This is a genomic window from Micromonospora sp. DT201 (genome assembly GCF_049841575.1).
GTDB lineage: Bacteria > Actinomycetota > Actinomycetes > Mycobacteriales > Micromonosporaceae > Micromonospora.
Window position 1 is genome coordinate 316408 of the sequence record NZ_JBNCKP010000003.1, and the last position, 113781, is coordinate 430188.

The 113781-nt window shown below is 70.9% G+C and carries 103 protein-coding genes and 2 pseudogenes (1 of these 105 only partly in view); 53 read left to right on the forward strand and 52 right to left on the reverse strand.

Annotated elements, in window-relative coordinates; all coding sequences use genetic code 11:
- Positions 1–137: 137 nt before the first annotated feature.
- Complete coding sequence (locus tag ACLQ28_RS08495) at positions 138–1418, forward strand: thymidine phosphorylase (protein ID WP_425685632.1); 1281 nt, start codon at positions 138–140, stop codon at positions 1416–1418.
- A 109-nt stretch (positions 1419–1527) separates the two neighbouring features.
- On the forward strand, positions 1528–2208 hold the full coding sequence (locus ACLQ28_RS08500; protein WP_425685633.1) for a DUF4272 domain-containing protein: 681 nt from the start codon (positions 1528–1530) through the stop codon (positions 2206–2208).
- A gap of 2 nt (positions 2209–2210) precedes the next feature.
- Here ACLQ28_RS08500 and ACLQ28_RS08505 read toward each other — a convergent pair whose 3' ends face one another.
- Entirely contained in the window at positions 2211–3221 is a 1011-nt protein-coding gene (locus ACLQ28_RS08505; RefSeq protein WP_425685634.1) for a putative RNA methyltransferase, read from the reverse strand.
- Between the two features lie 111 nt (positions 3222–3332).
- On the opposite strand from ACLQ28_RS08505, the gene ACLQ28_RS08510 reads away from it, so the two are divergent.
- Complete coding sequence (locus tag ACLQ28_RS08510; protein WP_425685635.1) at positions 3333–4406, forward strand: adenosine deaminase; 1074 nt, start codon at positions 3333–3335, stop codon at positions 4404–4406.
- A gap of 3 nt (positions 4407–4409) precedes the next feature.
- Here the strand turns inward: ACLQ28_RS08510 and ACLQ28_RS08515 are convergent, their stop codons facing one another.
- Positions 4410–4703: a hypothetical protein gene (locus ACLQ28_RS08515; protein ID WP_425685636.1), complete on the reverse strand. Its 294-nt coding sequence runs from the start codon at positions 4701–4703 to the stop codon at positions 4410–4412.
- Positions 4704–5205: 502 nt separating this feature from the next.
- Between ACLQ28_RS08515 and ACLQ28_RS08520 the strand changes: the two genes are divergently transcribed.
- The 4 genes and pseudogenes from ACLQ28_RS08520 to ACLQ28_RS08535 form a co-directional block, all read left to right on the forward strand.
- Positions 5206–8790: a nitrate- and nitrite sensing domain-containing protein gene (locus ACLQ28_RS08520; protein WP_425685637.1), complete on the forward strand. Its 3585-nt coding sequence runs from the start codon at positions 5206–5208 to the stop codon at positions 8788–8790.
- Entirely contained in the window at positions 8787–9191 is a 405-nt protein-coding gene (locus ACLQ28_RS08525; RefSeq protein ID WP_030329023.1) for a roadblock/LC7 domain-containing protein, read from the forward strand. Before ACLQ28_RS08520 ends, ACLQ28_RS08525 begins: the two co-directional genes overlap by 4 nt.
- 95 nt (positions 9192–9286) lie before the next feature.
- The gene (locus tag ACLQ28_RS08530) at positions 9287–9664 is read left to right on the forward strand and encodes a DUF742 domain-containing protein (protein ID WP_030329021.1); all 378 of its coding nucleotides are present in this window, start codon (positions 9287–9289) and stop codon (positions 9662–9664) included.
- Position 9665: 1 nt separating this feature from the next.
- Positions 9666–10247, forward strand: a pseudogene (locus ACLQ28_RS08535) (GTP-binding protein); the annotation flags it as partial.
- Between the two features lie 275 nt (positions 10248–10522).
- Here the strand turns inward: ACLQ28_RS08535 and ACLQ28_RS08540 are convergent.
- Both ACLQ28_RS08540 and ACLQ28_RS08545 read right to left on the reverse strand, forming a co-directional pair.
- Positions 10523–13042, reverse strand: a complete 2520-nt coding sequence (locus ACLQ28_RS08540; protein ID WP_425685823.1) for a transposase — start codon at positions 13040–13042, stop codon at positions 10523–10525.
- 39 nt (positions 13043–13081) lie between these two features.
- Positions 13082–14041 (reverse strand): DNA primase, encoded by a 960-nt coding sequence (locus ACLQ28_RS08545; protein ID WP_425685638.1) that lies wholly within the window; start codon positions 14039–14041, stop codon positions 13082–13084.
- Positions 14042–14201: 160 nt separating this feature from the next.
- Here ACLQ28_RS08545 and ACLQ28_RS08550 point away from each other — a divergent pair, with 160 nt between their 5' ends.
- On the forward strand, positions 14202–14543 hold the full coding sequence (locus ACLQ28_RS08550; protein ID WP_425685639.1) for a PadR family transcriptional regulator: 342 nt from the start codon (positions 14202–14204) through the stop codon (positions 14541–14543).
- A gap of 30 nt (positions 14544–14573) precedes the next feature.
- Here ACLQ28_RS08550 and ACLQ28_RS08555 read toward each other — a convergent pair whose 3' ends face one another.
- The 10 genes from ACLQ28_RS08555 to deoC form a co-directional block, all read right to left on the reverse strand.
- Positions 14574–15248 (reverse strand): permease prefix domain 1-containing protein, encoded by a 675-nt coding sequence (locus ACLQ28_RS08555; protein ID WP_425685640.1) that lies wholly within the window; start codon positions 15246–15248, stop codon positions 14574–14576.
- 68 nt (positions 15249–15316) lie between these two features.
- The gene (cydC, locus tag ACLQ28_RS08560) at positions 15317–17122 is read right to left on the reverse strand and encodes a thiol reductant ABC exporter subunit CydC (protein WP_425685641.1); all 1806 of its coding nucleotides are present in this window, start codon (positions 17120–17122) and stop codon (positions 15317–15319) included.
- The gene (gene cydD / locus ACLQ28_RS08565; protein WP_425685642.1) at positions 17119–18795 is read right to left on the reverse strand and encodes a thiol reductant ABC exporter subunit CydD; all 1677 of its coding nucleotides are present in this window, start codon (positions 18793–18795) and stop codon (positions 17119–17121) included. The genes cydC and cydD overlap by 4 nt, the downstream gene beginning before the upstream one ends.
- Positions 18792–19799: a cytochrome d ubiquinol oxidase subunit II gene (locus ACLQ28_RS08570; RefSeq protein WP_425685643.1), complete on the reverse strand. Its 1008-nt coding sequence runs from the start codon at positions 19797–19799 to the stop codon at positions 18792–18794. Before ACLQ28_RS08570 ends, cydD begins: the two co-directional genes overlap by 4 nt.
- Positions 19800–19817: 18 nt before the next feature.
- A complete protein-coding gene (locus tag ACLQ28_RS08575; RefSeq protein ID WP_425685644.1) occupies positions 19818–21071 on the reverse strand; it encodes a cytochrome ubiquinol oxidase subunit I in 1254 nt (417 codons plus the stop codon).
- Between the two features lie 288 nt (positions 21072–21359).
- Positions 21360–22265, reverse strand: a complete 906-nt coding sequence (locus ACLQ28_RS08580) for a M56 family metallopeptidase (RefSeq protein ID WP_425685645.1) — start codon at positions 22263–22265, stop codon at positions 21360–21362.
- Between the two features lie 10 nt (positions 22266–22275).
- Positions 22276–22758, reverse strand: a complete 483-nt coding sequence (locus ACLQ28_RS08585; protein ID WP_425685646.1) for a BlaI/MecI/CopY family transcriptional regulator — start codon at positions 22756–22758, stop codon at positions 22276–22278.
- A 743-nt stretch (positions 22759–23501) separates the two neighbouring features.
- The gene (locus ACLQ28_RS08590; RefSeq protein WP_425685647.1) at positions 23502–24326 is read right to left on the reverse strand and encodes an aldehyde dehydrogenase family protein; all 825 of its coding nucleotides are present in this window, start codon (positions 24324–24326) and stop codon (positions 23502–23504) included.
- Positions 24319–25749 carry an aldehyde dehydrogenase family protein gene (locus ACLQ28_RS08595; RefSeq protein ID WP_425685648.1) on the reverse strand — a complete coding sequence of 477 codons (1431 nt, stop codon included), beginning with the start codon at positions 25747–25749 and terminating at the stop codon, positions 24319–24321. The genes ACLQ28_RS08590 and ACLQ28_RS08595 overlap by 8 nt, the downstream gene beginning before the upstream one ends.
- A gap of 6 nt (positions 25750–25755) precedes the next feature.
- Entirely contained in the window at positions 25756–26715 is a 960-nt protein-coding gene (gene deoC / locus ACLQ28_RS08600; protein ID WP_425685649.1) for a deoxyribose-phosphate aldolase, read from the reverse strand.
- 126 nt (positions 26716–26841) lie between these two features.
- Here deoC and upp point away from each other — a divergent pair, with 126 nt between their 5' ends.
- Together upp and ACLQ28_RS08610 are read left to right on the forward strand one after the other, a co-directional pair.
- Entirely contained in the window at positions 26842–27474 is a 633-nt protein-coding gene (upp, locus tag ACLQ28_RS08605; RefSeq protein ID WP_425685650.1) for a uracil phosphoribosyltransferase, read from the forward strand.
- A gap of 74 nt (positions 27475–27548) precedes the next feature.
- Positions 27549–28226, forward strand: a complete 678-nt coding sequence (locus ACLQ28_RS08610) for a GOLPH3/VPS74 family protein (protein WP_425685651.1) — start codon at positions 27549–27551, stop codon at positions 28224–28226.
- A gap of 199 nt (positions 28227–28425) precedes the next feature.
- Here ACLQ28_RS08610 and ACLQ28_RS08615 read toward each other — a convergent pair whose 3' ends face one another.
- Positions 28426–30105, reverse strand: a complete 1680-nt coding sequence (locus ACLQ28_RS08615; RefSeq protein WP_425685652.1) for a phospho-sugar mutase — start codon at positions 30103–30105, stop codon at positions 28426–28428.
- A 48-nt stretch (positions 30106–30153) separates the two neighbouring features.
- Positions 30154–32226, reverse strand: a complete 2073-nt coding sequence (locus tag ACLQ28_RS08620; RefSeq protein WP_425685653.1) for a serine/threonine-protein kinase — start codon at positions 32224–32226, stop codon at positions 30154–30156.
- Between the two features lie 206 nt (positions 32227–32432).
- Between ACLQ28_RS08620 and ACLQ28_RS08625 the strand changes: the two genes are divergently transcribed.
- Positions 32433–34016 (forward strand): acyl-CoA mutase large subunit family protein, encoded by a 1584-nt coding sequence (locus tag ACLQ28_RS08625; protein WP_425685654.1) that lies wholly within the window; start codon positions 32433–32435, stop codon positions 34014–34016.
- A 447-nt stretch (positions 34017–34463) separates the two neighbouring features.
- Complete coding sequence (locus ACLQ28_RS08630; RefSeq protein WP_425685655.1) at positions 34464–35723, forward strand: amidohydrolase; 1260 nt, start codon at positions 34464–34466, stop codon at positions 35721–35723.
- On the opposite strand, the gene ACLQ28_RS08635 is transcribed toward ACLQ28_RS08630, so the two are convergent.
- Positions 35680–36705 (reverse strand): DUF4349 domain-containing protein, encoded by a 1026-nt coding sequence (locus ACLQ28_RS08635; protein ID WP_425685656.1) that lies wholly within the window; start codon positions 36703–36705, stop codon positions 35680–35682. The genes ACLQ28_RS08630 and ACLQ28_RS08635 overlap by 44 nt on opposite strands.
- A 93-nt stretch (positions 36706–36798) precedes the next feature.
- Between ACLQ28_RS08635 and ACLQ28_RS08640 the strand changes: the two genes are divergently transcribed.
- The 3 genes from ACLQ28_RS08640 to ACLQ28_RS08650 all read left to right on the forward strand — a co-directional run bounded on the left by ACLQ28_RS08640 (position 36799) and on the right by ACLQ28_RS08650 (position 39258).
- The gene (locus tag ACLQ28_RS08640) at positions 36799–37431 is read left to right on the forward strand and encodes an MBL fold metallo-hydrolase (protein WP_425685657.1); all 633 of its coding nucleotides are present in this window, start codon (positions 36799–36801) and stop codon (positions 37429–37431) included.
- Between the two features lie 4 nt (positions 37432–37435).
- Positions 37436–38419 carry a hypothetical protein gene (locus ACLQ28_RS08645; protein WP_425685658.1) on the forward strand — a complete coding sequence of 328 codons (984 nt, stop codon included), beginning with the start codon at positions 37436–37438 and terminating at the stop codon, positions 38417–38419.
- 104 nt (positions 38420–38523) lie between these two features.
- The gene (locus tag ACLQ28_RS08650; RefSeq protein WP_425685659.1) at positions 38524–39258 is read left to right on the forward strand and encodes an SCO6745 family protein; all 735 of its coding nucleotides are present in this window, start codon (positions 38524–38526) and stop codon (positions 39256–39258) included.
- 90 nt (positions 39259–39348) lie between these two features.
- On the opposite strand, the gene ACLQ28_RS08655 is transcribed toward ACLQ28_RS08650, so the two are convergent.
- The gene (locus ACLQ28_RS08655) at positions 39349–39804 is read right to left on the reverse strand and encodes a gamma-glutamylcyclotransferase (protein ID WP_184181386.1); all 456 of its coding nucleotides are present in this window, start codon (positions 39802–39804) and stop codon (positions 39349–39351) included.
- A 106-nt stretch (positions 39805–39910) separates the two neighbouring features.
- Here ACLQ28_RS08655 and ACLQ28_RS08660 point away from each other — a divergent pair, with 106 nt between their 5' ends.
- Positions 39911–41314, forward strand: coding sequence for an NAD(P)H-quinone dehydrogenase (locus tag ACLQ28_RS08660; protein WP_425685660.1), 1404 nt, complete (start codon positions 39911–39913; stop codon positions 41312–41314).
- Here ACLQ28_RS08660 and ACLQ28_RS08665 read toward each other — a convergent pair.
- The 4 genes from ACLQ28_RS08665 to ACLQ28_RS08680 all read right to left on the reverse strand — a co-directional run bounded on the left by ACLQ28_RS08665 (position 41271) and on the right by ACLQ28_RS08680 (position 43436).
- The gene (locus ACLQ28_RS08665) at positions 41271–41921 is read right to left on the reverse strand and encodes a DUF998 domain-containing protein (RefSeq protein WP_425685661.1); all 651 of its coding nucleotides are present in this window, start codon (positions 41919–41921) and stop codon (positions 41271–41273) included. The genes ACLQ28_RS08660 and ACLQ28_RS08665 overlap by 44 nt on opposite strands.
- Positions 41922–42069: 148 nt before the next feature.
- Positions 42070–42402 (reverse strand): helix-turn-helix domain-containing protein, encoded by a 333-nt coding sequence (locus ACLQ28_RS08670; protein WP_425685662.1) that lies wholly within the window; start codon positions 42400–42402, stop codon positions 42070–42072.
- Entirely contained in the window at positions 42399–42767 is a 369-nt protein-coding gene (locus ACLQ28_RS08675; RefSeq protein WP_425685663.1) for a type II toxin-antitoxin system RelE/ParE family toxin, read from the reverse strand. The genes ACLQ28_RS08670 and ACLQ28_RS08675 overlap by 4 nt, the downstream gene beginning before the upstream one ends.
- Before the next feature lie 45 nt (positions 42768–42812).
- The gene (locus ACLQ28_RS08680) at positions 42813–43436 is read right to left on the reverse strand and encodes a DedA family protein (protein ID WP_425685664.1); all 624 of its coding nucleotides are present in this window, start codon (positions 43434–43436) and stop codon (positions 42813–42815) included.
- A 518-nt stretch (positions 43437–43954) separates the two neighbouring features.
- On the opposite strand from ACLQ28_RS08680, the gene thrS reads away from it, so the two are divergent.
- Positions 43955–45172, forward strand: coding sequence for a threonine--tRNA ligase (gene thrS, locus ACLQ28_RS08685; RefSeq protein ID WP_425685665.1), 1218 nt, complete (start codon positions 43955–43957; stop codon positions 45170–45172).
- A gap of 64 nt (positions 45173–45236) precedes the next feature.
- Here the strand turns inward: thrS and ACLQ28_RS08690 are convergent, their stop codons facing one another.
- The 5 genes from ACLQ28_RS08690 to ACLQ28_RS08710 all read right to left on the reverse strand — a co-directional run bounded on the left by ACLQ28_RS08690 (position 45237) and on the right by ACLQ28_RS08710 (position 51865).
- Complete coding sequence (locus tag ACLQ28_RS08690) at positions 45237–47318, reverse strand: ABC transporter ATP-binding protein (RefSeq protein WP_425685666.1); 2082 nt, start codon at positions 47316–47318, stop codon at positions 45237–45239.
- Positions 47315–49048 carry an ABC transporter ATP-binding protein gene (locus ACLQ28_RS08695; protein WP_425685667.1) on the reverse strand — a complete coding sequence of 578 codons (1734 nt, stop codon included), beginning with the start codon at positions 49046–49048 and terminating at the stop codon, positions 47315–47317. The genes ACLQ28_RS08690 and ACLQ28_RS08695 overlap by 4 nt, the downstream gene beginning before the upstream one ends.
- Positions 49042–49524 carry a MarR family winged helix-turn-helix transcriptional regulator gene (locus ACLQ28_RS08700; RefSeq protein ID WP_425685668.1) on the reverse strand — a complete coding sequence of 161 codons (483 nt, stop codon included), beginning with the start codon at positions 49522–49524 and terminating at the stop codon, positions 49042–49044. Before ACLQ28_RS08700 ends, ACLQ28_RS08695 begins: the two co-directional genes overlap by 7 nt.
- A 181-nt stretch (positions 49525–49705) precedes the next feature.
- A complete protein-coding gene (locus ACLQ28_RS08705) occupies positions 49706–51145 on the reverse strand; it encodes a GuaB1 family IMP dehydrogenase-related protein (RefSeq protein ID WP_425685669.1) in 1440 nt (479 codons plus the stop codon).
- Positions 51146–51268: 123 nt separating this feature from the next.
- Positions 51269–51865, reverse strand: coding sequence for a LysE/ArgO family amino acid transporter (locus ACLQ28_RS08710; protein ID WP_425685670.1), 597 nt, complete (start codon positions 51863–51865; stop codon positions 51269–51271).
- A 69-nt stretch (positions 51866–51934) separates the two neighbouring features.
- Between ACLQ28_RS08710 and ACLQ28_RS08715 the strand changes: the two genes are divergently transcribed.
- Positions 51935–52828 (forward strand): LysR family transcriptional regulator ArgP, encoded by an 894-nt coding sequence (locus ACLQ28_RS08715; protein WP_425685671.1) that lies wholly within the window; start codon positions 51935–51937, stop codon positions 52826–52828.
- Positions 52829–52952: 124 nt separating this feature from the next.
- Here ACLQ28_RS08715 and ACLQ28_RS08720 read toward each other — a convergent pair whose 3' ends face one another.
- Positions 52953–54704, reverse strand: coding sequence for an acetyl/propionyl/methylcrotonyl-CoA carboxylase subunit alpha (locus ACLQ28_RS08720; RefSeq protein WP_425685672.1), 1752 nt, complete (start codon positions 54702–54704; stop codon positions 52953–52955).
- 148 nt (positions 54705–54852) lie between these two features.
- On the opposite strand from ACLQ28_RS08720, the gene ACLQ28_RS08725 reads away from it, so the two are divergent.
- The 3 genes from ACLQ28_RS08725 to ACLQ28_RS08735 all read left to right on the forward strand — a co-directional run bounded on the left by ACLQ28_RS08725 (position 54853) and on the right by ACLQ28_RS08735 (position 57320).
- Complete coding sequence (locus ACLQ28_RS08725) at positions 54853–55467, forward strand: PadR family transcriptional regulator (protein WP_425685824.1); 615 nt, start codon at positions 54853–54855, stop codon at positions 55465–55467.
- A 121-nt stretch (positions 55468–55588) separates the two neighbouring features.
- On the forward strand, positions 55589–56548 hold the full coding sequence (locus tag ACLQ28_RS08730; RefSeq protein ID WP_425685673.1) for an ATP-binding cassette domain-containing protein: 960 nt from the start codon (positions 55589–55591) through the stop codon (positions 56546–56548).
- Between the two features lie 16 nt (positions 56549–56564).
- Complete coding sequence (locus ACLQ28_RS08735) at positions 56565–57320, forward strand: ABC transporter permease (RefSeq protein WP_425685674.1); 756 nt, start codon at positions 56565–56567, stop codon at positions 57318–57320.
- 76 nt (positions 57321–57396) lie between these two features.
- On the opposite strand, the gene ACLQ28_RS08740 is transcribed toward ACLQ28_RS08735, so the two are convergent.
- From ACLQ28_RS08740 to ACLQ28_RS08765, 6 genes are all read right to left on the reverse strand, one after another.
- A complete protein-coding gene (locus ACLQ28_RS08740) occupies positions 57397–58050 on the reverse strand; it encodes an O-methyltransferase (protein ID WP_425685675.1) in 654 nt (217 codons plus the stop codon).
- Positions 58047–58715, reverse strand: a complete 669-nt coding sequence (locus ACLQ28_RS08745; RefSeq protein WP_425685676.1) for a Maf family protein — start codon at positions 58713–58715, stop codon at positions 58047–58049. Before ACLQ28_RS08745 ends, ACLQ28_RS08740 begins: the two co-directional genes overlap by 4 nt.
- A gap of 406 nt (positions 58716–59121) precedes the next feature.
- Complete coding sequence (gene mycP, locus ACLQ28_RS08750; protein WP_425685825.1) at positions 59122–60249, reverse strand: type VII secretion-associated serine protease mycosin; 1128 nt, start codon at positions 60247–60249, stop codon at positions 59122–59124.
- 23 nt (positions 60250–60272) lie between these two features.
- The gene (locus ACLQ28_RS08755; protein WP_425685677.1) at positions 60273–61664 is read right to left on the reverse strand and encodes a hypothetical protein; all 1392 of its coding nucleotides are present in this window, start codon (positions 61662–61664) and stop codon (positions 60273–60275) included.
- Positions 61661–62119, reverse strand: coding sequence for a hypothetical protein (locus tag ACLQ28_RS08760; RefSeq protein WP_425685678.1), 459 nt, complete (start codon positions 62117–62119; stop codon positions 61661–61663). The genes ACLQ28_RS08755 and ACLQ28_RS08760 overlap by 4 nt, the downstream gene beginning before the upstream one ends.
- A gap of 119 nt (positions 62120–62238) precedes the next feature.
- Positions 62239–62433, reverse strand: coding sequence for an acyl-CoA carboxylase epsilon subunit (locus ACLQ28_RS08765; protein ID WP_425685679.1), 195 nt, complete (start codon positions 62431–62433; stop codon positions 62239–62241).
- A 90-nt stretch (positions 62434–62523) separates the two neighbouring features.
- Here ACLQ28_RS08765 and ACLQ28_RS08770 point away from each other — a divergent pair, with 90 nt between their 5' ends.
- Both ACLQ28_RS08770 and ACLQ28_RS08775 read left to right on the forward strand, forming a co-directional pair.
- Positions 62524–64515: a protein kinase domain-containing protein gene (locus ACLQ28_RS08770; protein ID WP_425685680.1), complete on the forward strand. Its 1992-nt coding sequence runs from the start codon at positions 62524–62526 to the stop codon at positions 64513–64515.
- 65 nt (positions 64516–64580) lie between these two features.
- A complete protein-coding gene (locus tag ACLQ28_RS08775) occupies positions 64581–64808 on the forward strand; it encodes a hypothetical protein (RefSeq protein WP_425685681.1) in 228 nt (75 codons plus the stop codon).
- A gap of 82 nt (positions 64809–64890) precedes the next feature.
- Here the strand turns inward: ACLQ28_RS08775 and ACLQ28_RS08780 are convergent, their stop codons facing one another.
- Both ACLQ28_RS08780 and ACLQ28_RS08785 read right to left on the reverse strand, forming a co-directional pair.
- Positions 64891–65643: a GH25 family lysozyme gene (locus ACLQ28_RS08780; RefSeq protein WP_425685826.1), complete on the reverse strand. Its 753-nt coding sequence runs from the start codon at positions 65641–65643 to the stop codon at positions 64891–64893.
- A gap of 125 nt (positions 65644–65768) precedes the next feature.
- A complete protein-coding gene (locus tag ACLQ28_RS08785; RefSeq protein WP_425685682.1) occupies positions 65769–66320 on the reverse strand; it encodes a Uma2 family endonuclease in 552 nt (183 codons plus the stop codon).
- 101 nt (positions 66321–66421) lie between these two features.
- On the opposite strand from ACLQ28_RS08785, the gene ACLQ28_RS08790 reads away from it, so the two are divergent.
- The 4 genes from ACLQ28_RS08790 (at position 66422) to ACLQ28_RS08805 (ending at position 69664) form a co-directional block, all read left to right on the forward strand.
- Positions 66422–67165 carry a M50 family metallopeptidase gene (locus ACLQ28_RS08790; RefSeq protein WP_425685683.1) on the forward strand — a complete coding sequence of 248 codons (744 nt, stop codon included), beginning with the start codon at positions 66422–66424 and terminating at the stop codon, positions 67163–67165.
- Positions 67166–67270: 105 nt separating this feature from the next.
- Positions 67271–68254 carry a ketopantoate reductase family protein gene (locus ACLQ28_RS08795; RefSeq protein ID WP_425685684.1) on the forward strand — a complete coding sequence of 328 codons (984 nt, stop codon included), beginning with the start codon at positions 67271–67273 and terminating at the stop codon, positions 68252–68254.
- 62 nt (positions 68255–68316) lie between these two features.
- On the forward strand, positions 68317–68817 hold the full coding sequence (locus ACLQ28_RS08800; protein ID WP_425685685.1) for a SigE family RNA polymerase sigma factor: 501 nt from the start codon (positions 68317–68319) through the stop codon (positions 68815–68817).
- Entirely contained in the window at positions 68810–69664 is an 855-nt protein-coding gene (locus ACLQ28_RS08805; RefSeq protein WP_425685686.1) for a hypothetical protein, read from the forward strand. The genes ACLQ28_RS08800 and ACLQ28_RS08805 overlap by 8 nt, the downstream gene beginning before the upstream one ends.
- A 98-nt stretch (positions 69665–69762) precedes the next feature.
- Here the strand turns inward: ACLQ28_RS08805 and ACLQ28_RS08810 are convergent, their stop codons facing one another.
- On the reverse strand, positions 69763–71346 hold the full coding sequence (locus tag ACLQ28_RS08810; protein WP_425685687.1) for an acyl-CoA carboxylase subunit beta: 1584 nt from the start codon (positions 71344–71346) through the stop codon (positions 69763–69765).
- 84 nt (positions 71347–71430) lie between these two features.
- On the opposite strand from ACLQ28_RS08810, the gene ACLQ28_RS08815 reads away from it, so the two are divergent.
- Positions 71431–72306 (forward strand): biotin--[acetyl-CoA-carboxylase] ligase, encoded by an 876-nt coding sequence (locus tag ACLQ28_RS08815; RefSeq protein ID WP_425685688.1) that lies wholly within the window; start codon positions 71431–71433, stop codon positions 72304–72306.
- A 125-nt stretch (positions 72307–72431) separates the two neighbouring features.
- Positions 72432–73004 carry a PH domain-containing protein gene (locus ACLQ28_RS08820; RefSeq protein WP_425685689.1) on the forward strand — a complete coding sequence of 191 codons (573 nt, stop codon included), beginning with the start codon at positions 72432–72434 and terminating at the stop codon, positions 73002–73004.
- Positions 73005–73048: 44 nt separating this feature from the next.
- Here the strand turns inward: ACLQ28_RS08820 and ACLQ28_RS08825 are convergent, their stop codons facing one another.
- From ACLQ28_RS08825 to ACLQ28_RS08840, 4 genes and pseudogenes are all read right to left on the reverse strand, one after another.
- Positions 73049–73753, reverse strand: a complete 705-nt coding sequence (locus tag ACLQ28_RS08825; RefSeq protein ID WP_425685690.1) for a MaoC/PaaZ C-terminal domain-containing protein — start codon at positions 73751–73753, stop codon at positions 73049–73051.
- Positions 73750–74448: a GtrA family protein gene (locus ACLQ28_RS08830; RefSeq protein ID WP_425685827.1), complete on the reverse strand. Its 699-nt coding sequence runs from the start codon at positions 74446–74448 to the stop codon at positions 73750–73752. The genes ACLQ28_RS08825 and ACLQ28_RS08830 overlap by 4 nt, the downstream gene beginning before the upstream one ends.
- Positions 74449–74511: 63 nt before the next feature.
- Positions 74512–75048: a GtrA family protein gene (locus ACLQ28_RS08835; RefSeq protein ID WP_425685828.1), complete on the reverse strand. Its 537-nt coding sequence runs from the start codon at positions 75046–75048 to the stop codon at positions 74512–74514.
- Positions 75049–75268: 220 nt separating this feature from the next.
- Positions 75269–75350: pseudogene (locus ACLQ28_RS08840) on the reverse strand (GtrA family protein); the annotation flags it as partial.
- A gap of 135 nt (positions 75351–75485) precedes the next feature.
- Between ACLQ28_RS08840 and ACLQ28_RS08845 the strand changes: the two are divergent.
- The 4 genes from ACLQ28_RS08845 (at position 75486) to ACLQ28_RS08860 (ending at position 80496) form a co-directional block, all read left to right on the forward strand.
- Positions 75486–77330: a phosphoenolpyruvate carboxykinase (GTP) gene (locus ACLQ28_RS08845; protein ID WP_425685691.1), complete on the forward strand. Its 1845-nt coding sequence runs from the start codon at positions 75486–75488 to the stop codon at positions 77328–77330.
- A gap of 37 nt (positions 77331–77367) precedes the next feature.
- A complete protein-coding gene (locus ACLQ28_RS08850; RefSeq protein ID WP_425685692.1) occupies positions 77368–78222 on the forward strand; it encodes a hypothetical protein in 855 nt (284 codons plus the stop codon).
- 329 nt (positions 78223–78551) lie between these two features.
- On the forward strand, positions 78552–79694 hold the full coding sequence (locus ACLQ28_RS08855) for an NAD(P)/FAD-dependent oxidoreductase (RefSeq protein WP_425685693.1): 1143 nt from the start codon (positions 78552–78554) through the stop codon (positions 79692–79694).
- A gap of 31 nt (positions 79695–79725) precedes the next feature.
- Entirely contained in the window at positions 79726–80496 is a 771-nt protein-coding gene (locus ACLQ28_RS08860) for an isoprenyl transferase (protein ID WP_425685694.1), read from the forward strand.
- Positions 80497–80531: 35 nt separating this feature from the next.
- On the opposite strand, the gene otsB is transcribed toward ACLQ28_RS08860, so the two are convergent.
- The 3 genes from otsB to ACLQ28_RS08875 all read right to left on the reverse strand — a co-directional run bounded on the left by otsB (position 80532) and on the right by ACLQ28_RS08875 (position 82384).
- On the reverse strand, positions 80532–81356 hold the full coding sequence (gene otsB / locus ACLQ28_RS08865; RefSeq protein WP_425685695.1) for a trehalose-phosphatase: 825 nt from the start codon (positions 81354–81356) through the stop codon (positions 80532–80534).
- A 67-nt stretch (positions 81357–81423) separates the two neighbouring features.
- Entirely contained in the window at positions 81424–81777 is a 354-nt protein-coding gene (locus ACLQ28_RS08870; RefSeq protein ID WP_425685696.1) for a hypothetical protein, read from the reverse strand.
- Between the two features lie 163 nt (positions 81778–81940).
- On the reverse strand, positions 81941–82384 hold the full coding sequence (locus ACLQ28_RS08875) for an XRE family transcriptional regulator (protein WP_425685697.1): 444 nt from the start codon (positions 82382–82384) through the stop codon (positions 81941–81943).
- Between the two features lie 264 nt (positions 82385–82648).
- Here ACLQ28_RS08875 and ACLQ28_RS08880 point away from each other — a divergent pair, with 264 nt between their 5' ends.
- The 6 genes from ACLQ28_RS08880 to ACLQ28_RS08905 all read left to right on the forward strand — a co-directional run bounded on the left by ACLQ28_RS08880 (position 82649) and on the right by ACLQ28_RS08905 (position 87991).
- Positions 82649–82993: a hypothetical protein gene (locus tag ACLQ28_RS08880; RefSeq protein WP_110562608.1), complete on the forward strand. Its 345-nt coding sequence runs from the start codon at positions 82649–82651 to the stop codon at positions 82991–82993.
- 31 nt (positions 82994–83024) lie between these two features.
- Entirely contained in the window at positions 83025–83360 is a 336-nt protein-coding gene (locus ACLQ28_RS08885; RefSeq protein WP_425685698.1) for a hypothetical protein, read from the forward strand.
- A 418-nt stretch (positions 83361–83778) separates the two neighbouring features.
- A complete protein-coding gene (locus tag ACLQ28_RS08890) occupies positions 83779–85194 on the forward strand; it encodes a PhoH family protein (protein ID WP_425685699.1) in 1416 nt (471 codons plus the stop codon).
- 277 nt (positions 85195–85471) lie between these two features.
- Positions 85472–86149: a transglycosylase SLT domain-containing protein gene (locus tag ACLQ28_RS08895; protein WP_425685700.1), complete on the forward strand. Its 678-nt coding sequence runs from the start codon at positions 85472–85474 to the stop codon at positions 86147–86149.
- Between the two features lie 114 nt (positions 86150–86263).
- Positions 86264–86917 (forward strand): rhomboid family intramembrane serine protease, encoded by a 654-nt coding sequence (locus tag ACLQ28_RS08900; protein WP_425685701.1) that lies wholly within the window; start codon positions 86264–86266, stop codon positions 86915–86917.
- Between the two features lie 105 nt (positions 86918–87022).
- Entirely contained in the window at positions 87023–87991 is a 969-nt protein-coding gene (locus tag ACLQ28_RS08905; protein WP_425685702.1) for an NAD(P)/FAD-dependent oxidoreductase, read from the forward strand.
- A gap of 63 nt (positions 87992–88054) precedes the next feature.
- Here the strand turns inward: ACLQ28_RS08905 and ACLQ28_RS08910 are convergent, their stop codons facing one another.
- Entirely contained in the window at positions 88055–89026 is a 972-nt protein-coding gene (locus ACLQ28_RS08910) for a DMT family transporter (protein WP_425685703.1), read from the reverse strand.
- Positions 89023–90054 (reverse strand): class II fructose-bisphosphatase, encoded by a 1032-nt coding sequence (gene glpX, locus ACLQ28_RS08915; protein ID WP_425685704.1) that lies wholly within the window; start codon positions 90052–90054, stop codon positions 89023–89025. Before glpX ends, ACLQ28_RS08910 begins: the two co-directional genes overlap by 4 nt.
- Before the next feature lie 158 nt (positions 90055–90212).
- Here glpX and ACLQ28_RS08920 point away from each other — a divergent pair, with 158 nt between their 5' ends.
- Complete coding sequence (locus ACLQ28_RS08920; protein WP_425685705.1) at positions 90213–90860, forward strand: DUF4245 domain-containing protein; 648 nt, start codon at positions 90213–90215, stop codon at positions 90858–90860.
- Between the two features lie 201 nt (positions 90861–91061).
- Positions 91062–91913, forward strand: a complete 852-nt coding sequence (locus ACLQ28_RS08925) for a hypothetical protein (RefSeq protein WP_425685706.1) — start codon at positions 91062–91064, stop codon at positions 91911–91913.
- A gap of 39 nt (positions 91914–91952) precedes the next feature.
- On the opposite strand, the gene ACLQ28_RS08930 is transcribed toward ACLQ28_RS08925, so the two are convergent.
- Both ACLQ28_RS08930 and xseA read right to left on the reverse strand, forming a co-directional pair.
- On the reverse strand, positions 91953–92174 hold the full coding sequence (locus tag ACLQ28_RS08930) for an exodeoxyribonuclease VII small subunit (RefSeq protein ID WP_030328827.1): 222 nt from the start codon (positions 92172–92174) through the stop codon (positions 91953–91955).
- A 45-nt stretch (positions 92175–92219) separates the two neighbouring features.
- Positions 92220–93452: an exodeoxyribonuclease VII large subunit gene (xseA, locus tag ACLQ28_RS08935; RefSeq protein ID WP_425685707.1), complete on the reverse strand. Its 1233-nt coding sequence runs from the start codon at positions 93450–93452 to the stop codon at positions 92220–92222.
- A 114-nt stretch (positions 93453–93566) separates the two neighbouring features.
- On the opposite strand from xseA, the gene ACLQ28_RS08940 reads away from it, so the two are divergent.
- Positions 93567–94553 (forward strand): 4-hydroxy-3-methylbut-2-enyl diphosphate reductase, encoded by a 987-nt coding sequence (locus ACLQ28_RS08940; RefSeq protein WP_425685708.1) that lies wholly within the window; start codon positions 93567–93569, stop codon positions 94551–94553.
- A gap of 41 nt (positions 94554–94594) precedes the next feature.
- Positions 94595–95044 carry a hypothetical protein gene (locus ACLQ28_RS08945; protein ID WP_425685709.1) on the forward strand — a complete coding sequence of 150 codons (450 nt, stop codon included), beginning with the start codon at positions 94595–94597 and terminating at the stop codon, positions 95042–95044.
- A 9-nt stretch (positions 95045–95053) separates the two neighbouring features.
- Here ACLQ28_RS08945 and ACLQ28_RS08950 read toward each other — a convergent pair whose 3' ends face one another.
- Complete coding sequence (locus ACLQ28_RS08950) at positions 95054–96217, reverse strand: DNA recombination protein RmuC (RefSeq protein ID WP_425685710.1); 1164 nt, start codon at positions 96215–96217, stop codon at positions 95054–95056.
- Positions 96218–96271: 54 nt separating this feature from the next.
- Here ACLQ28_RS08950 and ACLQ28_RS08955 point away from each other — a divergent pair, with 54 nt between their 5' ends.
- Positions 96272–97129, forward strand: coding sequence for a hypothetical protein (locus ACLQ28_RS08955; protein WP_425685711.1), 858 nt, complete (start codon positions 96272–96274; stop codon positions 97127–97129).
- A gap of 59 nt (positions 97130–97188) precedes the next feature.
- Here ACLQ28_RS08955 and ppc read toward each other — a convergent pair whose 3' ends face one another.
- On the reverse strand, positions 97189–99975 hold the full coding sequence (ppc, locus tag ACLQ28_RS08960) for a phosphoenolpyruvate carboxylase (RefSeq protein ID WP_425685712.1): 2787 nt from the start codon (positions 99973–99975) through the stop codon (positions 97189–97191).
- Between the two features lie 236 nt (positions 99976–100211).
- Here ppc and ACLQ28_RS08965 point away from each other — a divergent pair, with 236 nt between their 5' ends.
- Positions 100212–101252 (forward strand): S66 family peptidase, encoded by a 1041-nt coding sequence (locus ACLQ28_RS08965; RefSeq protein ID WP_425685713.1) that lies wholly within the window; start codon positions 100212–100214, stop codon positions 101250–101252.
- 58 nt (positions 101253–101310) lie between these two features.
- Here the strand turns inward: ACLQ28_RS08965 and ACLQ28_RS08970 are convergent, their stop codons facing one another.
- Positions 101311–101955 (reverse strand): cyclase family protein, encoded by a 645-nt coding sequence (locus ACLQ28_RS08970; protein ID WP_425685714.1) that lies wholly within the window; start codon positions 101953–101955, stop codon positions 101311–101313.
- Positions 101956–102474: 519 nt separating this feature from the next.
- On the opposite strand from ACLQ28_RS08970, the gene mfd reads away from it, so the two are divergent.
- The 4 genes from mfd to ACLQ28_RS08990 all read left to right on the forward strand — a co-directional run bounded on the left by mfd (position 102475) and on the right by ACLQ28_RS08990 (position 109880).
- Positions 102475–106110 (forward strand): transcription-repair coupling factor, encoded by a 3636-nt coding sequence (gene mfd / locus ACLQ28_RS08975; RefSeq protein WP_425685715.1) that lies wholly within the window; start codon positions 102475–102477, stop codon positions 106108–106110.
- Positions 106111–106241: 131 nt separating this feature from the next.
- Entirely contained in the window at positions 106242–107147 is a 906-nt protein-coding gene (locus tag ACLQ28_RS08980) for a hypothetical protein (RefSeq protein WP_425685716.1), read from the forward strand.
- 2 nt (positions 107148–107149) lie between these two features.
- Positions 107150–108142, forward strand: a complete 993-nt coding sequence (locus ACLQ28_RS08985; RefSeq protein WP_425685717.1) for a nucleoside triphosphate pyrophosphohydrolase — start codon at positions 107150–107152, stop codon at positions 108140–108142.
- A gap of 118 nt (positions 108143–108260) precedes the next feature.
- A complete protein-coding gene (locus tag ACLQ28_RS08990; protein ID WP_425685718.1) occupies positions 108261–109880 on the forward strand; it encodes a DUF885 domain-containing protein in 1620 nt (539 codons plus the stop codon).
- Positions 109881–110024: 144 nt separating this feature from the next.
- On the opposite strand, the gene ACLQ28_RS08995 is transcribed toward ACLQ28_RS08990, so the two are convergent.
- On the reverse strand, positions 110025–110717 hold the full coding sequence (locus ACLQ28_RS08995; RefSeq protein WP_425685719.1) for a hypothetical protein: 693 nt from the start codon (positions 110715–110717) through the stop codon (positions 110025–110027).
- A gap of 213 nt (positions 110718–110930) precedes the next feature.
- On the opposite strand from ACLQ28_RS08995, the gene eno reads away from it, so the two are divergent.
- The 4 genes in view from eno to ACLQ28_RS09015 are tightly spaced (at most 34 nt apart) and all read left to right on the forward strand, a layout consistent with a single transcriptional unit that may run on beyond the window.
- Positions 110931–112214 carry a phosphopyruvate hydratase gene (gene eno / locus ACLQ28_RS09000; protein WP_357098953.1) on the forward strand — a complete coding sequence of 428 codons (1284 nt, stop codon included), beginning with the start codon at positions 110931–110933 and terminating at the stop codon, positions 112212–112214.
- Between the two features lie 23 nt (positions 112215–112237).
- Positions 112238–112879 carry an FtsB family cell division protein gene (locus tag ACLQ28_RS09005; protein ID WP_425685720.1) on the forward strand — a complete coding sequence of 214 codons (642 nt, stop codon included), beginning with the start codon at positions 112238–112240 and terminating at the stop codon, positions 112877–112879.
- 34 nt (positions 112880–112913) lie between these two features.
- A complete protein-coding gene (locus ACLQ28_RS09010) occupies positions 112914–113471 on the forward strand; it encodes a DUF501 domain-containing protein (RefSeq protein WP_425685721.1) in 558 nt (185 codons plus the stop codon).
- Positions 113468–113781 carry the 5' portion of an amino-acid N-acetyltransferase gene (locus ACLQ28_RS09015; protein WP_425685722.1) on the forward strand. The gene runs 223 nt beyond the window's last position, so the window shows 314 of its 537 coding nt (coding positions 1–314); its start codon is at positions 113468–113470; the stop codon falls past the right edge of the window. Before ACLQ28_RS09010 ends, ACLQ28_RS09015 begins: the two co-directional genes overlap by 4 nt.

Here is a 113781-nt window from a genome sequence, read left to right on the forward strand (position 1 = left end):
GGGGCGCGGGGCCGCGGGTGCCGGGCTGGGGGCGGGCGGGCTTGACCCGCCCGCCGGCCCGGGGCGCCCCCGGCCCCGTCGTGGGCACGGCCGTCCATCGGGCACGGTTTCTCGACACGACTGAGAAAGATCATTTGATGAGTGCTTTTGCTGCTGTTGACGTTATTCGGGTCAAGCGGGATGGCGGGGTGCTGTCGGACGCGCAGATCGACTGGGTGGTCGACGCGTACACCCGGGGGGTTGTCGCCGACGAGCAGATGTCCGCGCTGGCGATGGCGATTCTGCTCAACGGCATGACCGGGCCGGAGATCGCCCGGTGGACCGCCGCGATGATCGCGAGCGGTGAGCGGCTGGACCTCTCGGCGGTACGCCGGCCGACTGTCGACAAGCACTCCACCGGCGGTGTCGGCGACAAGATCACTCTGCCGCTCACGCCGCTGGTGGCGGCGTGCGGCGCTGCCGTGCCGCAGCTGAGCGGCCGTGGTCTCGGGCACACCGGCGGCACGCTGGACAAGTTGGAGTCCATCCCCGGCTGGCGGGCCACGGTGAGCAACGACGAGTTCATCGCCCAGTTGGACGAGGTCGGCGCGGTGATCTGCGCGGCCGGCGCCGGGCTCGCCCCCGCCGACCGCAAGCTGTACGCGCTGCGTGACGTCACCGGCACCGTGGAGGCGATCCCGTTGATCGCCAGCTCGATCATGAGCAAGAAGATCGCCGAGGGCACCGGCGCGCTTGTCCTCGACGTCAAGGTCGGCTCGGGTGCCTTCATGAAGTCCGTCGACCAGGCCCGCGAACTGGCTCGCACCATGGTCGAGTTGGGCGGCGCGCACGGTGTGCGGACTGTCGCCCTGCTCACCGACATGTCCACCCCGCTCGGCCTGGCGATCGGCAACGCGGTCGAGGTGACCGAGTCGGTCGAGGTGCTGGCCGGTGGCGGGCCGGCCGACGTGGTGGAGCTGACGCTGGCCCTGGCCCGGGAGATGCTCGACGCCGCCGGCCTGCCGGACGCCGATCCGGCGGCCGCGCTGCGCGACGGGCGGGCGATGGACTCCTGGCGGGCGATGATTCGGGCGCAGGGCGGCGACCCGGACGCGCCAATGCCAGCTGCCGCCGAGGTCGAGGTGGTCCGCGCCGAGCAGGACGGGCACGTCGCAGCCGTCGACGCGTACGCCATGGGGGTTGCGGCATGGCGACTCGGCGCAGGTCGGGCCCGCAAGGAGGACCCGGTCAGCGTGCCGGCCGGTGTGGTGTTGCACAAGCGGCCGGGTGACGCGGTGCGGGCCGGTGACCCCCTCTACGAGCTGCGCGCCGAGGACGCGACGCGGATTCCGGCGGCGCTGGCCGAGGCCGCCAACGCGGTGCGGATCGCGCCGGACGCGCCGGCGGCGACCCCGTTGGTCATCGAGCGCATCGGCTGATCGAAAGGGGCCGGGGTGGCGTGGTGCCGGTCACCTGAGAGCGCTATTCTCGCAGGCCAAGGGGGGACAACCGGCCTTGAGCCGGCGCGAGCAGACAGGAATACCCGCCGTGACCGTTGCTGCCCCCGATCCACGTGAGGTGCGCGAGGCGAGCCTGGACGAGCTGTCCCGGCTGGGCCTGCCGTTGCCGCCGACCCAGTTTCCGCTCGTCTGGGAGCCGGGTGACGAGATCGAGCTGCGCCCCACGGCGGAGATCGAGGCGCGGATCGCGGTGCTGCACCTGATCCTGGCCCGCTGCTTCGGGATGCCCCCGGAGTCGGCGATGAGCTGGCTGCTCGGTTCGCACCTGGTCGACATGGTCACCCCGCCGGAGTGGCAGTTCGTGATGGGCGGCAAGGGCGACCACCGCTCGTTCGTGCTGCACCACGACGCGCTCTTCGCACTCGCGTGGGTGCTCGGGTTGAGCAAGCAGCTCGACCCCACCCTGGCCGTCGACGAGCGGTTGATCGAGCGGCTGCCGCACATCGCCGACGGGGAGACGTTCCCGCGGTGGCGTTCCCGGATCCTCACGGCACCGCAGCACCCGGCCGACGCGGCCGCCCTGCTCGACCTGCACTACTGCCTGGACTGGGCGTATCTGGAGACCGAGCGCGGCGGCCGGCGGGCGCCGGGCCTGATCGACGCGAACGCGATCGGACAGCGGCGCTGGGCGCTGGAATGGGCGGTGATCCTGCGCGGGCCCTACCACGACGAGCCGCCCGGTTGGGAAGAGGTCGACCTCTCCACCTGAGCTCAACGAGGTCGGAGCACGTCAACCCGGACCGCCACGGTCACCCGGACCGGCTCGGGCAGCGCGGCCAGCCGGGCGGTGAGCGCGCCCGGGTCGGTGTGCCAGGCGCTGGGACCCATCCCGACCAGGGTGGCGACCTCTGGCCGGGTCAGGGCCAGCTCCGCCCGGTGCACCGCCGAGCTGACCGCGGTGAAGTGCCCGCCCAGGCTGCCGGCCACCCGGTCGGCCTTGTCCGGATCGACCCGCAGCAGGTCGAGGGCACCCACCAGTTCGGTGAGGTGGTCGGTGTCGGGCGTGACCACCAGTAGCGTGCCGGCCGGGTCGAGCACCCGGTGGAACTCCGGGCCGTTTCGTGGGGCGAAGACGTTCAGCAGCACGGCGGTCGAGGCGTCCGCGAGCGGCAGCCGCTGCCAGGTGTCGGCGAGAGCCGCGGCGGCCCGGGGGTGCGCGCGGGCGGCGCGGCGCAGCGCCGGCTTGGACACGTCCAGGGCCAGACCCACGGCGTCCGGCAGCGCCGCCAGCACCGCGCCGAGGTAGCGGCCCGTGCCGGCGCCGGCATCCACCACCAGGGGGTACGCCCCGAAGTCTGGCGTCGGTGGTTCGGCCCGTACCCCTGGTGTTGGGCCCTTTGCTCTGCTTCCCTCCACGCAACAGTTTTGCCCTGCCGCTGTTGCCTCGGTTGAAGCAGAGCAAAGGGTGGACGGAGGAGGCCCAGGGTGCGGCCAGGACATCCGCCGGAGCCGGCCGGCGGCCTCCGTCGCGGCGACGGCCAGGGCAGCCGAAATGACGTCGTAGTGGCCCGCGTCGAGGAAGTCCGCCCGGGCGGCAACCATCTCGGCACTGTCCCCGACGTGCGGGGCGCGCCCCGTGAGCAGATTGACGTATCCCTGCCGGGCGATGTCGAAGCTGTGCTGGCGGGTGCAGCGCAGCGCCCGCGTGGAACCGGCGCTCTGTTCGACCAGCGGCTCACCGCAGATCGGGCAGCACAGGCGGTCGACGACTCGGGGGTCCATCAGGCGTTCCGTGACCGTAGTTCCACCTCGATCACGGTAGGCCACCGGCAGGTGAGGGTGATGCGCCGGTCCCAGCGGCGGGGTTGCCCGCCTCGTGACTAGGGTCTGAGCATGGTCGCGACTATCCGGTACGAGGACATCGTCAAGGTCCCGAAGGCGTTGCTGCACGACCACCTCGACGGTGGGCTGCGGCCGGCGACGATTGTCGAACTGGCCGCCGAGGTGGGCCACGAGCTGCCCACCACCGATCCTGAGGCGCTCGGCCGCTGGTTCGTGGACGCGGCCGACTCCGGCTCGCTGGAGCGCTACCTCGAAACGTTCGCGCACACCGTGGCGGTCATGCAGACCCCGCCCGCGCTGCGTCGGGTGGCCCGCGAGTGCGCACTGGACCTGGCCGCCGATGGAGTCGTCTACGCCGAGGTGCGCTTCGCCCCGGAGCAGCACCTGGAGCAGGATCTGAGCCTGGACGAGGTGGTCGAGGCGGTGCTGGCCGGGTTCGCCGAAGGCACCGCCCAGGCTGTCGAGGCGGGCCTGACCATCCGGGTGGGCACACTGCTCACCGCGATGCGCCACGCCGCCCGCTCCCAGGAGATCGCCGAGCTGGCCGTGCGGCACCGGGACGCCGGAGTGGTCGGCTTCGACATCGCCGGCGCCGAGGCGGGCTTCCCGCCCACCCGGCACCTGGATGCCTTCGAGTACCTGCAGCGGGAGAACTTCCACTTCACCATCCACGCCGGCGAAGCGTTCGGTCTGCCGTCGATCTGGCAGGCGATCCAGTGGTGCGGAGCGGACCGGCTCGGTCACGGGGTGCGGATCGTCGACGACATCGCCCCCGACGGTGCCCTGGGCCGGCTGGCCGCGTACGTCCGGGACAAGCGGATCCCGCTGGAGCTGTGCCCCTCGTCGAATGTGCAGACCGGTGCGGTGGCCTCGATCGCGGACCACCCGATCGGCCTCCTGCGGGACCTGCGGTTCCGGGCCACCGTCAACACCGACAACCGGCTGATGAGCGGCACCTCGATGTCGCGGGAGATGGCGCTGCTGGTGGAGACGTTCGGCTACGGCTGGAAGGAGCTGCAGTGGTTCACCATCAACGCGATGAAGAGTGCCTTCATCCCGTTCGACGAGCGGCTGCGGATCATCGATGAGGTGATCAAGCCGGCGTACGCCGAGCTGCTGGCCTGAGAGTCAGCTGTGCGGGTGGCCGGCGAGCAGGCCGGCCACCCGGTGCAGCACCTCCCTGGCGCGGGCGGCCTCCGCACCCAACCCGGTCTGCCGCCGCAACACCGCGGGCTCGGCCCGGAGAAGCGCCACGCCACGCCGGATCAGCACCCGAGGCGCCTTGCGCTGCTCGGACAGGTCGCGGGCCAGCCGGCGCAGGAAGGTCGCCCCGCGTGGCCGGCGCAGTGCGTACGCCCCGGCGAGCAGTCCCAGGCGACGGCACTCCTCGACGATCTCGGCGGCGAAAATCCCTTCAGCCACGAAAAGTGGCGATCCGGCGAGATCAAATGACCGGGTGGCCACCCGTCGATCTGCGCCGATCGCATAAACCGGAACATCGGCCCGGCCCTCGCCAGCTAGTCGGGTAATGATTTCGATCGCGGACGTTGCGTCCCAGGACAGTGGCGACTCCCAATCCACCTGGCCGTTTCGTCGCGGCAACGTAGGGTCATCGCCTTCTTTGTAGAAGTCGTCCAAGCAGAGCACCGGTAAGCCGGTTTGCTGTGCAATGTACGACTTTCCCGACCCAGAAGGGCCGGCGAGCAGGACAACACGGTGCGGATGTTTCATTACCTTCAGTTACTCCGGCCAGACGGACTGCTATCAAATCGCATCAACATCTCATCACACCTTGGGCAGGTGACAACCTGGGCTTTCTTCTTGTCGACCGGCGTGATGGAATCTCGGGGGTCCGACCCGCCGGGTCGGTCGCTGGGCGTTGCCCGGGGCAACGCGTTGAAGCTGTAATCGCGAGGGCGGTGACGTGAGCAAACGGCCAAAGACGGCGGGCTCCTTCCTGTCGCGGCTGCGCCGGCCGGCCAGCCGGCTCCGGGACATGCCGATCTGGTCCAAGCTCGGTCTCATCATGATCGTGCCGACCATCGCCACGGTCGTGGTGGGCACAAGTGGTCTCGTCGACCACGTGGAGACGCTCAACAATGCCAACCGAGCCGGCGACCTCGCCAGGCTGTCGAGCTATTCGGGCAACCTGGTCGACACGCTGCAGGACGAGCGGACCGCCGCCGTGCTGCTGCTGGGGGCGGACGGGACGCAGCCGATGGCGCAGTACCAGGAGGCCTACAACCGGGTGAATGCCCGGGTGGACCAGGAGACGCGCCCCTACCGGCAGCAGCGTGCCGAAGTCGAGGACCTGCCGGGCAGCCTCGAGACTCTGCTCGATGGCATCGACCAAAACCTGCAAGACCTGTCGGGCATCCGCAGTCAGGTGTTCAGCGGCAAGCTCGCGCTCACCGAGACTGTCCAGGCGTACGAGGGTCTGATCAGTGACCTGCTCGCCATCCGCGACTCGGCCACGCAGCTCGCGGGTAACAACGACCTGAGCGACCGGATGCGCGCCGCCGCGGCGGTCGCCCGGGAGAAGGAGTTCCTCTCCGCACGCCGGGTCGTGGTGCACCGCGCGCTGGGCGTCAAGGGTGGGCAACGCCTGACCCCGGCGCTGCGCACCGACTACATCGCCAGCGGCACCGGCCAGCAGCAGGCGCTGCAGAGCTTCAAGGCCGTCGCCACCCCCGACGACGCGAAGTTCCACGACCAGACGGTCGCGGGCGGCGACCGTCGGGAGGCACAGAACTACACCGGCTGGATCGACGGCAACACCACCGGCGACATGCGCGGTGCGCCGTTCAAGCCGGACCAGTGGGAGTCCGCCATGACGGCCAACGCCCAGCTGATCCGCACGGTCGAGAGGAAGCTCGACGGCGAAGTGGTCGCCGGGGCCGACGACCTCCGCTCGGACGTCCAGCGCCAGGTGTTCCTGGAGACCGGCCTGCTCCTCGGCATGCTGCTGCTGGCCATCCTCTTCGCGTACCTGGTCGCCCGCTCCATGGCCCGCTCACTCCGTGAGCTGCGGCAGGGCGCACTCTCCGTCGCCCAGTACGGCCTGCCCCAGGCAGTGGCCCGGCTGCGCGACCCGCAGGTCGTCGGGCAACTCTCCCCGGTGCAGTTGGCCAACCAGATCGCCGAGCCGCTGCCGGTCCGCAGCAAGGACGAGTTCGGCCAGGTGACCGAGGCGTTCAACGCCGTCCACCTGGAAGCCGTCCGCACGGCCGCCGAGCAGGCCGCACTGCGCGCCTCCGTCGCGACCATGTTCGTCAACCTGGCCCGCCGTTCGCAGATCCTGGTCGACCGCCTCATCGGGCACCTCGACCGGCTGGAGCGCGGCGAAGAGGACCCGGACCGACTGGCCGAGCTGTTCCAGCTCGACCACCTCGCCACCCGGATGCGCCGCAACGACGAGAACCTCCTGGTGCTCGCCGGTGCCGACTCCACCCGTGTGCAGCGTGAGCCGGCTGCCCTGATCGACGTGCTGCGCGCCGCGCAGTCCGAGGTCGAGCACTACACCCGGATCGAGTTCGGTGTCATCGATCGAGACATCGAGGTCGCCGCGCACGCGGTCAACGACCTGGTGCACCTCGTCGCCGAGCTGTTCGACAACGCCACCGCGTTCTCTCCGCCCGACTCGCAGGTGATGGTCGAGGCCCGCCGGGTCGGCGACCGCTCCTCGCTCTACGTCGAGGACCGCGGCATCGGCATCAGCGCCGAGCAGTTGCACGACCTCAACGAGCGGCTCGCGACGCCGCCGCAGGTGGACGTGGCCGTGTCCCGGATGATGGGCCTCGTCGTGGTCGCCCGGCTGGCGTCCCGGCACGGTGTCCGGGTCGAGCTGCGCCCCGGCTCCGACCGTGGCACGGTCGCCGAGGTGACGCTGCCCACCTCGGTGCTGGTGCCCCGGGCGCTCTCCGGCCGGGTGCAGCAGCCCCCGGCTCTGCCCGCCGCCAACGGCCCTCAGCAGGGTGGGCCCACGCCGGTCTTCGGCGCGCTGCCCGCGCTGGGCAACGGCCCCCGCCCGAGCGAGTCCGGCAACCAGGTCACCCTCGGCGGTCGTCCGTTCGAACCCGCATCGCGCAACGGTGCCGGCGCCCCCGCCAACACGGGCGCTTACCGCTCGATGCCGGCCTGGTCGGACCTGACCGGCGCGGCCGGGACGAACGGTGTCAACGGCAGCGACGGGTTCACCCCGCGGCCGGCCAACGGCCAGTCGAACGACCCGCTGCCGCAGCGCCGCGCCGGGGACGACACCCCGACCAGTGGTCAGCAGCCGTCCATCCCTCGGCAGTTGCCGAGCAGCCCGGAGGCGCATCCGCACTCGGCGCCCCCGGTCTCCGCGCAGCCCTACTCCGGCGCGCCGGTCTCCGCCTCGCCGGCCTCGGGTCAGCCGTACTCCGGGCAGCCCTACTCGGGTGCGCCGTACGGCGGTCCGCCGGTGTCCGCCGCCCCGGCCTCCGGGCAGCCGTACGCCGCTCCGCCGGTGTCGGCGTCGCCGGCCTCCGGGCAGCCCTATTCGGGCCAGCCGTACTCGGTGCCGCCGGCCTCCAGCCAGTCGTTCAGCGGTTTCGCGCCCCGGTCCGCTCCGCCCGCGCAGACGCCCAGCGTCCCCGCACCGCCGGCCTGGCCGCCGGTGCCGGGTGGCGACCGGGACGCGGCGACCCCGCCGGTGCCGGAGCGGCTCGCCGCCGCTCTGGACATGACGACGGAACTGCCGCGTGTGCCGCGACCCGGCGAGCAGCCGACAGCCGCAACCCGGGCTCCGGCTCCGGCCCGGGCTCCGGCTCCGGCTCCGGCTCCGCAGAGTCGGCCGGCACCGCAGCAATCGCAGGCGCAGAACCGTCAGCGGTACGCGGACGAGACGATGGAGCTGCCGATCTTCCGGGAGCTGGAGTCGGCCTGGTTCCGTACCCGCCGCCCGGGCTCGGACGAGCCTGCGGCTGACGCCCAGCCGGCAACGAACGGCGACTCCGCGACCCAGCAGTTCGCCACGGTCGAGGCCACCGGTCGGACAGTCCACAAGACACCACCCGGGACGACAGGTAACACACCGATGGCAGACACTCCGACGGCCGGAGGAGCGCCGCGGGACAACGGCTCCACAGCGAGTGAGGGCGCCCGCCCCAGCCTCGCTGAAAGCCTGCCGAACCGCCGGCCTCAACCACAGACCAACGGCTGGCAGACCGCAGCTGACGACGGCTGGCGTGCTGCTTCGGCGGCGGCTGGCGCGGCACCGGTGAGCGAAACCACCACTACCGGCCTGCCGAAGCGCAAGCCGATGGCGCAGCTCGTGCCGGGTGCGGTGGAGAAGCCCACCACCTCGGTCCAGCGCCGTTCCCCGGAGGCGGTCCGTGGCCTACTCTCCGCCTACCACCGGGGCGTGCAGCGAGGGCGTAGCACCTCGGACAACCCGACCAGCCCGGAGGCGACTCCGGGAGGGCAATCCTCGCAGTCTGGCTCAGGCCCGGTGGCCGGGAGCGGGCAGAAGGAGCAAGAAGGATGACAACTACACAGGATCTTGGTTGGCTGCTTGCCAACTTCGCTGACCGGGTGCCCGGCGTCGCGCATGCGGTCGCCGTCTCGGCGGACGGCCTGCTCCTCGCGTCGTCACGGGATCTGCCGCGCGACCGGGCCGATCAGCTCGCCGCGATCTCCTCGGGTCTGGTGAGCCTGACCCAGGGGGCAGCCCGCTGCTTCGAGGGAGGCGCGGTGTTGCAGACCGTCGTGGAGATGGACAATGGCTTCCTGTTCCTGATGTCCATCTCGGATGGCTCGTCCTTCGCCGTGCTGGCAGCCCGCAGCTCCGACGTGGGCCAGGTCGGCTACGAGATGGCGCTGCTGGTCGACCGGGTGGGCGACGCGCTGACCCCGCAGCCGCGTGCGGCTGCGGGCATGCTGGGCTGACGCCTCGCCGATCGTGAGGTCGGCACGACTGCAACGACAACGACGGGTTTCACCGGTGGGAGCCGGTAGCGGGTACGAAGGAGGTGAGCGGCGAGATGGCCGATCGTGACGAACCGACCGGAGCGTTGGTCCGTCCATACGCCGTGACCCGTGGTCGTACCCGTCCCCGGCTCGACATCGCGCTGGAGGCGCTCGTCGAGACGACGGTGCGCGGCCGGGCCGCTGCCAATGGCAACGGCGGCCAGGGCCGCGAACACCAGTACATCGCCGCGCTGTGTGACGGACGCGTGCAATCGCTCGCAGAGATCGCGGCGCGGATGCAGCTCCCGCTCGGTGTGGCCCGGGTGCTCATCGCCGATATGGCGACGGACGGCCTGGTCGCAGTCCATGAGCCGACCATCCTGGACGACTCCGATGACGCGGTGGGCACTGAACTGCTGGAGAGGGTGCTGAGTGGACTTCGCAGGCTCTGACATGTCGCACCGCCCGCCGAACCCGAGTGGGCGCGTGACGTCGGCGAAGATCGTTATCGCCGGTGGATTCGGCGTCGGTAAAACGACGCTGGTCGGCTCGGTCTCGGAGATCACGCCGCTGACCACCGAGGCCATCATGACCTCCGCTGGCGTGGGCGTCGACGACACCCGGCAGGTGCCGGGCAAGACGACGACCACGGTGGCCATGGACTTCGGCCGGATCTCGATCGACCGTGACCTGATCCTGTACCTGTTCGGTACGCCGGGTCAGACCCGATTCTGGTTCATGTGGGACGAACTGGTTCGGGGCGCGATCGGTGCGGTCGTGCTGGTGGATACTCGCCGGCTGGCCGACTGCTTCGCGGCGATCGACTTCTTCGAGCACCGACGCCTCCCGTACCTGGTGGCGATCAACTGCTTCGACGGGATGCAGTACCACGACCCGCAGGACGTTCGGGACGCCTTGGCGATCTCGAGCGACGTGCCGGTGGTGGCCTGCGACGCCCGTAACCGGGAGTCGACGAAGCACGTGCTGATCTCGCTTGTCGAGTACGTGCTCACCATGCGCCGTACGCGCGCCGTACGCGCGCCGTCGCCCCGGCCTGATCGCCGACGCTGCACGCCCGGTGGTGGCTTCGGCTGCCATCGGGCGTTAGGTCCTGCCCGCCGCGCTGGCTAGCGCCGTGCGTGGCCCTTCGCCGCCTTCTTGAGGTCTGGAAGCTGTCCGCCCCGCGGGGCGGACGTCCGCCAAGGATCATCGAGGGGCGGCGTTTTCCATGTCGGGAATCAACCTGCTGACGCGAACGCGCCCCCAGTCGGCTGACTGGGGGCGCGATGACGCTTGGCAGAGGGGTGCGGTCAGGACTGGTAACCGGCCGACCGGTACTCGTACTCCCGGTCGTCGTCGCGGTCCCCGTGGTCGCGGCTGAAGTCCCAGCCACCGGCTGCCTCACGACCGGGCCGACCACCCACCGCGAACCCGCCGATCTCCTGTCCGCGACGCCAGCCGCGGAAGTAGCCGGTGGTGTTCTCCGCGAGGCTCGCCGCATCGCGCACTATCCGCAATGGGCGTTCCTCGCGTAGCGGGGAGCCAGGGACCAGATTGGCCTGTGGCACGCGCTTCGGCAGCCCGGCGTTGGTCTCGGCACCCACCGCGGGGCGGGCTGCCTGCTCAGCGGCCTGCCAGCCGGTGTCCGCCGTGGTCGACCAGTCCAGGTCGGACTCCTCGGGCTGCCCGACGAACCAGGCCGACTTGGCCTGCGCGAAGATCAGCAGATCGCCGTCGCCCTCGTCGGCGACCGGCGGCGGCCGGTGCTCGACCGGCGGCGGCCGGTGCTCCACCGGGGGCAGGCGGTGCTCGACCGGCGGCAGGCGGTGCTCGACCGGGGGCAGGCGGTGCTCCAGGGCGGGCGGCCGGTGCTCCATCGCAGGCGGGCGCTGCTCCAGCGGGGGCGGCGGCCGGTGCTCGGCGGCGCGGTCGGTGCGGGCGGCTGCTCGGCCGCCGCGGGCGGCCTGCTCCCGGTCGACCAACCGCAGCGGCGGCGTCTCCAGGTGCGGATCTGCGGGCGGGGTGAGCCCCTCTCGCAGCGCCCGGTCAGCCAGCGGCGGCGGCTCTACCAGCCGCAGCATGGGTGGTTCCTGCGGCAGGTCGTCCGCCAACCAGGGCGGGGTGACCCGACCGTCGGCGCGACCAGGGTCGGTCGGGGCGTCGATGCCGCGACTGCCGCCGTACGAGTAGGCCGCCGGGTTGTTCGGCGAACTGTCGGCCGGGTCCTCCGGGTTGTTGACCAGTGGCCAGTTGGCTCGGGAGCCGGGCGGCGCGGACTCCTGCTCAGGCCGGGCGGCCGGCATCGGGATGCTCAGATCGGTGGCGCTGAACCCGCCCGTGGGTGGCTCGGCGACCGGGCGTTGCAGGTGGCTCGGCCGGGGCTCGCCGTTGGTCTTGGGGCGGGGTGGGATGACCGTGCGCTGTCGTTCTGCCCGCGCGTTGTTGATCGCGGCGGTCGTCAGCGTCGGCCGGAACGGCTCACCGGCCTCTGCCGGAGGCACCGTGCCGCGCTGTGCGGGTGCGATCGGGGTGATCCCCGGGGGCGGAGGCGGCGGCGAGGAGACCGGACGGTTGGTCGGACCGTCGATCCGGCTGGGCATCGGCTCGGTGCGCCCGGGCAGCGTGGACGCTGGCGGGCCAGCCATCGCTGCCGGGGCCATCGGCGCGGGTGCGACCGGCGGCGGCGTGACCGGAGCCGGGGCGACCGGCGGCGGCCCGAGTGGCCGGGGCGACGCCAGCGGTGCGTTACCAGGGACCGGCTCGGGGCGGCTGCGCCGCCCGACGACCGGTGCGGGGTCGGCGGCGGCCGGCGTGGGTCGGACCGACCGCAAACCGGCAGCGGTGCCGGCCAGACCCGTCAACTCGCCGACCGACTCGCCCCGGCGGGCAGCGGCACGGCGGCCAGGCGCCTGGGCGGGCGTGCTGACTCGTGAGCTGAGAGCGCTGACCAGCGCCTCGCACCCCGCGTCGCAGGCTCGCACGGAGGCGACGGCCTGGCGGACCGTCTCGGCCACCGCAGAGGTGAGCGCGCGGTTGACCGCAGCGCGGCGCGGCGTCTCGGAGATGGCGACCCGCAGGGCGGTCACCGCCTCGTTGATCTCTTCGGCGTCGGCGACCCCGTCGGCGGCGAGGTGCGCGGCGATGGCATCCGCTGCCACCGACACCTCGCGGCCTCGGGCGACGGTGCCGCCGAGCATGCCTGGCTCGGGCAAGGCGTCCAGCACGGCCAGAGAGACCGGTTCGGCCGGATCCGGGTACGCGCGCAAGGCCGCCGGGTAGAGCTCACGCAGAACTTCGCGCAGCGCCACGGCGGCGGAGTGCCGACCGCTGGCCAGAGCGGCGTGCGCGGCGAGCACCTGCTTGTAGCCGGCGAGGTCCCGGGGTGCCGGCAGGGTGACTGCGGAGAGCGCGCCCGCCTGCAATGCGCGGGCCAGGCCGACGGCCCGCCGTTCGGCCGGAGGCGACTGCATCTCCTCCAGTGAGTCGTCATCGGCGAACCGCTCGGCGAAGTCGTCCACCGAGTCGTCGTCGGCGATAGCCAAAGGCCGACCCGCCGCGCTCAGCAGCGAGGTGACCGTGTGGTCGTCGCTGTCGGCGGCGATGGCCGCACCGCTCGGCCCGCCCGACCGCTCCACGAGCAGCGCGACGAGCTGGGCGTAGCCAGCGGCGTCATCGCTGATTTCGCAGACATGCAGCAGACGGCCTGCGTCGTCGACCACAGCGGACGTCAGCGTCGAGCCGGCGGAGGCCGGTCGGTCAGCTGGATCCGCCGAGGCCAGACCGCAGTAAACGCGCACGAGCGCCACGGCGTCGTCCTCCTCCCGGGACAGGTGTTTCCTCTGCCAGCAACTGATGCTCCCCGGTACGGGTCAGTCGCGCCAGTCCACCACCGCAGAGATCTTGCCGACAATGGTGCGCCAACCCAAACTCGCGGTCTGTGCCCCGATCTTCTTCAGCCGACGACGACCCATGAAAGCGCCGATCCCGCCATTGGCGGTGGCACGCAGCCCCTCGTCCAGGTCATCGAGGCTGGAGCCGGCGGAGAGCATGTCCAGTACCGCAGGCAGCCGCAATGCGTACGAAATGTCACGCGCGACCTCGCCGGCCTCGATCAGCAGCGTCGAATCCCAGGTGTCGTGCCCGCCGCGCAGGTTCTCCACGACCAGGTCGAGCTCGTAGGTGTCCTCGTCGAGCGGCGCGATATCAGCCGGCTCCACCCGTTCGGACAATTCATTCCAGCTGTCCAGTTGGGACAGATCGTTGGGCGCACCGGACCGGATGAAACTGACAAGCGACTCGGGGGTCTTGAACAGCAGCAGCTTGCCCTGGTGGCTGAGGAAGACCGGCACCTCCTCGTCGTTCGCCTCGTCCGCCTCGTCCGCCACGTCCTCGTCCGCCTCGTCGGCGTCCGCGTCGGCGGTTGCGGCGCGGCTGCGCGTCGACTCGTCCTCGTCGCTGTCGGCGAACTCCTCGGCCAGCTCCTCGTCGAGGATGACGACGGTCTCGTCGTCCTCCTCCTCGACGACCTGGCGGCGGGCGAGGAACGGGTCGTCCTGGTCGCGCTCGGTCACGTCGGTCGGGGTCAGCGAGCTGGCGGGCCGGTACGCCCGCAGCGTGAAGCCGGTGCCGGCGGGCAGGGCGATCTCCACCGGGTCGATGCGCAGCTCGTCCCAGAGTGAACGGTCGACCGAAGCCGACGGGCGGTCGGTCTCCTCGGTCTCATCTGGCTCGGCCGCGCCGGTGGTGTCGTCGAGCTCGGGCTCGTCGGCGTCGGGCCGTTGGGGCGACTGGCGGGCCACGCTGACCTCCGTGTGCTTCGGGTTGCCCACCCGCCGGGGTCTCTGACCGGCGAGTGACTCTGGGCACATACCCTAGTCGGCGGCCCTGGGTGACCGATGCCCGCACCCCGTTGGCCGGCTGACGCACGGGTTCGACCTGCTGGTTGTTACCGGTGGCGAATCGGCCGATCGACAAGTAGCGTAGCTACGCATGAAGGCCCAGGCGTTGCACGGCCATCTCGACGCTCTGCTGCTCGCCGTGCTCGAACAGGGCGCGCTGCACGGCTACGCCATCATCGAGTCGCTGCGCGCGCGCAGCGAAGGCAGCCTGGATCTACCCACCGGCACCATCTATCCGGCGCTACGTCGCCTGGAACGCGCCGGGTACGTGGCGAGCACCTGGAGCACTGTCAACGGCCGGGAGCGGCGGACGTACGAGCTCACCGACTCCGGCCGGCGGGCGCTGGCAGGGGAGCGCGCCGGTTGGCACGAGTTTCAGCTGACCGTCGGCCGATTCCTCGATCCCGGCACCCAACCCACCACCCCGGCCTGACTCTCCAGTCGAGCTGGCGGGCGGCGCGGGTCAGCGGGCGGCGGCCAGCAGCCAACCGCGCGTCGCGCGAGCCAGCGAGAAGTAGGCGGCGCCCACCAGCACCCCACCGATGATCATTGGTGGCCAGTGCAGCGCCGCGTCCCACAGACTGAGTGACCAGGCGAACAGGGCGCAGCCGTCCACCATGCCGAGAGCCAGCATGCCGGTCAGGCCGGTGCCCACCGCGCGTTGCGCCACGGCCAGGCCCGGCCAGGTGGAACGGGCGCTCGCCGCGACCACCAGCAGACCGGCGACCGCGAGCAGCAGCGAACCCGCCCAGATCCAGTCGACCGAGCTGGAGAGCAGCCTGTAGCCGGCCGGGGGGCGTGGGCCTGCACTCCAACTCGCCCCCCGCCAGGTCAGGTCGCCGGCAGCCATCCCCACCCCGGCGATCGCCAGCATCCGCAGCGAGAGCCCGCGCAGGGCACCGATCGCCAACTCGGCCTGCCAGGAGGGGAGCAGCTGCGCAGGTGAGCCGAACTCGACCACCGCGCGGCGCTGCGCCTCCGTGGGTGGCACACCGCTCTCGCGGTACGCCTCGACGGCGTCCAACAGCCCGTGCCGGGCCTCGGTCAGCAGGTCGGACTTGAGTCGCGCCGGCCCCTGCAACCGGGCGCCCAACTCCCGCAGGTGCTCGTCGACCAACACGTCCTCACAGCGCCCCATGGCACCACCCTGCCACGGACCGCAAGGCCCCCACGTCCGGGAAAACCCTGGTCCGCCCCGGAGGCCGGTCAGGGGGTGAGAGCCAGGTAACCGCGTTCGGCTGCCGCCTGGAGCAGCCACTGGTCCCGGTACCAGCCGTCGGCGGCGACCAACTCGGCGTGCCGACCGCGCTGGATCACCCGGCCGCCGTCGAGGACGACGATCTCGTCCAGCGCGGCCAGCCCGCTGAGCCGGTGGCTGATCAACAGCACCGAATGCTCGGCTGGGGTGGCGGCGAGAGCGGACGCGAGCACCGCGTCCGCGGCGGTCGGGTCCAGCCCCTCGGTGGGCTCGTCGAGCACCAGCACCGGTGGCGCGGCGAGCAGTGCCCGAGCGAGCGCCAGCCGCTGCCGCTGGCCGCCGGAGAGCTGCCCGCCCTCCTCCCCGACCAGCGTGTCCCAGCCAGCCGGCTGGGCGCGTACCCACTCCAGCAGGCCGGCGGCGGCGGTGGCGGCGGTCAGCTCCTCCTCGCCAGCCCCGGCACGCCCGAGCAGCAGGTTCTCGCGCACCGTGGCATGGAAGACGTACGCCTCGGCCAGCAGGCCGCCGACCGCGCGGGGCAGCGCCTCCTCGGCGTACGCCGACAGGTCCTGATCGTTCAGGGTGACCTGGCCGGAGACGGGCCGGACGGTGCCGGTCAGCACGGCGGCGAGGGTGCTCTTGCCGGCGCCGCTCGGGCCGACCACCGCGATCCTCCGCCCGGCCGGCAGGTCCAGGCTGACGCCGTCCAGGGCCGGGGCCGCGCCGGCCCGGTACCGCACAGTCACGTCGACGAAGCGCAGATCGTGCGGGCCGACCAGGTCGGTCACACCGTCAGTGGGTGGCGGAGTCGGCGTGCCGTCGCCGAGCAGGGCGGCCACCCGGGCCAGCCCGGGTCGCAGCTGCGTCCACTGTCGGGCCGCCGCGACCAGCGCCAGTGTCACCTCGACGGCGGCCAGGGCGCCGACGGCGAGGACGCCCACCAGCACCCCCGGCACGTCGGCGGCCAGCGCGGCGAGCACCACCGCTGCGGCGGTCGACCCGGCGGTCAGCACCCCGGCCGCGTCGACCGCGAACCCGGTGGCGGCCAGCCGACGTTCCAGTCGGGCCAGGCGGAGGGCACGCTGCTCGGCGGAGCGCAGCGCGACGTCGGTCGCCCCGAACGCGGCCAGGTCGGCAGCGCCGTGGGTGAGGTCGATCGCGTCGGTGGCCAGTGCGCCGCGCAGTGGGGCCACCTCGGCCGCGCTGCGGCGGGTGACGGCAGTGGCAAGTGCGGGCAGCGCCACGCCGGCAACCAGTAGCCCGACGGCGAGCACGCCGGCGGCCGGTGGCGAGATCAGCGCAGCCACGGCGACCGCCACCACACCGACCAGGGCCGCTGCCGAGCCCGGGACCAGCACCCGCAGCAGCAGGTCCTGGACTGCCTCGACGTCGGAGACCAGCCGGCTGAGCACGTCCCCGGAGCGGTGCACAGCGCTGCGGCGGGCCGCGAGGGTGGCGAAGACCCGGGCCCGGATGTCGGTGATCATGCGGAGCACCGCGTCGTGCCCGGCGAGCCGTTCGGTGTAGCGCAACACGCCCCGGCTGATCGCCAGCGCCCGAACCGCGACGATCGCCACGGTGAGCCGGTCCAGCGGAGGCCGACCGGCGGCGCTCATCAACAGCCAGGTGGCCGTGGCCATCAGGGCCAGTCCGGCGAACTCGGTGGCCGCCGCGAGCAGCCCGGCACCGACCAGACGGCCCAGGTATGGCCGGGCCAGCCGCAGTACGGCCCGCTCGGCGGTGGCCCGCCCGGCCGGTGCCGTGTCGTCGACCGGCTCGATGTCCGCCGGGCCCGGCCCGTGTGCCGTGCTCATCGGGGCGCCTTTCCGGTCGGCTCGGGCGTCAGCTCGGTGACCCGACCGTCCTCGACACGCAGGATCCGGTCGGCATCGGCGAGCAGTGCCGGGCGATGCGCGACCAGCAGCGCCGTCCGCCCGGCGACCAGGCGACGGGTGGCGTCGAGCACCACCGCCTCGGCCGCAGTGTCCAGTCGGGCGGTGGGTTCGTCGAGCAGCACCACCGGTGCGGCCCGCAGAAACGCCCGGGCCAGCGCCACCCGCTGCCGCTGCCCGCTGGACAGCCCGTGCCCGCGTTCGCCGAGCAGGGTGTCCAGGCCGTCCGGCAGGCCGGCCACCACGTCGTCCAGGGCGGCATCGTGCACTGCCGCGGTCAGTGCGTCGGGCGGGGTGTCCGGTGCGCCGAGCCGGATGTTGTCGGCCAGCGAGGCGGCGAAGAGGTGGGCCCGCTGCGGCACCCAGGCGAGCTGCCGGCGCCAGGCGTCCGGGTCGGCGGTGGCGAGGTCGACTCCGTCGACGGTGATCCGGCCGCTGGTCGGGGTCACGAAGCCGAGCAGCAGACCGAGCAGGGTGCTCTTGCCGGCGCCGCTGGGCCCGATGATGGCGATCCGTTCGCCGGGCCGGATGGTCAGGGTCACGTCGCGCAGCGCGGTGGTCCGCTCGTACGCCACGGTCACCCCCTCGAACCGGATCTCGCGCCGCGCGTCCGGGGTGGTGGCGCCCTCGGCGGCCCGGGGTGCGGCGGGCGCGGCCGAGATGGTCAGCGCCTCGTCCAGCGCGGCGAGCCCTTCCATGCTGGCGTGGAAGCGGCTGCCGGCAGCGCGCAGCGGCAGGTACGCCTCCGGGGTGAGTAGCAGCACCAGCAGCGCGGTCTGCAGGGCCAGCCCGCCGCCGAGCAACCGGATGCCGACCGGCACCGCGACCAGCGCCACCGAGAGGGTGGCGACCAGCTCCAGCACCAGCGCGGAGAGGAACGCGATCCGCAGCGTCTTCATGGTGGCGACGCGATGGCCGTCGGCCATCCGGCGCACCACGTCGGTCTGTGCCTGGGCTCGCCCGAACGCGCGCAGCGTGGGCAGCCCGGCGACCATGTCCAGGAAGTGCCCGCCGAGCATTGCGAGCCGGCGCCACTGCCGTTCGGTGGCGGCCTGCGCCTGCCAGCCGAGCAGTGCGCCGAAGACCGGGATCAGCGGCAGGGTCAGCGCGATGATCAGCGCCGAGCTCCAGTCGGCGAAGACGACCCGGGCCAGCACTGCCAGCGGCACCGTCACGCTGAGCACCAGTTGCGGCAGATAGCCGGTGAAGTAGGCGTCCAGCGCATCCAACCCGCGCCCGGTCAGGGTGGCGAGCTGGCCGGCCCGCTGCCCGGCCACCCAGCCAGGCCCGTGCCGGCCCACCGCGCCGAGCAGGTCGGCCCGCAGCGTGGCCTTGACCGTGGCGGCGACCCGTGCCGAAACCGTGCCCTGCGCCCAGACCAGCGCCGAGCGGGCGGCGACCGCGATCACGAAGCCGGCCAGCGCCGGCCGATCCAGCCGACCGTCGACGGCGGTGGCCAGCACCGCTGCGAGCGCGGTGGCCTGCGCCACGATCAGCCCGGCGGCGAGCACGCCCAGCAGCGCGAGCACGGCAAGATCGCGCCGGGCCGCAGGGACCCGGCGCAGCAGACGCGGGTCGAACGGACGGCGGTTCACCAGTACACCGGTGCCCTACCGTCGGTCCGTCCTCGGAAAACCCACCAACACATCGCCTGGAAGCCTAGTAGGGCCGGAAGCAGCGGCAACGCCACCCAGCCGAGCAGCCGCAGTGTCGGTGCGCTTGCGGCGGCGTCGGCCACCATCAGCGATGCGCCCGGGTCGGTCGTGGACACCAGGACGTAGGGCCAGAGGGCCGCGCCGACCAGCGCCACCGGCAGCGCCAGGGCCGCGCCGGTGGCGATCAGGGCCCACCCCGGCCGCCGCCGCGTCAGCGCCGCGCGGGCCGCCAGCAGCGCCGCCACGAGCAGCACCGGCAGGAGTACGGCCACCGCTGGCCGCTGGACCGTGTCGCGTACCCGGGCGGAGAGCAGGCCCACGACGGTGGCCAGGGCGACCGCGGTGAGCGCCACCGGCACCAGTCGGCGGGCCGTGCGGCCGACCACAGCGGCGTCGGCGGTCGGCAGTCGCAGGGTGAGGAAGGTCGCACCGTGCACCGCGACCAGGGCCACCATGGTCAGCCCGGCAGCGGCCGCGAAGGGAGTAGCCAGATGCGACACCCCGGCGACGTGGCCGTCGGTCTGGCGGGGCATGCCCTGCAGCAGCGCGGCGAGCAGCACACCCCAGCCCAGCGCGGCGAGGGCGCTGCCGATCATCACGACGCGGTCCCAGCGGGCGCGGACCCGCTCCTCGGCGGGCCGGCTGCGCAGTTGGACCCCGACGGTGACCAACACGACACCGACCAGCGCGCCGGCGACTGCCGGATAGCAGCCGGAGAGCAACTCGCCCTCCAACACTGGGAATGCGCCGAAGAGGATGCCCACGGCGGCCACCAGCCAGACTTCGTTGCCGAGGAAGAACGGGCCGACCGCGGTGAGCGCGGCCCGCCGCTCGGCCGGGCCAGCACCCCGCGCGAGCAGCAGCCCGACGCCGTAGTCGTAGCCGGCCAGCACCAGGTAGCTGGCGTTGAAGAGGCCGAGCAGGGCGTACCAGGCGAGGTCCACGGTCTTCTCCTCAGATCCTCAGACGAGGGCGGGTTCGGGGTGGGTCGATTCATTGGGCGGCGCCGGTGGGCGGCCGAGCGGCGGGTCGACCGCGCCGCGCGCCGCGTGCCGGGCGAGCAGCACCCAGTTGGTGACGGCGAGAGTGCCCAGCAGCAGGCTGAAACCGATCAGCGAGGCGAGCATCACGGGGGTGCCGACCGGGGAGACCGCCTGTTCGGTGGGGAGCAGCCCGTACGCCACCCAGGGTTGACGGCCGACCTCGCGGGAGATCCAACCGAGGATCACCGCGACGAACGGCAGCGGCAGCGCCAGCAGGATCAGCCAGAGCGGGAAACGCAGACGAATGATCCAGTCCCGGAAGAGCAGGGGGAGCAGCAACCAGACGCAGCCGAGGGTGAAGCCGATCAGGATCATGAAGCCCAGCCCAACGCTGGCCAGCACCGGTGGGGTGTAGTCGCCGGGGCCGAACCGGGCGGTCCACTCGGCGATCAGCGCCTGGGCCTCCGGGCTCTGGCCGCCGAACTTGGTCGGCTGCACCCGGCCGACCGGGCCGAACTGGGCGAAGCCGAAGCCCTGCACCAGGGTGATCGCCAGCGCCGAGACGACGAGGCCGATCCGCAGTGAGGTGCGGAAGAGCACAAAGTCGGGGGTACGCCGGATCAGGTGCCATGCGCTGACCGCCGCCATCAGCATCCCGCCGACAAGCAATGCGGCCGAGACCACGTGCCCGAATGCCATGCCGAGGCTGGGGTTGGTGAGTAGCGCGCCGAAGTCGGTGAGGTGGGCGATGCCGTCGCGTACCTCGTATCCGACCGGGTTCTGGAGCCAGGAGTTGGCCACCATGATCCAGAAAGCCGATGCGTACGCGGTGATCGCCACGCCCCAGAGCAGCGCGAGGTGGACGCTCTTGCGGAGCCGGTGCCAGCCGAAGATCCACATCCCGAGGAACGTGGACTCGAGGAAGAACGCCACAAGTGTCTCGATGGCCAGTGGTGCGCCGAAGACGTTGCCGACGTAGCGCGACAGGCCACTCCAGTTCAGCCCGAACTGGAACTCCATCACGAGGCCGGTGGCGATGCCGAGCACGTAGTTGATCACGTAGAGCTGGCCCCAGTACCGGGTGAGCCGCTCCCACTTCGGGTTGCCGGTGAGCACCCAGGCGGTCTGCATCCCGACCAGCAGGGTGACCAGCCCGATCGTGACGACCACGAACAGGAAGTGGATCGAGGTGGTGGTGGCGAACTGCAGGCGGGCGAGGAGCAGGGTGTCCATGACCGGCCCTCCGTAGCGTTGGCTGCCTTGTCGTAGCCACCCTACACGTAGCTTGGCTACATGTCCGACTACTACGTCTTGTCGTAGGAACTCTACTACGTGACGTAGTAAATGTGGGCCGGGAGAGATCGCGCTCGATCCTGGATGTAGTGGCCTCGAGCCCGCGGGATGCCCCTCGATCCCGGATCGAGTGCGATCTTGCAGCTGCGTGCGTGCGTGCGTGCGTGCGTGCGTGCAGCCGCGTGCGGGCGTGCGGGCGGTGAGGTGGGTGGGCCGGTGTGGGCCGGCTCAGCTGAGGAAGAGGGTTACCGGCAGAGCGACCAGCATGGTGGCGACCGCGAGGGCTGCGGCACCGAGTGCGCGGGGCGGCCGGTCGCTGATCAGCAGACGTTGTACCCGTACGTCAAGATCGTGGTCGCCCATGCCCAGCGCGCCCGCCGGGGTGATCCGGTGACCGGCGGCGGCGAATCGGCGCAGTGCACCCGCAAGCGGAGCATCGGCGTGCAGCTCACGGGCCTTGTCGTCGGCGCGCATCTCGACCAGCAGGGCGACCCGCTCGTGCGCGTCGCGGACCCAGTCGAACCACGGCAACGCCCGGCACAGCGCGGTGAACGGCAGCAGCACCAGGTCGTGCCGCTCGTTGGCGTGTGCACGCTCGTGGCTGAGCACCGCGGCCAACTCGGCCCGATCCAGCAGGCTCAACGTGCCGGCGCTGACAACCACCTGCGGCTTCACGCCGGGCAGGCAGTACGCGGCGGCGCTCGGATGATCCAGCACCAGCGCGCCGGGTGCGGCCGGGTCGTCCCGGGCGACCAGGGAAAGCAGGTCCCGGTGCCGGCGCTGGGCTCGTACGGTGCCGTGGATGCTGCGCACGGTCGTGGTGACCAGCACCGCACCGATGCCGAAGCCCACCCCGACAGCGGCAAGGTGGAAGGAGGTCATCCCGACCGGCAGGGTGCCGTGGCCGAGGTCGTTGGCCAGGGCGAGCAGTGCGCTCCCGGTTGGCAGGTCGTACGTGCTCAACCCGAGCGCCATCGGCAGGCCCATCGCGGAGAGGCCAAGGGCCAAGCCGACGGCCTGCCAGCAGATGATCGCCACCCGAGGGGTGCGCCACGTCCAGGTCGAGCGGGCCAGCACCTGAGCCGTCAGATAACAGGCCAGCATGGTGGTGGCGAAATGCACGGCGTAGGCCATGGCGCGTGCCCTACCGCTCCGCTGCCTCGCCGGCAGGTCGCCGGCCCGCCGGCCCGTTCACCCGGTTGGTCAACTCGCCACCCGACTCGGCCGGACCCGGTCCGGCGGCGGTGGTGCCCGGCCCGGTCAGGCCGACCTCGCTCCCCAGGGCCGCCCGCAGCACCTCGGCCTCGGTGCCGGTGACCGAGCGGGCGAAGCGCACCAGCGCGGCGTCCCGGCTGCCACCCAGGTCGAGGGCGTCGAGCATGAGCTGGGCGATGTGCGCCTCGCGGCTGGCCGCTGGCCGGTACCGCCAGGCTCGGCCCTCCCGCTCCCGCTGCACCATGCCCTTGCCGGCGAGCCGGTCCAGCACGGTCATCACCGTGGTGTACGCCAACTCGCGGCCATCGAGCGCGTCGGCCACCTCGCGCACGGTCACGCCATCCGACGTGCCGGGGGCCACGTCCCACAACACGTCCATCACCGCACGCTCAAGATCGCCCAACCGAGTCACCCCCCAATCCTACCCCCGGTAGTAGACCCCTTCGGGGGCGCTCCCACCCGGCCCCCGGCGCTCCTGCCCGTCCCGCCGGGCGCTCCAGCCCGTCCCCCGGCGCTCCTGCCCGTCCCGCCGGGCGCTCCAGCCCGTCCCCCGGCGCTCCTGCCCGTCCCGCCGGGAGCTCCCGCCCGTCCCCCGGCGCTCCTGCCCGTCCCGCCGGGAGCTCCCGCCCGTCCCCCGGCGCTCCTACCCGTCCCGCCGGGAGCTCCCGCCCGTCTGCGCTCCGCCCGCGACCTGCCCGCGACCTGCCCGCGCCCCGCAGCGGCGATCATGAGGTTGACCGGCCCCGGAGAGATCAGAAACCCCACCAATCTCATGATCACCACGGCTGGCCCGATTGATCACCGCCGTTGGCCCGACCACCAGCCAAGATCCACACAAGATCGGCGATGTTGCTGCCTCAGGCAAGCCGGAAGCAGCAACATCGCCGAAGTTGCGAAGATCATGGACCGCGCGAGCCGCCGCAGCTCCGCAGCGCCGCAGCGCCGCAGCGCGACGTGGCGGCCCACCAAAACCCCGCTGACCGTCAACCCAACCCGAGGCAGAACCCGCAAGCTGACCCACCCGACGGGCCGCGCCCACGTCAGGTTTTCCGGGGGGAGCCCGCCCACGGAGGGATCAAGCCCGACCGCCCGGAGTGGGCGGGCTCCCCCCGGAAAACCAAGGCCGCCGGAGAATCAAAAGGCCGAGGACCGAAATCACACCCCCTTCGGGTGCCACACCGTCTTCGTCTCCAGCAGGGCAGTCATCCGGGCCAGGCCCGGGTCGGCGGACCAGTCGTGGTCGGCCGAGGCCGGTCGGAGCACCCGCTTGAGGTTCTCCGCTGCCTTGACCTCCAGGTCGGTGGCGAACGCGGTGTCGGTCACCCCGGTCAGGTCGATCGCGTTGACATCCATGTGCGCCGCCAGCGCTGGTGCGGTCTCGGTGATCGCGCCGGTGAGAATGTTGACCACCCCGCCGGGCAGGTCGGAGGTGGCCAGCACCTCGGCCAGCGTCACCGCGGCCAGCGGCTCCGACGGGGACGCCGCCACCACCACCGTGTTGCCGCTGACGATCGCCGGGGCGATCACGCTGACCAGGCCGAGCAGCGCCGGGCGCTCCGGGGCGACCACCGCGATCACGCCGGTCGGCTCGGGCGCGGAGATGTTGAAGTACGGGCCGGCGACCGGGTTGGCGCCGCCGTACACCTGGGCGAGCTTGTCGGCCCAGCCGGCGTACCAGACCCAGCGGTCCACTGCGGCGTCCACCTCGTCGCCGGGCACGCCCAGGGCGACGAACTGCTCGCGGCGGCCCTCCAGCATCTCGGCGGCCCGGTAGAGGATCTGACCCCGGTTGTACGCGGTCGCGCCGGCCCAGCCCTTCACGGCTGCGCGGGCGGCGACCACCGCGTCCCGGGCGTCCTTGCGGGAGGCCAGTGACACATTCGAGGACTGCACGAGATACGACCGTCCCGACTCGCTGCGCGGGAACTTCCCGCCGATGAAGAGCTTGTACGTCTTGCGTACCGCGACCCGCTCAGACATTGAGGTACGCCTCCAGCCCGTGCCGGCCGCCCTCGCGACCGTAGCCCGACTCCTTGTAGCCGCCGAACGGCGAGGTGGGGTCGAACTTGTTGAACGTGTTGGCCCAGACGACACCGGCGCGCAGCCGGTCGGCCATCCACAGGATCCGGGATCCCTTGTCGGTCCAGATGCCCGCCGACAGCCCGTACGGCGTGTTGTTGGCCTTCTCGACGGCCTCGGCCGGGGTGCGGAAGGTGAGCACCGACAGCACCGGGCCGAAGATCTCCTCGCGGGCGATGCGGTGTGCCTGGGTGACGCCGGTGAAGATGGTCGGCGCGAACCAGAAGCCCCGCTCGGGCAGGTCGCACGGCGGCGACCAGCGCTCGGCACCCTCGGCGGCGCCGGCGTCGGACAGCTCGCGGATCCGCTCCAGTTGGGCGGCCGAGTTGATGGCGCCGACGTCGGTGTTCTTGTCCAGCGGGTCGCCGACGCGGAGTTGGGCCATCCGCCGCTTCAGCGACTCCAGCACGCGGTCGGCCACGTTCTCCTGGACCAGCAGCCGGGAGCCGGCGCAGCAGACGTGCCCCTGGTTGAAGAAGATGCCGTTGACGATGCCTTCGACTGCCTGGTCGATCGGCGCGTCGTCGAAGACGATGTTGGCGGCCTTGCCGCCCAGCTCCAGGGTCAGCTTCTTGCGGGTGCCGGCGACGGATCGGGCGATGGCCCGGCCGACGTCGGTGGAGCCGGTGAAGGCGACCTTGTCCACGCCGGGGTGCTCGACAAGCGCGCGGCCGGTGTCGCCGGCACCGGTGACGATGTTGATCACGCCGGCCGGCAGGTCGGCCTGCTGGCAGATCTCGGCGAAGAGCAGCGCGGTCAGAGAGGTGGTCTCCGCCGGCTTCAGCACCACCGTGTTGCCTGCGGCGAGGGCGGGGGCGATCTTCCAGGCCAGCATCAGCAGCGGGAAGTTCCACGGGATGACCTGCGCGGCCACGCCGATCGGCTGCGGACTCGGCCCGAAGCCCGCGTGGCCCAGCTTGTCGGCCCAGCCCGCGTAGTAGAAGAAGTGCGCGGCGACCAGCGGCAGGTCGACGTCGCGGGACTCCCGGATCGGCTTGCCGTTGTCCAGGGATTCCAGGACGGCCAGCTCGCGGGAGCGCTCCTGGATGAGCCGGGCGATCCGGTAGAGGTACTTCGCCCGGTCCCGGCCGGGCATCGGACCCCAGACCTTGTCGTACGCCTTCCGGGCGGCGCGCACCGCGCGCTCCACGTCTGGTGCGCCGGCCTCGGCGATCTCGGCCAGCACCTCCTCCGAGGCAGGGTTGATCGACTTGAAGCTGCCACCGTCGGTCGGGTCGACGAACGTGCCGTCGATGAACAGCCCGTATGAGGGTTTGAGGTCCACCACCGAGCGGGACTCGGGGGCGGGGGCGTATTCGAACATCGGCTATCAGTCCAGGGTGAAGTAGTCGGGACCGGAGTAGGTGCCGGTCGTCAGCTTGGTGCGCTGCATCAGCAGGTCGTTGAGCAGGCTGGAGGCGCCGAAGCGGAACCAGTCCGGGTCGAGCCAGTCCGTGCCGACGGTCTCGTTGACCAGCACCAGGTACTTGATCGCGTCCTTGGTGGTCTTGATGCCACCGGCGGGCTTCACGCCCACCTGTCGCCCGGTCGCTTCGCGGAAGTCACGGACCGCTTCCAGCATCACCAGCGTGACCGGCAGTGTCGCCGTGATCGGGACCTTGCCGGTGGAGGTCTTGATGAAGTCGCCGCCAGCCAGCATGGCCAGCCAGGAGGCCCGCCGTACGTTGTCGTAGGTGGCCAGCTCGCCGGTTTCCAGGATCACCTTGAGGTGGGCGTCACCGCAGGCTTCCTTGGTGGCCACGATCTCGTCGTAGACCTCCTTGTACCGCCCGGCCAGGAACGCGCCCCGGTTGATCACCATGTCGATCTCGTCGGCACCGGCCGCGACGGCGGCCCGGGTGTCGGCGAGTTTGATCTCCAACGGTGCCTGGCCGGATGGGAAGGCCGTCGCCACGCTGGCGAGGTGCACGCCCGAACCACGGAGCACCTCGGCGACGTGCGGGACCATCGTCGGGTAGACGCAGACCGCGCCGACGTGGGGGCAGGACGGGTCGGCCGGGTCGGGGCGCAGCGCCTTCGCGGCGAGCGCGCGCACCTTGCCCGGGGTGTCGGCCCCTTCCAGGGTGGTCAGGTCGACCATCCGAATCGCCAGGTCGATCGCCTGGGCCTTGGCGGTGGTCTTGATGGATCGGGTGCCGAGCTGTGCCGCCCGCTGCTCCGCGCCGACCTGGTCCACGCCCGGCAGGCCGTGCAGGAAGGTCCGCAGAGCGGTCTCGGATCGTCCCAGCTCGGAGAGCTCCGACCGGGCCGACGTCGTTGTCGCCGTCATGCCTCGAAGTCTACGCACCGGAGTGTCAAGTGATCTTGCTCACGACGGGCACGCCGACGTGAGCGGCGTCGCTGGTCCGAGCGCAGCCGCACCGCAGCCCCGGACGGACCGGTAGGTTGAGCGATCGTGGACGTACACGTCATTGACCACCCGCTGGCCCAGTCCAGGTTGACCGCCATGCGGGACGCGCGCACCGATTCCTCGACGTTTCGGGCCGCGCTGCACGAACTGACCACCATGCTGGTGTACGAGGCGGCGCGCACCTTCCCCGTCGAGCGGTACCCGGTGCAGACGCCGGTCACCGGCACCGAGGGCACCCGGCTGGCCAACCCGCCGCTGTTGGTGCCGGTGCTGCGGGCTGGGCTGGGCATGGCGGACGCCGCGCTCGGCCTGCTGCCCGAATCCTCGATGGGCTTCGTCGGTCTGGCCCGCGACGAGGCGACGTACGAGCCTCGCGCGTACATGGAGTCGCTGCCCCGCGACCTGGCTGGGCTGCCGGTGCTGGTGCTCGACCCGATGCTGGCCACCGGTGGTTCGCTGGAGCACTGCTGTCGGCTGCTGGCTGACCGCGGCTGCACCGACATCACCGTGCTCTGCGTGCTCGCCGCGCCGATCGGCATCGAGCGGCTGGAACGCTCCGGTCTGCCGTTGCGCCTGGTCACAGCCTCGATCGACGAAGGGCTCAACGACCGCATGTTCATCGTGCCCGGGCTCGGCGACGCCGGTGACCGCCAGTTCGGCGGCATGCCCCGGTTCTGAGGGCGTTACCCGGACGGTGCCGGGTCTGGCGGGTCCGTGCGCGTTGGTGTGCGGACCCGCTACCGTGTCCGGCCATGACTGGTGTTGCGCTCGCCGACGAGTTGTTGCTCCTCGCCTATGACGATACGACCGGCAAGGCGACCATGCCGCGGATCAGCCTGGACCTCGGCATGGCCGCCGCGGTGCTGGTCGAGCTGGCCCTGGCCGGGCGGGTCGCGTACGCCGACGGGTCGTTGACGGTGATCGACCCGACGCCGACCGGCGAGCCGGTCGCCGACGAGGTGCTGGGCCGGGTCGCGGCCGACACCCCGCACACCCCGGCCTCCTGGGTGCAGCGTCTGCGGCACGGCCTGCGTGACCGCATTCTCGGTGACCTCTGCAGCCAGGGTGTGATCCGCGACGTCGACGAGACTGAGCTGGGCTTCATCCACGTGCACCGCTACCCGGTCCTGGACACCTCCGTCGAGGCGGAGACCCGGCAGCGGCTGGCCGAGGCCCTGACCGGTGCGGCGGCCCCGGACGAGCGGACCGCCGCGCTGGCCACCCTGGTCGTGGTGCTGCGGATGGAGTCCGCTCTCGGGGTGAGCGGCGAGACCGCCGCCGACGCTCGTCGCCGGCTGGAGGCGATCGCCACCGGCGCCGGTTTCTCCGGCGAGGTGAGCACCGACGACTCGGTGGTCCGTCCCTCGGTGGGCCTGGTCGTCGCCGCCCTGGGCCGCGCCGTCGACCAGGCTCTCGGCCCGCGCCGCTGATCCCGCGCCGCTGATCCCGCGCCGCGGACTTCCCCAAGGTGCAACCAGGCGTCGGGCGATCCTGCCCGCGTCCTTTGCTCTGCTTCAACGGAGGCAACAGTCGAGGCCCGTTGTCGTAGCCTGGGTTGAAGCAGAGCAAAGGACACCGAGGGGGCAGGGGGCCGGGCTCCCCGGATGGTCGCCCGGCGCGGCCCGCCAGTCAGAGCCCCAGAGCTGCGGCGATCTCGCCGCGCAGTGCGGCGACCGCCTGCGCCGCCCGGCTGCGGGCCGTCGGGACGTCACTGCCCATGACCGGCTCCACCACCTCGAGGTACGCCTTGAGCTTCGGTTCGGTGCCGGATGGGCGGATCACCACCCGGGCCACCGAGGTACGCAGGATCACCACGTCCGACTCGGGTAGCAGGTCCCGGACGCTGTCGACCGGCTGCCCGAGCAGGGTGGTGGGGGTGGCCGCCCGGATCCTCGCCATCGCGTCGGCAATCACCCGCAGGTCGTCCACCCGGGCGGAGAGCTGATCGGTGTGGTGCACGCCGAACTCGGCGGCCAACTCGTCCAACCGGTCGGTCAGCGTGCGGCCCTCCGCCTTGAGGCCGGCGGCCAGCTCGGCCACGGTCAGCGCGGCGGTGATGCCGTCCTTGTCCCGGACGTGCTCAGGGGCGACGCAGTAGCCGAGCGCCTCCTCGTAGCCGAAGACCAACGGCGCGCTCCCGCCGCCAGCCCGGACGATCCACTTGAAGCCGGTCAGCGTCTCGTCGTAGGGCAGGCCCCGGGCCGCACACATCGCCCGCAGCAGTGACGAGGACACGATGGTGGTGGCGTAGAGCCCGGTAACCCCGCGGCGCATCAGGTGGTCGGCGAGCAGCACGCCCACCTCGTCGCCGCGCAGCATCCGCCAGGTCTGCGCGCCGTCGCCTCCGCTTTCGCGTACGACCACCGCGCACCGGTCGGCGTCCGGGTCGTTCGCGATGGCGAGGTCCGCGCCGGTGGAGTCGGCCAGGGCGATCAGCCGGTCCACCGCACCCGGCTCCTCCGGGTTGGGAAACGACACGGTCGGAAACGCCGGGTCCGGCTCGGCCTGGTCGGGCACCACACCGGGGATCGGGAAACCAGCGCGGGCGAAGGCTGCGGTGAGCACCGCCGCGCCCACCCCGTGCAGCGGCGTGTACGCCACTGTCAGGTCCCGTGGCCCTTCCGCGTCGATCACCGCGGTGGCCCGTTCGACGTACGAGGCGACCAGGTCGTCGCCGAGCACCTGCCCGGGTTGGCCCAGCGGCACCTGGGTCAGCGGCCCGACCGATCGGATGGCCGCCTCGATACCAGCGTCGGCGGGTGGCACGATCTGCGCGCCGGCACCCAGTGCCCCGCCCAGCTCCGCGCCGAGGTAGACCTTGTAGCCGTTGTCCTGTGGTGGGTTGTGGCTGGCGGTGACCATCACCCCGGCGACCCCGCCGAGGTGACGCACCGCGTACGCCAGCACCGGGGTGGGCAGCGGGTGGGGCAGCAGCAGCGCAGGCCGGCCGGCTCCGGTGGCCACCTGGGCGGTGCGCTCGGCGAACTGCCGGGAGCCGTGCCGAGCGTCGTACCCGATCACCAGGGGACCGGTGCCGCCCTGGGCCGCGAGCCAGCTGACCAGGCCAGCAGCGGCCTGGGTGACCACGGCGAGGTTCATTCCGTTCGGGCCCGCGCGCAGCGGGCCGCGCAAGCCCGCGGTGCCGAAGGTCAGCGGGCCGGCGAACCGGTCGGCCAGCTCCGGTGCGCTCGCCGGCAGCCCGTCGAGCACCGCCGTCAGCTCGTCCCGGCTGGCCGGGTCGGGGTCGTCGGCCAGCCAGCGCTGGGCTTGCTCGCGAATGTCGTCGATGTCAGTGGTGTCCGCCGCCATGCCTCTTGATAGCACGGCGACGGATCACCGCTGTGGGTTCCCTCCGGCTCAGCCGTCCCCGGTGAGCTGGAACGTCCGCACCATCTCGTCGAAGATCGGCTTGCTCTCCGCGAACTTGGCGTCCGTCGAGGTGAGGTAGAACGAGTACGCCTTGCCGCCCTCCGCCACACCCCGCCAGACGCCGTGCCGCATGACGTCGCCCGCGCCGCAGGTGTATTCGAATTCGGCGGCGGGCTTGCTGGCCAACTCGGTCTCGTTGGCGCTGACCTGCTGGTAGGGCTTGACGCAGGAGGTGCTCTTGGTCTTGAGGCCGTTCTCGGCCGTCTCCGCCCACCGGGTGGAACTGCTGGACCACTTCTCGGTGATGATGCGGACCTTGCGGCCGCTGTCCTCCGGGTCGATGTAGTCGGTGTAGGAGCCGCCGGTGGCCTTCTTCCAGCCCTTCGGCACCATGACCTGGATGCCGCGGGCGGCGTGTTCCTGCATCTCGACGTCGGGGGTCGCCGCCGCGGACGGAGTGGGTTGTGCCTGCGGAGTGCTCGGCGGGGGGTCGTCGCCGCCGGAGAGCGCCAGCACACCCAGCACCAGCACGACGGCCAACCCGCCGGCTGCGGCGAGCTGCACCTTGCGTGGCCAGCCCTTGATCGTGCTGACGAGCTGGGCTCCGGTGGTGCGGGCCTTGCCCAGAGCGCCGCCGTCCGAAGCGGCGGGCGAGGCGGCCCACGGTTGGCCGGTGCCGGGCACCGACCACTGGTTGCCGGCGGAGTAGGTGCCGCCGATGCGCTGGGTGGCCTCCGGTGCGCCGCCGTATCCGACCTGCTGGGTGGCGTCGGCCGGGCTGCCGTAGCTGACCCGCTGGGTGGCGTCCGGGTGCCCGCCGGCGTCCACCCGCTGGGTGGCGTCGGCGTTACCGCCGTAGGTGCGTCCGATGGCTGATTGGCCGGGGCCGGGCATCGCGCCGGTGGGCGTGTGCAGCGGGCCGGCCAACGCGTCGGCGCTGGTCTCGTCGAGCCCGGTGGCGCCGGCCAGGCCAGCCGGCCGTGGGCGTTCGCCCCGGCGCAGCGCGGCCAGCCGGTCGGTCAGGGACTCCCCGGGGGCCAGCATCGCCGGGCCACCGATCTGGTTGTCCGGATTCGGCTTCGACTTCGGCTCTGGCTGGGACGGCGGAAGGACGGGCACCGGGCGCTGCTGCACCGGCACCACGGCGTACGGGTCGGTGACCGAGTGCACAGCGGTCGCGGTGCTGCCCAGCGGGCCGGCGAGCAATTCGCGCAGCATGGCCCGGGAGGTGTGCACGTCCAACCGGCGCGCCGGGTCCTTCTCGAGCAGGCCCATCAGCACACGGGTCAGTGGGCCGCTGCGCTGTGGCGGGGCGGGCGGGTCCTCGACCACGGCGTGCATGGTCTCGATCGGGTCGCCCTTGTCGAACGGGGGGCGCCCCTCCACCGCGGTGTAGAGCGTCACACCCAGCGAGAAGAGGTCGCTCGGCGGGCCGAAATCCTGGCCCATGGCCCGCTCGGGCGAGATGAAGTGCGGCGAGCCGAGCACCATGCCGGGGGTGGTGAGCTGCACGTCGGTGGGCATCCGGGCGACCCCGAAGTCGGTCAGCACGCAGCGCCCGTCGGTGCAGATCAGCACGTTGGCGGGCTTCACGTCGCGGTGCAGCACACCGATCGCGTGCGCGACCTCCAACGCGCCGAGCAGCGCGATGCCGATCTTGGCGACGGCGCGGGGCGCGACCGGCCCGTCCTCGATCACCATGTCGGCGAGGCTGCGGGCGTCCAGCAGCTCCATCACGATCCACGGGCGGCCGGCCTCGGTCACCACGTCGTACACCTGCACCACGGCGGGGTGCTGGAGGGCAGCGGCGGCGCGGGCCTCGCGCAGGGTGCGTTCGTACATCGCGTCACGGTCGCTGGGGGCCAGCCCTGGAGGCAGGACGACCTCCTTCACCGCCACATCGCGGCGCAGCAGGGTGTCTGTGGCGCGCCACACCGTGCCCATGCCGCCGTTGCCCACCGAGGACCGCAGCGAGTATCGGCCACCAATTGTGGTGCCGGGCGCTGCTCGGCCGTTGGCGGGACTAACTGGTCCGCCGCTCCACGTCGGGATCTGAGTCACAGAAAAGCCACCGGGGGAAATCGAGGGGGGCTGGGACACAACCCCCCTATCTTGCTGGTTCCGACGCCGGATGCGAAAGCCGACGCGACGGTCGTTTATTGAAGTCGACAGAACGTGCCGTGTCGTTCACCTCGTGTCGACCGGTTGGGACGCACTGTGCGGTATCCCTCACCCGGTGACGTGGCCAGGCGTCCTACCATCCGGGGATGAACGAACGGCGGTCAAGCGAGTCCGGTTTCCCGATCAACGGCGTCTACACGGAGGCCGACCTTCCGGAGGACCTGGACACCCGGCTGGGCGGCCCCGGCGAGTTCCCGTACACCCGGGGGGTCTACCCCACGATGTACACCTCCCGCCCGTGGACCATGCGCCAGTACGCCGGCTTCGGCACCGCCACCGAATCCAACGCCCGGTACCACCAGCTGTTACGGGCTGGCACGATGGGCCTCTCGGTCGCCTTCGACCTGCCGACGCAGATGGGCTACGACTCCGACGAGCCGATCGCGCACGGCGAGGTCGGCAAGGTGGGCGTCGCCATCGACTCCATTGAGGACATGCGGCTGCTCTTCGCCGACATCCCGCTGGACAAGGTCTCCACCTCGATGACCATCAACGCGCCCGGCTCGGTGCTGCTGCTGCTCTACCAGCTCGTCGCCGAGGAGAACGGGGTGCCCGGCTCGGCGCTCAACGGCACGATCCAGAACGACATCCTCAAGGAGTACATCGCCCGGGGGACGTACATTTTCCCGCCGAAGCCCTCGCTGCGGCTGGTGGCGGACACGTTCGCGTACTGCCGCAAGGAGGTGCCGAAGTGGAACACCATCTCCATCTCCGGCTACCACATGGCGGAGGCCGGCGCGACGCCCGCGCAGGAGATCGCGTTCACCCTGGCCAACGGCGTGGAGTACGTACGCGCCGCGCTGGCCGCCGGGCTCGCGGTGGACGACTTCGCGCCCCGGCTGTCGTTCTTCTTCGTGGCCCGCACCACGCTGCTCGAGGAGGTGGCGAAGTTCCGCGCCGCCCGGCGGATCTGGGCCCGGCTGATGCGCGACGAGTTCGGTGCCAAGGATCCGAAGTCGATGATGCTGCGTTTCCACACCCAGACCGCCGGCGTACAGCTCACCGCGCAGCAGCCGGAGGTCAACCTGGTCCGGGTGGCGGTGCAGGGGCTGGGTGCGGTGCTCGGCGGCACCCAGTCGTTGCACACCAACAGCTTCGACGAGGCGATCGCGCTGCCCACCGAGAAGGCCGCCCGGCTGGCGCTGCGTACTCAGCAGGTCCTGGCGTACGAGACGGACCTGACCGCCACCGTGGACCCGTTCGCGGGCTCGTACGTGGTGGAGGCGATGACCGCCGAGATCGAGGCCGCCGCTCTGGAGCTGATGGAACGGGTGGCCGACCACGGCTCCGCGGTGGACGCGATCGAGGCCGGTTTCCAGAAGCGGGAGATCGAGCAGTCCGCGTACCGGATCGCCCAGGAGATCGACTCGGGCGAGCGGGTGGTGGTCGGGCTCAACCGGTTCACCGTGGACGAGGAGGAGCCGTACGAGCCGCTGCGGGTCGACCCGACGATCGAGGCGGCCCAGGCCGACCGGCTGGCGCGGTTGCGCTCCGAGCGGGACGCCGACGCGGTGACTCGGGCACTCGCCGACCTGCGGACCGCCGCCGAGGGCTCGGACAACGTGCTGTACCCGATGAAGGAGGCGCTGCGGGCCCGAGCCACCGTGGGTGAGGTCTGCGGGACGTTGCGCGAGGTGTGGGGGTTGTACCGGCCCACCGATCGCTTCTGAGCGTCTCGGGCCGGCGGGGCGGTGTGTCCGCTGGGCTTGGCGGGTACCCGGTCGGGTGAACACGGGCGCACACCGTGTGCGCCCGTTGCGGACGCGCGCATGTGAACGTCCCTATCCGGCTCGTTGCGCTGCGTGGTCGGCTTATTGTCGGAGTGTCAGTTCACCACCCCGACTAATGCGACAATTTGCAACAGGGCTCCGCGAGTGCCGCCGGGGATTCGCGACCGCCGTGATCGGTTACGCGTTGTAGGAGGTGAGGGGCGGATGTCGGCGTTCGATGGCGATCTACCTGCTGTCCCGCACCTTGACGAGCACCCTCAGCAGGGCATACGTGACGCTTCGCGGTCCGATCATTACCGTAACGAGGTTGCGCAGCGTCACCGTCGGAGGTCTAGGCTGTCTGCTGTCCCCGATGATCCATCCATCTCTAGTGATCGAGAATTCGACGTGACGAGTGCGTTGACGCTGCCCACGGGTGGCCAGCTGGCGTCGTCCTGGCCGGAGACGCCCCCCGGTTCCCAGCCCCTGCCCCGCGAGTTGGATCATCTCCTCGCGCTCCGGGTACCGGGGCTGATCGCTACGCGCCGTCACCTCCACTCGCACCCTGAGCTCTCCGGCAACGAGTTCGAGACGGCCGCGCTGATCGCCCGGGAGCTCTCGCTGGCCGGGCTGAACCCGCGCATGCTCCCCAAGGGCAACGGCGTGATCTGCGACATCAACGGCAGGCCGGACGGCCCGGTCGTCGCGCTGCGCGCCGACATCGACGCCCTGCCGCTCGACGACCCCAAGGACGTGCCCTACCGGTCGACCGTGGAGGGCGTCTGCCACGCTTGCGGGCACGACGTGCACACCACGATCATGCTCGGCGTCGGCATGCTGCTCGCCCAGCTCGCCGACCTGGGCGAGTTGGACGGGCGGGTCCGGCTCATCTTCCAGCCGGCCGAGGAGATCCTGCCCTGCGGCTCGCTCGAGGTCATCGAGGCCGGCGGCCTGGACGACGTGGTGCAGATCTTCGCGCTGCACTGCGACCCGAACCTGCCGGTGGGCCAGGTCGGCCTGCGGGTCGGCCCGATCACCGCGGCCGCCGACAACGTCACCGTTCGGCTCTCCGGCCCGGGCGGGCACACCGCCCGGCCGCACCTGACCGTCGACCTGGTCGACGCGCTCGGCCGGCTGGTCACCGAGGTGCCCGCTCTGGTCAGCCGCCGGGTGCCAGCCAACAGCGGCCTGCTGCTCGTCTTCGGCCACGCCTCGGCCGGCACCCGCTACAACGTCATCCCCTCCGAGGCGAGCGCCTCCGGCACCCTGCGCGTGATGGACCGCGACACGTGGGAGCAGGCACCCAAGATCGTCGCCCAGGTGGTCCGGGACGTGATCGCACCGACCGGTGCCACGGTCGACCTGGAATACCTGCGCGGCCGGCCACCGGTGTGCAACGACTCCCGGGCCATCCAGGTGCTGACCGCCGCCACCGCCGCCGCGCTCGGCCCGGAAGGGGTCGCCGAGACACCGCAGAGCATGGGCGGCGAGGACTTCTCCTGGTATCTGGAGTACGTCCCCGGCGCCCTCGCCCGGCTCGGCGTGGGTCGCTCCGGCCCCAACGTCGACCTGCACCGCGCCAGCTTCGACGTGGACGAGCGGGCCATCCCCGTTGGCGTACGCGTCATGGTGCAGACCGCGCTACGGGCACTGGCGGCGGCGCGCTGACCGGTGCGTTCATCGGCGCGACCAGCGGCGGGGTCTTGCGTCGTCGGCGCAGCACCAGCAGCAGCACCGCCACCGGCACGCCGAATGCCACAAGCCACGGCAGCAGCGCCCCCAGCACGGTGAGCAGGACGGTCAACGAGGCGACGAACGCCCTCCAGCTACCGGTCAGCCCGGCCAGGAAGCCCGTCTCGGTCTTCTCCGGGGTGGCCTTCGCCGCCGGCCCGGCCAGCGTCACGGTGATCGTGGAGAGGGCCGTCAGGTCGGCCAGCCGCCGCTTCTTGGCCTCCAACGACGCCAGGTCGGCCTCGCGGCGACCCAGCTCGTTCTCCAACGACACCAGGTCGCTGATCGAGGTGGCGCGAGCCAGTAGCTGGCGGGCACTCTCCACCCTGGCCCGCTGACTGACGATGCGCGCGTCGAGGTCGACGATCGCCTCGGTGGCGTCCTCGGTGCTGATGTCCCGGCTCTGCTGACGGCCGAGTTTCGCGACCTCGTCCACCACACCTGTGAACTTCGCCGCCGGGACCCGCAGCTGCATGTCGGCCACCGCGTCGGCCTGGGCACTACGCCGCTGGTCACCGCCGATGAAGCCGCCGGCCCGGGTGACCAGGTCGCTGACCTCGCGGGCAGCGACGTCCACATCGTCCACCTGCACCCGCATCGATCCGGTGTAGATGATCGCCCGTTGGTCGATCCGCAGGTCGGGTGCTGCGGCACCGCCCTCCTGCGGTGCCCCGGCCTTGCCGTCCTGAGGTGCGCCGGCCCCGGCCGCCTCGGGTTTTCCGAGCAGGCCGTCCTTGTCCGCACCGCCGCCGTTCGCCGCCGCAGGGCCGTCGGCAGCCGTGCCCGCCGTATCTTTGGACCCACTGTCGTTGGCTCCGCACCCGGTCAGCACCAGCGCCGCCGCCAGTGCCGTTGCCGCCAGCAGTGTGCCGCGGCGGCGTACCACCTGTCCGTCCATCCCCGCTCCCATCGTCGTCATCCGGTGTGGCGATAGCTCGGACGCGGCGCACGCGTCGGCTGGTTCCGGCAGACTGCGCTGAGGACGTCACGATTCGATAATCGAGGAGTCACGATGCGGCTCACCAAGTACGCCCACTCCTGTCTCCGGGTGGAACACGACGGGGGAGTGCTCGTCGTCGACCCGGGCATGTTCAGCGACCCCGCAGTGGCGTTGGACGGTGCCGATGCGGTGCTGATCACCCACGAACACCCCGACCACCTGGACCTGGCGGCGGTGCGCCTGCAGCTCGACCGACAGCCGTTCCCTATCCACGGGCCCGCCTCGCTAGCCGGGGCACTGGGCGACGCCGCCGAGATGCTGCGTCCGGTCACGGCCGGTGAGTCGTTCACCGCCGCCGGGGTCGCCGTCCGCGCGTACGGAGGGCGGCACGCGGTGATCCACCCGGACATCCCGGTGGTGGACAACCTCGGTTACCTGATCAATGACGTGGTCTACCACCCGGGTGACGCCCTGGTGGTGCCCGAGGAGACACCCGTCGACACGCTCTTCGCGCCGATCCACGCCCCCTGGTCGAAGTTCTCCGAGGTGGTCGACTTCATCCGCGCGGTCGCGCCGCGCCGCGCGTACGCCCTGCACGACGCCCTGCTCAACGACAACGGTTTGGGCGTGCTCGACCGGCAGTACACGGCGCTGTCCGGCACCGAATACCAGCGACTGGAGCCCGGTAGCCGGGTGGACGTCTGAAACGATGCCCGGCCCCTCAGCGGAGCTGGTGCAGCAGCTCTACCGCATCCCACCGGACCGGTTCGTGGCCGCCCGGGACGCCGCCGTGGCCGACGCCCGCCGCGCCGGCGACCCGGGCACCGCCCGACAGTTGGCCCGGCTACGTCGCCCGACGGTGGCCGCCTGGCTGGTGAACCTGCTCGCCATTCGACGCCCGGAGCTGGTAACCGACCTGGTCCAGCTCGCCGATGCGCTGCGGGCCGCCCAGCGGGAGTTGCGCGGGCCCCGGCTGCGGGAGCTGTCCGCGCAGCGCCGTGCGGTGGTCGCCGCCCTGGTCGCCGAGATCCGCAAGCTCGCCGCAGCGGAGCCGGACGCCCCACCGGCCGGTCGGCTGCCACTGGCCGAGGTGGAGGCGACCCTGAACGCCGCGTTCTCCGACGTGGAGGTCGCCGAGCAGGTCCGGGCTGGGCGTCTGCTCCGGGCCGCCAGCTACGCCGGGTTCGGCGAGGTGCCCCGGCCACAACTGCGGCTGGTCACCGGCGATGACGAGGAGTTGGCGGAGGAACGCCCGGCCCGCCGACCCGGTTCCCAACGAGGGCGTCCCGAGGCGACCCCCCGCACGGACCGGGCGGCGGAGCGCGCCGAGCAGGCCGAGCGGACTGCGCAACGGGCGGCCCGCGCCGAGCGGGCCCGGCAGCGCCGCGCCTTGGACCGGGAGCTGGCGTTGGCCCAGGCCGACCAGGAGCGTGCCGAGGCCGAGCTGACAGAGGCGACCGGGCAGGAGCGCGACGGTGTCTCCGTACTCGATCGGATCGAAGCCGAACTGGCCGAGTTGGAGCGGCGGCGGGCGGTCGCCGAGCAGGATCTCAGCCGGGCCAAGCTCGCCCGGCGTGCCGCCGAGCGCGCGGTCACCGTCGCCCGGCGCCGCGCGGGTGAAGTCGAAGCGGCGGTCGAGGCGCTGGCGGCCGAAGAGGGGGATGCGGACACGGGCGGTGGCGCGGCAGACTGATCATCAATGGGCGACAACGAGTGTGCGGACCATCCACGACGGGTGACCCCGGAACGGGGCATCGTCGTGGTCGACGGGTCGGGTTGCGCGAGGGGGGCGCTCGAATGACACCGGAACAGGTCGCCGCCGCCAGCAAGCCTGTCGTGCTCGACCTGGGCGACGCGTTCAGCCGGGACCCGACCACGCTGCGCCGGGCCCGGCTGCTCGGCATATCGGGCTGGGCGTTCTACATCGGTGGCCGAGCTGGCGCGCTCGGCGATGTGCGGGCCGAGACGGCTGCCGCCGCCCTCGGGTTCATCGCCCCGGACGCGGTCGCCGACGGATGGGACGCCGCAGCCCGGATTGTTCCACCGTTGGAGGTGGCCGCCGCGAGCCTCGCCGAGTGCTGCCGTTGGGGATCGCAGCAGCTCGATGCCCTGCCCACCACCGAGCGCCTGGCCGCACTCGTCGAGCGGGCGGTGGTGGCGGCGGACGCCAGCGCCATGCCGCTGTTCGCCGCGTGGCGGGCCATGCCAATGCCGGATCTCTCCCCGGGTGCCCGGAGTGCCGCCGGGCTGCGACTGCTCCGGGAACACTTCACCGGCGCCTACCTGCTGGCGGTACGCGCCGCCGGGATGACACCACTGGAGGCTGTGCTCTCCGGGCCGAAGGGGGAGGCCGGGGCGGTGGCCTGCGGCTGGCCGCCGCCGTACCCGCCGATCGGGCCGTTGGTGCGTCGGCGACTGTGGGCCGAGGCGGTGACCCACCGTCTCGTCGCGCCGGCGTTCACGGCTCTCGACCCCGCTGACGGTGCCGAGTTGGTGGAGTTGCTGCACCGCACCCGGGCCGACCTCACCTGAGCCGCAGGTGTGTGATTGACGACGCCGGTCGAGCCCGCGCGGCGACCCGGTCGACGGCGGTAGCAGACTGGAGACGTGCGATACGCGCTGCTACGCCGACGCGGTGCCGGTGGGGCGGGACCGCAGCTCCGTGACGTAGTCGTCCGGGGCGCCGGCCTTCTCGGCGGCGTTCGCGATCTCGGAGAGATACCACGAGGTCGGCAGGCCGCCCTCGTACCCGTTGAAGACGTAGATCCAGGCGGTCACGTCGCCGTCGAGGGTGGAGACCCGGACGTGCAGCTTGCGGTACGTGCCGGCGGTCACACCCTCGATCTCGTCGAGCTGGCCCGCGTCGTACGGGTGGATGTCGTAGAGCGCCACGAAGACCCGCTCGCCCGGCGACTCGACCAGGGTGCTCACCGCGCCCTCCCAGCCGATCACGTCCGCTCCGGCGAAGGTCAGCCGCCAGCCCTCCAGCCAGCCGGTGCCCACCATCGGCGAATGCGGACAGTAGGCGCGCATCCGGGCGGGGTCGAGATTTGAGCCGTAGGCGGCGTGATGACGCACGGCGATGACGATAGCCCCGCAGACGGGTGGGGGAGAATACGACAGCGCGTGTCGAATGCGCTCGGGAGAAGAAAGTCACTGTGAGCATGGACGAAGGGCGAACGCTGTGAGCCGGATCGTGATCATCGGTGGTGGGCCGGCCGGATATGAGGCGGCGCTGGTCGCCGCCCAGCTGGACGCCGATGTCACCGTGGTGGAGGCCGACGGCGCGGGTGGAGCGTGTGTGCTCTCCGACTGCGTGCCGTCGAAGACCTTCATCGCCAGCTCGGGGGTGGTCACCGGCTACCGCGACACCGAGGAGTTCGGGGTGCACTCGGACGGTCTGGAGGCGGTCACCGTCGACGCGCGTGCGGTGCACGAGCGGGTCAAGCGGCTGGCATTGGCGCAGTCCGCTGACATCCACGCGAAGCTGCTCAAGGCGGGGGTCACTTTCGTGGCCGGCACCGCCCGGCTCGGTGAGGACGCCCTCGGGCACACGCACCGGGTCGTCGTCACCCCCGCCGACGGCGGCGAGGAATACTCCATCGCCGCGTCCACCGTGCTGCTGGCCACCGGCTCGACCCCCCGTCAGTTGCCCACCGCCGTCCCGGACGGCGAGCGCATCCTGACCTGGCGCCAGGTGTACGACCTGCCGGAGCTGCCCGAGCACCTGATCGTGGTCGGCTCGGGTGTGACCGGCGCGGAGTTCGCCAGCGCGTACCTGGCGATGGGGGTCGAGGTCACCCTGGTCTCCAGCCGCGACCGGGTGATGCCGCACGAGGACGCCGATGCCGCGTCCGCCATCGAGCGGGTGTTCCGCAACCGGGGTATGGAGATCCTCAACAACTCTCGGGCCGACGCGGTCCGGCGTACTGCCGACGGTGTCCAGGTGGAGCTCTCCGACGGCCGCAAGGTGACCGGCTCGCACGCGCTGATCACGGTCGGTTCGATCCCGAACACGGCCAACCTGGGCCTGACCGAGTACGGCGTGGAGATGGGCCGGGGCGGCTATGTGAGCGTCGACCGGGCCTCGCGGACCAACGTGCCGGGCATCTACGCCGCTGGTGACTGCACCGGCGTGCTGTTGCTGGCCAGCGTCGCCGCCATGCAGGGTCGGATCGCCATGTGGCATGCCCTCGGCGAGGCGGTCCGTCCGCTACGGCTGCGTACCGTCGCGGCGAACGTGTTCACCGACCCGGAGTTGGCGACGGTGGGCGTTTCGCAGGACGAGGTGGACTCGGGCAAGGTGCCGGCCCGCCAGGTGATGCTGCCGCTGTCCGGCAACGCCCGGGCGAAGATGGACGACCTTCCCGACGGCTTCGTGAAGTTGTTCTGCCGACCTGCCAGCGGTCAGGTGATCGGCGGTGTGGTGGTCGCCCCGAAGGCCAGCGAGCTGATCCTGCCCATCACGATGGCGGTGGAAAACAACCTCACGGTCAACGAGTTGGCGCAGACCATCACCATCTACCCGAGCCTTTCCGGATCGATCACCGAAGCGGCCCGCCAGCTAATGCTCCACGAACTGGAGTAACCCCGACCGCCGCAGCCCGGGTTTGGGTCACCGCTACCGTGGCCAGGACGGCTACCTCGGTGAGGATGAGGAGGCGTTCGGCCAGGCCGATGAGCATCCGGTCGCCGGGGTAGGCGGACCAGATCATCGCTGCGGCCAGGGCGAGGCTGAGCAGGACGAGGGTTCGTAGCGTCCGGGCTGCGGACGCCAGATCCGGCCGGCGGGCGAGCAGCCAACCGCTGACCGGTAGTGCCAGGAAGGCGACCACCGAGGCGTACCGGTGCAGGTAGGCCGCGGTGGTCATGGCGGTGCCCGGCTCGTTCGTCGGCACTACCGCGGCGAGTAGCAGCCCGGCCATCCACGCGCCGAGCAGCAACTCGGCCGTCCCGGCGCGTGGTCGGGGTGGCCCGGTGCGGCGCAGCCCGTGCAGCAGCGCCACCGTGGCGAGCGCGAGCACCACCATGGCGACGTCGATGACGCCGCCCCGGTCGGAGACCGCGAAGTCGCTGATGGTCAGCGCCCACGGGTTGAGGTCGTCGTTGACTTCGAGGTGGCCGATCACGGTGAGCAGCGCCGCCAGCGCGATGCCGCCGAGGGCGAGCAGGCCGGTGCTCCGGGTTCCAGGCATGCCTCAGCCTGTCGCCGCAGGGACCCCAGCCGGATCCGGGACGGCCACCGAAATCGTTCCGGGGGACCACCCCTAGAGGCATCCGGAGAATCGGTGCGGTTCCTCAGGTACGGCGGCGTGTTGGCCTCTCCGAAGGCGGCCTTCCCGATCAGGCAACGTTCAGCTGGATGTTCCCGATGCGGGCGACGACGTCGAGGTGGCCCCCGAGCCCGGTGACATAGGCACGGAGTGTTTCCAGGCTGGTGTGCTCGCCATTCTCGATCTGGCTGATCCTCGCCTGGGTCAACCCTGCGGCCTCGGCGAGTTGGGTCTGGGTGATGCCCAACTGCTTGCGAATTTCCGCCAGTTGCCCGCCACTGACTGACGCCAGCATCTGCTCGCGCTGCTGAGCCCGTCGCGCAACCCGATCCGGATGATCCCACAACGGATCGAGCTCCCGGGCCTTCGCCTTCACGTCCCGCCAGTCAGCTCCACCGGTCATCGTTGTGTGCCTTTCAGGCTGGTGAGGTGCTCCTGAAACCGATCGTCCGCCAAGGGGACGGCCGTCTGGTACCAACTTTGCCACTGCCCAGACTTGTCGCCGGCGACCAGGAAGACCGCCTCTCGAAGTGGATCGAAAGCGAAGATCATGCGGACCTCCGTGGAGCCCGCGGACCCAGGTCGCAGCTCTTTCATGTGGTGGAAGGAACTGCCTTTGAGGCGGTCGACCAATGGACGCCCGAGCGCCGGCCCGTGCTCGGTGAGGAGGTCGATGGCCTCACTGATGAGGTCGGCACTGGCGGGATCCGTCCTGCAGAGGTCGAGGAACCACTCCTCGACCTCAGGGTGAAGTTTGACGTCCCACATATCGCCAATATAAGTGCAGCTTATACCCGTACGGCGGGCCGACACTCAGTCGATGGGGATGTCTGCTCCGGCGGCGACGGCTCGGGCGTGGCGGGCGCTGACCAGCGTCATCGCCCAGCCTGCTGCGGCGAAGCCGGCCGCGGCGGCGGTGGCGATGATGGCCAGCCGCCATGCCGACTCGGTCAACGCGGTGCCGCCCAGGTGCCCCACGAGCGCCCCGTAGGTGGCCCAGCCCAGCGCGGCGACGGCCTCGTAGAGCACGAACAGCCGGTACGGGTAGCGGCTGCGGCCGGCCGAGAAACAGGCCGCCATCCGGCCGCCGGGCACGAACCGGCAGAGCAGGATGACCAGCGGCCCGGGTTGCCGCAGCCCTTGGGTGACCCGCGCGGCGATCCGACGGGCTCGGCTCAACTCGGCGTGTCGGGGCGGCCGTCGGTCCGGTGCGACCCGTCCGAGCAGGTAGCAGGCCAGGTCGCCAGCGAATACGCCGAGCGCGCCGACGGCGATGGTGACCGGCAGGTTGAGCCCGCCGTAGACGGTGAGCGCACCACTGGTGATCATGACGATCTGGGTGGGGATCACCGGGACGAAGGCGTCCGCGATCAGCAGGGCGAGCAGCAGAAGGTACGCCCACGTCGGCGATGCGACGTCAGTCAGTAGTTCGGGCACGCCTGCCACCTCGCCGGATACGGCCGATTGGGTGTCTTGAGCCTGACGGCGTGTCCGGCGTCACCGTGAACAGCCCCGGCCTGTCGTGACGGTCGACACGACCGGACCACCCAGGTCTAACGAGGCGAACCGATCTTGGGTGACGGGTTCGGTGGTCGTCCCAGCCGTCGTGCACCGGTCGGCAAATCGGCGTACGTCGGCGTACCGTTGTTGGCGCGGCCCACGCCCGTCGGGTCCCCCGTTCCTGACGATTCGGGCCGCCTGGGCCGCCGGCGGGTCCCGCGCCGGCGGCCCGCCCCCTCCCTCGCCGCCGCAAATCCAGGTGCGTCCCCGATTGTTGGTAAGTACGGTCGCCCGTATGCGCAGTGCGGTAGTAGTGACGACGACGCCGGGTATCCCCGGCGCGCCGCTCTGACGTAACCACCGTCGACCAGGCCCCGGGGCGATCCGCCCCGGAGGGCCGCGCGCCGAACGGAGCTCAGGTCGCCTCCGGGTCGTACCCGATCCAGGAGCCCGACATGATCGACCACCGTAGGCTCGGCCGCGAGCTGGACTTCTTCGTCTCCGATCCGCTGGCCGGTGCCGGCCTGCCGATCTGGCTGCCGGCCGGTGCCGCCGCCCGGCACGCTGTCGAGGAGTACGTCCGGGAGTTGGAGCGCCGCTCCGGCCACCAGCACGTCTATTCGCCCCCGCTGGGCAAACGCGAACTCTTCGAACTCTCCGGGCACCTCGGCTACTTCGCCGACGACATGTTCCCGCCGATGCGGTTGAGCGCGGACGACGAGTTCGTGCTCCGGCCCGCGCTCTGCCCGCACCACGCGCTCGTCTTCCGCGCCCGCGGCCGCTCCTACCGTGAGCTGCCGTTGCGGATCGCGGAGCTGGGTGGGATGTACCGCTCGGAGCGTTCCGGGGTGCTCGGTGGGCTGTCCCGGGTACGCGCCATCTCGCTCAACGACGCGCACACCTTCTGTGCCCCGGAGCAGGTGGGTGAGGAGGTCGCCCGGATCCTCCGGCTGATCCGCACCGCGCACGCCGCGCTCGGTGTCCGCCCGGCCGGTTTCCGGCTGTCGCTGCGCGGGCCGGGCGAAAAGTACGTCGGCGACGACGCGCAGTGGGCCCACGCCGAGGATCTGCTCCGGGGCGCGCTGGCCGGGGTGTCGTACGTCGAGGCTCCGGGGGAGGCCGCCTTCTACGGGCCGAAGATCGACATTCAGATCGTGGACGCCGCCGGCCGGGAGTCGACCATCTCCACCATCCAGTTGGACTTCGACAAGCCGGAGCGGTTCGACCTGTCGTACACCGACTCGGACGGCAGCCGGCGTCGACCGGTCATGCTGCACCGCAGCCTGGTCGGCAGCATGGAACGGCTGTTCGCGTACCTGATCGAGGTGCACGAGGGCGCCTTCCCGGCCTGGTACGCGCCGGTCCAGCTGGTGCTGCTGCCGGTCGACGACGGGCAGGTCGACGCGGTGGCCGACCTGGCCCGTCGGGCCGTCGACGCGGGCCTGCGGGTCGAGGTCGATGTCGCCGGCTCGCTGGGCGCCCGGATACGGGACGCGGCTCGCCGCCGCGTCCCGTACCTCGGGGTGTTGGGTCCTCGGGAGGCGGCCGACGGGCGCCTCGCGCTGCGCCTGCGCGGCGGCCGCGCCCTGGAACCGATGCCCGCGGACGCCGCGCTCGCCTTGATCTCCGGGCAGGTCGCCGCCCGCGCGGCCGACCTGCTCCCGGCGAACTGACCCACCCGTCGATCCGGGGCGGGTCGCCGTCGATCGCGTCGCGCGCACGGCGACCCACCCCGCCCTAGACCGCCGCCGGTTGGCCGGCCGGTTCCTCGTCGACCACGGCACCGGTGAACTGGGAACGGTAGAGCCGGTGGTATGCGCCGTGGGCGGCGAGCAACTGCTCGTGGGTGCCCTGCTCGACGATCCGACCGTTCTCCATCATCAGGATCAGGTCGGCGTCGCGGATGGTGGAGAGCCGGTGCGCGATGACGAAGCTGGTCCGGTCCGAACGCAGCGCGGCCATCGCCCGTTGGAGCAGCACCTCGGTGCGGGTGTCCACCGAGCTGGTCGCCTCGTCGAGGATCAGCAGCGACGGCTCGGCGAGGAACGCCCGGGCGATGGTGATGAGCTGCTTCTCACCGGCGCTGACGTTGCTGCCTTCCTCGTCGATGACCGTGTCGTAGCCGTCGGGCAGGCTGCGCACGAACCGGTCCACGAAGGTGGCCTGGGCCGCGGCGAGGATCTCCTCCTCGGTCGCGTCCGGCCGCCCGTAGGCGATGTTGTCCCGGATGGTGCCGCCGAAGAGCCAGGTGTCCTGGAGCACCATGCCGATCCGGCCGCGCAGGTCGTCGCGGCGCATCGTCGTGATGTCCACCCCGTCGAGCGTGATCCGGCCGGCGTCCAGCTCGTAGAACCGCATGACCAGGTTGACAAGCGTGGTCTTGCCGGCGCCGGTCGGACCGACGATGGCCACCGTGTGACCCGGCTCGGCGACAAGTGACAGGTCGTCGATCAGCGGCTTGTCCGGCTCGTAGCGGAACGAGACATGTTCGAACTCGACCCGACCGTGCGGGTCGCCGACCCGGGCGGGCTCGACCGGGTCGGGGGTCTGTTCGTCGGCGTCGAGCACCGCGAAGACCCGTTCGGCTGACGCCACCCCGGACTGCAGGAGGTTGGCCATCGAGGCGAGTTGGGTGAGCGGCTGGGTGAACTGTCGGGAGTACTGGATGAACGCCTGCACGTCGCCGAGGCTCATCGTGCCGGAGGCGACCCGCAGGCCGCCGACCACGGCGATCGCCACGTAGCTCAGGTTTCCGATGAACATCATCGACGGCATGATGATCCCGGAGATGAACTGTGCGCCGAAGCTGGCCCGGAACAGCTCATCGTTCTTGGCGGCGAACGCGGCCTCCACCTCGCGCTGCCGGCCGAAGACCTTCACCAGCTCGTGACCGGTGTACGCCTCCTCGATCTGGCCGTTCAACTCGCCGGTGTGCTTCCACTGCGCGATGAACTGCTTCTGCGAGCGCTTGGCGATGCGCTGGGTGACGAGCACCGACAGTGGCACCGCGACCAGGGCCACCAGGGCCAGCAGCGGTGAGATCCAGAACATCACGGCCAGCACACCGATGACGGTCAGCAGCGAGGTGAGCAGCTGGCTGAGGGTCTGCTGGAGGCTTGTCGAGATGTTGTCGATGTCGTTTGTGACCCGGCTGAGCAGCTCACCGCGGGGCTGCCGGTCGAAGTACGGCAGCGGCAGCCGGTTGAGCTTCTCCTCCACCTCGGCGCGCAGCCGCAGCACGGTGCGCTGGACCACCCCGTTGAGCAGCCAGCCCTGCCACCAGGACAGCACGCCCGCCGCCAGGTAGAGCCCGAGCGCCAACAGCAGCACCCGACTCAGGGCGCTGAAGTCGATGCCCACCCCGGGCACCACGTCCATCCGGGCCAGCATGTCGGCGAAGCTGTCGTTGCCGCTGGCCCGGGCTGCTGCGACGGCCTGCTCGGCGGTGGTGCCGGCGGGCAGTTTCCGGCCGATCACCCCGGTGAAGATCAGGTCGGTGGCATGGCCGAGGATCTTCGGCCCGGCCACGCTGAACCCGACGCTCACCAGGGCCAACGTGATGATCGCGGACAGGTGCAGTCGGTGCGAGCGCAGCCGGCCGAGCAACCGTCGGGCGGACGGCCCGAAGTTCATCGACTTCTCGGCGGGCATCCCGGCACTCATCCACGCCGGACCGCCGCCCGGACGCCCGGGCGGCAGCCGCTTCGGCGTCGCCGCGCCGCCGCCGGGCGGCGACGCGTCCCCTCCCGGCGTCCGCTCGTCGCCGGCCGGCTTCTGACTGGGTACGGCCGCGGTGCGCGGCTCGTCGCGCTCGCTCATGCCGCCACCTCCGCCGTCTGCTGCGAAGCAACGATCTCGGCGTACGTCGGGCAGGTTTCCAACAATTCCGAGTGTCGTCCCACTCCGACGACCCCTCCATCCTCAAGAACGATGATCTGGTCGGCGTCGATGATCGTGGAGACCCGCTGGGCCACGATCACCACCGCGGACTGCGCGGTGACCGGCCGCAGCGCGGCTCTGAGTCGCGCGTCGGTGCCAAGGTCGAGCGCGGAGAACGAGTCGTCGAAGAGATAGATCTCCGGCTGCCGGACCAGGGCCCGGGCGATGGCCAGGCGCTGCCGCTGCCCACCGGAGACGGTGGTGCCGCCCTGCGCGATCGGCGCGTCCAGCCCGCCGGGCATCTGGGCCACGAAGTCCCGGGCCTGGGCGATCTCCAGCGCCGCCCACAACTCCTCGTCGGTGGCGTCCGGGTTGCCGTAGCGCAGGTTGCTGGCGACCGTCCCGGTGAACAGGTACGGCCGCTGCGGCACCAGGCCGATGCGCCGCCACAACTCGTCCGGTGCCAGTTCCCGCACGTCCACCCCGTCGACCAGCACCGCGCCAGCGGTGACGTCGACCAGGCGGGGGATCAGCGACAGCAGGGTCGTCTTGCCGGCACCGGTGCTACCGATGATCGCGGTGGTGGTGCCCGGGGTGGCCCGGAAGGAGATGTCCCGCAGCACCGGATCGACCGCGCCCGGGTATTGGAAGCGCACTCCGCGCAGCTCCAACTCGGCCCGGGTGGGCAGCTCGGTGACCGGCTCGGCGGCGGGGACCACCGAGGAGTCGGTGTCCAGCACTTCGACGATCCGCTCGGCGCAGACCGCCGCCCGGGGCACCATCATCAGCATGAAGGTGGCCATCATCACCGCCATCAGGATCTGCATCATGTACTGCAGGAACGCGGTGAGCGCGCCAATCTCGATCGCACTGGCATCGACCCGCTGCGCGCCGAACCAGAGCACTGCCACGCTGGAGACGTTCAGCACCAGCATGACCACCGGGAAGATCAGCGCCAGCAGGCGACCGGTCCGCAGAGCGGTGGCTGACAGCTCGGCGTTGGCGACGGCGAAACGATCCGTCTCGTACGGCTCGCGGACGAAGGCGCGGACGACCCGGATGCCGGTGATCTGCTCGCGGAGAACCCGGTTGACCGTGTCGATCCGGGTCTGCATCAGCCGGAAACCCGGCACCATCCGACGGATGATCGCGCCGAGCGCGACGGCGAGCACCGGCACGCTGACCAGCATCAGCCAGGAGAGCCCGACATCCTCGCGGAGCGCCATCACCACGCCGCCCACACTCATGATCGGCGCGGCGACCATCATGGTGCAGCTCATCAGGACGAGCATCTGCACCTGTTGCACGTCGTTGGTGTTGCGGGTGATCAGCGACGGTGCACCGAACCGGGCCACCTCGCGGGCGGAGAAGCGGTTGACGTGCCCGAACAACCTGGCCCGGACGTCCCGCCCGAAGCCCATCGCGGTCCGAGCGCCCAGGTAGACCGCGGCGATCGAACAGACGATCTGGATCAGGCTGACCAGCAGCATCCACCCGCCGGTGTGCACGATGTAACTGGTGTCGCCCTGAGCCACGCCCTTGTCGATGATGTCGGCGTTGAGGCTGGGCAGGTAGAGCGAGGCCATGGTGCCCACGAACTGGAGCAGCACCACGGCCAGCAACGGTCGTTGGTAGGAGCGCAGTTGGTTGCGCAGCAGTCGGATCAGCACGCCGGGTCCTTCGGTTCGGTTGGGCGTCCGGTCATCCGCGGGTCGTCCCCGCTGCCGATGACCTCGAGCAGGAACTCCCGGATCACCTGCGCCTTCTCTGGGTCGGCGTCGACCGAGGTGAGTGGGCGTCCGGAGTGCATCAGTGCGCTGAGCGCAGCCACCCGTTCCCGGCCGGCGGCGGTGAGGACGAGTCGGACGCTGCGTCGGTCGCTGTCGTCGCGCTGCCGCTCGACGAGCCCGTCGCGGGCCAGCGTGTCCACGATGCCGGTCAGGGTCGCCGGGCGGACGAAGCCCTTCTCGGCGACTTCCCGGTGGGGGAGCTCGCCGTGTCGGGCGAGCGTCATCAGGGTGACCATGCCGGCTTGGGTGAGGCTGTGCTCCTCGGCGAGGTAGCGATTCCATCGCTGCCCGACCAGGTGCCCGGCCACCACCAGCAGCCGGCCAAGCGGCACATCCTGGAGAGTGACGAGTTCCACGGGATGCAGATTAGCTCCCTGATAGTCAGGGGCCAAACGAAATTGCCGCACCAAGCCAACTAACAGCACCCCGCCCGCCCCGCCCGCCCGGTTGATCATGAGGTTATTGCCGCGACGCGCCGATGCGGAAGGCAATAACCTCATGATCAACGGGGGTGGGCGGGCGGGTGGGCGGGGTGGGTTACCAGCTTGTGGGGAGGGGCATTCCCTCGGTGAAGCCGGCGGCGCTCTGGACGCCGACGATCGCCCGCTCGTGGAACTGTGTCAGGTCCCGCGCACCGGCGTACGTGAAGGCGCTGCGTACCCCGGCGATGATCTCGTCGATCAGGTCCTCGACGCCGGGTCGGGCCGGGTCCAGATACATCCGGGCCGAGGAGATGCCCTCCTCGAACACCGCCTTGCGGGCCCGGTCGTACGGGCTGTCGTCGGCGGTACGCGCGCTGACCGCCCGAGCCGAGGCCATCCCGAAGCTCTCCTTGTACCGCCGGCCGTCCGCATCGGCGTACAGGTCACCGGGGGACTCGTAGGTGCCGGCGAACCACGAGCCGATCATCACGTTCGACGCCCCGGCGGCGAGCGCGAGCGCCACGTCCCGTGGGTGCCGCACCCCGCCGTCGGCCCAGACGTGCCGGCCCAACTGCCGGGCTGCGGTCGCGCAGTCGAGTACGGCGGAGAACTGCGGCCGTCCCACGCCGGTCATCATCCGGGTCGTGCACATCGCGCCCGGCCCGACACCCACCTTGATGATGTCCGCCCCCGCCTCGACGAGGTCGCGTACGCCCTCGGCGGTGACCACGTTGCCGGCCGCCACCGGCACCCCCGGGTCCAGCTTGCGGACCGCCTGAAGCGCGGAGATCATCCGAGCCTGGTGGCCGTGCGCGGTGTCCACGACCAGCGTGTCCACGCCCGCCTCCAGCAGCGCCGCGGCCTTGCCGGTCACGTCGCCGTTGATCCCGACGGCCGCCGCGATGCGAAGCCGGCCCTGATCGTCCACGGCCGGCGTGTAGAGCGTGGCGCGCAGCGCGCCCTGGCGGGTCAGCACCCCGACCAGCCGGCCGTCGGCGTCCACCACCGGGGCGAGCCGACGACGACCGGCGGAGAGCAGGTCGAAACCGGTACGCGGGTCCGCGTCCGCCGGGACGGTGTGCAGCTCGGTGGACATGACGTGACGCAGTTGAGCGAACCTGTCCACCCCCGTGGTGTCCGCCTCGGTGACCACGCCCATCGGCCGGCCGGCCTCGTCGACGACGATCACCGCACCGTGCGAGCGCTTGGGCAGCAGGTGGATGGCGTCACCCACGGTCTCGGTCGGGCCCAGGGTGATCGGCGTGTCGTAGACCAGGTGCCGCTGCTTCACCCAGGCGACGACGTTTGCGACCACCTCGATCGGGATGTCCTGCGGAATCACCGCGATCGCGCCCCGGCGGGCCACCGTCTCGGCCATCCGCCGGCCGGCGACCGCGGTCATGTTCGACACCACAAGCGGGATGGTGGTGCCGGTGCCGTCACCGGTGGACAGGTCGACGTCGAGCCGGGAACCCAGGTCGGAACGGGCCGGCGCCATGAAGACGTCGGTATAGGTCAGGTCGTGCGCGGGGACCGCGCCGTGAAGGAACCGCACCCGGCCCATCATCCCCGCTCGTGGAGCGTCCCGCCGCCGGTGGTCGTGGAAAACACTCTCACCGCCGTGATTGCCGTTGGCCTGGTCCGGGGTGGCGTCGTCGGTGCCCGCCGTCAGAATCGGTCAGCCCAACAGGAGCGCCGCGGCGAGCCCTGCCATCACGACGGCGATGATCGCGTCCAGCACCCGCCAGGCGACGGCACGGGCGAGCAGCGGCGCCAGGCGCTGCGCACCGACGCCGAGCGCGGTGAACCAGACCACGCTGGCCAGGGTGGCCCCGGCGCCGAAGACCCACCGGTGCGGGTGCTGTTGGGCCACGCCGCCGAGGAGCAGCACGGTGTCCAGGTAGACGTGGGGGTTCAGGTAGGTGAAGGCGGCGCAGGCGAGCAGGGTCGCCCCCAACGTGGCCGGCGGCCGCTCGGTGGGCAGCAGGGCGCCAGGACGTAGGGCGCGGCGGGCGGCGAGCGCCGCGTAGCAGAGGAGGAACGCCGCGCCGCCCCAGCGGATCGCCGTCAGGAGGCCCGGTCGGCCCGTCACCAGTGAACCGACCCCGGCCACGCCCGCCATGATCAGCAGAGCGTCCGACGCGGCGCAGGTGAGCACCACGGGTACGACGTGCTCGCGACGCAGACCCTGGCGTAGGACGAAGGCGTTCTGAGCGCCGATGGCGACGATGAGCGCGATGGAGATCGAGAAGCCGGCGACGGCGGAGGTGAGCACGGATCGACGCTAGAGCTGTCGACAGCCACCAGTCCAACTAAAGATTTTGACGCAACTTAAGCTCTGCTGATGGATGGTCTCGATTCGGCGCAACTGCGGACGCTCGCTGCGGTGGTGGCGGAGGGCAGCTTCGACGCGGCGGCCCGGCTGCTGCACGTCACCCCGTCGGCGGTGAGCCAACGGATCAAGGCGCTGGAGGAGACCGTGGGCCAGGTGCTGGTCCGCCGCGCCCGACCGTGCGTGGCAACCGACGCCGGCCGCCCGCTCCTGCGCCTGGCCGGCCAGCTCACGCTTCTCGAACGGGAGGCACTTGCCGATGCTCGCGGCCCGCTGGCCGGCGGCGGTCGCGTCCGGGTCGCCGTGGTGGTCAACGCGGACTCACTGGCCGCCTGGTTTCCCGCCGCGCTGGCCCGGTTGCCGCAGCGGGCCGGGCTCTCGTTCGACCTGCGGCAGGACGATCAGGACCACACCGCCGAACTGCTCCGTGACGGTTCGGTGACGGCGGCGGTCACCGCCCAGCGCGAGGCCGTGCAGGGCTGCCGGGTGCTGCCGCTCGGAGCCATGCGCTACCTCGCGCTGGCCACGCCGGAATTCGCGGCGTCCCACTTCGTCGGAGGGTTCACCGCTTCCGCGCTGGCGGACGCGCCGCTGGTCGTCTTCGACCGGAAGGATCGCGTGCAACACCGCTTCATCGAGGCGGTGGCGGGTCGGCCGTTCGACCCGCCGGTGCACTACGTGCCGTCGGTGCCGGCCATCAGTGCGGTGATCCGGCTCGGGTTGGGCTGGAGTCTGGTGCCGGAACAGATCGCCCAGGCCGACCTCGCCGCCGGTCGCTGTGTCAACCTCGCGCCGGGCCGACACCTGGACGTCCCGCTCTACTGGCAGCACTGGCGGCTGGAGTCGGATGTGCTGAATGCCCTGACCGCCGCCGTCCGAGCGGTTGCCGCCGAGAACCTGCGCTGACCGCTGACCGGCCGCGCCGGCTGGTCGGTCGCACTGGCTGCCCGCCGGCCGCACCGGCCGCGCCGATTGCCCGCCGGCTGGCCGGTCGCGAAGGCCTGCCCGCGGGCAGGCCTTCGCGGACAGCTCAGGCGATGGTGCAGATGGGGGCACCGGCGGTGATCACGGCGCCGACCTCGGCGGTGAGCCCGCTGACCGTGCCCGCCTTGTGGGCGTGCAGCGGCTGCTCCATCTTCATCGCCTCCAACACCACCACCAGGTCGCCCTCGGCCACGGTGTCACCGTCCGCCACCGCGATCTTGACGATGGTGCCCTGCATGGGTGAGGCGAGCGCGTCGCCGCTGACCGGGGCGCCCGCCTTGGCTCCGCCGCCGCGCCGGGCCGGCTTACGGGTGGCGGGTGCTGCGGTGGTCGTACTCCCGGCCAAGCCGGCGGGGAGGCTGACCTCGAGGCGCTTGCCACCCACCTCGACCACGACGGTCTCGCGCTCTGCCGGCGCCTCGGCGGCGCCGACGGCGGCGGCGAACGGCGGGACGGTGTTGTGGAACTCCGTCTCGATCCACCGGGTGTGCACGGTGAACGGCTCGGCGGTGAACGCCTCGTCCCGCACGACCAGGCGGTGGAACGGCAGCGCGGTTGCCATGCCGTCGAGGACCATCTCGTCCAGCGCCCGGCGGGCGCGCTCCAATGCCTCGGTGCGCGTCTCACCAGTGATGATCACCTTGGCCAGCAGCGAGTCGAAGTTGCCGCCGATCACGTCGCCGGCCGAGATGCCGGTGTCGACCCGCACACCCGGGCCGGTGGGCAGTCGCAGCGCCGTGACCGTGCCGGGGGCGGGCAGGAAGTTGCGGCCCGGGTCCTCGCCGTTGATCCGGAACTCGATCGAGTGTCCGCGCGGCGTCGGGTCCTCGGTGATCCGCAGCTTGTCACCGTCGGCGATCCGGAACTGCTCGCGCACCAGGTCGATGCCGGCGGTCTCCTCGGTGACCGGGTGCTCGACCTGGAGTCGGGTGTTGACTTCCAGGAAGGAGATGGTGCCGTCCACGCCGACCAGGTATTCGACCGTCCCGGCGCCGTGGTAGCCGGCCTCGCGGCAGATGGCCTTGGCGCTGTCGTGGATCTGTGCCCGCTGGGCGTCGGTGAGGAATGGCGCGGGCGCCTCCTCCACGAGCTTCTGGTGCCGACGCTGCAGCGAGCAGTCGCGGGTGCCCACCACGATCACGTTGCCGTGCTGGTCGGCGAGGACCTGCGCCTCGACGTGCCGGGGCTGGTCCAGGTAACGCTCGACGAAGCACTCGCCCCGACCGAACGCCGCGACCGCCTCGCGCGTGGCCGATTCGAAGAGCTGGGGAATCTCATCCATGGTCCGGGCGACCTTGAGGCCGCGCCCGCCCCCGCCGAAGGCGGCCTTGATGGCGACCGGCAGGCCGTGGTCGACGGCGAACGCCATCACCTCGTCCGGGCTGGCCACCGGGTCCGGAGTGCCGGGGACCAGCGGGGCGCCAGCGCGCTGGGCGATGTGTCGGGCGGTGACCTTGTCGCCCAGGTCACGGATCGCCTGCGGGGTGGGACCGATCCAGGTCAGCCCGGCGTCGATGACGGCCTGGGCGAAGTCGGCGTTCTCGGACAGGAAGCCGTAACCGGGGTGCACGGCATCGGCGCCGGCCCGGGCGGCCACGTCGAGCAGCTTGTCGATGCGCAGGTACGTGTCGGTCGCGCTGTCCCCGCCGAGCGCGTACGCCTCGTCCGCGAGGGTGGCGTGCAGGGCCTCACGGTCGGAGTCCGCGTACACGGCGACGCTGCCCAAGCCGGCGTCGCGGCACGCACGGATCACCCGGACGGCGATCTCGCCGCGGTTGGCGATGAGTACCTTGCGCACCTTCGTGGCTCCTCCCGGGCAGGTTACTGACGGGGAGTGTATCGGCCGCCCACCTGGCCCTAACGATCGCTCAGTGTGGGATGCCGCACTGAGCCGAAACGCTCTAGTCAAACTTGGCTATTACGCTTATCGGGTGTCTGCGACTCGAATGATGATCCTCGGTCTGGTGCGGTGGATGCAGCCCGTGCACGGCTACGACGTGCGCCGCGAGCTGTTGAGCTGGAGCGCCGACAAGTGGGCGAACGTGCAGCCCGGCTCGATCTACCACGCCCTGCGCAAACTCACCGAGGAAGGCCTGCTCCGCGCCGTCGCGACCGAGCAGGTCGGCGCCCGTCCGGCCCGGACCACGTACGAGGTGACCGCCAAGGGGGACGACGAGTTCGAGACGCTGCTGCGCAACCTCTGGTGGAACCTCAGCGAGCCAACCGACCCCTTCACTGCGGCCTTCTCCTTCCTGCCGGCCATGCCGCGCGCCGAGGCCGCTGCGGCCCTGCGCAACCGGGCCAATCTGCTGCGCGCCGGCGTCGAGTCGATGCGCGCCTCGATCGAGTCGGACTGGGTGCGTAACCGGAAGCCAGTGCACGTGGGCTGGATGTTCGAGCTGTGGGCGGTGCGGGCGGAGGCGGAGGTGGGGTGGTGTGAACGGATCGCGGAACGGATCGACTCCGGAGTGTCGTACCTGCCTGCTGAGCTGGAGAACGAGGAGGGTTGGTCGGGCTGGAGGGAGCGCAGGGAGCCGCCGACCGCAGCCAACGCGAAATAATCAACGTTGACTAAAAAAGTTATATCGCGTTAGCCTGCTCTCGGCACAGCGGGGGAGTGCGTCGTCCGGCGTCGTCCCACTCGAAGGCCGGCCCGACCGGCCCGACCGACCAGGAGCAGAGATGATCGAGACCAGGGGGCTACGAAAGTCGTTCCGCTCCCGCGCGGGTCGAGAGACGAAGACGGTGGACGCCGTGCGGGGCGTCAACCTGGAGGTTGCCAAGGGTGAGATCTTCGGCTTCCTCGGCCCGAACGGCGCCGGCAAGACCACCACGCTGCGGATGCTCGCCACGCTGATCGAGCCAGACGGTGGCGAGGCCACCATCGCGGGCGCCGACCTGCGCAAGGACCCGGCCGAGGTGCGCCGCCGCATCGGCTACGTCCCGCAGGGCGGCAGCACCTGGGACGAGTCCACCGCCCGTGAAGAGCTGGTGCTGCACGCGCGGATGTACGGCATCGGCAAGGCCGACGCGCAGCGCCGCGCCACCCGTGCCCTGGACGCCTTCCAGCTCACCGAGTACGCCGACCGCAAGTGCAAGACCTACTCCGGCGGTCAGCGCCGGCGGGTCGAGATCGCGCTCGGCATCATCCACGAGCCGAAGATCGTCTTCCTGGACGAGCCGACCACCGGCCTCGACCCGCAGAGCCGCGCCCACATGTGGGACGAGATCCGGCGGCTACGCGCCGACGGGATGACCGTCTTCATCACCACGCACTACCTGGACGAGGCCGACGCGCTCTGCGACCGGATCGCGATCATGGACAACGGCGAGTTGGTGGCCGAGGGCACGCCGGCCGAGCTCAAACGGGAGATCTCCGGCGACGTGGTGCTGGTCGGCCTCGACCCGACCGCCACCGAGCAGGCCACCAAGGCGCTCGACGGCGAGCCGTACGTCAACAAGCTGGAGACCGCCGATGAGGGCGGCCTGCGCCTCTACGTCGACGACGGCGCCACCGCCATCCCGCAGGTGCTGCGCAGGCTCGACCACGCTGGGCTGGAGCTGCGCTCGATCGAGCTGCACCGACCCAGCCTGGACGACGTCTTCCTCACCAAGACCGGCCGCTCGCTGCGCGAGTCCTGACCACCGGAGACGACTCATGAAATTCGCCCGTGACACCTGGCTGATCTTCCAGCGCCAAACCCATCTCCTGCTGCGCAACCCGGTCTGGGTCTTCGTCGGCGTGTTCCAGCCGGTCATGTACCTGCTGCTGTTCGCCCCACTGCTCAAGCCCGCACTGAACGCGCCCACCCAGGCCGCCGCCTACAAGATCTTCGTACCCGGTCTGCTGGTGTTGCTCGCGATCTTCGGTGGCCTGTTCCAGGGCTTCGGCCTGATCGCCGAGCTGCGCGCCGGCGTCATCGAACGCTCCCGGGTCACCCCGATCAGCCGCCTCGCCCTGCTACTCGGCCGCTCACTGCGCGACGTGGTCTCGCTCATCGTGCAGGCGGTCATCATCACCCTGCTGGCGCTCCTGTTCGACCTGCGGGTGTTCATCGGTGACCTGCTACTGGCGTACCTGATGCTCGCCCTGATCGCCCTCATGACCTCGGCCGTCTCCTACGGCGTCGCGCTCAAGGTCAAGAGCGAGGACGCGCTGGCCCCCCTGATGAACACCGTGGCGCAGCCGGTGCTGCTGCTCTCCGGCATCCTGCTGCCGCTGACCTTCGCACCCGGCTGGTTGCGGGGCATCGCCGACTGGAACCCGTTCTCCTGGGCGGTCGACGGCACCCGGGCGCTGTTCGCCGGTGACCTGGGCAGCGACAAGGTCTGGCAGGGCCTGACCATCACCGCGGTCCTCGCCGCCCTGGGGGTCTACTGGGCCGCCCGGCAGTTCGCCCGCAGCGTCCGCTAGTTCACGCTCCTGGACGTCGGGGTGTCCGTCTTGTGAGGACACCCCGACGTCCGCGTCTGGGCGTGCTTCCCGGTGCTCAGCGCACCCGGGCGAGCGTCAGACCGTCCGAGATCGGCAGCATCACCGGCTCCACCCGGACGTCGGCGATGACCTCGTCGTTGAAAGCGGCGATAGCCCGGTCGTTGGCGTCCTGCGGGGCGATCACCCGGCCGCCGCGCAGCACGTTGTCGACGGCGATCACGCCGCCCGGCCGCATCCGGGGCACCAGCTCCGCCCAGTAGACCGGGTATCCCGTCTTGTCCGCATCGATGAACGCGAAGTCCAGGTGACGCTCGTGCGGCAGCTCCCGCAGCCTGTCGCCGGCCGGGCCGATGCGCAGGTCGATCCGGTCCTGCACCCCGGCCCGAGCCCAGTAGCGCCGGGCGATGCCGGTGAACTCCTCGGAAATGTCGAAGCAGGTCAGCCGCCCACCCTCCGGCAAGCCGCGGGCGATCGCCAGCGATGAGAGCCCGGTGAACGTGCCGACCTCAACGGCCTGCCGTACGTCGAGCAGCCGGGTGAGGAACGTCAGGAAGGCGGCCTGCTCCGGGGCCACCTGCATGGTGGCCTGATCCGGCAGCACCGACCGCGTTTCCTCGGCCAGGTCCCGGATGATCTCGTCCGGCGGGGAGCCGTGTGCGATCAGGTAGGCGTGCAGCTCGTCGGTGAGCGGGATCGATTTATTGGTCATGACCGGACGTTACCGAGCGGCTCGACCGATTGACCCCCGGGCGCGACCTTCGTCCACAGGTCGGTGAGCTGCAGACCCAGCTCGGCGAGGAGCCGACGCAGCAGCGGCATCGACAGCCCGATCACCGTCCCCGGGTCACCCTCGATCCGCTCCACGAACGGCCCACCCAGCCCGTCGATGGTGAACGCGCCGGCCACCGCCAACGGCTCGCCACTTGCCACGTACGCGGCGATCTCGTCATCGCTGATGTCCGCGAAGTGGACAGTGGTCGAGGCGACCGCCTCCGCACGTCGCCCGGCGGTAACGTCGATGAGGCAGTGCCCGCTGTGCAGAACGCCACTGCGCCCCCGCATCCGCTGCCATCGCCGGGTCGCATCCGCCGAGTCCGCTGGCTTGCCGAGGATCTCCCCATCGAACGCGAGCACCGAGTCGCAGCCGATCACCAGCGTCCGCTGGTCGGCACCAGGGCTGAGCCGGGTCAACACCGCCTGCGCCTTCAGCCGAGCCAACTCCAGGCACAACTCCTCGGCCCGTTCGGTCACCACTAGGGACTCGTCTACCCCGCTGACCAGCACATCCGGCTCAATTCCGGCGGCCTTGAGGGACTTGAGACGGGCAGGGCTCGCTGAGGCGAGCACGAGGCGGAGCGGCAGAGTTTCAGACACCCGCCCGACGTTACCGGCTCCCCACCCCCGCAACGGCCTCCCGCCGCTCATGCCGAGCGGCCGTGATCCACGCTCTGGCGGCCGTGATCCAGGCTCTGGCGGCCGTGATCCAGGCTCTGGCGGCCGTGATCCACGCTCTGGCGGCCGTGATCCACGCTCTGGCGGCCTTGATCCAGGCTCTGGCGGCCGTGATTCACGCTCTGGCGGCCTTGATCCACTCCATATCGCCGACATGGGCCTATCCGAGCGATCGGATCCCGCAATATCGCCGATATGGAGTCGATCAACCCGGCGAGCGACCCGGCCCCACCGCCATCGGCCCGCTTTCGCCGAAATGCGGCTATCCCACCGGCCCCAGGCGCTGTCAAACCAAGGCAACCGAGTCGAGCGCCGGGCCGCCGGCCAATCAGCGACTAATCCTCGGCGGCGGATCATCGCCACGCCTACGCCGCCGCGCCACCACCGCCCATCCGACCCCGGCAGCCAAGATCACCCCAAGGGTGGCCAGGCCACGTGCGGTCGCACCGCTGCCCTCATCACCCGGCAGAGCACCCGCCGTCGTCGCCGGACCAGCACCGGCCGGCGCGCTCACAGACTCAAACCCCAGCGGCGGTACGTCCGCCGTCAGCGCCGCCACAAGATCGATCACGCCATAGCCGTACTCGTCGTCGCGCCCAGGCGCGCCCTTGTCGACCGCGGTTGCCGTGAGTCGGTGCGCCACCTCCCGCGCCGGCAGGTAGGGGTATTTGGACCGAATCAACGCCGCGGCCCCCGCCACGATCGCCGTTGCGTCAGAGGTTCCGGTGCCTTTGCGGTACTTGCCATCGATGCTCGTGCTGTAAATGTCGACAGCCGGTGCAACCACGTCAATCTCCGGTCCGGTCACTGAAAAGCTCGCAGAGTTCCCGCTTCGGTCGACGCCGCCCACGGCGATGACACCGGGGTAGGCTGCGGGAAAGCTGACAAATTGATCGCGTGGCTTGTTGCCTGCCCCTGCAACAACGACGATATTTGCTTGTACCGCCATCTCGACGGCGCGCTGTAGCCGGGTGTTCGGCCCTGCCACGGAAGAGATGCTGACAACCGAAGCGCCCTTGGTGACGGCATACTCAATTCCAGCCGCAAGGTTATCGCTGCTGCCATCTTGATCTGTTTGACTAGTTCGAATGGGTAGAATGCTGGATTCTGGAGCGATACCGAGAGCGCCGATGTTGCCCGGCTGTCCATGCGCAGCGATTAGGCCGGCCATCCCGGTGCCATGGCTACTCTCGTCCTGCTGACCATCCGACCCGTCAGAGAGGACGTCGGTGCCAGTTAGGAGATTATTCTGCAAGTCGGGGTGAGGTGCCACGCCGGTGTCGGGTACCGCCACGACCACTCCCTTGCCGCGACTAATCTTCTGCGCTTCCGCAATTTTGAGGTAGCTCAGGTGCCACTGGTCCTTGCGTACAAGATTGGTGCCTGACGGAGTCGGGTTTGCTTGCGCTTGCCCCGGAGTAGAAAGCAGGGCGGCCGTGAGGCTGAGGCTTGCCAGAATCGATCTCGAAGTCCGCAGGATCAACGTGTGCGACCAATGGCCGGGCCGGGATCGATGGGGTCATCTTCATTCCGTGGTTGAAGAACTGGAGCGACGCCCTCGTCTGTCTCCCAGGGGTGGTCAGGGTCCCAGCGAGGCTTCTCGTCATCCGGTGATGGCCGGAGGTCTGGCCGAGCAGGGGCAATGCCACCGGGGCTTGTATTGATGCCGCCGTTAATACCGGCACCACTGCCGAACGGCGGAATTCCATGCATCGCTCCTGAGCCTCGGCCGCCGCCAGGGCGAGAGCCTGCACCGCCAGTGGGTCCGGTTCCGGCACCGCCACCGCCGATTAGGCCGCCCACCGGGTTAATGCGGCGGGGCGCGCCGGCGCCGCCCCCAGATTGGCCGATCCCCATTCCAGGCGTCCCACCGATTAGCCCATTGGGCGGCATCGGACGTGGTTGGGCAGTGGGGTTACCCCTAGTGCCGGTCCCGCCGGGGGAATGGTCGGTCGGGTGGGACTGCGTGCGCCCTGTCCCTGGGGTATAACCGCGCGCAGAAATAACAGGAGGCAGAGGCGGTGCCCCGAAACCAGGTGTTGAACTGGATGGCGTTAGCGGCGTAGCACTGTTCGGCGGGACGAGGTGCCCGGGGTTAGGGGCGGTTGCATTGCCTGTGCCGCCAAGCACTGGTCCGATGCCGGACTTCGTCGGTGACGGAGCCTGACCTGCGGCGGCGCTTGGTCGAATTGTCGGGGACCGTCGAATTGGCACTGGGACTACTGGAGGAATGATGGGAGCAGCATAATGCGGACCGTAAACGTCCGGGTCGCCCTGATCGATCCCGGGATTGGCTCTCGGGCTGGGTGGTGGTTTTTGGAGGGTTGCTTGGGCTTGTTGGAGTTCGCTGCTGAGGTTGAACATCGCGGCCCGTGCCTGCACATTCAGCCGTTCCAGTTCGGCGTCAGTGACAGGCGCCTCAGTGACTCGGTTTCCCATCACTGCTTTGGGGTCGGCGGCCATCGACTCGTACGCCTGCTTTTGTTGGAACTTGGTCGCGTACTCCTCGTGGATCTTGCGGAGTGTGGCGCGGGTGGTGCTGATGGCCTGGGTGGCGGCGGAAAGTGCGGTGTAGTTCGCGGCGGCGGCGTTGTGGGTGCGCTGCACTTTGTCGATCAGTTCGTCGAGTTCGGCGAGGTACGTGCTGGAGGCGGCGCTGGTTTCTGGTGGCCATGCCTCGGCGAGCCCGCGCCGGTATTCCTGGAGGCGGCTGAGGTGGATTTGCGCCAAATCGCAGACCTTGCGCCAGCCGGCGACCTGCTTCCAGTGGTTGGTGGTGTCGTGGTCGTGGAGGCAGGCCCACATGCTGTTGACGTCCATCAGTTGCCAGTCGGTGAGGCCGGATGTGCGGCCGGTGCCCCGTTCGATCACGGCAGCACCACCGGCCTTTCGGCGTCAGGGCCGGTCGGGTCGGTCAGCATCGGTGTCGGGCCGCCGGGCAGCATGGTCGTCGGGTCGGCGAGGGCCTGGCGCACGTCCACCACTCGTGCGGCGGTGAAGGCGTCGCTGTCGGCGTATCGGGTGGCGACCTGATCGGCGGCGGCAGCCAGATGGCCGGTGGCGCCGCGGACGGCGTACACCATGTCGGCGGTGGCCTGCTGCGTCTCGTGGTGCGCGTGCAGGAACGTGACCAGCTCGATGAAGGCGTCGCACGGGTTGGGCAGCTTGGCGGACATATCTTCGGCGATGTACGACAGGTGGGGCGCGTAGTTGCTCTCGACCTCGGCGGCGAGCCGGTCGGCGAACTCTCTGAGCTGGCTGATGTCGGCCTCAATGCCGCTGTAACCGCGCAGCCAGGGCGCTGGCCGGTTCTCTTCGGGGATCATTGATCCTCCCTACCTGTCACGGCACCGTTTCCCTGAGTGAGGGTAACGGCTCCGCGCGGCCCCTGGCAGCCCCCGTTACGGCGGAACGGGTCAGCGGGGCAAACCGGCGGCGGGTCGGGTCAGTGGGGCAGGCCGGCGGTGCGCCACCCGGCAGGGCTGGCCGGTCGGCCGCTGCGCGCCCAGGCGGACGTGGTTGTCGGCGCGGGAGCGGGGGCCGGGCGGGACCGGACGATGATCGCCCCCACCAGGGCGGCCAGTTCCTCGGCGGTCGGCACGCCGCGTACGACCCGGAGCAGCGGCTCTTCGGCAGACATGACGCCAGGGTACGCGGCGCGAAGTTGCGTGAAGCGCACAGTGGCGTGCCGGCGGTGTGAGCGTCGGGGGGGCCGGGTACCGTCTCACCGATGTCGAGTGCGCTTCCCCAACTTGTCGCTGACCGATACCGGCTCCTGTCGCCGCTCGGCCAGGGTGGCATGGGCCGGGTGTGGAAGGCGCGCGACGAGGTGCTGCACCGGGACGTCGCGATCAAGGAGTTGGTGCCGCCGCCCGGTCTCACCGACGAGGAGCGCCGCGAGATGCGGGAGCGCTCGTTGCGCGAGGCCAGGGCCATTGCCCGGCTCAACCACGCCAACGTGGTCCGCATCTTCGACGTGCTGCGCACCGACGGCGATCCGTGGATCGTCATGGAGTACGTGGCGTCGAAGTCTTTGCAGGACACTCTCGCCGAAGACGGTCCGGTGTCGGTGGCCCGCACGGTGGAGATCGGCCTCGGCGTGCTGGGTGCGCTCAGCGCCGCGCACAAGGCGGGTGTCATGCACCGCGACGTCAAGCCTGGCAATGTGCTGCTCGGCGACGACGGCCGGGTGGTGCTGACCGATTTTGGTCTCGCCACCATCCCCGGCGACCCCAACGTGACCCGCACCGGCATGGTGCTCGGCTCGCCCGCGTACATCTCGCCGGAGCGGGCTCGGGATGGCACGGCCGGGCCGGAGGCCGACCTCTGGTCGCTGGGCGCGACGCTTTACGCGGCGGTCGAGGGCAAGTCGCCGTACGCCCGGCCGTCGGCGATCGGCACCCTGGCCGCGTTGGCCACCGAGCCGATTCCGCCGCCGAAGAACGCCGGTCCGCTCAAGGCCGTGCTGAACGGGCTGCTGCGGAAGGACCCGAACGAGCGGATCACCGCCGAGGTGGCGGAGCGGTTGCTGCGCCGCGCCGGGGGCAAGCGGGCGCGCGGGATTTCACTGCTTGATGGCGTACGCCGGCCTGGGCCGAACGGCCCGCGCGAGCCGCGCCCGCCGCTGGTCCCCGCGCCGCGACCGGCCGAGAGTGCCGACCGGCCGGTGTCGCCGCCGCCGGCCGCCGCCGCGACCTCGGTTGCCGCTGCTGCGGGCCCCGCCGCCGATGCCACGCCGACGGCCGTCGTCGGATCCGGTGCGGACGCCGAGCCGACCGCGACGGTGCCGGCCGAGCCGACGGCGACGATCGACCGTCCGTCCGATGCCGACCCGACCGCGAAGGTCACGGCCGCGGGCGACACGACCGGCGACGGTACGACGCACACCGGTGACGGCACGACGGACGCCGAGGACGAACCGACGGTCGTCGACGGTCCACCGGTGGCTCCGGAACAGCGCAAGCCGTCGACGCCGACGGCGCTCATGCCGCCGTTGAGTCCGGCCGGTCGTGCGCCGGTTCCGCCGTCGGACGGTACGAAGCCGAACAACACCCGACGCAACGTGCTGATCGGGGCGCTTGTGGCCCTGCTGCTGATCGGCCTCGTGGTGATCGTGCCGATGCTCACCGACGGCGACGACAAGAGCCCGCAGGTCGGCCCGACCGGGGCTGCCGCGACGTCTGCGTCCGCGCCGACGTCCGCGCCAGCGGCACCCCCGCCCACCACGGGCGCCCCCAGCGTTTCGCCCTCGGCCACGCCCTCCGTCGACCCGAACGCGCTGCCGGCGGGCTGGAAGCTGCACAAGGACCCGGCCGGCTTCACCCTGCCGATCCCCGACGGTTGGGTGCGCGAGGAGGTCAGCCGCGACACTGTCGTCTTCGACGAGTCCAACGGCCCGGGTGAGTTGCTCGTGCAGTGGACGCCGAGGCCCGAGAAGGACGCCTACGCAAACTGGGTGCGGATCGAGCCGGGTCGCAAGGACATCGTGAAGAACTATCAGAAGCTTGGCATCGTGCACTGCAACTTCTGGAAGACCTGCTCCGACTGGGAGTGGCTGGAGACCCGTGACGGGCAGCGGATCCACGTTCGTAACCGGGGGTTCGTGACGGCCAGTAACCGGGGCTACGCCCTGCGGTGGGAGATCGCGGACAAGGACTGGCAGGCCAACCTGCCGAACTTCGACCGGATCGCCAAGGGTTTCGTGCCCGACCGCCAGGACTGAAACTGATTCGCATGACCTTCCGTCGTCCTGGGTAATTGACCTTCGACGACGGAGGGAGGCACGACATGGGTTACCGACGGAGGGACACTCGGCCCCGACTGGCACTGTGGATGCTCGTCGCGCTCGGCGACGCGATCCTGCTGCTGGTCAGCGTGGGGATGCCGGCGCTCATCGCACTGCTCAGCGTCGTGATCGTTGCCGGCTTCGGGGTGACTGCCTGGCGGCTCACCCACCGGGCTGCTCTGGCTCGTGCGGAAGCTGCGGTCCCGGTTCTGGGCCGACGGCGGGCTTGACCCGTACCCGATGGTGTGGCGGCAGCCGGACCGATTGTCGACCGTGTGGTGACCGTCGATCCCGCTGCCGCCAACGGCCCGATCAGGTGTTGTTGGCCAAGGCGATCAGCCGGCTACGGTCGCCGTTCCAGTAGTTGCGGTCCACGTTGCCGCTGATCCCGGAGACGGCGCCGGTGCTGGTGTACTGCCAGAAGCTCCACACTGGAGCGCCGGCCGGAAGGGCGCCAGGCGCGCTCGCCCAGCGGGCCAGCCAGAGCGGGTGGTTCGCCCACGGGCCGGTCCAGCTGCCGGTGCACTGGTTCCACCAGCTCGTGGTGGTGTAGATGACGGCGTATCGACCGGTGCGGGAGCGGTACGTGTTGAGGAAGTCCTGCACCCAGTTGCGCATCCCGGTGGTGCTGAGCCCGTAGCAGTAGCCGCCGCTGTACGGGTTGGCCTCGATGTCCAGCGCGGCCGGCAGGGTGCGGCTGTCCGCCGACCAGGCGCCGCCGTTGGAGGCCAGGTAGTTTGCCTGGGTCGAGCCGGCGGAGATGTTCGGTCGTGCGAAGTGGTACGCCCCGCGGATCACCCCGGCGTTGTACGCGTTGACGTAGTTCGCGTTGAAGTTCGCATCCTTGTAGCTGGTGCCCTCGGTTGCCTTGATGAAGGCGAACTGGATGCCCGCGTTGCGGACGCTGGTCCAGTTGATGGTGCCCTGGTAGCGGGACACGTCGATGCCGGGTGTGGTGGCGGCGGCCGCCGGTCCGGCGGTCGCGACCAGGGCCGCCGCCGCGGTGGCGAGGACGGTGAGGCCGGCCGCGAGCGCGCGGCGCAGCGATGATCGAGTACGGGCCATGAGTGCCTCCAAGGACGTCGCTCTATCGACGTCCATCTTTGGAGGTAAGTACCCTAGATCGCAAGGTGCGTTGAAAAAAGCTTCATGGACGGGTGTTGGTCGCCCGGCGATCGGAGCGGAACGAGTCAGCCCAGGGTGACCGGGTCGAGTTGCCAGCGGAACGGCTCGACGACGGCCAGCGTCTCGCCGGCCTTGGCCACCCGGTCCTCGACGTAGTGCTCACCGTCGAGCCGGTGGAGCCGCAGCGAGTGACCGTCGCCGTCCTGCTCGACCAGCAGGTACCAGGGTATTCGCGCGATGGCGTAGAGCTGCATCTTGACCAGCCGGTCGGCGGCGGCGTTGCCGGGCGAGACGATTTCGCCGACGAGCACCACCCGGTCGGGGTCGAGGAAGGTGCCGTCGTCATCGACATCGGTCACAACGAGGTCCGGAATGACGACTCGATCAACGCCGAGCCGGACGTTGATCGCATCGTAGACCGACAGGCCGTGGAGGTCTGCCGCTGCTTCGATGCTGTTCGCCAGCCGGCGCGACACCCGCTGGTGCCGTCGGCTCGGGGCAGGGCTCACCAGCAGGCTCCCGTCGAGCAGTTCGATCCGGTCAGACGTTTCGCCCAAGGCGAAGTAGTCGGCCTCGGTCCACAGGCCGATGTGCGGCTCCAGGGGCGCTGCGCTCACCCGCGTTCACCTCCCGCTCGACTCGCTACCCGATCAGTCTCCCAGGATACGAGCCGGTGCTCCGAGAGCGACACGGAACGCCGCCGGTAGGCTCGCGCCCCATGATGTCGATCGACGGGTTGAGCGATCTGTGGGACACGCTGTTCGGCGCGCAGCCGGACCCGCCCCCGCTGCTTGTGCTGATCACCGCGGCGGTCGCGCTGGTGGTGGTGTCCACCCGACTGCCGTGGCGGATCGCCCGCAACGCCATCACGATCGCGCACGAGGGTGGGCACGCCCTGGTCGCGTTGCTCACCGGTCGCAAGCTGCGTGGCATCCGGCTGCACTCGGACACGTCCGGGCTGACCCTCTCCGCCGGCCGTCCCACCGGGCCGGGCATGATCCTCACCCTGCTCGCCGGGTACGTCGCCCCGCCGCTGGTCGGTCTGGCCGGCGCCTGGCTGCTCGGCGGTAACCGGATCACCCTGCTGCTCTGGGTCGCGGTGGCGCTGCTGCTCGCCATGCTGGTCATGATCCGCAATGCCTTCGGCGTGGTGTCGCTGCTGGTCACCGGCGCACTTGTGTTCGCCGTCTCGTGGTACGCGACCCCGCAGGTCCAGGCCGCGTTCGCGTACACCGGGGTGTGGTTCCTGCTCCTCGGCGGGGTGCGGCCGGTGGTCGAGTTGCAGCGGCTGCGCTCGCGGGGCCGGATGCCCGCCTCCGACGCCGACCAACTCGGCGGGCTCACCCCGTTCCCGGCGCTCTTCTGGGTGACCGTCTTCGCCCTGGTCAACCTGGCGGCCCTGGTCGCAGGCGCGCTCCTGCTCGCCGGCCCAATCCTCACCAACGCCGGCCTGACCGTCTAACCCAACCCCAACCCCAACCCCAACCCCAACCCCAACCCCAACCCCAACCCCAACCCCAACCCCAACCCGACGGCGGCGGCGAACCCGGGCGGGCAGAATGGGGGCATGCGGTATGTGATCATCGGGGCGGGTGCGGTCGGCGGGACCATCGGCGTACGGCTGGCGCACGCCGACCGGGACGTGACCCTGGTGGCCCGGGGTGCGCATCTGGACGCGATCCGCGCGCGGGGTCTGACCCTGCGGCAGCCCGACGGGGAGTTCACCGCCCGGCTCGCCGCCGTGGACGGGCCCGGTGACCAGCCGCTGCCGGCGGACACCGTGCTGATCCTCACCGTCAAGTCGCAGGACACCGCCGGTGCGCTGGCCACCTGGGTGGACGCGCCGGTGGTCGGCGGTGGCACGGCGGGCGAGCGTCTGCCGCTGGTGACCGCACAGAACGGGGTGGCCAACGAGCGGGCCGCGCTGCGGCTCTTCGCCGACGTGCACCCGGTCTGCGTCTGGTTGCCGGCCACCCACCTGGACCCGGGCGTGGTGGTGGCGAACGGCTATCCGCATCCGGGGATGCTCCACATCGGGCGGTACCCCGTCGGCGCGGATGACACCGACCGGGCGATCGCCGCCGATCTGAGTGCCGCTGGATTCGTCGCCCCGGTACGCACGGACGTGCTGCGCTGGAAGTACGGCAAGCTGCTCAGCAACCTCGGCAACGGTCTGCAGGCGCTGCTCGGCCGGGACATCCCGGAGGCGCTTGCCGAACGGGTACGCGCCGAAGGTGTCGCCGCACTCGCCGCCGCCGGCATCGCGCACACCTCGCCGGAGGAGGAGAAGACTGAGCGCGGCGACTTGGTCGGGCAGCGCCCAGTCGACGGGGAGGCTCGCTCCGGTGGCTCCACCTGGCAGAGCCTTGCCCGGGGCACCGGCTCGACCGAGGTCGACCACCTCAACGGGGAGATCGCGTTGCTCGGCCGGCTGCACGGCGTAGCAACGCCGGCCAACGTCGCTGTTCAGCAGGCCGTACGCCGGGCGGTCCGGGAGCGGATCGCGGCGGGCGCGTTCCCGCTCGCCGAACTGGAGAAGATGATCGCCTGACCGGGGCAACCGCCGACCCTGCCTGGTGCGTGTTCTCTGCGACCGACACGGGGAGGTAGCGGGTGCCGGACGTCGACGGGTTCGACGAGTTCTACCGGGGGAGCCGGCAACGGCTCCTCGGGTTCGTCTACGCGCTCACCGGCGATCGGAGCGAGGCGCAGGACGCCGTGCAGGAGGCGTACGTCCGGGCGTGGCAGCGCTGGTCGACGGTCAGTGGGTACGACGACCCGGAGGCGTGGCTGCGGGTGGTGGCCAGCCGGATCGCGGTCAGCCGGTGGCGCAGCCTGCGCAGTCGTGCCCGCGCGTACCTGCGGCACGGGGCAACCGAGACCGTGCCCGGCCCGGGCACCGACACCGTCGAGGTGGTCGCCGCACTGCGCCGGCTGCCCGAGGAACAACGCGTCGCCATCGCCCTGTACTACCTGGTCGGCATGCCGGTCGCCGACGTGGCGCGGGAAACCGCGGCCCCGGTGGGCACGGTCAAGGCACGCCTTTCCCGGGGGCGTACCGCGCTCGCGGGGCTGCTCGCCGTCTCTGATCTGGAGGAGGCCACTGATGCGTGACGAGCTGGCAATCGTGGAACGGATTCAGCGGGAACTGCAGGACGTGCGCTGGCCCGGCCCGGAGGAGATTCGCTCCCGGGCCCGTCGCCGCAGCCAGCGCAGAATCGTGGTGGCCACCGTCGTGCTGGCCCTCGCCGGGGCCTCCGCCGCGGCGGTCGCCGCGCCGAGAACGTCCCCGCCACTGGCTCAGCCAGCCGCGTCGGCCTCGCCGACCCGGCACGAGATCACCACCGACGCCCTGTTGCAGCCAGCCGACCTGTCGCAGCAGGTCGATGTGCAGCTCAGCCAGTCGGGGCTGGGTGAGCCGGTCATGCTGGATCAACTGCTCGGCGCTTGCCGGACGAGCCAGGGACGCTCGAATGGCTGGCAGAACTCGATCCTGTCTCGCTCGCAGACGTTTGTGCCCAAACGCGCTGCGCCGATCCGCACCCAGTCGACTGCTCTGGTCACGCAGGATCTCTTCCGGCTGGTACCCGAGGCGGCCATCCAGCTACTCGCCACGCTGGACGACGTGGTTGCCCCGTGCGCCGACTGGGTCAGCGTCGGCGGGTACAAGGCGGGGGATGCGACGGGCACCGGAATGGCGACGCACCGCTGGGCGGTGGTCCAGCGGGGTTTCGCCGGCGACGGGGCTGCGCTGCTGCGGCACACCGGTACGCAGCCCGTCGACCAGAAGACGGGCGAGCCCATCGGTGCGGCGCCCCGGCCGACCACCACCGCCGTGGTCCGGGTCGGTGATCTGATCACCGTGCTCAGAATGGAACAGGCCGGCACCGAGCTGGACCTGCGCCGCCTGGCGGAGGTCGCCGCCCGCCGGATGTGCGCGGCCGCCAACCCGGCCTGCTGACCGTTCTTGATCCGCGCAATATCAGGGATGTAGCTGCCTCCCCGCGTTCGGAGGCAGCACTATCCCTGAAGTTGAACGGATCTCGGGGTCGGTCGCCCTCAGAGGGGGATGTTGCCGTGCTTCTTCGGGGGCAGGGTCTCCCGCTTGGTACGCAGGACGCGTAGCCCTCGGACGATCTGGGCGCGCGTCTCGTGCGGCGCGATCACCGAGTCGATGTACCCGCGCTCGGCAGCCACGTACGGGTTGGCCAGCGTGTCCTCGTACTCGGCGATCTTCTCGGCTCGGACCGCCGCCGGGTCCTCGGCACCGGCCAGTTCGGAGCGGTAGAGGATGTTCACCGCGCCCTGGGCACCCATCACGGCGATCTGCGCGGTCGGCCACGCGAAGTTGAGGTCCGCACCGAGGTGCTTGGAACCCATCACGTCGTACGCCCCGCCGTACGCCTTGCGCGTGATCACGGTGACCTTGGGGACGGTCGCCTCGGCGTACGCGTAGATGAGCTTGGCGCCCCGGCGGATGATCCCGTCCCACTCCTGGCCGGTCCCGGGCAGGAAGCCGGGCACGTCCACGAAGGTCAGCACCGGGATGTTGAACGCGTCGCAGGTGCGGACGAACCGGGCGGCCTTCTCGGAGGCGGCGATGTCTAGGGTGCCGGCGAAGTGCATCGGCTGGTTGGCGACCACGCCCACCGGCCGCCCCTCGATCCGGCCGTAGCCGACCACGATGTTCTGCGCGTAGAGAGGTTGGACCTCGAGGAACTCCCCGTCGTCGAGGACGTGCTCGATCACCTTGTGCATGTCGTACGGCTGGTTGGCCGAGTCCGGGATCAGGGTGTCCAGCTCCCGATCCTCGTCGCTGATCGCCAGGTCGGCGGGGGCCTCGAAGACCACTGGCTCGTCGAGGTTGTTCGACGGCAGGTACGACAGCAGTGCCTTGACGTAGTCGACCGCGTCGTCCTCGTCGCTCGCGAGGTAGTGCGCGTTGCCGCTGCGGGAGTTGTGCGTGCGTGCCCCGCCCAGCTCCTCCATGCCGACGTCCTCGCCGGTCACCGTCTTGATCACGTCGGGGCCGGTGATGAACATGTGCGAGGTCTGGTCGACCATCACGGTGAAGTCGGTGACCGCCGGGGAGTAGACCGCGCCGCCGGCGCAGGGCCCCATCACCAGCGAGATCTGCGGGATGACGCCGGAGGCCCGCACGTTGCGGAAGAAGATCTCGCCGTAGAGGCCGAGCGAGACCACGCCCTCCTGGATGCGCGCGCCGCCGGAGTCGTTGATGCCGACCACCGGGCAGCCGATCTTCATGGCCAGGTCCATCACCTTGACGATCTTTTCGCCGAAGACTTCACCGAGCGAGCCGCCGAAGACCGTGAAGTCCTGCGCGAAGACACACACCTGCCGGCCGTCCACCGTGCCGTAGCCGGTGACGACGCCGTCGCCGTACGGGCGGTTCTTCTCCAGCCCGAAGGCCGTGGAGCGGTGCCGGGCCAGACCGTCGAGCTCGACGAAGGAGCCCTCGTCGAGGAGCATCTCGATCCGCTCGCGGGCGGTCTTCTTGCCTCGCGCGTGCTGCTTCTCGACCGCGCGGGCCGACCCGGCGTGCACCGCGTCGTCGACCCGGCGCTCCAGGTCCGCCAGCTTGCCCGCGGTGCTGTGGATGTTGGTCCCGGTCTCGGTAGTCACCCAGGGAATATAACGATGGTTCAGGCGGGCACCGCTGTGCAGTACGCCTCAGTGTCGGCACGAGCACCGTCGTAGGCTGGCGGAATGTCGGGCTCCCCGTACACCGATCTGAACCGCCCGCCGCTGTCGGCGGCCCGGCTGCGCCGCGCGTTGGTCGCTCCGCTCGGGCCGTGGGCCCGACTGGAGCTGCACACCGAGACGGGCTCCACCAACGCCGACGTGGCCGAGGCCGCGCGGGCCGGCGAGCCCGAGGGCCTTGTCGTGGTCGCCGAGCGGCAGACCGCGGGGCGTGGGCGCCGCGGTCGGGTCTGGCAGTCGCCGGCGCGGGCGGGCATCGCCACCAGCGTGCTGCTGCGGCCCGGCGAGGCCGTCCCGGACCGCGGCTGGCTGCCCGCGACACCTACGGGGTACGGGTGGCTGCCGTTGCTTGCCGGCGTGGCGCTGGTCGAGGCGGTGGCCCGGCTGGCCGAGTTGGAGGCCACCCTGAAGTGGCCCAACGACCTGCTGGTCGACGACGCGAAATGCGCGGGTGTGCTGGCCGAGGCGGTGCCTGGGCGCGCAGCGGACCAAGCGCCGGCCATCGTGCTCGGCATCGGGCTCAACGTGACGCTGCGCGCCGACGAACTGCCGGTGAATCCGACCGGGCTGCCGGCCACCTCGCTGCAACTGGCCGGCGCGACGGCCACCGACCGGGATCCGCTGCTGCGGGCACTGCTGCGGGCCGTCGCCGACTGGTACGACCGCTGGCGGTCCGCGGGCGGCGACGCGGTGGCCAGCGGCCTGCGTGACGCCTACCTGGCGGCCTGCGCGACGGTCGGCCGCGAGGTGCGCGTCCTGCTTCCCAACGGGGAGGCACTGACCGGCACAGCCACCGGAGTCGACCCGGACGGCCAGCTCCTCGTCACGACTCCTACCGGCAACCGCACCCTTGCCGCCGGCGACGTTCTGCATCTTCGGTGAAGGGGAGGGCCTCCCCGGTAGGGGAGCAGCCCTCTGTTAACCCAAGGCACCCCGTGAGGCTGATCCGATCAGGCGGTTGGACCGGTTACGGTCTGCGCGTCGGAAAAATGGCGTTGGAGGTTGTCGTGGCGTTTCCTGAAGACGTGCTCACCGAGGACGAGCATGTCGTGCTCCATCTGCACCCGCACTGGAAGGCGTTGATCCAGCCGATCGCGGTGCTGGTGCTGGCCATCGCCGCGGTGGTGGTCGGTGTGCTCCTACTGCCCGAGAGCAGCGGCGGTTCGATCGTGCTGGCCGTGATCGGGGCGATCGCGCTGATCGCGGTGCTCTGGCTCGGTCTGTGGCCGTTCCTGGTCTGGCGCACCACGCACTACCTGTTCACCAACGAGCGGGTGCTGATCCAGCAGGGTGTCTTCTCCCGGGACCGGCGGGACCTTCCGCTCACCCGGGTCAACGACCACTCGATGAACCAACGGTTCCTCGAGCGCCTGCTCGGCTGCGGCACGCTCACCATCGAGTCGGCTGGTGAGCGCGGCCAGTCGTTGCTTCCCGACGTGCCAAACGTCGGGAAGGTGCAGACCACCCTCTACGAGTTGGTCGAGGCGCAGCACGACAAGCACTCGCTGGGTGATGGGGAGATGCGCGACATTCTCGCCGACATGCAGGACGGCAAGCCGCTGCGCGACACCACGACCTGATCCGGACCATTTGAGGCCCGCCCCTGCCGCAGTGTCGGGGCGGGTCAGTCGTGTGGTTCGGCCCTGAGCGGGCCGCTTCCGGGTCGTCCGGGCCCAGGCGGGCTCATCTCGCCCGAGTCGGGGTCAGACGGCCCGCTCACGGGCTGGTCCGGGTCGGACGGCCCGCTCACGGGCTGGGCGGCGTCGGACGGGCCGCTGTCGAGCTGGTCCACGTCGGGCGGCCCGTTGTCGGGCTGGTCCGCGTCGGCTTCGGCCGGTCGCAGGGCGAACCAGCCACGGAAGCGGGTCCGCAGCACCTCCTGCTCGGGCCGGTCGTCCGGGCCGAGGCGGAGCATGGTGCCGGTGAGGCTGACGGTGCCCAGCCCCGGGCGGGCGGTCGACGGTCGGGCACCCATCACGTCGACACGGACGGCGAGCCGGTCACCGGCGCGCACGGGGGCGAGCCAGCGCAGCTCCTCCAGACCGGGGGACGCGTCCGCGGCCGCCCGGGACAGCAGGTGGTCGACGTACGCGCGCATGAAAAGGCTTACCGTGTAGAAGCCGCTGGCGATCAGCCCGCCGTGCCGGCTCGCCCCAGCCAGGTCGGGGTCGACGTGGTACCACTGCGGGTCGAAGCGGCGGGCGAAGGCGACCATCTCGTCGCCATCCACGGTGACCACGCCGAGGTCGACGGTGAGCCCTGGGACGAGATCCTCGAAGAACAGCTCGGCGGGTTGACCAGTGCCGGAGCGGGCGTCGGGTGCGGTCACCGGCGGGGCGCGCGGCGGGTGCCGACCTGCAGCTCCGCGGCGAGTTCCGCGTCCAGGTCGGCCGCTGGGCTGACGCTCAGCCGGTTGGGTCGCCCCTGCGTGGGCGCGCCGGGCGGTGGGTCGGCGCGTTCAGCGGCCTCTGCCTCCTCCAGCTCCGACACGGATTCGGCAAGCTCGGCGACCGGGTCCATTTCTGCCATGGTGTCCCACTCGTCACGCGGGATGTCGTGCCAGGTGGGTTCGGGCTTGACCTCGGCCTCTGCGACGGGCTGGAAGACGAATGTCCGGTACGACCAGAATCGGAACAGGGTAGCCAGCAGTACGCCTGCGGTCTTGGCCACGTTCAACGCGAGTAGGCCGTGGATGTCGAGGCCGTACTTCGCCGCTGCCACAGCACCCAGTTCGATGAGCAGGCCGGCGCCGTTGAACAGGAAGAACAGGACGTATTCCCGGCGAAGTGCCGATTTCGGGCGATCCCGGTACGTCCAGTGCCGATTCATCAGATACGACGTGATCGTGGCAACGACGGTCGCGATCACCGACGCCTTCAGCTGACCATTGACGAAAACGGTCAGTGCAAGGGCATTGAACACCGCGTAATTGATGACGGTGTTGATGCCGCCGACGATGCCGAACTTGAGCGCCTCGTGGACGAACTTCTGCCAGCGCTCGGGCAGGAGACGGACAAGACGCATGCGAAACACCTTAGGGCAGTCGGTGCGGCCGGCGATCACCGGCCGAACGAGGTGAGCGGCAGGTCACGCCCCGTGGTCGGGGTCGGGCTTCACCTGTGGAAGGGGCGGGGTTCCCGCTTCGACGAAGACGAACCGCCGGTACGACCAGAATCGGAACAGGGTACCGAGGCCCGCGCCGACGAGGTAGCTGGCGACGTTGTCAGCCAGGCGCGTCTGAAACACGGCAGGCCAGATGCTGCCGAGCCCGTACCGGCTGATCGCGAGGCAGGCCACCGCGATGCCGAGGCCGACCGCGTTGAAGAAGAAGAACAGGGCGTACTCGCGGGCCGGATTGCTGCGCTGGCGGTGCCGCCAGGTCCAGAAACGGTTGCCCACGAAGGCGATCGAGGCCGCGATCACCGTGGAGATCGTCTTCGCCGTCAACTCCTCGACGCCACGGCTGCTCGTCAGGTAGTTGAAGAGCCCGAAGTCGATGAGGAAGGCGACCCCGCCCACCGTGGCGAACTTGCCCACTTCGCGGACGAGGTGACCGAAGCGGTCCAACAGCATGCCCACCAGACCCCGGCGGGTCTGCCGAGGACCCGGTTGCTCCCCGGTCATTGTGGCGGCCACGAAGGGAGCCTACCGGCTGTCGAGCAGTCAGAGGGGTAGCAACGGCGAGCGGGCGTGGTCGCCCGAAGGAGCCCAGCGTCGGGTGCGGAACCGTTGCACGCAGCGTAACCAATTGGGAGGACTGACGCGCCCCGGAACGGGGATACACGCACCGGTCGGCGGGGCAGGTCCACGGCCCGACCGCAACAAGCGTCCGCCGGGGTGCACAACAAGATTGCGTGAAACTGCGCGGGAAAGCGGGTATCAGCTCGTGATGCCGCAGCGTGGCCGTACCTTGTGCAGTTCTTCACAACCAGTCCCACTGACTCGGAAGGCTGCCCGGTTTACGCTGAGGCCAATCCCAGGTTTCCACGAAGCGACGCATCGCGCCGCTGAGACTCGTGCATCCCATAGATCGGTCAGCGTCGACCACAAGGAGATGTGTCATGGTTGCTCCGGCTGTTGTGCGGGGTATTGATCAGGCCCCGACGTCCCATCCGAAACTGCTCGCCTGGGTTCGTGAGGTCGCGGAACTGACCACCCCCGATCGTGTCGTCTGGGTGGATGGGTCCGACGAGGAATGGCGCCGCCTCACCGACGAGTTGGTCGAGGCCGGCACGCTGATCCGGTTGAACCCGGAGAAGAAGCCCAACTCGTTCTACGCGCGCACCGACCCGACCGACGTCGCCCGGGTCGAGGAGCGCACCTTCATCTGTTCCGTCGACGAGGCGGACGCCGGCCCCACCAACAACTGGATGGCGCCGCCGGAGATGAAGCGGACGATGACGGATTTGTACCGCGGTTCGATGCGCGGTCGCACCATGTACGTCATCCCGTTCGTCATGGGCCCGGTCGAGGCCGAGTCCCCGATGTTCGGTGTGGAGATCACCGACAGCCCGTACGTGGTCGCCTCGATGCGAATCATGACGCGGATGGGCACCCGGGTCCTCGAGGCGATGGGCAACGACAGGGATTTCGTGCACGCGCTGCACTCGATCGGCGCCCCGCTCGCCCCCGGGCAGCAGGACGTGGCCTGGCCGTGCAACGAGACCAAGTACATCTCGCACTTCCCGGAGACCCGGGAAATCTGGTCGTACGGCTCCGGTTACGGCGGCAACTCGCTGCTCGGCAAGAAGTGCTACTCCCTGCGGATCGCCAGCGTGATGGGCCGGGACGAGGGCTGGCTCGCCGAGCACATGCTGATCCTCAAGATCACCTCGCCGGAGGGTCGGGTCTACCACATCGCTGGCGCGTTCCCGTCGGCCTGCGGCAAGACCAACCTGGCCATGGTGGAGCCGACCATTCCCGGCTGGAAGGTCGAGACCATCGGTGACGACATCGCCTGGATGCGGTTCGGCCCGGATGGCCGCCTCTACGCGGTCAACCCGGAGTACGGCCTGTTCGGTGTCGCGCCCGGCACCGACTGGAAGACCAACGCCAACGCCATGCGCACCCTGGACCGGGGCAACTCCGTCTTCACCAACGTGGGCCTCACCGACGATGGCGACATCTGGTGGGAGGGCATGGGTGAGCCTCCGGCGCACCTGATCGACTGGAAGGGCAACGACTGGACGCCGGAGAGCGAGGGCCTCTCCTCCCACGCGAACAGCCGGTTCTGCACCCCGATCACCCAGTGCCCGATCCTCGCCGACGAATACTTCGACCCCAACGGCGTACCGATCGACGCGATCCTCTTCGGCGGTCGCCGCAAGGACACCGTTCCGTTGGTGACCGAGGCCCGCGACTGGGTGCACGGGGTCTACATGGGTGCCACGCTCTCGTCCGAGACGACGGCCGCCGCGTCCGGCGCGGTCGGCGTGGTCCGGCGGGATCCGATGGCGATGCTGCCGTTCATCGGCTACCACGCGGGCGACTACTTCCGGCACTGGATCGAGATGGGCAAGGGCACCGACGGCGACGAGGCGAAGTTGCCGAAGATCTACTACGTCAACTGGTTCCGCAAGGACCCGGACGGCTCGTTCCTCTGGCCGGGCTTCGGGGAGAACGCCCGGGTGCTCAAGTGGGTCGTCGAGCGGATCGAGGGCACGGCCGACGCGGTCGAGACCCCCGTGGGCATGGTTCCGGCACCCGACGCGCTGGACGTCGAGGGCCTGGACATGACCCCGGAGGACGTTCGGATCGCACTGAAGGTCGACCCGGACGAGTGGCGTAACGAGTTGCCAATGATCACCGAGTGGTTCGAGAAGTTCGGTGACAAGCTGCCCGGCGTGCTCTGGGCCGAGTTGGACGCGCTGCGCGCGCGCCTGGACGCCGCGCAACCGCAGCGCTAGGTGTGAAGATTGCCCCTTGCGGGCATCATCGGATCCCATGAGGACGGCCGCCGAGACCCAGGTCCGGCGGCCGTCCGCCGTCCGGGTGCTCACCACCCTGCTCGCGACGACGGCGGCGGCAACCGTCGTGGTCGAGCTGCTCAATTGGTGGTACGCCCCGGAGCAGGGCTTCGGTCTGGCGGTGCGCACCGGCTGGGCGATGCTGCGCTCGTTCGGCTTCCTGCTGCTGATCGGGCACGTACACCGGGGCCGGACGGTGGCCCGCCCATTCGGGCTGATCCTCGCGGTCACCACGATCTTCGCCGTCGGCCGGCTGCTCGTGCCCCGGGAGGGGGTGCCGCCGCTGCCCGGGTTGCTCGGCTTCGCCGTGCTCACCGCGCTCTGTGTGGCGGTGGTCTGGTTGCTCTACCGTTCGTCAGCGCTGGCCGGGCACCTCGTCCGGCACCGGCCACGACTGGTCATCGACCGAGCCGGTTTCTCCTGGCGCGAAACCCCGCCACGTCGGCCGGAGGCCAGCGCCTGGCTGTTGACCAGCCGGGTTGCGGCGTTCACCTACAGCCCGCTGATGCTGGTGCCGGCCCTGGTGGCTGGTGGGTCCATCCTGGATGGTCGCCTGAGCGCCGTACCGGCCGTGCTGTTCTGGTTCGGCGCCGGCATCGCGGCCAGCTACGCGGTGTTGTTCTGCACCGCATTCCTGATGCGTGGCAAGGACTGGGCGCGTGGCCTGCTGGTCGCCGTCACGATGGCCGTCCTCGCCGTGGACCTGCCGCTGTGCTGGTGGCTGCTCGGCGTGGACGGTCTGGTCCGCGACGGCGCCCCACTGCTCGCAGCCGCCGCACTGACCCTGTATGGCCTACGCCGAGCGGCCCGCACCAGCGCCCTCGCGTCGTGATCGACACCAGGTCGGCGATGTGGGGGCATCCGGGCCGCGCGACACCCCCACATCGGCGACCTGGTGACGATCACGGGCACCTCAACCGCTGCGCGGGCGGTCCGCGCCTTTTGCGGCTTTCGTGGCCCCCACAACTCCATGATCGACGGTGGCAGTGGGAGTTTCGGTATCGGTTCACGTCAGTGGGCGGGGGCAGGATGGCGGGTGGCGTCGGTCACAGCGGTCGGCGCGGGCAGCGCGGGCAGCACCGGGCGTAGCGGTCAGCGTGGGCGGACCGCCGGGCGTGGTGGAGCACTGGCCGCGCCCGCCAAAGCGGAGGGAGGCTCGCGGTGAGCGACGAGTTCGACGTGGTGGTGGTGGGAGCGGGGCCGGCCGGGGCAGCCGCCGCGCTGACTGCGCGCCGGTCGGGTGCGAGTGTGCTGCTGCTGGACCGGGCCGATTTTCCTCGGGACAAGGCGTGTGGCGACGGGATCGCCGCGCACTCGGTGGACATGCTCGCCGAGTTGGGGGTGACCGAGGCGGTGGCGGGCTATGCACCGCTGCCTGCGTTACGCATGATCGCGCCGGGTGGCGGCGCGGTGGCCCGGGCGCTGCCCCGACCCGCGTACACCGTGCCCCGTGAGGTCTTCGACGCGCGACTGGTGGCTGCCGCCGTGGCTGCCGGCGCGCAGTTGCGCCGGCACACCGTGCGCCGGGTCGAGCCGCGCGCCGACCGGGTGGTGCTCGACGGGGAGTTGTCCGGCCGGGTGGTGGTGGGCGCGGACGGCGCCGGATCGGTGGTGCGCCGGGCGCTCGGCCATCCGCAGAACCCCGACCGCCACATGGCGTTGGCCATCCGGGGGTACGCCCCGGCTCTGCCCGGCCCGTCCGAGCAGCTCATCGTCACCTCGAAGGCACGCTGGCCGGCGTACGCCTGGTCGTTCCCGATCGGCGACGGACGAGCGAACGTCGGGTACGGGGAGGTGCTGCGCGGTGAGCCGCTGAGCCGTGCGTACCTGCTGGACCGGCTGGCCGCGCTGTTGCCCGGCACCGATCTGGCGACGGTGACCGCGCTGCGCGCCCATCATCTGCCGCTGTCCACCCACCGGCCGACACCGGGGCAGGGGCGCACGCTGCTGGTCGGGGACGCGCTGTCGCTGATCAATCCGTTCACCGGGGAGGGCATCTTCTACGCGCTGCTCTCCGGTGCACTCGCCGGTGCGGTGGCGGCCCAGGCACCCGAGGGAGCTGCCCGCCGCTACGCCCACGGGTTGCGTCGCCGTCTCGGCACCCACCTGCGGCACAGTTCGGTAGCGGCCTGGTTGGCGCGGCGCGACCGGGTGGTGGACGCGGCGGTCCGGGCGGCCCAGCGGGACGACCGGGTCTTCTATGACGTGGTCGAGTTGGGGTTGGGTGACGGACGTCTCACCGCCCGCACTTTGGCCATGATTGGCGTCGGTCTGCCCGGCGGGGATGGGGCTCCGAGGCGGTGATCTGGCCGAAGGGTCGCTACGCTGCTAGGTGATGACGCTGCGGGACCTTATCTACTCCGTGTACGAGCGCCGGCTCACGGCCAAGCTCGCGGGTAAGCCGGTGCCCCGGCACGTCGGGGTGATGTGCGACGGCAACCGCCGATGGGCGAGAGAGATGGGCTTCGTCGACCCGAACGACGGTCACCGGGTCGGCGCGGCAAAGATCAAGCATGTCCTCGGTTGGTGCGATCAGGCTGGGGTCGGGCATGTCACCCTCTACCTGCTGGCCACCGACAATCTGCGCCGACCAGCCAGCGAGCTGGACCCCCTCCTCAAGATCATTGAAGATCTGGTGGTGGAGCTGGCCGAGGAGGGCAACCCCTGGCGGCTGCGCATCGTCGGGGCGCTCGACCTCCTGCCGGCGCAGACCGCGGCGGCGCTCAAGGGCGCCGAGGAGCGCACCCGCGAGCGCAGCGGCGGCGCGGAGGTCAACATCGCGGTGGGCTACGGCGGTCGCCGGGAGATCGCCGACGCGGTCCGTTCGCTGCTGCTGGAGCATGCCGCCACCGGCGGCACGATCGAGGAGCTGGCCGAGGTGCTGGACGTCGAGCACATCGCCGAGCACCTCTACACCCGCGGCCAGCCCGACCCGGACCTGGTCATCCGCACCAGCGGGGAGCAGCGGCTCTCCGGCTTCATGCTCTGGCAGTCCGCGCACTCGGAGTTCTACTTCTGTGAGCTCAACTGGCCGGATTTCCGGCACATCGACTTCCTGCGCGCACTGCGCTCGTATGCCACCAGGCAACGCCGCTACGGGGTCTGACCGGGCGGCGACGCGTCTGTCGCCGCCCGGCCCGGTCAGGGCAGGTGGGTCAGCGCGTCGGTGAGGAAGTCGCCCAGGGCGGCCGGGGACTCGATCGTCAGGTCGGCGGCGGTGGCCACCTCCTGACCGGTCTCCGGGTTTGCCACGGCCACGCAGACGCCGAGGAAGTCCGGGTCGACGGCGGCGCGGGCGCGCAGTGCGGCGAAGGCCTTGATGTCCGAGACGTCGTCGCCGAAGTACCAGGCGCCGGTGGCGCCCTTGATCGCCTCGCCGATCACCATGCCCTTGTCCCGGTCGACTGGCGGCTTGAGCTCCAGCACCATCCGCCCGGCCTGCACCCGCAGCCCCAGCCGGTCGGCCTGCGCCTGCCCCCACTGCTGCACGGTCGAGCCGAGCTGCGGAGCGGTACGCCAGTGCAGCGCGACGGAGAGCCGCTTGAACTCGACAAGCGTGCCGGGCGGCAGCTCCGCCCGGGCCAGGTCGGCCAGCTCCGCCATGGTCGGCACCCAGGGCAGCGCGGCCGGCTCGGTGACGGTTTCCCCGCCCGAGTGGCTGTGCTCCAGCCCGTACAGGCCGTAGAGGTCCACACCGGCGAGCCCACCGAGCTGATCCCGAAGGAACTCGACGGGTCGGGCGGAGACGATCGCGACGCGCTGCACGATCGGGGCCAGTGCCTCGATCGCGGCCAACGCCTTGGGCGCCGGGCGTACCGCGGTCGGATCGTCGTCGACGGGCGCGAGCGTGCCGTCGAAGTCGAAGAAGAGCACGGTCCCGGCCGCCCGGCTGGCGGTGGTCCGCCAGGCCTGGTCGGCGTTCAACGGGGTTTTCGGCTGCTGATTGCCCAGATTCAACGGCGGCACGCGCGTCAGCGTACCCCGGCGATGGGGGCTCATTCCTGGCCGAGCGAACCCGTTCGGCGGTACGCGATCAGCGTTCGGCGGCTCCTCGTCCGCGTCGGCCGAACGGCACCACCGCCGCTTCCTGGCCGTGGCTCAACAGGTAGCCCTCCACGAACCCGGTGTTGCGATCGCCGGTGCGGGTCTCGATCTCGTTGAGCCGTGCCACCAGGAACTCGGTGAGCGCGCTGATCCGGTCGTTCATACGCTCGTGCAGCTCAGCGACGACGGCCAGGACGACCGCGGTGCCGGCGGTGATGAGCACGAAAAGGTTGACGAGCAGCGGAAGCTGCCCGCCGTCGACCGCGAGGGTCACCGCGTTACCGGTCGCCCACAGTGTCATCGACACCGTCGCGACCACGACTGCCAACCACTTCAGGGTCATGGACAGACCCCTCCTTATGTCCCGCAGGGCTGGGTTCGGCCTTGTCCCGTCCCCCCCGCCGATGACGAGCCCAAGCAGTACGAATAGGGACGCTAGCGTGCCCGTTCGAGCCCCGGAGGCAAACGAATGAACCTGACCAGGCGTTCTTTCGCTATCTGAGGAACTACCCTGCCTGATTGCCCCTATTGCGGACATCGACCGGCAACGTTGGGCGGTATGCGAGGTATCTGATGGTTTCGCGGATGTGGAACTTCTCCGCGTCCGACACGTTCGGATCGACGAGGCGGCGCAGCAGTGCCTCGACGTCGGGGTCCATCGGAGGGGTGGGCTGGCCGGCGCGGGGGCCGGCTGCGGTGCGGTCCCAGCCGAGTGCGGCGAAGGCGGCCGCCGGATTCAATCCCAGGCCCTCGCAGAAGGCGACCACCCGCTCGGCCTCCGGGTCGCTGGCCCAGTCGCCCCGAACCCATCGGTTGATGGTCTGTCTGGAGACTCCGGTGCGCCGGGACACCTCGGTGCCACTCCAGGCTCGGGTCGCCCGCGCCTCGTCCAAGGCGCGCCGGACGAAGGTGGCGAAGGCGATCTTCCGCGCATTGGCCGTCTCGGTCACCCCGTGACGGTACGGCCAGCCGGCTGCGGGCGTGTGCCCCGGCTCGCCACTGTCACGCAGACGTGACGGGATCTTCGGATTTCCAGTAAACGATTCTGTGCCACTGTTGAGGGGTGTCACGCGGGCAGAATAGATGACCGTAGTGCCGAACGTAAGCGGACGAAAAGCTGATACTGTCACGTCCATGGGACAACCTACGGTGTGTCACGTGCATGAGACGATTGGTGCTCACATGCGTCATGCCCCCGGTGCCAGGGGGGTGTGGTGACCGAGCTCGCCACCCGCGCCCAGGCCTTCGGGCTGATCGCCGAGGGGGTGGCCGCGGGGCTGACCGCCCCCTGGCGCCTCTACCTCGCCCGAGGCTGCCGCTACCTGTCGCTGAGTGTCGGCGACCGCGCCGAGTGGAACGCCTGGCGTACCCATCTCGGCTGCCCGGAGCTGAGCGTCCGGGTCTACGACGCCGGCGGCGAGATCCGCCGATCCTCCATGGCCGAGGTCGTGCTGGACGGCTGCCGGATCAGCGTCGAGCTGGTCGAGGAGGTCAGCACCGACGACCTGGACCGGCTGCTCGTCGCGGATCCCACCACGATCGAGCCGGAGGAGCGATGACCTGGCGTCCGGGCTGGGCTGGGGTTGCCCGATGAGCCCATTCCTCGCGGTGTTCCTCGTCCTGGTGCTCGGTGCCACGAGTTACGCGGCCGGCCGGTTGCACGGGCAGCTCAGCTACCGCATCGGTTACCGCTTCGGCTACCGGCAGGGCTACTTCGACGGCGATCGGGGCGCCTGGAACCGACGTCGCCGCGACGCACAGGCAGCGATCGCCTCCGCCCTGTCGGTCTCCCCGTCGGGCGTCGTCAGCTCGGCCGGGAGCGTCTCCCGCCCCGGCACCACGTACACCGGCTCGTCGTTCACCGCGCCGGCCGCCCCGATCACCGGGCGGCACCCGACCGGCACGCTCGTCCGACGTACCGGCTGAGGTCGGTCGGAGGGCGCAGGCCCGTCGACCGGCGCCACGAACGCGGTGCGTCGTCCGCGGCGGACACGCACCGTCGGGGTCACGTCAGACCGGTGACGGTGGCCCCACCGGCCGGGGTGCGCGCAGGGGGCATGCATCCCGGCCGGTTCCGCCGCGTCCGCCGTACGCCTCGCGCTCGTGCTCGTGCGACAGCCGGCGAGGCGGTGCGGACACGCCCGTCTTGGGAGTTCCACGTTCGCCCCCTAGCCGGGAGGGTCCGGCGCGGCTAGCGTCTAGGCATGGCACGGGGTTCTCCCGAGCCAGCCGGTCCGCCCGGATCTGCGACCTCGCGCATGGGGTTCCGCATCCGACCCCGTGTCCCCGGGCACCGGAGGAGGCGGAACACGGGTGGCGGGTGCCCATCCGTCGGAGCAGGCCTGTGACGACTCGCCGTACCACCGCCGGTGCCGACCAGACCCCGGCCGCGACTTCCGTGACCCGCCGCGCCACCAGGAGCCGCCGCACGGCGGCCGCTGCGCCGGCCGACCCCAAGGAGCCGCGACCAGCCGGCCAGGCCTTTGTCCTGGACACTTCCGTGCTGCTCTCCGATCCGGCGGCGTTCCACCGGTTCGCGGAGCATGAGGTGGTGCTGCCTCTGGTGGTCATCACCGAGCTGGAAGGCAAACGGCATCATCCGGAGCTGGGCTGGTTTGCCCGGCAGTCGCTACGGATGCTCGACGACCTGCGGGTCCGGCATGGTCGACTCGACCGGCCGGTGCCCGCCAACGATGTCGGCGGCACCCTGCGGGTGGAGCTGAACCACACCGACGACGGGGTGCTGCCGCCTGGTTTCCGCACCGAGAGCAACGACGCCCGGATCCTCTCCGTCGCACTCAACCTCGCCGGCGAGGGGCGGGAGGTGACCCTGGTCAGCAAGGACATGCCGCTGCGGGTCAAGGCGGCCTCGGTGGGTCTGCGCGCCGACGAGTACCGCCACGGCCAGGCCAGCGACCCGACCTGGACGGGCATGTCCGAGATGGAGTTGAGCGAGGAGCAGATCGGCCAGTTGTACGCGGGGGAGACGCTCGATCTCGACGAGGCGGCCGGCCTGCCCTGCCACACCGGCCTGGTGCTGCACTCGGGGCGTGGTTCAGCGCTCGGTCGGGTGCTGCCGGACAAGTCGGTCCGGTTGGTCCGGGGCGACCGGGAGGCGTTCGGGTTGCACGGCCGTTCGGCTGAGCAGCGTGTGGCCCTCGACCTGCTGCTCGACGAGGCGATCGGGATCGTCTCGCTGGGTGGCCGGGCCGGCACGGGCAAGTCGGCGCTGGCGCTGTGCGCCGGGCTGGAGGCGGTGATGGAGCGACGCCGGCACAAGAAGGTGATCGTGTTCCGCCCGTTGTACGCCGTCGGTGGTCAGGAGTTGGGCTACCTGCCGGGTTCGGAGTCGGAGAAGATGTCGCCGTGGGCCCAGGCGGTCTTCGACACGCTCGGCGCGGTGGTGCACGAGAACGTGTTGGAGGAGGTCACCTCGCGGGGCATCCTCGAGGTGTTGCCGCTGACCCACATCCGGGGGCGCAGCCTGCACGATGCCTATGTGATCGTGGACGAGGCCCAGTCGCTCGAGCGCGGGGTGCTGTTGACCGTGCTGTCCCGGATCGGGCAGGGCTCCCGGGTGGTGCTCACGCACGATGTGGCCCAGCGGGACAATCTGCGGGTCGGCCGGCACGACGGCGTGACCGCTGTCATCGAGGCGCTCAAGGGCCACCCGCTCTTCGCCCACGTCACACTCAGCCGTTCGGAGCGGTCTCCGATCGCCGCAATGGTCACGGACCTCCTGGAGGACATCCCGATTTAAAGGTGCTTATGCGGGCTTTTGTCCGCATTATTGATGTGGCGCAGATCACAAACACGCTGGTTGGTTTCCCATCGGCCTCACTGTGCGCAATCGTGTCTCACGAGCGCCCATGCACCACAGGGATCGTTGGTGATGGTTCGTCCCGAGACGGACGACATCGGCAGCGGTCGGTGCGTCGGCGCGACCGGCAACCGGTCGGGGCGCTCGTGGCACGGCTGACGGCCCGCCTGTGGCCCGCGCCGCGCCGCGTCCTTGCCCCCGACGAAGGGACCACTTCGTGAGTCGGCTGTGGAGCCGGTTGGGCGCCCGTACGGCTGCTGTAGCGCTGCTCTCCGTGGGCGTTGCCGGTGGCTTCTACCTGGGCGAAGATCGGGAAACCCAGCAACAGGGCCTGACCGCGCAGGTCGGCCTTGAGGTCGACCGGGTCGATCTCGCCTACCAGCGTGAACGGCAGGCCACCAACCAGGTGAAGTTCGCCCAGCAGCGGGCCGCCGAATACCAGGCCAAGCTGCGCGCGGCGCAGGCCGCCAAGGATGCCGCCGAGCGGGCACGCAAGGCCGAGGCCGCCGCGGCGTCCCGCAAGCGCGAGCGCGCCGAGGCCAACGCCCCCGCCAAGCCGTACGACGGGCCGATCCCGGCGTCCTGCGAGGAGTTCAGCGGCAACCGCAAGACCGGCTGCGCCCTGATGATCGGCGCGGGCTTCGGCATCGCCGAGTTCCCCTGCCTGGAGAAACTCTGGACCAAGGAGAGCGGCTGGAACCACAAGGCCAACAACTCCTCGTCCGGGGCGTACGGAATCCCGCAGGCCCTGCCGGGCAGCAAGATGAGTAGCGTCGCCAGCGACTGGCGGACGAACCCGGCCACCCAGATCAAGTGGGGGCTGGGCTACATCAAGGGCAGGTACAAGACACCCTGCGGGGCCTGGAGCTACTTCCAGAACAACGGCCACTACTGACGGTGTCGACGGCGGGGCGGGTGGGCGACCACCCGCCCCGCCGTCGCATGTACGCCGACTGTTTGAACGGGACGCGAGTGGCGGTCGGCAGCTTTTGCTGATAGCAGTTGTGGGGTGACCCTGCACCCGTCAAGTGGCGACCCCTACCGGTTCGGCACCGAGGCGTTCTACGCCGCGCTCGGCCGAGCGTTCGTCGCCATGTGCGCGGTGGTCCCGTTCCTCTTCCTCATCGAGGCCGTCGACCAGGGGCTCGCGTTCGGCCTGGACGCCACCGCGGGCATCATCCCGCAGCGCATCGACGGGCTGGACGGGGTCTTCTTCTCCCCGTTTCTCCACCACGGCTTCGACCACCTCTACAGCAACAGCATCCCGCTGATCCTGCTGGGCACCTTCGTCCTGGCCGCCGGCGCCCGCCGATTCCTCTGGTCGACCCTGGTCATCATCCTGGTCAGCGGGCTCGGCGTCTGGTTCACCGGCTCGCCCAACTCGGTGGTCGTCGGCGCCAGCGGCGTCATCTTCGGTTACCTGGGCATCCTGCTCACCCGGGGCATCGTCGAGCGCAGCTGGTGGAACTTCGCGGTCTTCCTGCTGGTCGGCCTGCTCTACGGGTGGCAACTGGTCGGCATTCTCCCCACCGACGAGCGGATCTCCTGGCAAGGCCACCTGTTCGGGCTGCTGGGCGGGGTGGTGGCGGCGATCCTGTTCCGCCGACGGCGGCCAACCGTGGATGGCTCGGACTACTCGGGTTCCACGCTCAGCCTGCCCTGACCAATTCCTCGGCGCGCCTCTGGGACGTGCTTGCCGGACCGCCGCCGTCCGCCTACGGTCGAGATCAGCAAGCGTTGATCCGTAAGCGGAAAGCGACGGTACGCCATGCGCGAGGTCGATGTCGCCGTGATCGGGGCCGGTCCGGCCGGTCTCTTCGCCGCGTACTACGCGGGGTTCCGAGGGTTGTCAGTGGCGGTGATCGACGCGCTGCCCGAGCCGGGCGGTCAGATCACCGCCATGTACCCGGAAAAGTTGATCCTCGACGTGGCCGGCTTCCCCGCCGTCAAGGGCCGGGACCTGGTGGCCAACCTGGTCGCCCAAGCTGCCCCGTTCGCGCCGCAATACCTGCTCGGCACTCGTGCGGAGAAACTCTCGTACGCCGATGGCCGCCCGGTGCTCGGCCTGGCCGGCGGCGAGCAACTCGCGTGCGGGGCGGTCGTCGTCACCGGCGGGCTCGGCAGCTTCAGCCCTCGGCCGCTGCCGTGCGCCGACGGTGCCCCCGGCACCGGGGTCGTCTACTTCGTCACCGACCCGGCCGAGCTGGCCGGTCGGGACGTGCTGATCGTCGGTGGCGGCGACTCGGCCTTCGACTGGGCGCTGGCGCTGCAGCCGTTGGCCCGTTCGGTGACCCTGGTGCATCGACGGGAAAAGTTCCGGGCGCATGCCTCGACGGTCGCCCGGGTGCTGTCGCTTCCGGTGCGGGTGGTGGTCAACGCCGAGGTCAGCCGGCTTCTCGGGGACGGCACGGTGACCGGCGCCGAGGTGACCGTGCGCGGTGGTGCGACCGAGACGCTGCCGGTCGACATCGTGGTGGCGGCCCTCGGCTTCACCGCCGACCTGGGCCCACTGGCCGAGTGGGGGCTACGCCTGGATCGCCGGCACATCCTTGTGGACAGCGCGATGGCGACGAACCTGCCGAGGGTCTTCGCGGCGGGTGACATCACCGAATACCCGGGCAAGGTCCGGCTCATCGCAACCGGCTTCGGCGAGGCGGCGACGGCGGTCAACAACGCGGCCGTGGCCATCGACCCGAGCGCACACCTCTTTCCTGGGCACTCCTCCGAAGCCGGCTGATCGCGGCACCGAGGGCGGACCGGTTCGCGTCCGTGCTGGTCATCCGCCGCGAGAGCGATCAGCTCAGCGGCGGGCGGGTGGCGCCAGTGCGGCGATCAGCACCGCCACCATGGTCAGCGCCGCCCCGAGCAGGGTGTTCACACCGGGGTGCGAGGCCGCCGTGGGAAGGATCAGGTCCAGCAGGACGGCGCCCACGATCTGCCCGGCGATGGTGGCGAGGCCGAGCAGCAGCACACCGGTGAAGCGCACGATCGCGGCGGCGATGGCGATGAACACGATGCCGATCGGGCCGCCCAGGTAGAGCCAGGGCTCGCTCGGCAGGTCGCCGTTCGGCCAGCCGCGTACGGCGATGTCGATCGCGAACGCGACCAGCAGGGTGACAGTGCCGACGGCGAAGTTGACGAGCGTGGCGGTCAACGCGCTGTCGGCCGCTGCCCGGACCCGGCCGTTGACGGCCTGCTGCCAGGCGATACCCACCCCGGCGAGCAGCGGCAGCAGGGCCAGCGCCAGTGCGCCCGGGTCACCGAGTCGGTCGCCGACCGCCAAGCCGACCGCCAGCACGGTGAGCACCGCGCCGGCCAGCCGCTGCCGGGTGACCGGCTGCCGGCCCGTCGGCCCGATCCCGGCCCGATCCACGGCGAGGCTGCTGCCGGACTGGCCGGCGACCACCGCCACGGTGAAGACCGCCACGCCCAACGTGCCGATGGTGAGCCCCTGGGTGGCCACCAGGAACGCCCCGCACATCCCACCGAGGCACTGCCACGGCCGTAGCGTGCCTGTCCGCAGGGCCTTCCGCGTCGCGACCAGCCCTCGCCGACCACCGGGGGTCGCGGGCACCAGCACCAGCAGCACCAGCAGGCCGATGCCGAACGAGACGACCGCAGCGGCGAAGCCGTCGTCGAGGCGTACCCCCAGCTCGCCGTTGATTCGCGACTGCACCGCCACCGCGACCCCGGAGACCGATGCCAGCGCGACACCGGTGATCCGGCGGGCGGCCGACAGGGTCTGCGGTGCCGCCGTGTCGGTGGCGGTCACTCCTGCTCGGCCAGCGGACGACCATCAAAGTCGACCGCGGAGTAGAGCGCCAGCTTCTCCAGCCGGTGGTAAGAGTCGATCACCCGGATGGTGCCGCTCTTCGATCGCATCACGATCGACTGGGTGTACGCCCCGCCGGCCCGGTAGCGCACCCCGCGCAGCAGATCCCCGGAGGTGACGCCGGTCGCCACGAAGAAGCAGTTGTCACCGGTGACCAGATCATCGGTGCCCAACACCCGGTCCAGGTCGTGCCCGGCCGCGATCGCCTTCTCCCGCTCCTGCTCGTCGCGCGGCCAGAGTTTGGCCTGCATCGCACCGCCCATGCACTTCAGCGCGCAGGCGGAGATGATGCCCTCCGGGGTGCCGCCGATGCCCATCAGCACGTCGACCTCCGACTCGCCCCGGGCAGCGGCGATGGAGCCCGCGATGTCGCCGTCGGAGATGAATCGGATGCCCGCCCCGGTCCGGCGAATCTGTGTGACCAGGTCGTCGTGGCGGCTCCGGTCCAGCACGCAGACCGTCACCTCCGAGACGTCGGTGCCCTTCACCTTGGCGATCCGACGTAGGTTTTCGGCCACACCGGCGTTGATGTCGATCACATCGGCGTACGCCGGCCCGACGGCAAGCTTCTCCATGTAGAACACGGCGCTGGGGTCGAACATCGCACCCCGCTCGGAGACGGCGAGCACCGCCACGGCGTTGGGCATGCCCTTGCTCATCAGGGTGGTGCCGTCGACCGGGTCGACGGCGACGTCCACCTCCGGGCCGGTGCCGTCGCCGACGTGTTCGCCGTTGAAGAGCATCGGGGCGTTGTCCTTCTCGCCCTCGCCGATCACCACCACACCGCGCATCTGGATCGAGTTGATCAGTTTGCGCATGGCGTCGACGGCGGCCCCGTCGCCGCCCTCCTTGTCGCCCCGGCCCACCCACCGACCGGCGGCCATCGCGGCGGCCTCGGTGACCCGGACCAGGTCGAGGGCGAGGTTTCGGTCGAGATCCTGTGGGATCCGCGTCCTGGTGTTGGTCATGACGGCTGCTCCTCCTCGCGACGGTGCGGGGACGGCCGGTGGCGGGGTGGCCCCACTGCCGGCTCTGTCGCTGATCCTCACACGATGGCCGACCCGGCGTTGGCGCGGGGCGGTGATGGCCCGGATACCGCCGGTCGGGCGGCTGCGAAGATAGAGGGGTGGAACCCGCACAGCCAGCCGACCGCGTACCCGCCGACCGCACGCCGCCCGACGGCCAGCCGCCTGTCGACGTCCCCGCCGGCCCCGATGGTGGGCCCGCCGGGAACGATCCGACGCCACCGCCTTCGGTGAAGCCCGCCAAATCCGAGCGGTCGCCGAAGGACATGGCGATCTCGTTGCTGGTGCTGCTCGTCCCGATCGTGCTGCTGCTGGCGTTCTATCGGGGCTTTCTCGGTGGTGATCAGGCCACCACGGTCGATCCGGCCCCGGCCATCGAGCAGGCCCGGGCGGCGAACACGTTCCCGGTGAGTCAGCCGCAGGGGCTCGGCTCCGGTTGGTCGACGGTCAGCGCCCGCTATCAGACCGTCGAGGGCGGTGCGAATCTGCGGATCGGCTACCTCACGCCGGAGGGGCGGGGTGTCCAGCTCGTAGAGAGCAGCGTGCCGGCGGAGCGGCTGCTCCCCGCGGAGTTGACCAAGCAGGGCCAGCCCCAGGGCACCACCGAGCTGTCCGGGCGGACCTGGCAGCTCTACACGGCCCGGGGGAACCAGCAGGCCCTGGTCCTGCTGGAGCCGACCCGCACGGTGATCGTCATCGGCGATGCCCGGGACAACGAACTACGGGAGCTTGCTGGCGCGCTGCGCTGACCGGGCTCGGCCGGTCGACGGATCCCGTGGCAGGGACAACCGGACAGGCGGGTGATTGTCCGACGCCCCAACAGGGAACAGAGAGGGAGTGATCCGGGCGCGCTGCTCGGCCCGGATCGCGCGACGCAGCCGACGGTGCTGCTGCGCCGCCCGGTTTCCGGCGCCGTCCAGGTCGTCGGGTGACCCTCTTGGGAGACACGTATGACTGTTCGACGACTCGGCGTCGGCCTGGTAGCCGCCGCTCTGATCACGCCCGCGCTGGCCGCCTGCGCCAGCACTGGAACCGGCACCCCCGGATCGACCGCGTCCCCGACGGCGACCGCGTCCGGCACGGCGAGCCCGTCCGGTGGCGCGCCGGTGGCGGGCGACGCCAAGCAGGCCCTGCTCGACTCCACCAAGGAGATCAGCAGCGGCAACTTCCGCTTCACTCTCACCGGGGCCGGCTCCACGGCCGAGGGGCAGGTGCACCAGCCGAGCCAGAGCGCGGCGATGAAGGTCGCGATCGGCGGCCCCTCATCCGACCTGACGATGAAGCTCGACGTCATCCACTACAAGCCGGACAGCTGGGTGAAGCTGGAGCTGACCGGCCCCGCCGCCAACAGCCTGCCCGCCATCAAGCAGCTCAACCTCGGCAAGTACCAGCACCTGGACCAGTCCCGGATCAAGGGCAACCGCAGCCTCGGCTTCGACTTCGAGAAGGTCGACCCGGCCGGCAGCGCGGTTCTCACCCAGGGCATCACTGAGGTCCGCAGCACCGGCACCGGCGCGTACGCCGGCACCATCGACGTCACCAAGGCCGCCGAGGCGGGCTCGCTGAACGCCGCCACGATCGCCGCTCTGGGCACCCAGGCGAAGACGGTCCCGTTCACCGCGAAGGTGGACCCGCAGGGCCGCCTCAGCGAGCTGGTGCTGCAATTGCCGGCCGCCGGGCAGACCACCGCCCAGCAGATCCGGATGACGTACTCCGACTACGGTGCCGCCACCACCGCGCAGAAGCCGCCGGCGGACCAGGTCGTCGAGGCGCCGGCCGAGCTGTACAGCCTGTTCAACTGACGTATGCGGGTGGGGCGGCTTCGGCCGCCCCACCGGCGGTCAGGAAGCAGGCTCCTGCCGGGCGGCGTCGATCCGCGCCCGCGCGCCATCCAGCCAGCGTTGGCAGATCACCGCCAGCGCCTCGCCGCGCTCCCAGAGCGCCAGCGACTCCTCCAGGGACGTGCCGCCGGCTTCCAGCCGCTCGACCACCGAGGCCAGCTCGGCGCGGGCCTGCTCGTAACTGAGCCGCTCGTCCGGCCCGGCCTTCGTGTCGTCAGTCATCGCGTCCATCTCAGCACACCGCTCCCCAGGTCACCGTGTCGCCACTCAGCCGTCGACCGTGGCGGTCAGCTCGCCGTCGGCCAGCCGTACCCGCAACGGGTCGCCCTTGCCAACATCCGCCGCCGCGCGGACGACGTGGCCGTCCGCGCGCTGCACGATCGCGTACCCCCGGTCGAGGGTGGCGGCGGGGGAGAGCGCGCGCAGCCGCGCCAACGTGTGGCGCAGGTCGTCGTCGGCGGCGGCGAGCCGATGCTCCAGGCAGCGGCCGGCTCGCTGGCGCAACGCGGCCAACTCCGTCGCCCGATGCTCCACCATCACCTGGGGGCGGGCCAGCACTGGTCGGGACCGCAGCCCGTCGAGCCGGTGCGTCTCGCGGTCGACCAGGTTGCGCACCGCCCGTTCGAGGCGGTGCCGGGCCTGGCCGATGAGGCGTACCTCCTCGGTGAGGTCGGGGACTACCCGCTTGGCCGCGTCGGTCGGGGTGGAGGCGCGGACGTCGGCGACGTAGTCGATCAGCGGCGCGTCCGTCTCGTGGCCGATCGCGCTGACCACCGGTGTACGGCAGCCGAACACCGCGCGGCAGAGCGCCTCGTCGGAGAAGGGCAGCAGGTCTTCGATGCCGCCGCCGCCCCGGGCGATGATGATCACGTCGATGGTCGGGTCGGCGTCCAGCACCTTGAGCGCGTCGACGATCTGCGGCACCGCGGACGGGCCCTGCACGGCCACGTTGACAGTACGGAATTCCACTGCTGGCCAGCGTCGCCGAGCATTGGTCAGCACGTCCCGTTCCGCCGCCGACGCGCGACCGGTGATGAGCCCGATCCGGCCGGGCAGGAACGGCAGCCGGCGCTTGCGGGCACGGTCGAAGAGGCCTTCGGCGGCGAGCAGCTTCTTGAGTTTCTCCAGCCGGGCCAGCAGTTCTCCGAGCCCCACCTGGCGGATCTCGTCGGCCCGCAGGCTGAGCGTGCCCCGGGCGGCGTAGAACTCCGGTTTGGCGTGCAGCACCACCCGGGCGCCCTCGCGCAGCTCCGGTGCCCCGGCGTCCAGTACGTCCCGGTTGGTGGTGACGGTCAGGCTCAGGTCGGCCGACGGGTCACGCAGGGTGAGGAAGACAGTGCTGGCTCCAGGGCGGCGACTGATCTGTGCCACCTGCCCGTCCACCCACACCCAGCCGAGCTTGGCGATCCATGCCCCCACCTTCTGGCTGACCACCCGCACCGGCCAAGGCTCCTCAGCGCTGCTGCCCCCGCCGCCCCCACTCCGCCCACTCTCAGCCACCCGCCCACCCTACGGACCCTCGCGGTGATCAAGAGATTTGCGTCAGTCCCGGGCGCGTTCCTGACGCAAACCTCTTGATCACCGGGACGGGAGGGCGGCACGTAGGATGGACGGGTGACTGAGGCTGAGGCGACTCCACGGACCGGCAAGCGCGTGCTCCTGGCAAAGCCCCGCGGCTACTGCGCTGGCGTCGACCGCGCGGTGCAGACCGTGGAGGAGGCACTCAAGCTCTACGGCGCCCCGATCTACGTGCGCAAGCAGATCGTGCACAACAAGCACGTCGTGCAGACCCTGGAGGCCCAGGGCGCGATCTTCGTGGAGGAGAACGAGGAGGTGCCGGTGGGAGCCACCGTCATCTTCTCCGCGCACGGCGTGGCTCCCGAGGTCTACGAGCAGGCCAAGCAGCGCTCGCTGAAGGCGATCGACGCGACCTGCCCGCTGGTCACCAAGGTGCACCACGAGGCGAAGCGGTTCGCCGCCGAGGACTACGACATCCTGCTCATCGGCCACGAGGGGCACGAAGAGGTCATCGGCACCGCCGGTGAGGCCCCCGCTCACATTCAACTGGTCGACGGCCCGGACGGCGCCGACAAGATCACCGTCCGTGATCCGGAGAAGGTCGTCTGGCTCTCCCAGACCACCCTCTCCGTCGACGAGACGCTGGAGACGGTGGCTCGGCTCAAGCAGCGACTGCCGCTGCTGCAGTCCCCGCCCAGCGACGACATCTGCTACGCCACCTCCAACCGGCAGCACGTCGTCAAGGAGATCGCCCCCGACTGCGACGTCGTGATCGTCGTCGGCTCGACGAACTCCTCCAACTCGGTCCGCCTGGTCGAGGTCGCCCTGGACGCGGGCGCCCGCGCCGGTCACCTGGTCGACTTCGCCCACGAGATCGACGACGCCTGGCTGGAGGGGGCCAACACGGTCGGCCTGACCTCCGGCGCGAGCGTCCCGGACGACCTGGTCCAGGAGGTGCTGGCTTACCTCGCCGCGCGGGGTTTCGCCGACGTCGAGGAGATCACCACCGCCAACGAACGGCTCACGTTCTCGCTCCCGCAGGAACTGAAGCGGGACATGAAGGCCGCAGCGGCGCGCGGCTGAGGAATGGGAACGAACTCGGCCCGGCGTACGTCAGATTCGGCATGAGGACCTTTCGGCTCGCTGTCGCCGCGCTGACCGTCTGCGTGGCGCTGAGCGCCTGCGGCAGCCAGGACGCCGGAGGCGGCGCGCCCACCCCGTCAGCGACGGGAACACCGCCGGTGACCAGCCAGCCCACGCCCGACCAGCCCACACCCGACCCGGCCGCCACGCCGACGACCGTCGGCCCCGCACCGACCGCCGTGCCATCGCGCCCGAAGCCTGGCGGCCCGAGCACGCCCCCCGGGGTCGGGGCCACCACCCTGACCGGCACCGTGCAGGGCGGCGTGGAACCCAACTGCGTACTGCTCGACGGCTACCTGCTCCTCGGCGGTCCGCGTGACGTGCTGACGCCGGGTGCGCGGGTGGAGGTCACCGGCCGGGTCGAGCCCGGCATGATGACCACCTGCCAGCAGGGCACCCCGTTCGTCGTGTCGAACGCCAGCCGGTCCTGACCACCAGCGCTAACGGGCCGAGACCTCGTCGTCGGCCGGATCGGCCAGCTCCGGTGCCTGTGGCTGTCGGGGCGTCAACTCGACCTGCGCCGGCGTAGGCAACTCCTCGTCCGAGACACCCAACTCGGCGAGCTTGCGCGCGCTGACCAGCACCCGGGCCTCCAGCGAGCCGACCGCCCGGTTGTACGCGGTCACCGCACCAGCCAGCGACGACCCGAGCTTGCCCACGTGGTCGCCCAGGGTGGAGAGCCGACCGTAGAGCTCGCGGGCGAGGGTGTGCACGGCGAGTGCGTTACGGGCCAGCGCCTCCTGCCGCCACGAGTACGCGACCGTCCGGAGCAGGGCGACAAGCGTGGCCGGTGTGGCCAGCACCACGTTGCGGGTGAAGGCGTGCTCCAGCAACGTCGGGTCACGTTGGAGCGCGACGTCGAGAAACGGATCGGCGGGGACGAACAGCACCACGAACTCTGGCGAGCTGTCGAACGCCGACCAGTATGACTTGGCGGCCAGCGCATCGACGTGCCCTCGCAGGTGCCGGGCATGCGCGTCGAGGTGGGTGTCCCGGCCGCGCTCGTCGCGGGCCTCCATGGCCGTCAGGTACGCGTCGAACGGTGCCTTGGCGTCCACCACCACCGATCGGCCGCCGTGCAGCCGGACCACCAGATCCGGGCGGACGACCTGCTGGTCAGTGGCGGCCGTGACCTGCTCGGAGAAGTCGCAGTGCTCCAACATCCCGGCCGCCTCGACGATCCGGCGCAGCTGGTGCTCGCCCCAGCGACCCCGCACCTGTGGCGCCCGCAGCGCCGCCACCAGCTGCTTGGTCTCGGTGCGCAGCTCACCGGAGACGGCGTTCATCGAGCGGACCTGCTCGCGCAGCTCGGCGTACGCGTCGACCCGGTCGTGCTCCAGCTCGGCGACCCGCTGCTCGTAGCGGCGCAGGGTGTCGTGCAGCGGCGCGACCGCGCGGGCCACTGCCTCCTGGGACTGCGCGGTGGCCTCGTAGCTCAAGGCCCGCATGGACTGCTCCAGGCGGCCCTCGCCCTCCCGGGTGGCAGCCAGGGTGGCATCGAGGCGGGCGATGTCGACCGCCGAGCGGGACCGGGCCGCGAGCCAGCCCACCGCCCCGCCGGCGCCGAGGCACACGATCACCAGGAGCAGGGTCGAGACGTCCATCACCGGAGCTTGCCAGACGGCTGCGACGAGACAGCCGGGAGTACGGTCGAAGATATGGAACTTGTGTTGTGCCTCGCCGTCGTGCTGGTCGGCGCGTTGGGCGCTGCGGCACTCATCCGCGCTCAGGCCAGCGCGCGTCAGCGTACCGAGCTCGCCGATGCCCGCGCCGAGGCGCAGCGGTGGTACGAACGCCTCGGCGGCCAGTTGATGAACCTGCACGGCGAAGAACCGGCGGTACGCCAGGCGCTGGCCGATGCTGGCGAGCGGTACAACGCGGCAGGCTCGCAGCTGGAGCAGGCGCGTACGTCGCACCAGTTCGGGCTGGCCCGGGAGACCGCGCTGGAGGGGCTGTCGTACATCAGGGCGGCGCGTACCGCGCTGGGCATCGATCCGGGGCCGGAGGTGCCGACGCTGGCTGCCGCTCGCGGCGTTGGGCAACTCACCAAGGAGCGCGAGGTCGACGTGCAGGGGCAGACCTTCCGGGCTGGTCCGCAGCCCGGGCGGGAAACGCCCTACTACTACCCCGGTGGGCGTTATCAGGGTCGGCCGGTGCCGTCCGGCTGGTATTCGACGCCGTGGTGGAAGACGGCGCTGGGTGCTGGTGCCGGTGTGCTCGGCGGCGTCCTGATCGCCGACGCGCTGTTCTCGCCCGCCTTCGCCGACCCCGGGTACGGCTATGACGCCGGCTACCAGGAGGGCTTCGGCGACGGCGCCGAGCAGGGCGGGGACGGCAGCGACCAGGACTTCGGCGGCGGCGACCAGGGTGGCGACGTCGGCGGCGGCGACTACGCCGGTGGGGACTACGCCGGTGGGGACTACTCCGGCGGTGACTTCGGCGGCGGCGACTTCGGTGGCGGTGGCTTTGGTGGCGGCGACTTCGGCGGCGGTGACTTCGGCGGCGGCGACTTCTGACCGACTTGGAAGTAGGCCCCGGTCGCTACGACCGGGGCCTACTTCTTGCGTTGCGTTGATCAGCCGGTGTTGCGCATCCCGGCGGCGATGCCGTTCACCGTGGTGAGCAGGGCCCGCTCCAGGGCGGTGCCGTCATTCGGTGCGCGTCGGCCGCCCGGAGCGGTGGCCACCGCCCGTCCGGCGGCGCCGGACTCCCGGTACTGCCGCAGCAGCGCCACCTGGAGATGGTGCAGTGGCTCCAGGTAGGTGTCGCGTACGGCCAGGGTGCGCTGGAGCACCGGCGAGTTTTCCAGCAGGGCTGGTGAGGCGGTCACCGCCAGCACCTCCCGCTTGGTCAGCTCGTACTCCTGCTCGATCTGTTCGAAGATCGGGTGCAGCTTCTTCGGCACCAGCGTCTCGACGTACCGGCGGGCGATGCTCAGGTCGGTCTTGGTCAGCATCATCTCGACGTTCGACAGGAACGTGCGGAAGAAGTGCCAGTTGCGGTGCATCTCGGCCAGCACGTCCGCCAACCCGGCCTCGCGGGCGGCGGCCAGCCCGGAGCCGACGCCGAACCAGCCCGGCACGATCTGCCGGGTCTGCGTCCACCCGAACACCCACGGAATGGCCCGCAGGCCGGACAACCCCGCGCCGGTGTTCGGGCGCTTCGCCGGCCGGGAGCCGATGTTCAGCGCACCGAGCAGTTCGGTGGGGGTGGACGCCCAGAAGTACGCCGGCAGGTCCGGGTCCTCGACGAGCGACCGGTAGGACTTGTACGCCGACTCGGAGACCACGTCCATCGTCGCGTCCCAGCGTTCCAGCATCTCGGCCGGCTGCCGAGGTGCCGTGTGCAGCAGGGTCGCCTGGAGCACCGCGGCGAGGGTGAGCTCCAGGTTCTCCCGGGCCAGTGACGGCAGGGTGTACTTGTCGGAGATCACCTCACCCTGCTCGGTCACCTTGATCGCGCCGTCCATCGTGCCGTACGGCTGGGCCAGGATCGCCTCGTGCGTCGGCCCGCCGCCGCGCCCGACGGTGCCGCCCCGGCCGTGGAACAGCCGCAGGTGCACCCCGTGCCGGGCGGCCACGTCGCGCAGCGCGCGCTGCGCCCGGTGGATCGACCACTGGCTGGTGGTGATCCCGGCCTCCTTGTTCGAGTCGGAGTAGCCGAGCATGACCTCCTGCACGTCGCCTCGGGCACTCACCAGCGCCCGGTACGCGGGCAGCGACAGCAACTCGTCGAGGAGTTCGCCGCCGGCGTTCAGCTCGGCCGGGGTCTCCAGCAGTGGCACGAACCCGATCCGCGCCCGCCCGCTGTGCGCGTCCACCAGGCCGGCCTCGCGGGCCAGCACCACGGCGGCCAGCACGTCGTCGACGCCCATGGTCATCGAGATGATGTACGACTCGATCACCTCGGTGCCGAACCGGTCCTGGGCCTCCCGGATGGTGGCGAACACGTCGAACGTCTTGCGGGTGGGCTCGGAGAGCGGAGTGTCCAGGGTGGACAGCGGCCGGCGGCCGGTCAGCTCGTCAGCGAGCAGTTTGGTGCGTTCCAGCCGGGTCAGCGCCGGATAGTCGGAGACCTCGCCGACGGCCTCGTAGAGCTGGGCGAGCACCGCGTGGTGTGCCTCGGCGTGCTCGCGGACGTCCATGGTGGCCAGGTGCAGGCCGAACGCGGAGACCGTACGGATGGTGGAGGCCAGCCGGCCGACGGCGGTGAGCTGCCCAGAGTTTCGGGCCAGCGACGCGCGCAGCAGATCCAGGTCGGCGATCAGCTCGGCGGAGCCCCGGTAGTCCCGGCCTGGCACGTGCGCGGTGCCCTGCCGCAACCTCTGCCGGGTGTTGGCGAGCTTCGCCTTCACGCAGCGTGCCTTGAGTCGGTACGGCTCCTCCGCGTTGACCCGCCGGAACCGTGCCGCCACCTCGGGCAGCGCGTCCAGATCAGCGGCGAGGCTTGCGGAGAGGTCCAGGGACACCCCGCGCAGCCGGCGGGAAACCGACACCTCGTTGATCAGGTGGTCCATCGCCTTCTCGGTGGCCGCGATGCCGTGCTCGTGCTGAATGGTCAGCACCTCGCGGGTGACCGCCGGAGTGACGAACGGGTTGCCGTCGCGGTCGCCGCCGATCCAGGTGCCGAAGCTCAGCGGCCGGGCCGTCGGTGACGTCTCCACGCCGAGCGTGCGCAGCGTGTCGGCCAGGTCGTCGAGCACCTGCGGGGCGGCCTCGGCGTAGAGGTCGCGCAGGTAGTAGATGGCGTTGCGGGCCTCGTCGGTCGGGTCCGGCCGGTCGAGTCGCAGCTCGTCGGTCTGCCACATCAGGTCCAGCAGCTCGGCCAGACGGCGGTTGGCCGGGCCCTCATCGCTGGCGCCGTAGAGGATCGCGTTTGCGGTTTCGGTGTCCAACTCGTCGGCGATCGCCCGCAGCTTGGACAGGATCGAGCGGCGGGCCGCCTCGGTCGGGTGCGCGGTGAAGACCGGCCGCACCGCCAGCCGACGTGCCGCGTTGGCGATTTCCTCGGCCGGCACCCCGCGCTCGGCGATCATCTTGGCTGCCTGGTCCAGCCAGCCGCCCTGCACCGCGCGGCGTCGGCGCAGATCCCGCGCACGGTGCACCTGCTCGGTGATGTTGGCCAGGTGGAAGTAGGTGGAGAAGGCGCGGGCCAGCTTGGTGCCGGTGGTCACGTCGAGGCCGCCGAGGCGCTGGGCGGCCGCCGGGACGTCGCTGCGGACCTGGGCTCGGATCTCCTCGACGAGGTCGAGCAGCGGGCGGCCCTCCTGGCGGGCCAGGGTCTGCCCGAGCAGGGTGCCGAGTCGGCGGATGTCGGCGCGCAGCGCGGCGTCCGGGCCGTCATGGTCGTGTTGGTCGATCACGATGCGCTCCCTTACGTGGGTACGAAGGACAGCGCTGTCCGACTTACTGGATGGTATCCGCGCGGACCGGATCTCTGGAGGGCCCTCGGGTGATCCACTGTCCTCGAAGTGGCGTTTTCCGACGTGATCTCAGCCACCGTCCCGCGCCGACCCCAAGCCGGAGGCAGGTCGATCGGGCGGCTTTCAAGCGGATTAATCGGGTAGCAAATGCCTGGTCGGCTCGCTAGCTTCTGATCATGGTGTCGCTGCGCTACCCCCCGAAACCGCGGCCGGGCGACCGGGTCGCGGTCGTCTCCCCCTCCGCCGGCCTGCCCGCCCTCTTCCCCCACGTGTACGAGTTGGGGCTGCGCCGGCTGCGCGAGGAGTTCGGCCTGGAGCCGGTGGAGTACCCGACCACCCGGGTCCTCGGGGCGGACCCGCGTGACCGGGCCCGTGACCTGACCGCCGCGTTCGCTGACCCGAGCATCACCGCCGTGCTGGCCACGGTCGGCGGGGACGACCTGATCACGGTCACCCCGCACCTCGACGACGACGTGCTGCGGGCCAATCCGAAGCCCTACTTCGGCTACTCCGACAACACAAACGTGCTCAACCACCTGTACCGGCTGGGCATCGTCGCGTACCACGGCGGCTCGGTGCTGGTGCACCTCGGCCGGCCGGGCGCGCCGCACCCGCTGACCTTCGACTCGCTGCGCGCCGCCCTGTTCGGCTCCGACTGGTACGACCTGACCCCCGCCCCCGCCTGGGGGGACCGGCCCAACCCGTGGACCGAGCCCGAGACGCTGGCGTACGAGCCGGAGATGCTGCCCGGCGAGGGCTGGCGCTGGCAGGGGCCGGAACGGGTGGTGCAGGGGCGCACCTGGGGTGGCTGTCTGGAGATCCTGCACTGGCTGATGGCCACCGACCGGGTGCCGACCGCTGCCGAGCTGGACGGGTCCGTGCTGGTCTTCGAAACCTCCAACGAGATACCCAGCGCGCAGGAGGTGTTCCGGATCGTGCGGAACATGGGGGAGCGAGGGCTGCTCGCCGCCTTCCCGGCGATCGTCGTCGGCCGGCCGAAGGCGTGGGACTTCGACCGGCCGCTGTCGGTGCCGGAAAGGTCGGCGTGGGGCGTGGCCCAGCGGGAGGCGATCACCCGCGCCCTCACGCCGTACAACCCGGACGCGGTGGTGGTCTTCGACGTCGACCTCGGTCACACCGACCCGCAGTTGATCATCCCGTACGGCGGCGAGATCCTGGTCGACGCGGTCGACCGCCGGATCGCGGTGCGTTACTGACGCGTTCGGCGCGTGGGGCCTCCGGGATTGACGGCGGTCTCAGGGGTTGACGGCGGTCTCAGGGGTTGACGGCGGCGAAGGCGCGAACGGGGAAGGTGCCCATGCCGCTCACCATCGGTGGGGCGGCGGTGAACCGGAACCCGCTCGGCGGCAGCGCGCCCAGGCCGGTCAGGTGCTCCACGACCGGGATACCGGCGGCGAGCAGTGTGCTGTGCGCCGGGCGTACGCCGCCGGCCGCCGGGCCCATGTCGTCGATGTTGATCGAGTCGATGCCGACCAGGGCCGCGCCGGTGTCGGCCAGCGCCTGGGCGGCGTCCCCGGTCAGGTACGGCGCCTCCGGCCCGCCGTACCGCTCGGTGCCGAAGTGCACATCCCACCCGGTGTGCAGCAGCACCGCCCGCCCGGCCACCTCGTACGGGGCCAGCATCAGCCGGTCCACACTGCGGGTGCCGGCCGGCACCCGGACCACCACCCCGGGTAGGTCGGCGAGCCGGTCCAGCGACACCCCGGCCAGGTCGTCGCCGCCGGCCCAGCGGTGGGCGGGAGTGTCCAGGTACGTGCCGGTGTTGGCGATCATGTTGATCCAGGCCACGTGGAACTCGGTGCCCGGCGCGTACCGCTCGCGGGATGCCGCGAAGGTCAGCCAGTCGGTGATTTCCGGCGCCGGCCAACCGGGCAGGGTGATCATCCCGTCGCTGATCACATGACTCAGGCGTCGCTGGCCCCGTCGGCGGTCGCGCGAACGCCCTCGCCAGTGGGTAAGCGCCGCCCGGTCGGGGAAGATCGCGCTCGATCCAGGAAGGAGTGCGTTCCCCCGGCTTCGAGGCCACTACATCCTGGACTGAGCATGATCTTGATGGCGATGCACGCTGGCGGCAGTGCGAGCGGCCATCCCGGGGGCGGCTACGTGTGCGCTGGCCGGCAAGATCCGCACAACATCGGGGTAGTTGCTGCCTCCCGGGTCCCGGAAGCAGCAGATTCGGGGAAGTTGCGCGGATCTTGGGACGGGCGTAAGGCGCGGGGTAGCGCGTGATGCATGACGTGGCGCGTGCGGCGCGCGGGGCGGCCGTGAGGTGCGTAGGACGCGGGAGGTGCGACCGCGACACGTACCTGGGCGGAAGGGGGTGCGTGTCGGTGGACGGGGATAGGCTGGTCGTCGTGCACCCCCCGTCCGTCCTGGACGCGGGGTGATCGTCGTGCCATCCGTGGGAAGTGATCTCGCATGCTCACCGGTCTGTTCACCGCTGCCCTGGCCGATCCCGGGCTGACCCGGGCGCGCGACCTGGCGCGCTCCGGTGCCGCCCAGGTCGACGGCCTCGACATCACCGCCCCGGCGGCGCTGCGCCCGTTCGCGGTGGCCGCCGTCGCGGCCGATTCCGACGGCGGCGGGGCCGGGCGACCGGTGCTGGCGGTGACCGCCACCACCCGCGAAGCCGATGACCTGGCCGCCGCGTTGGGCGGGTTGCTGCCGGCGGAGCAGGTCGTGGTCTTCCCCTCCTGGGAGACGCTGCCGCACGAGCGGCTCTCCCCGCGCTCGGACACGGTGGGTCGGCGGCTGGCCGTGCTGCGCCGGCTGGCGCACCCGGAGGCGTCCGATGCGCACGGCCGCACCGGGCCATTGCGGGTGGTCGTGGCCCCGGTGCGTTCGCTGCTCCAACCGCAGCTCAAAGGGCTGGGTGATCTGGAGCCGGTGCAGCTCGCCGCAGGCGAGGAGGCCGACCTGGAGGAGGTCGCCCGCCGTCTGATCGACATGGCGTACGCCCGGGTCGACCTGGTCACCAAGCGCGGCGAGTTCGCGGTGCGTGGCGGCATCCTGGACGTCTTCCCGCCCACCGACGAGCACCCGTCCCGGGTCGAGTTCTGGGGCGACGAGGTGGAGGAGATCCGCACCTTCGCGGTCGCCGACCAGCGGACCATCGAGCAGGTTCCGCTGCTCTGGGCACCGCCCTGCCGGGAGTTGCTGCTCACCCCGTCGGTCCGCGACCGGGCCGCCGCACTCGCCGAGCAGCACCCTGAGCTGGCCGAGATCCTCGACAAGCTGGCCGAGGGCATCCCGGTGGAGGGGATGGAGTCCCTCGCTCCGGTGCTGGTCGGCCCCGACTCGCTGGAGTTGCTGCTGGACGCCATGCCGGCCGGCACCCACGTCCTGCTGTGCGACCCGGAGCGGATCCGCACCAGGGCGCACGACCTGGTGCGTACCTCGGAGGAGTTTCTGCAGGCCAGCTGGGCCGCCGCCGCAGTCGGTGGCCAGGCCCCGGTGGACGTCGGCGCCGCAGCCTTCCGGACCCTCGGGGAGGTCCGCGCCGTCGCGGGCACGCTCCGCCAGCCTTGGTGGACGCTGTCCCCGTTCGGTCTGGTCGAGGCGGAGACCGCCGAGACGCGGCAGCCCTGGGAGGACGCACCGGAACAGGGCTCCGTCACCCCGGACGACGCCATTGCGGTGACCCTGTCCGCTCAGCCGGCCCCGCTCTACCACGGCGAGACCACGCGGGTGGTCGACGACCTCAAGCGCTGGGCCGGCGAGGGCTGGTCGATCGCGCTGGTCTTCGAGGGGCACGGCCCCGCCCAGCGGGCGGTGGAGGTGCTGCGCGACGCCGGGCTGGGCGCGCGGCTGACCGAGGACGTGCCGAGTGCGCCCGTCCCCGGCGAGTTGGTGGTCACCTGTGGGGCGTTGAGCAGCGGGTTCGTCGACGAGGCGTCCCGCTTTGTGCTGCTCACCGGCAACGATGTGACGGGTGGTCGGGGCACCTCGACCCGGGACATGCGCAAGATGCCGAGCCGGCGACGCAACACCATCGACCCGCTGGAGCTCAAGGCCGGCGACTTCGTGGTGCACGAGCAGCACGGCATCGGCCGCTACGTCGAGCTGGTGCAGCGCACGGTCAACGGTGCGAGCCGCGAATACCTGGTCATCGAGTACGCGGCCAGCAAGCGGGGCCAGCCCGGCGACCGTCTCTTCGTCCCCACCGACCAGCTCGACCAGCTCTCCCGCTACGTGGGCGGCGAGCAGCCGACCCTGCACAAGATGGGCGGCTCGGACTGGCAGAAGTCCAAGGCCCGGGCCCGCAAGGCGGTCCGGGAGATCGCCGCGCAGCTGATCCAGCTCTACGCCGCCCGCAAGGCGTCCAAGGGTCACTCGTTCGGCCCGGACACCCCGTGGCAGCGGGAGCTGGAGGACGCGTTCCCCTGGCAGGAGACGCCGGATCAGCTCGCCGCGATCGACGAGGTCAAGCGGGACATGGAGCAGACCGTCCCGATGGACCGGCTGATCTGCGGCGACGTCGGCTACGGCAAGACCGAGATCGCCGTCCGGGCGGCGTTCAAGGCGGTGCAGGACGGCAAGCAGGTGGCGGTGCTGGTGCCGACGACCCTGCTGGTGCAGCAGCACTACAACACGTTCGCCGAGCGGATGAGCCAGTTCCCGGTGCAGATCCGACAGCTGTCCCGGTTCCAGACCGCGAAGGAGACCGAGCGGACGCTGGAGATGGTCGCCGACGGCACCGTCGACATCGTCATCGGCACCCACCGGCTGTTGCAGACCGCCACCCGCTTCAAGCAGCTGGGGTTGGTGGTCGTCGACGAGGAGCAGCGCTTCGGCGTCGAGCACAAGGAGCACCTGAAGACGCTGCGCGCGTCGGTCGACGTGCTGAGCATGTCGGCCACCCCGATCCCGCGCACCCTGGAGATGGCGATCACCGGCATCCGGGAGATGTCCACCATCGCCACCCCGCCGGAGGAGCGGCACCCCGTGCTCACCTTCGTGGGCGCGCAGGACGACCGGCAGGTGGCCGCGTCCATCCACCGCGAGTTGCTCCGCGACGGGCAGGTCTTCTACCTGCACAACCGGGTCGAGTCGATCGACCGGGCGGCGCGGCGACTGCGGGAGCTGGTGCCCGAGGCGCGGGTCGCGGTGGCGCACGGCCAGATGACCGAGGACGCCCTGGAGAAGGTCATGGTCGGCTTCTGGGAGAAGGAGTACGACGTCCTGGTCTGCACCACGATCGTCGAGTCGGGCATCGACATCCCGAACGCCAACACGCTGATCGTGGAACGGGCCGACCTGCTCGGCCTGGCCCAGCTGCACCAGATCCGGGGCCGGGTCGGCCGGGGCCGGGAGCGTGCCTACGCCTACTTCCTCTACCCGCCGGAGAAGCCGCTCACCGAGCACGCCCACGAGCGGTTGGCGACCATCGCCCAGCACACCGAGCTGGGTGCCGGCATGTACGTCGCGATGAAGGACCTGGAGATCCGGGGCGCCGGCAACCTGCTGGGCGGCGAGCAGTCCGGGCACATCGAGGGCGTGGGCTTCGACCTGTACGTGCGGATGGTCGGCGAGGCGGTTTCCGCGTTCAAGGGTGAGCGGCCGGAGGAAGAAACCGACGTCAAGATCGACTTGCCGGTCGACGCGCACCTGCCGCACGACTACGTGAGCGTGGAGCGGCTGCGCCTGGAGATGTACCGCAAGCTCGCCGAGGCGCGCGACGAGGACCGGCTGCGCGAGGTGATCGCCGAGATGACCGACCGGTACGGCGAGCCGCCGGCACCGGTGCAGAACCTGGTGGAGGTGGCCCGGTTCCGCCTGCTGGCCCGCCGGTACGGCCTGACCGACGTGTCCATGCAGGGCAAGCACGTCCGTTTCGGGCCGTTGCCCTTGCCGGATTCGAAGCAGCTGCGGCTCAAGCGCTACCACCCGGACTCCGTCTACAAGCAGGCAACCGACCAGGTCAGCGTGCCCCGGCCGACCACCCGTCGGGTCGGTGGCGAGCCGCTGCGTGACCAGGCGCTGCTCCAGTGGTGCGCGCAACTGCTCTCCGATGTGTTGGGTGCCCCCGCCCCGCTCGCCGTCGCGGCGGGCTGAGGCGGGGCCCGGGCTGAGGTGGTGCCCGGGCTGAGGTGGTGCCCGGGCTGAGGTGGTGCCCGGGCTGAGTTGGGTTCGGGGTGAGGTGGGGGCCGTCACAGCGTGGGAGAGGGCATGAGAGAGTGACGGGCATGCGTGCTCGCCGTGTGATCGCCGCCGCCAGCGTCGCGGCCCTGGGTGTCCTTTCCCTCGCTGCCTGCGGTAAGTCCGCACCAGGCGTTGCCGCGTTCGTCGGTGACACCGCCTATTCGGTGAAACGGATCGATGCGATTCACGCCGAGGCGCAGGCGAAGTACGAGACGACCGTCCGGGCGGCGTTCCAGCAGCAGAACGGGCCGTCCGCGTCCCCCTCGCCGGAGATGCTCCAGATCGGCGCGACCCCGCAGGACATGCTCAACCTGCTCGTCGGGATCGACCTGGCCAAGCGGATCGTCGCGGAGAAGAAGATCCCGGTGCAGGACCAGCTCAAAGCCGAGGAGTTGGGTGAGAGCTTCGGGGCCCCCGGCACCGAGTACGCGAAGCTCGCCGCCGACTGGTACGACCTCTTCCTCTCCCTCCAGGCGGGCCTGCCGCCGGCCGAGCTGACCGATGACCTGCGCGCCACCGTCTACGACAAGATGGTGGAGGGCAAGGTTGCCCCTCCCGGCTGGACGGTGGAGCAGCAGCGTGAGGCGTTCGCCAATCCGGACATTGCCAAGCAGGTGGCAGCGGTGGTGGCCCTCAGCGCGGCGTTCCAGGATGAGGTGAAGCGGGAGGATGTCTCCCTCAACCCTCGTTACTCCGCGTTGGAAATTCCGGCCCTGCTAGAGGTGCCCAACAGCGGCTACGGCAGGTACAACCTGCCCTACCTCGAACAGGACAACAGCACGGTCACTGACATCTCCACCCCGGCTCCGGTGCCATCGACCGCTGGTCCGGACGCTGGCCCGGACGCTGGCCCGGAGGCTGGCCCCGACGCTGGCCCCGGCGCTGGCCCGGATGCCGGCCCCGGCGCTGGCCCGGACGCCGGCCCAGGCACTGAGGGCACGGCAAGCTGAGCATGACGGCACGGATCGTCCTTCTGGTCACCTCACCTCGGCTGCCAGCTGGCCTGTTGACCTCCGCAGCCTGGGATGTCGTACGCCAGCACCCGGTGTTGACCGGCGCGGAGAGCGAGTTGGCCACGGCCGTGCGCCAGGCGGGTGCCGAGGTGACCGTTGTGGACGGCCCGGCGACGCAGCCGCTCCTGGATGCGGTGGAGGCGCACGGCGCGGTGGTGTGGCTGGCTGGCCCTGCGGGCGACGAGGCGCTGGCCCGGGAGTTGGGTCTGCGGCTGGCCCGGCAGCCCGGGTTGGCCGAGATGGAGTTGATGTACGGCTCGTGGGATCCGCCAGGCGCCCGGCTGCTCGACGCGGTGGCCGTGCTGGACCGCCTGGCGTCCCCCGGCGGCGACCCGTGGAAGCGGGCGCAGACGCACCGTAGCCTCGCCGGGTACCTGCTGGAGGAGAGCTACGAGGCGTACGACGCGATAAGCGCCGACGACACCGACGCTCTGCGCGAGGAGTTGGGCGACGTGTTGTTGCAGGTGGTCCTGCACGCGCGGCTCGCCGAGGAGTTGCCCGAGGACGAGCGCTGGACGATCGACGACGTGGCGGGTGGCCTGGTCGACAAGATGATCCGCCGCAATCCGCACGTCTTCGCCGGTGCGGAGGCCGGCACGCTGGACGAGATCACCGAGAACTGGGAGCGGATCAAGCGCGCGGAGAAGGCCCGGACCTCGGTGCTGGACGGCGTGGCCCTGAGCCAGCCCGCCCTGGCCCTGGCGGCGCAGATCCTGGACCGCGCCGCCCGCGCCGGCCAAGCGGTCCCGCCTCCACTGGCCGACACCCAGGTAGATCCGGAGGCGCGGCTGGGCGCCAGCCTCCTGGCAACGGTCGCAGCAGCCCGCGAGGCGGGTATCGACCCGGAAGCAGCCCTCCGCCGCGCAACCCTGGCCTACGCCGAAGCCGTCCGCGCCGCCGAACCCCCACCCCCACCCGCCAGCCCGCGTTGATCAAGAGGTTTGCGTCAAGATTCGGCTCGCACCTGACGCAAACCTCTTGATCAACGCGACCGTGCCGGGGCATGGCGGATTTGGGGGTGGGCGGTGGGGTGGTCGGTAGGGTGGGCGGGTGGAAGCGTTTGGGGTGCTGGCTGAGCGGGTTGTCGAAGCGTTGCTGGAGTCGCGGCCGGGGGTTGCTACCGCGGCGGGGGATCACCGGTTCGACGACCGACTGCCGGACCTGTCCGCCGATGCCGTGGCCGCCGACCGGGCGATGCTCTCCGACGCGGCCAACGCACTATCCGAACTGGACCCGGACTCGCTCGACGTCGACGAGCAGGTCGACCACGCGCTGCTCACCTCATTCGTGGATCGGGAGCTGTTCGAGCTGACCGAGATCCGGTCGCACGAGTGGGATCCGCTGATCCACAACCCCGGCCCGCTGCTGCATGCGCTGATGGCCCGCCCGTACGCCCCCGCGGAAGCGCGGCTTACCCAACTGGCTGGCCGGCTCGCCGCCGTACCGGATGCTCTCGCCACCGCCCGCGCGACGCTGCGGGACATGCCGCGGATCCACGCGGAGACGGCGGTCGGGCAGTTCACCGGCACGGCCGCGCTGATCCGCGACGAGCTGCCGGCGCTGCTCGCCCAGGCGCCGAGCCAGCTCGACCGGGTCGAGCCGGCGGCAACTGCGGCGATCGCGGCGTTGGAGGAGTTCGTCGCCTGGCTGCGGGTCGGCCTGGCCACCGACAGCGGTCCTGGCCGTGACCCGCGACTGGGCCGCCGCCGCTGGGAGGCTCGCCTCTGGCACACCCTGGACACCGAGTTGGGCGCCGCCGAAATCCAGCGCCGCGCGTGGGCCAACCTGGACCGGGTCACCGCCGAGATCCGCGAGGCGGCCGTCGAGCTGGTCGGTGGTCCGGCCGACGATGCGGCCGTACGCCGGGCGCTGGACGTGCTTGCCGCCGAGCACCCGAACGACGGGACCATCGTCGATCTGGCCGGGGTGACCCTGGACGAGGCCACCGACTTCGTCCGCGCGCACGACCTGATCACCCTGGTCGACGACAAGTGCGTGATCCAGGAGATGCCGGAGTTCGCCCGGGGTGTCGCGGTGGCGTACTGCGACTCGCCTGGCCCGTTGGAGACGGCGGCCGTGCCGACCTTCTACTGCATCGCGCCCACCCCTGCGGACTGGCCGGCGCACAAGGTCGAGTCGTTCTACCGCGAATACAACGACCACATGATCCGCAATCTGACGGTGCACGAGGCGATGCCGGGGCATTTCCTCCAGCTCGCGCACGCCCGCCGCTACGTCGGTGGCACCCGGGTCCGGGCACTGGCCGAGTCCGGCCCGTTCATCGAGGGCTGGGCGGTGTACGCGGAGGAGTTGATGGTGGGGCTCGGCTTCGGCGGCCTGCCGGTGCGGTTGCAGCAGCTCAAGATGCAGCTGCGGATGACCATCAACGCATTGCTCGACCAGTTGGTGCACGCGGAGGACCTGCCCGAGGCCGAGGCGATGGCGCTGATGACCGGGCGCGGCTTCCAGGAGGAGGGGGAGGCGGCCGGCAAGTGGCGCCGGGCGCAGCTCACCTCTACGCAGCTCTCCACGTACTTCGTCGGGTACAGCGAGGTCGCCGAGATCGCCGCAGCCCGCCCGGACGGGGTGTCGGTCCGCGACTGGCACGACGCGATGCTCGCCCACGACTGCCCGCCCCCGCGCCACCTGCGCACCCTGCTCGGTCTCTGAGAACGCGCGACCCCGCTCCCCGCTCAAGATCCACACAACGTCGCCGATGTTGCTGTATCCACCGCGCGGAAAGCAGCAACATCGGCGAACCCGTGATGATCTTGAGCGCCGCCGTGCCGCGCACGGTTCCGGGTGCCGGGTCGGTCACGAGCCGCCGGGGCGACGGTCCACGACAACGGCGCTGGCGGGCGGGTCGAACGCGCTTGTGTCGACCGTTGCGGAGTAGCGGCTCAGCGCCAGGTCCATCGGCTTGCCATCGACCGGCCCCGTGAAGCTGCCGAGGACGCCCTCGGTGGTCACGCAGGCGGTGAAGTCGCTGGAGAGGCTCTGCACCTCGACGCAGGCGGCGTGGTGCCCGGCCACGGTGGTGTCGCTCTGCTTGATGACCGCCTCGGGGTCGAGCGCGGCGGCGGTCAGCAGCCCGACCACCACCGGCGGCGTGACGAGGCCCTGCTGGTTGGCCTCGCCGAAGAGCGTCACCGTGGGCTTGCTGCCCGGGGTGGGCGGGGAGACCAGCGTGCACTCGGGGCGGGCACCGGTCGTTGCGCACCGGGTGATGGCCTCCGGGGTGACGGTGAGCCGCCCACCCGGGTAGGTGTACGCGGACCGGGCCGGGTCCTGCGCCTGCACGATCGCGGCGATCTGGCCGCCGGGGAGTTGGTAGTCGGCCGAGTAGGTCAACTCCAGCGCCCGGTCGAGCCGGGCGGCGAGGTCGTTGACGAGTTCCGAGCGACCCATGGCGACTCCGGCGTCCTCGAATGTCTGACAGCCGGTGACCGTGAGCGACGCGATGACCGACACGGCGAGCATGCGGAGGGTGGTCGAGGCGGCGGGCATGGCGAACAGCCTGGTGGATTTGGTCCGCGCAGCGCAAACCCGTTGCCGGTTGACGCCCGGAAATCCGGGAATGTCCGTCAGTGCGAGGCAGCGCGGGTGCGCGGGCGACGCCGTGCCCGTTCGCGCGGCCCGATACGCTGCGTTCAACACCTGCCTCAGCCGCACCGTCGCGGCCCACCCACGGACCGGATCACAACAACGAGGAGCGACTTAGTGGCAACCATCGAGGGAATCGTCGCCCGGGAGATTCTCGACTCGCGGGGCAACCCGACGGTCGAGGTCGAGGTCGGTCTGGACGACGGCACGGTCGCCCGCGCCGCCGTACCGTCCGGTGCCTCCACCGGCGCCTTCGAGGCGATCGAGCTGCGCGACGGTGACGCCGACCGCTACCAGGGCAAGGGCGTGGAGAAGGCGGTCTCCAACGTCGAAGACAAGATCGTCGACCAGATCATCGGGTACGAAGCCAGCGAGCAGCGGTTGATCGACCAGAAGATGCTCGACATCGACGGCACCGACAGCAAGTCTGAGCTGGGCGCGAACGCCATCCTCGGGGTCTCCCTGGCCGTGGCGAAGGCCGCTGCCGGCAGCGCCGAGCTGAGCCTCTTCCGTTACCTGGGCGGCCCGAACGCGCACCTCCTGCCGGTGCCGATGATGAACATCCTCAACGGTGGCGCGCACGCCGACTCGAACGTCGACATCCAGGAATTCATGGTCGCACCGATCGGCGCGCCCACCTTCCGTGAGGCGCTGCGTTCGGGCGCGGAGGTCTACCACGCGCTGAAGTCGGTGCTGAAGAAGAAGGGCCTGTCGACCGGGCTCGGCGACGAGGGTGGCTTCGCGCCGAACCTGCCGACCAACGCGGCGGCCCTGGACCTGATCGCCGAGGCGGTCGAGAAGGCCGGTTACCGGCTCGGCACCGACATCGTGTTCGCCCTCGACGTGGCGGCCACGGAGTTCTTCGACAACGGCACCTACACCTTCGAGGGTGCCGCGAAGTCCGCCGAGGAGATGAGCAACTACTACACCAAGCTGGCTGGTGACTACCCGATCGTGTCGATCGAGGACCCGCTGGCGGAGGACGACTGGAGCGGCTGGCAGACGCTGACCGCCTCGATCGGCGACCGGGTGCAGATCGTCGGTGACGACCTGTTCGTGACCAACCCGCAGCGCATCGCCCGCGGCATCGCCGAGAAGTCGGCCAACGCGGTCCTGGTCAAGGTCAACCAGATCGGCTCGCTGACCGAGACCCTGGACGCGGTTGACCTGGCCCACCGTGCCGGCTTCAAGTGCATGATGAGCCACCGCTCCGGCGAGACCGAGGACACCACCATCGCCGACCTGGCGGTGGCCACCGGCTGCGGCCAGATCAAGACCGGCGCGCCGGCCCGCTCGGACCGCGTCGCGAAGTACAACCAGCTGCTCCGGATCGAGGAGGAGCTGGGCGACGCGGCGCGCTACGCCGGCGCTGGCGCGTTCCCGCGCTACCGTTCGGCCTGAAGCCTCGGGGGAGGGGTGTAGCGATGCAGCAGCGCCGCACACCGGGTGGTCAGCGTCCCGCCCGCCGGCCGGGTCAGTCCGGCCGGCCGGGTGGTGGCCGGACCACCCGGGGATCGGTCCGTGAGGCCGGCGTACGCGCCGAGCCGCGCGGCGCCGCTGGTCGGGCGCCGGGTGCGGCCCGGGGCGCCGACGGCGTTCGCTCCGCGAACCGTCCGGCCGCCGCTCGGCGTACTGCCGCCGGTGGTGCCGTCAAGCGGCTCGCCGCACCCCACCCACGTCGCTTCACCGGTCGGGCCACCGTGCTGTTCGCGGTCCTGATCGCGCTCGCACTGGCCTACACGTACCCGGTCCGGGTCTACCTGGACCAGCAGGCCGACATCGAGCGGATGGAGGCGGCCCAGGCGGTGCAGGAGGCGGAGATCGCCAAGCTCGCCGCCGAGGCCGCCAACTGGAACGACGACGAATACATCAAGACGCAGGCTCGGGAGCGGTTCTTCATGGGCCGGCCGGGCGAGAAGATGATGGTGGTGCTGCACGACCCGGAGGGTGCCGCCCGGGACGCCGGGAAGTCGGCCGGTTCGGCCGCCCCGACCGGGCCGGTGACCTGGTATGACACGCTCTGGTCCAGCGTGCAGGCTGCGGACAGCCAGCAGCCGGGCAAGTGACCCACCGACCAGCACACCAGGAGAGATGGGCACCGTGACTGTCGTACCACCGTCAGAGTCGGCGGCGGATTCCGTACCTTTGCCGCAGCGCGAGCCGGCCACCGAGGCCGACCTGGCCGTGGTGGCCGCGCAGCTAGGCCGGACGCCCCGTGGCACCCGAGCGGTGGCCCACCGTTGCCCGTGCGGTCTGCCGGACGTGGTGGAGACGACTCCCCGCCTCGCCGACGGCACCCCCTTCCCCACGCTCTACTACCTGACCTGCCCCCGGGCCACGGCGGCGTGTAGCCGGCTGGAGTCGGCGGGGCTGATGAAGGAGATGGCGGACCGGCTGACGACGGATCCTGAGTTGGCCGCGCACTACCGTGCCGCGCACGAGGACTACCTCGCCCGCCGGGAGGCGGTCGGCGAGGTGCCGGAGATCGCCGGTATTTCGGCCGGCGGTATGCCGGGCCGGGTGAAGTGCCTGCACGTGCACCTGGGGCACGCGCTGGGCGCCGGCCCCGGGGTGAACCCGTTCGGTGACGAGACGTTGGAGCTGGTCGAGCCCTGGTGGACGGCTGGCCCGTGCGTGGACGTGCCGGCGGGCGAATGAGCGCGCAGGCCGGGTCCTCGGCACCCGAGAGTCAGATCCTGGTGCGGCGGGCCCGCACTGGGGATGTGCGCGGCATCCGGCGGCTTGTCGACACCTACACCGACGACCGGCGGCTGCTGAGCAAGGCCACCGTCACGCTCTACGAGCAGGTGCAGGAGTTCCGGGTGGCGGTCCGCGCCGATGACGGCGTCGTGGTGGGCTGCGGTGCGCTGCACGTGATGTGGGAGGACCTGGCCGAGATCCGTACGGTCGCTGTGGATCCGGCCTGTCGGGGCCAGCGGATCGGGCACCGGCTGGTGGGCGAGCTGAT

Coding starts and splice junctions, on each gene's coding strand:
- ACLQ28_RS08505 (WP_425685634.1), bottom strand. CDS start 3,221: ATGGACCCCCGAGTCGTCGACCGCCTGTGCTGCCCGATCTGCGGTGAG.
- ACLQ28_RS08595 (WP_425685648.1), bottom strand. CDS start 25,749: ATGTTCGAATACGCCCCCGCCCCCGAGTCCCGCTCGGTGGTGGACCTC.
- ACLQ28_RS08640 (WP_425685657.1), top strand. CDS start 36,799: ATGCGGCTCACCAAGTACGCCCACTCCTGTCTCCGGGTGGAACACGAC.
- ACLQ28_RS08610 (WP_425685651.1), top strand. CDS start 27,549: ATGACTGGTGTTGCGCTCGCCGACGAGTTGTTGCTCCTCGCCTATGAC.
- ACLQ28_RS08885 (WP_425685698.1), top strand. CDS start 83,025: ATGAGCCCATTCCTCGCGGTGTTCCTCGTCCTGGTGCTCGGTGCCACG.
- ACLQ28_RS08845 (WP_425685691.1), top strand. CDS start 75,486: ATGGTTGCTCCGGCTGTTGTGCGGGGTATTGATCAGGCCCCGACGTCC.
- ACLQ28_RS08765 (WP_425685679.1), bottom strand. CDS start 62,433: ATGTCTGCCGAAGAGCCGCTGCTCCGGGTCGTACGCGGCGTGCCGACC.
- mfd (WP_425685715.1), top strand. CDS start 102,475: ATGCTCACCGGTCTGTTCACCGCTGCCCTGGCCGATCCCGGGCTGACC.
- ACLQ28_RS08925 (WP_425685706.1), top strand. CDS start 91,062: ATGACTGTTCGACGACTCGGCGTCGGCCTGGTAGCCGCCGCTCTGATC.
- ACLQ28_RS08795 (WP_425685684.1), top strand. CDS start 67,271: ATGCGGTATGTGATCATCGGGGCGGGTGCGGTCGGCGGGACCATCGGC.
- ACLQ28_RS08510 (WP_425685635.1), top strand. CDS start 3,333: ATGGTCGCGACTATCCGGTACGAGGACATCGTCAAGGTCCCGAAGGCG.
- ACLQ28_RS08815 (WP_425685688.1), top strand. CDS start 71,431: ATGTCGGGCTCCCCGTACACCGATCTGAACCGCCCGCCGCTGTCGGCG.
- ACLQ28_RS08550 (WP_425685639.1), top strand. CDS start 14,202: ATGAAGGCCCAGGCGTTGCACGGCCATCTCGACGCTCTGCTGCTCGCC.
- ACLQ28_RS08965 (WP_425685713.1), top strand. CDS start 100,212: ATGGTGTCGCTGCGCTACCCCCCGAAACCGCGGCCGGGCGACCGGGTC.
- ACLQ28_RS08730 (WP_425685673.1), top strand. CDS start 55,589: ATGATCGAGACCAGGGGGCTACGAAAGTCGTTCCGCTCCCGCGCGGGT.
- ACLQ28_RS08580 (WP_425685645.1), bottom strand. CDS start 22,265: ATGGCCTACGCCGTGCATTTCGCCACCACCATGCTGGCCTGTTATCTG.
- ACLQ28_RS08985 (WP_425685717.1), top strand. CDS start 107,150: ATGACGGCACGGATCGTCCTTCTGGTCACCTCACCTCGGCTGCCAGCT.
- ACLQ28_RS08735 (WP_425685674.1), top strand. CDS start 56,565: ATGAAATTCGCCCGTGACACCTGGCTGATCTTCCAGCGCCAAACCCAT.
- ACLQ28_RS08635 (WP_425685656.1), bottom strand. CDS start 36,705: ATGACGACGATGGGAGCGGGGATGGACGGACAGGTGGTACGCCGCCGC.
- ACLQ28_RS08980 (WP_425685716.1), top strand. CDS start 106,242: ATGCGTGCTCGCCGTGTGATCGCCGCCGCCAGCGTCGCGGCCCTGGGT.
- ACLQ28_RS08835 (WP_425685828.1), bottom strand. CDS start 75,048: ATGACCGGGGAGCAACCGGGTCCTCGGCAGACCCGCCGGGGTCTGGTG.
- ACLQ28_RS08760 (WP_425685678.1), bottom strand. CDS start 62,119: ATGATCCCCGAAGAGAACCGGCCAGCGCCCTGGCTGCGCGGTTACAGC.
- cydC (WP_425685641.1), bottom strand. CDS start 17,122: ATGAGCACGGCACACGGGCCGGGCCCGGCGGACATCGAGCCGGTCGAC.
- ACLQ28_RS08670 (WP_425685662.1), bottom strand. CDS start 42,402: ATGACCGGTGGAGCTGACTGGCGGGACGTGAAGGCGAAGGCCCGGGAG.
- ACLQ28_RS08645 (WP_425685658.1), top strand. CDS start 37,436: ATGCCCGGCCCCTCAGCGGAGCTGGTGCAGCAGCTCTACCGCATCCCA.
- ACLQ28_RS08615 (WP_425685652.1), bottom strand. CDS start 30,105: ATGGCGGCGGACACCACTGACATCGACGACATTCGCGAGCAAGCCCAG.
- ACLQ28_RS08780 (WP_425685826.1), bottom strand. CDS start 65,643: ATGGCCCGTACTCGATCATCGCTGCGCCGCGCGCTCGCGGCCGGCCTC.
- ACLQ28_RS08625 (WP_425685654.1), top strand. CDS start 32,433: ATGAACGAACGGCGGTCAAGCGAGTCCGGTTTCCCGATCAACGGCGTC.
- glpX (WP_425685704.1), bottom strand. CDS start 90,054: ATGACCAACACCAGGACGCGGATCCCACAGGATCTCGACCGAAACCTC.
- ACLQ28_RS09005 (WP_425685720.1), top strand. CDS start 112,238: ATGCAGCAGCGCCGCACACCGGGTGGTCAGCGTCCCGCCCGCCGGCCG.
- ACLQ28_RS08650 (WP_425685659.1), top strand. CDS start 38,524: ATGACACCGGAACAGGTCGCCGCCGCCAGCAAGCCTGTCGTGCTCGAC.
- ACLQ28_RS08590 (WP_425685647.1), bottom strand. CDS start 24,326: ATGTCTGAGCGGGTCGCGGTACGCAAGACGTACAAGCTCTTCATCGGC.
- ACLQ28_RS08850 (WP_425685692.1), top strand. CDS start 77,368: ATGAGGACGGCCGCCGAGACCCAGGTCCGGCGGCCGTCCGCCGTCCGG.
- ACLQ28_RS08930 (WP_030328827.1), bottom strand. CDS start 92,174: ATGACTGACGACACGAAGGCCGGGCCGGACGAGCGGCTCAGTTACGAG.
- ACLQ28_RS08790 (WP_425685683.1), top strand. CDS start 66,422: ATGATGTCGATCGACGGGTTGAGCGATCTGTGGGACACGCTGTTCGGC.
- ACLQ28_RS08955 (WP_425685711.1), top strand. CDS start 96,272: ATGGAACTTGTGTTGTGCCTCGCCGTCGTGCTGGTCGGCGCGTTGGGC.
- ACLQ28_RS08530 (WP_030329021.1), top strand. CDS start 9,287: ATGGCCGATCGTGACGAACCGACCGGAGCGTTGGTCCGTCCATACGCC.
- deoC (WP_425685649.1), bottom strand. CDS start 26,715: ATGACGGCGACAACGACGTCGGCCCGGTCGGAGCTCTCCGAGCTGGGA.
- ACLQ28_RS08715 (WP_425685671.1), top strand. CDS start 51,935: ATGGATGGTCTCGATTCGGCGCAACTGCGGACGCTCGCTGCGGTGGTG.
- ACLQ28_RS08770 (WP_425685680.1), top strand. CDS start 62,524: ATGTCGAGTGCGCTTCCCCAACTTGTCGCTGACCGATACCGGCTCCTG.
- ACLQ28_RS08945 (WP_425685709.1), top strand. CDS start 94,595: ATGAGGACCTTTCGGCTCGCTGTCGCCGCGCTGACCGTCTGCGTGGCG.
- ACLQ28_RS08995 (WP_425685719.1), bottom strand. CDS start 110,717: ATGCCCGCCGCCTCGACCACCCTCCGCATGCTCGCCGTGTCGGTCATC.
- ACLQ28_RS08905 (WP_425685702.1), top strand. CDS start 87,023: ATGCGCGAGGTCGATGTCGCCGTGATCGGGGCCGGTCCGGCCGGTCTC.
- ACLQ28_RS08740 (WP_425685675.1), bottom strand. CDS start 58,050: ATGACCAATAAATCGATCCCGCTCACCGACGAGCTGCACGCCTACCTG.
- ACLQ28_RS08830 (WP_425685827.1), bottom strand. CDS start 74,448: ATGCGTCTTGTCCGTCTCCTGCCCGAGCGCTGGCAGAAGTTCGTCCAC.
- ACLQ28_RS08950 (WP_425685710.1), bottom strand. CDS start 96,217: ATGGACGTCTCGACCCTGCTCCTGGTGATCGTGTGCCTCGGCGCCGGC.
- ACLQ28_RS08675 (WP_425685663.1), bottom strand. CDS start 42,767: ATGTGGGACGTCAAACTTCACCCTGAGGTCGAGGAGTGGTTCCTCGAC.
- ACLQ28_RS08665 (WP_425685661.1), bottom strand. CDS start 41,921: ATGCCTGGAACCCGGAGCACCGGCCTGCTCGCCCTCGGCGGCATCGCG.
- ACLQ28_RS08525 (WP_030329023.1), top strand. CDS start 8,787: ATGACAACTACACAGGATCTTGGTTGGCTGCTTGCCAACTTCGCTGAC.
- ACLQ28_RS08870 (WP_425685696.1), bottom strand. CDS start 81,777: ATGACCCTGAAGTGGTTGGCAGTCGTGGTCGCGACGGTGTCGATGACA.
- ACLQ28_RS08805 (WP_425685686.1), top strand. CDS start 68,810: ATGCGTGACGAGCTGGCAATCGTGGAACGGATTCAGCGGGAACTGCAG.
- ACLQ28_RS08555 (WP_425685640.1), bottom strand. CDS start 15,248: ATGGGGCGCTGTGAGGACGTGTTGGTCGACGAGCACCTGCGGGAGTTG.
- ACLQ28_RS08495 (WP_425685632.1), top strand. CDS start 138: ATGAGTGCTTTTGCTGCTGTTGACGTTATTCGGGTCAAGCGGGATGGC.
- ACLQ28_RS08575 (WP_425685644.1), bottom strand. CDS start 21,071: ATGGACACCCTGCTCCTCGCCCGCCTGCAGTTCGCCACCACCACCTCG.
- ACLQ28_RS08725 (WP_425685824.1), top strand. CDS start 54,853: ATGATGATCCTCGGTCTGGTGCGGTGGATGCAGCCCGTGCACGGCTAC.
- ACLQ28_RS08690 (WP_425685666.1), bottom strand. CDS start 47,318: ATGAGCGAGCGCGACGAGCCGCGCACCGCGGCCGTACCCAGTCAGAAG.
- ACLQ28_RS08775 (WP_425685681.1), top strand. CDS start 64,581: ATGGGTTACCGACGGAGGGACACTCGGCCCCGACTGGCACTGTGGATG.
- ACLQ28_RS08860 (WP_425685694.1), top strand. CDS start 79,726: ATGACGCTGCGGGACCTTATCTACTCCGTGTACGAGCGCCGGCTCACG.
- thrS (WP_425685665.1), top strand. CDS start 43,955: ATGATCGACCACCGTAGGCTCGGCCGCGAGCTGGACTTCTTCGTCTCC.